General features: G+C 60.5%; 92 protein-coding genes, 2 pseudogenes and 1 riboswitch (1 of these 95 running past the window's edge). Of the genes and pseudogenes, 50 read left to right on the forward strand and 44 right to left on the reverse strand.

Annotation, left to right across the window (positions count from 1 at the left end; genetic code table 11):
- The 3 genes and pseudogenes from LQ220_RS09350 to LQ220_RS09360 all read left to right on the forward strand — a co-directional run.
- A partial coding sequence (locus LQ220_RS09350) for a 3-keto-5-aminohexanoate cleavage protein (RefSeq protein ID WP_230188208.1) occupies positions 1–126 on the forward strand: 126 nt, incomplete at its 5' end.
- A gap of 233 nt (positions 127–359) precedes the next feature.
- Positions 360–2,660: a CoA transferase gene (locus tag LQ220_RS09355; protein ID WP_230188029.1), complete on the forward strand. Its 2,301-nt coding sequence runs from the start codon at positions 360–362 to the stop codon at positions 2,658–2,660.
- Positions 2,661–2,722: 62 nt separating this feature from the next.
- Positions 2,723–2,887 (forward strand): annotated as a pseudogene (locus tag LQ220_RS09360) (CoA-transferase); the annotation flags it as partial.
- A gap of 104 nt (positions 2,888–2,991) precedes the next feature.
- Here the strand turns inward: LQ220_RS09360 and LQ220_RS24900 are convergent.
- From LQ220_RS24900 to LQ220_RS09375, 3 genes and pseudogenes are all read right to left on the reverse strand, one after another.
- Positions 2,992–3,198 (reverse strand): annotated as a pseudogene (locus LQ220_RS24900) (SDR family oxidoreductase); the annotation flags it as partial.
- A 181-nt stretch (positions 3,199–3,379) separates the two neighbouring features.
- Positions 3,380–4,120 (reverse strand): hypothetical protein, encoded by a 741-nt coding sequence (locus LQ220_RS09370; protein WP_230188030.1) that lies wholly within the window; start codon positions 4,118–4,120, stop codon positions 3,380–3,382.
- 697 nt (positions 4,121–4,817) lie between these two features.
- Positions 4,818–5,159 carry a hypothetical protein gene (locus LQ220_RS09375; RefSeq protein WP_230188031.1) on the reverse strand — a complete coding sequence of 114 codons (342 nt, stop codon included), beginning with the start codon at positions 5,157–5,159 and terminating at the stop codon, positions 4,818–4,820.
- Positions 5,160–5,296: 137 nt separating this feature from the next.
- On the opposite strand from LQ220_RS09375, the gene LQ220_RS09380 reads away from it, so the two are divergent.
- Both LQ220_RS09380 and LQ220_RS09385 read left to right on the forward strand, forming a co-directional pair.
- Positions 5,297–6,058, forward strand: coding sequence for an NYN domain-containing protein (locus tag LQ220_RS09380; protein WP_230188032.1), 762 nt, complete (start codon positions 5,297–5,299; stop codon positions 6,056–6,058).
- 625 nt (positions 6,059–6,683) lie between these two features.
- Complete coding sequence (locus tag LQ220_RS09385; RefSeq protein ID WP_230188033.1) at positions 6,684–7,148, forward strand: cache domain-containing protein; 465 nt, start codon at positions 6,684–6,686, stop codon at positions 7,146–7,148.
- Between the two features lie 252 nt (positions 7,149–7,400).
- On the opposite strand, the gene LQ220_RS09390 is transcribed toward LQ220_RS09385, so the two are convergent.
- The 4 genes from LQ220_RS09390 to LQ220_RS09405 all read right to left on the reverse strand — a co-directional run bounded on the left by LQ220_RS09390 (position 7,401) and on the right by LQ220_RS09405 (position 16,549).
- Positions 7,401–7,739 (reverse strand): hypothetical protein, encoded by a 339-nt coding sequence (locus LQ220_RS09390; RefSeq protein ID WP_230188034.1) that lies wholly within the window; start codon positions 7,737–7,739, stop codon positions 7,401–7,403.
- 977 nt (positions 7,740–8,716) lie between these two features.
- Complete coding sequence (locus LQ220_RS09395) at positions 8,717–10,675, reverse strand: glycoside hydrolase family 127 protein (protein WP_230188035.1); 1,959 nt, start codon at positions 10,673–10,675, stop codon at positions 8,717–8,719.
- A 75-nt stretch (positions 10,676–10,750) separates the two neighbouring features.
- Positions 10,751–13,963 (reverse strand): glycoside hydrolase family 2 TIM barrel-domain containing protein, encoded by a 3,213-nt coding sequence (locus LQ220_RS09400; protein ID WP_230188036.1) that lies wholly within the window; start codon positions 13,961–13,963, stop codon positions 10,751–10,753.
- On the reverse strand, positions 13,964–16,549 hold the full coding sequence (locus LQ220_RS09405; protein WP_230188209.1) for a glycoside hydrolase family 3 C-terminal domain-containing protein: 2,586 nt from the start codon (positions 16,547–16,549) through the stop codon (positions 13,964–13,966).
- Positions 16,550–16,937: 388 nt separating this feature from the next.
- Here LQ220_RS09405 and LQ220_RS09410 point away from each other — a divergent pair, with 388 nt between their 5' ends.
- The 4 genes from LQ220_RS09410 to LQ220_RS09425 are packed head-to-tail and all read left to right on the forward strand — an operon-like array spanning position 16,938 to position 21,143.
- Positions 16,938–18,071, forward strand: a complete 1,134-nt coding sequence (locus LQ220_RS09410) for a fumarylacetoacetate hydrolase family protein (RefSeq protein WP_230188037.1) — start codon at positions 16,938–16,940, stop codon at positions 18,069–18,071.
- Positions 18,071–18,832 (forward strand): SDR family oxidoreductase, encoded by a 762-nt coding sequence (locus LQ220_RS09415; RefSeq protein ID WP_230188210.1) that lies wholly within the window; start codon positions 18,071–18,073, stop codon positions 18,830–18,832. Before LQ220_RS09410 ends, LQ220_RS09415 begins: the two co-directional genes overlap by 1 nt.
- Positions 18,801–19,706, forward strand: coding sequence for an SMP-30/gluconolactonase/LRE family protein (locus LQ220_RS09420; RefSeq protein WP_230188038.1), 906 nt, complete (start codon positions 18,801–18,803; stop codon positions 19,704–19,706). The genes LQ220_RS09415 and LQ220_RS09420 overlap by 32 nt, the downstream gene beginning before the upstream one ends.
- A 21-nt stretch (positions 19,707–19,727) precedes the next feature.
- A complete protein-coding gene (locus tag LQ220_RS09425) occupies positions 19,728–21,143 on the forward strand; it encodes a sugar porter family MFS transporter (protein ID WP_230188211.1) in 1,416 nt (471 codons plus the stop codon).
- Between the two features lie 54 nt (positions 21,144–21,197).
- Here the strand turns inward: LQ220_RS09425 and LQ220_RS09430 are convergent, their stop codons facing one another.
- Positions 21,198–22,265: a LacI family DNA-binding transcriptional regulator gene (locus LQ220_RS09430; RefSeq protein WP_230188039.1), complete on the reverse strand. Its 1,068-nt coding sequence runs from the start codon at positions 22,263–22,265 to the stop codon at positions 21,198–21,200.
- 171 nt (positions 22,266–22,436) lie between these two features.
- Positions 22,437–23,534: a glycoside hydrolase family 43 protein gene (locus LQ220_RS09435; RefSeq protein WP_230188040.1), complete on the reverse strand. Its 1,098-nt coding sequence runs from the start codon at positions 23,532–23,534 to the stop codon at positions 22,437–22,439.
- 132 nt (positions 23,535–23,666) lie between these two features.
- On the opposite strand from LQ220_RS09435, the gene LQ220_RS09440 reads away from it, so the two are divergent.
- The gene (locus tag LQ220_RS09440) at positions 23,667–26,174 is read left to right on the forward strand and encodes a glycoside hydrolase family 9 protein (protein WP_230188041.1); all 2,508 of its coding nucleotides are present in this window, start codon (positions 23,667–23,669) and stop codon (positions 26,172–26,174) included.
- 23 nt (positions 26,175–26,197) lie between these two features.
- Here the strand turns inward: LQ220_RS09440 and LQ220_RS09445 are convergent, their stop codons facing one another.
- Positions 26,198–27,742, reverse strand: a complete 1,545-nt coding sequence (locus tag LQ220_RS09445; RefSeq protein ID WP_230188042.1) for a tryptophan halogenase family protein — start codon at positions 27,740–27,742, stop codon at positions 26,198–26,200.
- A 69-nt stretch (positions 27,743–27,811) separates the two neighbouring features.
- Positions 27,812–30,769: a TonB-dependent receptor gene (locus tag LQ220_RS09450; RefSeq protein ID WP_230188043.1), complete on the reverse strand. Its 2,958-nt coding sequence runs from the start codon at positions 30,767–30,769 to the stop codon at positions 27,812–27,814.
- Between the two features lie 287 nt (positions 30,770–31,056).
- Between LQ220_RS09450 and LQ220_RS09455 the strand changes: the two genes are divergently transcribed.
- The 10 genes from LQ220_RS09455 (at position 31,057) to LQ220_RS09500 (ending at position 48,103) form a co-directional block, all read left to right on the forward strand.
- The gene (locus tag LQ220_RS09455; protein WP_230188044.1) at positions 31,057–31,740 is read left to right on the forward strand and encodes a SapC family protein; all 684 of its coding nucleotides are present in this window, start codon (positions 31,057–31,059) and stop codon (positions 31,738–31,740) included.
- A gap of 77 nt (positions 31,741–31,817) precedes the next feature.
- A complete protein-coding gene (locus LQ220_RS09460) occupies positions 31,818–32,768 on the forward strand; it encodes a cupin-like domain-containing protein (protein ID WP_230188212.1) in 951 nt (316 codons plus the stop codon).
- A gap of 104 nt (positions 32,769–32,872) precedes the next feature.
- The gene (locus tag LQ220_RS09465; RefSeq protein WP_230188045.1) at positions 32,873–33,946 is read left to right on the forward strand and encodes an alpha/beta fold hydrolase; all 1,074 of its coding nucleotides are present in this window, start codon (positions 32,873–32,875) and stop codon (positions 33,944–33,946) included.
- Positions 33,947–33,960: 14 nt separating this feature from the next.
- Positions 33,961–36,288, forward strand: a complete 2,328-nt coding sequence (locus LQ220_RS09470; protein ID WP_230188046.1) for a glycoside hydrolase family 95 protein — start codon at positions 33,961–33,963, stop codon at positions 36,286–36,288.
- 16 nt (positions 36,289–36,304) lie between these two features.
- The gene (locus tag LQ220_RS09475) at positions 36,305–38,266 is read left to right on the forward strand and encodes a sialate O-acetylesterase (RefSeq protein WP_230188047.1); all 1,962 of its coding nucleotides are present in this window, start codon (positions 36,305–36,307) and stop codon (positions 38,264–38,266) included.
- Positions 38,267–38,298: 32 nt separating this feature from the next.
- Positions 38,299–39,510 carry a cation:proton antiporter gene (locus LQ220_RS09480; RefSeq protein ID WP_230188048.1) on the forward strand — a complete coding sequence of 404 codons (1,212 nt, stop codon included), beginning with the start codon at positions 38,299–38,301 and terminating at the stop codon, positions 39,508–39,510.
- A gap of 103 nt (positions 39,511–39,613) precedes the next feature.
- Positions 39,614–41,248, forward strand: a complete 1,635-nt coding sequence (locus LQ220_RS09485; protein ID WP_230188213.1) for a glycoside hydrolase family 43 protein — start codon at positions 39,614–39,616, stop codon at positions 41,246–41,248.
- Positions 41,248–42,798 carry a glycoside hydrolase 43 family protein gene (locus LQ220_RS09490; protein ID WP_230188049.1) on the forward strand — a complete coding sequence of 517 codons (1,551 nt, stop codon included), beginning with the start codon at positions 41,248–41,250 and terminating at the stop codon, positions 42,796–42,798. Before LQ220_RS09485 ends, LQ220_RS09490 begins: the two co-directional genes overlap by 1 nt.
- A 45-nt stretch (positions 42,799–42,843) precedes the next feature.
- Positions 42,844–44,745, forward strand: a complete 1,902-nt coding sequence (locus LQ220_RS09495; protein WP_354957451.1) for an NPCBM/NEW2 domain-containing protein — start codon at positions 42,844–42,846, stop codon at positions 44,743–44,745.
- A gap of 385 nt (positions 44,746–45,130) precedes the next feature.
- Complete coding sequence (locus LQ220_RS09500; RefSeq protein WP_230188215.1) at positions 45,131–48,103, forward strand: TonB-dependent receptor; 2,973 nt, start codon at positions 45,131–45,133, stop codon at positions 48,101–48,103.
- Between the two features lie 67 nt (positions 48,104–48,170).
- Here the strand turns inward: LQ220_RS09500 and LQ220_RS09505 are convergent, their stop codons facing one another.
- Entirely contained in the window at positions 48,171–49,196 is a 1,026-nt protein-coding gene (locus LQ220_RS09505; protein WP_309298535.1) for a LacI family DNA-binding transcriptional regulator, read from the reverse strand.
- Positions 49,197–49,366: 170 nt separating this feature from the next.
- On the opposite strand from LQ220_RS09505, the gene LQ220_RS09510 reads away from it, so the two are divergent.
- Together LQ220_RS09510 and LQ220_RS09515 are read left to right on the forward strand one after the other, a co-directional pair.
- A complete protein-coding gene (locus LQ220_RS09510) occupies positions 49,367–50,608 on the forward strand; it encodes an MFS transporter (RefSeq protein ID WP_230188050.1) in 1,242 nt (413 codons plus the stop codon).
- Positions 50,605–52,224 carry a glycoside hydrolase family 43 protein gene (locus tag LQ220_RS09515; protein ID WP_230188051.1) on the forward strand — a complete coding sequence of 540 codons (1,620 nt, stop codon included), beginning with the start codon at positions 50,605–50,607 and terminating at the stop codon, positions 52,222–52,224. Before LQ220_RS09510 ends, LQ220_RS09515 begins: the two co-directional genes overlap by 4 nt.
- Positions 52,225–52,236: 12 nt before the next feature.
- Here the strand turns inward: LQ220_RS09515 and LQ220_RS09520 are convergent, their stop codons facing one another.
- From LQ220_RS09520 to LQ220_RS09530, 3 genes are read right to left on the reverse strand one after another with little or no spacing between them, the layout of a single operon-like run.
- The gene (locus tag LQ220_RS09520) at positions 52,237–53,526 is read right to left on the reverse strand and encodes a DUF3422 domain-containing protein (RefSeq protein ID WP_281821166.1); all 1,290 of its coding nucleotides are present in this window, start codon (positions 53,524–53,526) and stop codon (positions 52,237–52,239) included.
- Between the two features lie 22 nt (positions 53,527–53,548).
- A complete protein-coding gene (locus LQ220_RS09525; protein ID WP_230188053.1) occupies positions 53,549–55,357 on the reverse strand; it encodes an IlvD/Edd family dehydratase in 1,809 nt (602 codons plus the stop codon).
- 11 nt (positions 55,358–55,368) lie between these two features.
- Positions 55,369–56,445: an aldose epimerase family protein gene (locus LQ220_RS09530; protein WP_230188054.1), complete on the reverse strand. Its 1,077-nt coding sequence runs from the start codon at positions 56,443–56,445 to the stop codon at positions 55,369–55,371.
- Positions 56,446–56,675: 230 nt separating this feature from the next.
- On the opposite strand from LQ220_RS09530, the gene LQ220_RS09535 reads away from it, so the two are divergent.
- Entirely contained in the window at positions 56,676–57,983 is a 1,308-nt protein-coding gene (locus LQ220_RS09535) for a sugar MFS transporter (protein WP_354957456.1), read from the forward strand.
- Positions 57,984–57,987: 4 nt separating this feature from the next.
- Here LQ220_RS09535 and LQ220_RS09540 read toward each other — a convergent pair whose 3' ends face one another.
- The gene (locus LQ220_RS09540; RefSeq protein ID WP_230188056.1) at positions 57,988–58,749 is read right to left on the reverse strand and encodes a FadR/GntR family transcriptional regulator; all 762 of its coding nucleotides are present in this window, start codon (positions 58,747–58,749) and stop codon (positions 57,988–57,990) included.
- A gap of 108 nt (positions 58,750–58,857) precedes the next feature.
- On the opposite strand from LQ220_RS09540, the gene LQ220_RS09545 reads away from it, so the two are divergent.
- The 7 genes from LQ220_RS09545 to LQ220_RS09575 are packed head-to-tail and all read left to right on the forward strand — an operon-like array spanning position 58,858 to position 66,486.
- Entirely contained in the window at positions 58,858–60,426 is a 1,569-nt protein-coding gene (locus tag LQ220_RS09545) for an aldehyde dehydrogenase (NADP(+)) (RefSeq protein WP_230188057.1), read from the forward strand.
- A 47-nt stretch (positions 60,427–60,473) separates the two neighbouring features.
- A complete protein-coding gene (gene araD1 / locus LQ220_RS09550; RefSeq protein WP_230188058.1) occupies positions 60,474–61,466 on the forward strand; it encodes an AraD1 family protein in 993 nt (330 codons plus the stop codon).
- Between the two features lie 3 nt (positions 61,467–61,469).
- On the forward strand, positions 61,470–62,396 hold the full coding sequence (locus LQ220_RS09555; protein WP_230188059.1) for a Gfo/Idh/MocA family oxidoreductase: 927 nt from the start codon (positions 61,470–61,472) through the stop codon (positions 62,394–62,396).
- Between the two features lie 14 nt (positions 62,397–62,410).
- Positions 62,411–63,970, forward strand: a complete 1,560-nt coding sequence (locus LQ220_RS09560) for an alpha-L-arabinofuranosidase C-terminal domain-containing protein (RefSeq protein ID WP_230188217.1) — start codon at positions 62,411–62,413, stop codon at positions 63,968–63,970.
- Positions 63,967–64,872 carry a 2-dehydro-3-deoxygalactonokinase gene (locus LQ220_RS09565; protein WP_230188060.1) on the forward strand — a complete coding sequence of 302 codons (906 nt, stop codon included), beginning with the start codon at positions 63,967–63,969 and terminating at the stop codon, positions 64,870–64,872. The genes LQ220_RS09560 and LQ220_RS09565 overlap by 4 nt, the downstream gene beginning before the upstream one ends.
- Entirely contained in the window at positions 64,869–65,492 is a 624-nt protein-coding gene (locus tag LQ220_RS09570) for a 2-dehydro-3-deoxy-6-phosphogalactonate aldolase (protein WP_230188061.1), read from the forward strand. The genes LQ220_RS09565 and LQ220_RS09570 overlap by 4 nt, the downstream gene beginning before the upstream one ends.
- 37 nt (positions 65,493–65,529) lie before the next feature.
- Entirely contained in the window at positions 65,530–66,486 is a 957-nt protein-coding gene (locus tag LQ220_RS09575; RefSeq protein WP_230188218.1) for an alpha/beta hydrolase, read from the forward strand.
- Positions 66,487–66,655: 169 nt separating this feature from the next.
- On the opposite strand, the gene LQ220_RS24905 is transcribed toward LQ220_RS09575, so the two are convergent.
- From LQ220_RS24905 to LQ220_RS09610, 8 genes are read right to left on the reverse strand one after another with little or no spacing between them, the layout of a single operon-like run.
- The gene (locus LQ220_RS24905) at positions 66,656–66,760 is read right to left on the reverse strand and encodes a DUF2474 family protein (protein ID WP_281821156.1); all 105 of its coding nucleotides are present in this window, start codon (positions 66,758–66,760) and stop codon (positions 66,656–66,658) included.
- Entirely contained in the window at positions 66,760–67,758 is a 999-nt protein-coding gene (gene cydB / locus LQ220_RS09580; protein ID WP_230188062.1) for a cytochrome d ubiquinol oxidase subunit II, read from the reverse strand. Before cydB ends, LQ220_RS24905 begins: the two co-directional genes overlap by 1 nt.
- Positions 67,755–69,158 (reverse strand): cytochrome ubiquinol oxidase subunit I, encoded by a 1,404-nt coding sequence (locus tag LQ220_RS09585; protein WP_230188063.1) that lies wholly within the window; start codon positions 69,156–69,158, stop codon positions 67,755–67,757. Before LQ220_RS09585 ends, cydB begins: the two co-directional genes overlap by 4 nt.
- Before the next feature lie 54 nt (positions 69,159–69,212).
- Positions 69,213–70,010: a sulfite exporter TauE/SafE family protein gene (locus LQ220_RS09590; protein ID WP_230188219.1), complete on the reverse strand. Its 798-nt coding sequence runs from the start codon at positions 70,008–70,010 to the stop codon at positions 69,213–69,215.
- Positions 70,011–70,012: 2 nt separating this feature from the next.
- A complete protein-coding gene (locus tag LQ220_RS09595) occupies positions 70,013–71,584 on the reverse strand; it encodes a bifunctional protein tyrosine phosphatase family protein/NAD(P)/FAD-dependent oxidoreductase (protein ID WP_230188064.1) in 1,572 nt (523 codons plus the stop codon).
- A gap of 30 nt (positions 71,585–71,614) precedes the next feature.
- On the reverse strand, positions 71,615–72,025 hold the full coding sequence (locus LQ220_RS09600; RefSeq protein ID WP_230188065.1) for a DUF6691 family protein: 411 nt from the start codon (positions 72,023–72,025) through the stop codon (positions 71,615–71,617).
- Positions 72,025–72,462 (reverse strand): YeeE/YedE thiosulfate transporter family protein, encoded by a 438-nt coding sequence (locus LQ220_RS09605; protein WP_230188066.1) that lies wholly within the window; start codon positions 72,460–72,462, stop codon positions 72,025–72,027. Before LQ220_RS09605 ends, LQ220_RS09600 begins: the two co-directional genes overlap by 1 nt.
- Positions 72,459–73,376, reverse strand: a complete 918-nt coding sequence (locus LQ220_RS09610; RefSeq protein WP_230188067.1) for an MBL fold metallo-hydrolase — start codon at positions 73,374–73,376, stop codon at positions 72,459–72,461. Before LQ220_RS09610 ends, LQ220_RS09605 begins: the two co-directional genes overlap by 4 nt.
- A gap of 101 nt (positions 73,377–73,477) precedes the next feature.
- Here LQ220_RS09610 and LQ220_RS09615 point away from each other — a divergent pair, with 101 nt between their 5' ends.
- From LQ220_RS09615 to LQ220_RS09625, 3 genes are all read left to right on the forward strand, one after another.
- Entirely contained in the window at positions 73,478–74,101 is a 624-nt protein-coding gene (locus tag LQ220_RS09615) for a peroxiredoxin (RefSeq protein ID WP_230188068.1), read from the forward strand.
- A complete protein-coding gene (locus LQ220_RS09620) occupies positions 74,098–74,481 on the forward strand; it encodes a metalloregulator ArsR/SmtB family transcription factor (RefSeq protein ID WP_230188069.1) in 384 nt (127 codons plus the stop codon). Before LQ220_RS09615 ends, LQ220_RS09620 begins: the two co-directional genes overlap by 4 nt.
- A 234-nt stretch (positions 74,482–74,715) precedes the next feature.
- On the forward strand, positions 74,716–75,396 hold the full coding sequence (locus LQ220_RS09625; RefSeq protein WP_230188070.1) for a DsbA family oxidoreductase: 681 nt from the start codon (positions 74,716–74,718) through the stop codon (positions 75,394–75,396).
- Between the two features lie 198 nt (positions 75,397–75,594).
- On the opposite strand, the gene LQ220_RS09630 is transcribed toward LQ220_RS09625, so the two are convergent.
- On the reverse strand, positions 75,595–76,488 hold the full coding sequence (locus LQ220_RS09630; RefSeq protein ID WP_230188071.1) for an SDR family oxidoreductase: 894 nt from the start codon (positions 76,486–76,488) through the stop codon (positions 75,595–75,597).
- Positions 76,489–76,585: 97 nt separating this feature from the next.
- Between LQ220_RS09630 and LQ220_RS09635 the strand changes: the two genes are divergently transcribed.
- Positions 76,586–77,410 carry a helix-turn-helix transcriptional regulator gene (locus LQ220_RS09635; RefSeq protein ID WP_230188072.1) on the forward strand — a complete coding sequence of 275 codons (825 nt, stop codon included), beginning with the start codon at positions 76,586–76,588 and terminating at the stop codon, positions 77,408–77,410.
- 505 nt (positions 77,411–77,915) lie between these two features.
- On the forward strand, positions 77,916–78,146 hold the full coding sequence (locus LQ220_RS09640; RefSeq protein WP_230188073.1) for a hypothetical protein: 231 nt from the start codon (positions 77,916–77,918) through the stop codon (positions 78,144–78,146).
- Positions 78,147–78,458: 312 nt separating this feature from the next.
- On the opposite strand, the gene LQ220_RS09645 is transcribed toward LQ220_RS09640, so the two are convergent.
- The 6 genes from LQ220_RS09645 to LQ220_RS09670 all read right to left on the reverse strand — a co-directional run bounded on the left by LQ220_RS09645 (position 78,459) and on the right by LQ220_RS09670 (position 84,883).
- The gene (locus LQ220_RS09645) at positions 78,459–79,487 is read right to left on the reverse strand and encodes a methionine synthase (protein ID WP_230188074.1); all 1,029 of its coding nucleotides are present in this window, start codon (positions 79,485–79,487) and stop codon (positions 78,459–78,461) included.
- Positions 79,488–79,513: 26 nt separating this feature from the next.
- The gene (locus LQ220_RS09650; protein ID WP_230188075.1) at positions 79,514–80,503 is read right to left on the reverse strand and encodes a DUF1852 domain-containing protein; all 990 of its coding nucleotides are present in this window, start codon (positions 80,501–80,503) and stop codon (positions 79,514–79,516) included.
- A gap of 124 nt (positions 80,504–80,627) precedes the next feature.
- Positions 80,628–80,851: riboswitch (cobalamin riboswitch) on the reverse strand.
- 123 nt (positions 80,852–80,974) lie between these two features.
- A complete protein-coding gene (prpB, locus tag LQ220_RS09655; protein ID WP_230188076.1) occupies positions 80,975–81,895 on the reverse strand; it encodes a methylisocitrate lyase in 921 nt (306 codons plus the stop codon).
- A gap of 11 nt (positions 81,896–81,906) precedes the next feature.
- On the reverse strand, positions 81,907–83,064 hold the full coding sequence (prpC, locus tag LQ220_RS09660; RefSeq protein WP_354957521.1) for a 2-methylcitrate synthase: 1,158 nt from the start codon (positions 83,062–83,064) through the stop codon (positions 81,907–81,909).
- Positions 83,065–83,078: 14 nt separating this feature from the next.
- Positions 83,079–84,578, reverse strand: coding sequence for an MmgE/PrpD family protein (locus tag LQ220_RS09665; protein WP_230188078.1), 1,500 nt, complete (start codon positions 84,576–84,578; stop codon positions 83,079–83,081).
- Positions 84,575–84,883 carry a hypothetical protein gene (locus LQ220_RS09670; protein ID WP_230188079.1) on the reverse strand — a complete coding sequence of 103 codons (309 nt, stop codon included), beginning with the start codon at positions 84,881–84,883 and terminating at the stop codon, positions 84,575–84,577. Before LQ220_RS09670 ends, LQ220_RS09665 begins: the two co-directional genes overlap by 4 nt.
- Positions 84,884–84,989: 106 nt before the next feature.
- Between LQ220_RS09670 and LQ220_RS09675 the strand changes: the two genes are divergently transcribed.
- Positions 84,990–86,393 (forward strand): short-chain fatty acyl-CoA regulator family protein, encoded by a 1,404-nt coding sequence (locus LQ220_RS09675; RefSeq protein WP_230188080.1) that lies wholly within the window; start codon positions 84,990–84,992, stop codon positions 86,391–86,393.
- A gap of 259 nt (positions 86,394–86,652) precedes the next feature.
- On the opposite strand, the gene LQ220_RS09680 is transcribed toward LQ220_RS09675, so the two are convergent.
- The 3 genes from LQ220_RS09680 to LQ220_RS09690 all read right to left on the reverse strand — a co-directional run bounded on the left by LQ220_RS09680 (position 86,653) and on the right by LQ220_RS09690 (position 88,462).
- Positions 86,653–87,555, reverse strand: a complete 903-nt coding sequence (locus LQ220_RS09680) for a sterol desaturase family protein (protein ID WP_230188081.1) — start codon at positions 87,553–87,555, stop codon at positions 86,653–86,655.
- 1 nt (position 87,556) lies between these two features.
- Positions 87,557–87,970 (reverse strand): EF-hand domain-containing protein, encoded by a 414-nt coding sequence (locus LQ220_RS09685; RefSeq protein WP_230188082.1) that lies wholly within the window; start codon positions 87,968–87,970, stop codon positions 87,557–87,559.
- A gap of 75 nt (positions 87,971–88,045) precedes the next feature.
- Positions 88,046–88,462 carry a hypothetical protein gene (locus LQ220_RS09690; RefSeq protein WP_230188083.1) on the reverse strand — a complete coding sequence of 139 codons (417 nt, stop codon included), beginning with the start codon at positions 88,460–88,462 and terminating at the stop codon, positions 88,046–88,048.
- Between the two features lie 163 nt (positions 88,463–88,625).
- Here LQ220_RS09690 and LQ220_RS09695 point away from each other — a divergent pair, with 163 nt between their 5' ends.
- The 3 genes from LQ220_RS09695 to LQ220_RS09705 all read left to right on the forward strand — a co-directional run bounded on the left by LQ220_RS09695 (position 88,626) and on the right by LQ220_RS09705 (position 91,728).
- Positions 88,626–89,345, forward strand: coding sequence for a response regulator (locus LQ220_RS09695; RefSeq protein WP_230188084.1), 720 nt, complete (start codon positions 88,626–88,628; stop codon positions 89,343–89,345).
- A 5-nt stretch (positions 89,346–89,350) separates the two neighbouring features.
- Positions 89,351–90,673, forward strand: a complete 1,323-nt coding sequence (locus tag LQ220_RS09700; RefSeq protein WP_230188085.1) for an ATP-binding protein — start codon at positions 89,351–89,353, stop codon at positions 90,671–90,673.
- Positions 90,674–90,990: 317 nt separating this feature from the next.
- Positions 90,991–91,728: a DUF72 domain-containing protein gene (locus LQ220_RS09705; protein WP_230188086.1), complete on the forward strand. Its 738-nt coding sequence runs from the start codon at positions 90,991–90,993 to the stop codon at positions 91,726–91,728.
- Position 91,729: 1 nt separating this feature from the next.
- Here the strand turns inward: LQ220_RS09705 and paoC are convergent, their stop codons facing one another.
- Genes paoC through paoA form a run of 3 tightly spaced genes read right to left on the reverse strand, consistent with a single transcriptional unit; the run spans position 91,730 to position 95,520 of the window.
- On the reverse strand, positions 91,730–93,937 hold the full coding sequence (gene paoC / locus LQ220_RS09710) for an aldehyde oxidoreductase molybdenum-binding subunit PaoC (protein WP_230188087.1): 2,208 nt from the start codon (positions 93,935–93,937) through the stop codon (positions 91,730–91,732).
- 3 nt (positions 93,938–93,940) lie between these two features.
- Positions 93,941–94,891, reverse strand: a complete 951-nt coding sequence (locus tag LQ220_RS09715; protein ID WP_230188088.1) for a xanthine dehydrogenase family protein subunit M — start codon at positions 94,889–94,891, stop codon at positions 93,941–93,943.
- Positions 94,888–95,520, reverse strand: coding sequence for an aldehyde dehydrogenase iron-sulfur subunit PaoA (gene paoA, locus LQ220_RS09720; protein ID WP_230188089.1), 633 nt, complete (start codon positions 95,518–95,520; stop codon positions 94,888–94,890). Before paoA ends, LQ220_RS09715 begins: the two co-directional genes overlap by 4 nt.
- Before the next feature lie 218 nt (positions 95,521–95,738).
- Here paoA and LQ220_RS09725 point away from each other — a divergent pair, with 218 nt between their 5' ends.
- Together LQ220_RS09725 and LQ220_RS09730 are read left to right on the forward strand one after the other, a co-directional pair.
- Complete coding sequence (locus tag LQ220_RS09725) at positions 95,739–96,884, forward strand: molybdopterin-dependent oxidoreductase (protein ID WP_230188090.1); 1,146 nt, start codon at positions 95,739–95,741, stop codon at positions 96,882–96,884.
- Positions 96,885–96,892: 8 nt separating this feature from the next.
- Entirely contained in the window at positions 96,893–97,210 is a 318-nt protein-coding gene (locus LQ220_RS09730; protein WP_230188091.1) for a cytochrome C, read from the forward strand.
- Between the two features lie 22 nt (positions 97,211–97,232).
- On the opposite strand, the gene otsA is transcribed toward LQ220_RS09730, so the two are convergent.
- From otsA to otsB, 3 genes are all read right to left on the reverse strand, one after another.
- Positions 97,233–98,627 carry an alpha,alpha-trehalose-phosphate synthase (UDP-forming) gene (gene otsA, locus LQ220_RS09735; RefSeq protein WP_230188092.1) on the reverse strand — a complete coding sequence of 465 codons (1,395 nt, stop codon included), beginning with the start codon at positions 98,625–98,627 and terminating at the stop codon, positions 97,233–97,235.
- Positions 98,624–100,423 (reverse strand): glycoside hydrolase family 15 protein, encoded by a 1,800-nt coding sequence (locus tag LQ220_RS09740; protein WP_230188093.1) that lies wholly within the window; start codon positions 100,421–100,423, stop codon positions 98,624–98,626. Before LQ220_RS09740 ends, otsA begins: the two co-directional genes overlap by 4 nt.
- A 75-nt stretch (positions 100,424–100,498) precedes the next feature.
- On the reverse strand, positions 100,499–101,263 hold the full coding sequence (gene otsB, locus LQ220_RS09745) for a trehalose-phosphatase (RefSeq protein ID WP_230188094.1): 765 nt from the start codon (positions 101,261–101,263) through the stop codon (positions 100,499–100,501).
- A 120-nt stretch (positions 101,264–101,383) separates the two neighbouring features.
- On the opposite strand from otsB, the gene LQ220_RS09750 reads away from it, so the two are divergent.
- Positions 101,384–102,700 carry an amidohydrolase gene (locus tag LQ220_RS09750; RefSeq protein ID WP_230188095.1) on the forward strand — a complete coding sequence of 439 codons (1,317 nt, stop codon included), beginning with the start codon at positions 101,384–101,386 and terminating at the stop codon, positions 102,698–102,700.
- A 4-nt stretch (positions 102,701–102,704) separates the two neighbouring features.
- On the opposite strand, the gene LQ220_RS09755 is transcribed toward LQ220_RS09750, so the two are convergent.
- Both LQ220_RS09755 and LQ220_RS09760 read right to left on the reverse strand, forming a co-directional pair.
- Positions 102,705–103,091 carry a hypothetical protein gene (locus LQ220_RS09755; RefSeq protein WP_230188096.1) on the reverse strand — a complete coding sequence of 129 codons (387 nt, stop codon included), beginning with the start codon at positions 103,089–103,091 and terminating at the stop codon, positions 102,705–102,707.
- A gap of 171 nt (positions 103,092–103,262) precedes the next feature.
- Positions 103,263–103,415, reverse strand: a complete 153-nt coding sequence (locus LQ220_RS09760; RefSeq protein WP_230188097.1) for a hypothetical protein — start codon at positions 103,413–103,415, stop codon at positions 103,263–103,265.
- A 182-nt stretch (positions 103,416–103,597) separates the two neighbouring features.
- Here LQ220_RS09760 and LQ220_RS09765 point away from each other — a divergent pair, with 182 nt between their 5' ends.
- The 6 genes from LQ220_RS09765 to LQ220_RS09790 all read left to right on the forward strand — a co-directional run bounded on the left by LQ220_RS09765 (position 103,598) and on the right by LQ220_RS09790 (position 112,309).
- A complete protein-coding gene (locus LQ220_RS09765; protein WP_230188098.1) occupies positions 103,598–104,986 on the forward strand; it encodes a helix-turn-helix transcriptional regulator in 1,389 nt (462 codons plus the stop codon).
- A 73-nt stretch (positions 104,987–105,059) separates the two neighbouring features.
- Complete coding sequence (locus tag LQ220_RS09770) at positions 105,060–105,332, forward strand: hypothetical protein (RefSeq protein WP_230188099.1); 273 nt, start codon at positions 105,060–105,062, stop codon at positions 105,330–105,332.
- 179 nt (positions 105,333–105,511) lie between these two features.
- Positions 105,512–106,900 carry a TIGR03013 family XrtA/PEP-CTERM system glycosyltransferase gene (locus LQ220_RS09775; RefSeq protein WP_230188100.1) on the forward strand — a complete coding sequence of 463 codons (1,389 nt, stop codon included), beginning with the start codon at positions 105,512–105,514 and terminating at the stop codon, positions 106,898–106,900.
- Positions 106,901–106,907: 7 nt separating this feature from the next.
- Complete coding sequence (gene prsK, locus LQ220_RS09780; protein WP_230188101.1) at positions 106,908–108,983, forward strand: XrtA/PEP-CTERM system histidine kinase PrsK; 2,076 nt, start codon at positions 106,908–106,910, stop codon at positions 108,981–108,983.
- The gene (gene prsR / locus LQ220_RS09785; RefSeq protein WP_230188102.1) at positions 108,984–110,348 is read left to right on the forward strand and encodes a PEP-CTERM-box response regulator transcription factor; all 1,365 of its coding nucleotides are present in this window, start codon (positions 108,984–108,986) and stop codon (positions 110,346–110,348) included.
- Entirely contained in the window at positions 110,345–112,309 is a 1,965-nt protein-coding gene (locus LQ220_RS09790) for a tetratricopeptide repeat protein (protein WP_230188103.1), read from the forward strand. Before prsR ends, LQ220_RS09790 begins: the two co-directional genes overlap by 4 nt.
- Here the strand turns inward: LQ220_RS09790 and LQ220_RS09795 are convergent.
- On the reverse strand, positions 112,306–112,653 hold the full coding sequence (locus tag LQ220_RS09795; protein ID WP_230188104.1) for a GntR family transcriptional regulator: 348 nt from the start codon (positions 112,651–112,653) through the stop codon (positions 112,306–112,308). The genes LQ220_RS09790 and LQ220_RS09795 overlap by 4 nt on opposite strands.
- Positions 112,654–112,727: 74 nt before the next feature.
- The gene (locus LQ220_RS09800; RefSeq protein ID WP_230188220.1) at positions 112,728–113,306 is read right to left on the reverse strand and encodes a nitroreductase; all 579 of its coding nucleotides are present in this window, start codon (positions 113,304–113,306) and stop codon (positions 112,728–112,730) included.
- A gap of 186 nt (positions 113,307–113,492) precedes the next feature.
- Here LQ220_RS09800 and LQ220_RS09805 point away from each other — a divergent pair, with 186 nt between their 5' ends.
- Together LQ220_RS09805 and LQ220_RS09810 are read left to right on the forward strand one after the other, a co-directional pair.
- Positions 113,493–115,076 (forward strand): peptide MFS transporter, encoded by a 1,584-nt coding sequence (locus LQ220_RS09805; RefSeq protein ID WP_230188105.1) that lies wholly within the window; start codon positions 113,493–113,495, stop codon positions 115,074–115,076.
- On the forward strand, positions 115,076–115,343 hold the 5' portion of the coding sequence (locus LQ220_RS09810) for an amidohydrolase (RefSeq protein ID WP_230188221.1). 1,124 nt of this gene lie beyond the right edge of the window; only the first 268 of its 1,392 coding nucleotides appear in the window; its start codon is at positions 115,076–115,078; its stop codon lies off the right edge, out of view. The genes LQ220_RS09805 and LQ220_RS09810 overlap by 1 nt, the downstream gene beginning before the upstream one ends.

A 115,343-nucleotide genomic window follows, 5' to 3' on the forward strand; every position in this document is an offset into this window, starting at 1 on the left:
ACTTCAAATGCGGAACAGGTCGCCAAGAGCCGTCGTATCCTCGAAGAACTGGGTCTCGACCTGGCCACACCGGAAGAAGCGCGGGCCATGCTTGAGACGAAGGGCGGCGATAACGTGGGCTTCTGATTGCGACCACGCGTTTCCCGGAGCCGATCTGTCCCACCTGCCCGACGCCGTGGGCCCGATCGGCTTCGACCGCAACTCAGCCTTTGGCCCCAGCGGCGGCCAAAACTTCTCGAACTGGAGTAATTCATGTCCATCGATTTCTCTCTGAGGCCGGCGGAAGGACCTGAAACCGTCGCGGAGAAGCGCCAGCCCAATTTCCAGGGCAAGTAGCCGCGCCCTCGCAAGGATCGACAATGGAAAGTGCGCTGCTAGACGGACTGCGGGTGGTCGAGTTGGGCACAGTTGTGGCCGGGCCGTTTGCCGCGTCCCTGCTGGCCGATCTCGGTGCGGACGTTATCAAGGTTGAGCCTGCGGGGCAGGGGGATGTCCTCCGGCGCGTGGGTCCGGCACGCGACGGAGTGACCGCCTTGTGGGGCGTCAGCAGCCGCAACAAGCGGTGTATTGGGCTCGATCTCAAGTCGCCGGACGGCTCCGCTCACATTCGGCGCTTGTTGCGCGATGCCGACATTCTGGTTTCGAACTACCGTCCAGGCGCGCTGTCTCGGCTTGGGCTCGGGCCAGCGGAGCTGGCGATGCTGAACCCCAAGCTCGTCCACGTCACCATCAGCGGATATGGCTTCCCCGGCCCGAAAAGCTCCTGGCCTGGCTTCGGCAAGATCGCCGAGGGGATGTCCGGAATCGTCAACTTGACCGGTCGACCGGACGAGTCCCCGCTGTATTGTGGGTTCTCGCTGGGGGATACAACCACTGGGCTGTTCGCAGCTCTCGGCGGCATCCTTTCTCTTTATGCACGCGACCGTAACGGTGGTGCGGGGGGGGCGGTCGACATCGCGCTTTACGACGTTCTGCTGCGGATCACAGAAGCGCAATTCATCGATGCCCGGGACATGGACTGCTCCCCCGTTCGCAGGGGCACCAATTATCCTTATGGTGGAGGACGCAACTCCCACTGGCCACGCATCGTGACCACCCGGGCGAGGGATGGCGAGTGGATCGCCGTTCTTGTGATAGATGAGGACGCGGCTAGTCGGTTTCTCGGCAGATCGAACCTCGAAAATTCCGATGGCCAACCGCTTCCCGAAGCCGTTGATACCGCTCTGCGGACGTGGACAGCCACACGAACGCCCAATGCGGTGCATTGCGAGCTTGCTTCGATTGGGCTCGAGGCAGCACCTGTCTTTGACGGACAAAGCTTGGCCCGAGAGCCATATATGCAAGCGAGGGGCGACGTGCTCGACGCGATCGACGCAACTATCGGCCATGTGACCGTGCCGGGGCACATCGATCCGGTGATGGCGCGCGCGGCCTCGCGGTTTCATTGGGCCGAACTCGCTGATCCTGAAGGAGTCGATTGGCGCGCACCACCTCGCGCATCTGGGGGAACGGCGGATGCTCACTGCCAGAGCCTGTTTGAAGACTTGGTGGTCGTCGAGATCAGCGAAACGCCGGCGGCGTGTTTTGCTGCAACCTTGTTCGCTGATTACGGCGCCACCACGTACATAATCGAGCCTGGGGCCGCCTCCTCGAACTCCAATGTTCTATCCCCTGCGCTTCGCACTGCGCTGTCGCGGAACAAGCACTCCGTCGAAATCGATTCCGTGCGGGACAAGGACGCTGTCGAGGCGTTGCTGGCCCGCGCCGACATCGTTTGCACTGACGTGCCACGCCGGTCCTGGGCGGATCACCAGTTGCTCGCAGGCATCTGTGACAGGGCGAATGCCCCGACCGTCGTCTCCATCTTTCCCCCCGGTGCGGATCGTCCGGATTTATGGCCGTGGAGCACGCATCCTGCGCTTTCCGCAGCAGCTAGCGGGTTGATGACGATTACCGGCTGGGAGAATGGCCCTCCCGTACAACCCGAAGTACCTCTTGCCGATTATTGCGCAGGGGCCCTCGCAGCGCTGCAGGTCGCTGCAGCGCTCTGGCGAGGTACTGCCCGCGGGCTCATCATCGAAGAGCCGATGCATCGAGCCCTGAGTCGCATGATCGAATGGCAGTGCCCGGCTGCATCGTTGCTAGGCTATCCAGCCCAGCGGCAAGGCAATAGCCTGCCTCTGAACATGGGGGTTGGCTCGTTGTGCCGCTCGCGCGACGGAAAATACATTTCTGTCTCCGCGGTCGGCGACAAGATCGTCGCCAACTTGCTTCGCCTCATTGGCGGCGATGTCATGCTCCAGGATCCGCGCTTCGCCACGATGGCAGCCCGCCGTGTCCACGGACCAGAAGTCAACAAGCTGATGGGAGATTGGGCCAGGAACTACACTGCCGACGAACTCATGCAACTCGCGATCGAGCACGACATCGTGATGGGCCTAGTCCATGACGCGAGGGAAATAGGGCAAGATCCGCAAGTAGAAGCGCGCGGTAACCTTGTGGAGGTTGCCGACGGAACCGTAAGCTTCACGCTCGTGGCGGTCACGCCGAGCCTGGAGGAATGGGTCGGGCCGATCCGATCTTTGCAGCAAGCAAATAGTGCAGTAGGGCAGGCGGGAGACGATGCGTTTGACGATGGCCGCAAATCCATAAACCCCTAAAATTTAAACAATTCCCGTCTCACATCATTTTCGGTTGCCGGAAAGATCAAAGGAGTAATGCCTTGAACAAGGTATATTCCGACGCTCGGGTTGCGCTTGACGTTCTACTCAAGGACGGGCGCCTGCTTGCTTGCGGCGGCTTTTGCCTTTGCGGCATTCCGGAGCGGCTGCTCGACGCGGTGCGCGACAGCGGCGTCAAGAACCTGACCTTCGCCTCGAATAGGGCAGTGTCACGAAGAACCTGGCACCCCAGAAGGCCGACACGTTGACCATCGGCGCAGTCTATGTCCATCATCTCTTTCACTGCCTCGGCGCTTGTTGCCCCGGTCGATTGGCCAGCGTCGGTCATCATGTAGCCCGGATGGATCGAGTTAACGCGGATGCCGTTGTTCTGCTCGGCGCAGTGGAGCGCAACTGCCTTTGTCAGTGAGCGGACGTCGCCTTTTGATGCGTCGTAGCCAGCGTATTCGGGCGATCCGACAATCGCCTTGACCGCTGACATGATGATGATTGGTCCGCCGTTGCCAGCCTTCTTCATAGCGATGATCTCTTACTTGTTGCCGAGAAACACACCGGTATGATTGACGGCTTGGATCTTCTCCCACAGCGCGAGGTCGAGGTCCTCAACCGTTCCGGCAATCCGATACCAGCATTGTTTACCACGACATCGAGCCGAAAGCTGGCCTCAGGACTAAGTCTCTCTAACTCGGCAGTCGCAATCAGGTGCGGTAGGCAGGGGCGAGTGCTGGAGGAGCAAGGATGGCAACCTGAGCCCCACCCGCTCCGGCTCTGATTGGCGTTGTCAATTCATCGGAGGAGAGAAACACGCTTTCCCAAAGACCTAGCGTTACGGCCTCAACCTCCACCGAACCCGCAAGAACGAAAATGAACAGACCTTCCGTTTCCTCGTGCCAAAAGAGATCCAATTCGGAGCCGGGTGGAAGGGTACAGACGTCGGCACGCATACCGCCATCGCCGGCGATCGCGTTGGCGGTAAGCAGGTGGGTGGCCTGCGCCAGCTCATGGTCGGAAAGAACAGCGACCTGCTTGCTGGTGGCATGGCAGCGGGGGCCCTTGGGCCAAGCGTGCTGCGGGGTTTCCGCAACCACCTGCATGCCACTTTCATGGACCGGGCGGATGGTGAAGTACTTCAGCCCCTCCGGCCCTGCCAAGAGCGGGCCATAAGCGGTGTAAGCTCCCGCATAATGAATCGTCACCGGTTCCAGCTTCGTCGGCCCGATCTTACCAGTGCCGGCCACGACCAGTTGAAACTGGTTGTTGCGATGAAAATGGGCGGGCAGAACCATTCCAGCCGGCTGCTCAACAAGAAAAATGGTCGGCGAGAGCGACGGATCCTCATCGCTGATCATCCATTCGGACTTGATGCCATGCAATTCGGGGGAGTGAACCTGAATGCGCCGCGTCCGCTCAGCTGTGGACCGTATTCCCATTGCGATCATGATGCCAGCTCCAGATGGTGACAATCGTCGGCACACGTTTCAGGAGTACTTATTCTGATATGTGGTTCGATATCCCACATTGCAACATAATATATGGCGTGTAGGTGTTTTGGCGACAACGAATGACTCTCTTCATTTTCACCGCCCTCGGATTGAGCCCGGCCATCGGATCGCAGGCCGAAGGGTAGTTGCCCAGGGCAGAGCAGTCACATATGCCGAACGCATACCCGTATAGCAGAAACTGTTAAGCGGCGTTCATAGGGGGAGCGGGTGACCCGAATTTGCCGTTGGCCCGGATTCGGCTGATTGATCTCAGGCGGGTCTATCAGGGTCCTTAAGCTACATTTTTGATGGCGAAGGCGGGCGCAGAGGTGATCACGGTGGAGCCTCCGGGTGGCGAGCCGCAATAGTGGGTGCGAAGACCGCGGGGCTACGATGTCGGCTTTCGAGAGGCTGAACACCAACAAGCAGGCATCACCCAGCCCGCGGCCGATCTATGGCTCGGGTATGCCCGGCACCTGGACACCGCCTCCCTCGTTCATGGACGAATTGGTTGTTATCTCGTTTCAGCGGTCATCGACCCCAAGCGAGTCGAGGATTTCGTCTAAAACCACGCTAAATGAAGGGAAGATTTAAAAGCTCACAGGTGACGGTCCGAATGACCGAAATGTTGGCGGATGCCGAAAGCGCAGTCGGATCAGCGCTTCTTCTTGGCAATGGTAGCCGTGAAATCGGGGTCCTTGTTCGCTACCCAATCGACGAATTTGCGCACAGCTGGGTTGCCGAGCAGGCCCTCCTCTACGTCCATCCCGTGGCGCTGCAGTTCGGAATTGGTGAAATTGGAAATCAGCGTCTGCTGACAAATGGGGTGCATGGGAACCACATCACGCCCGCCCCGGCTCTTAGGCACGGGGTGGTGCCAGACAATGGTCTTGCCGGTCGGTCGGCCACAAAGCCAGCAGAGTACCACAGCCTCGGGAGCCTCTTCTTCCTGATGTAAGTCCTCATAAGAACCGTGCTTCGAATGTTTGCGGGCCATTGGTCTGCCTTAATTGCCTGAGCTTGCGGTGGCCGCTTCATAACGGATGAAGTCGGTATTACCACACCCGCGTCTCCAACCCGCTTGATTGAGCTGATTTAGGGTAGGGGCTTAACCGCGGCATGGCATAGTGCATAATGTCAAATGAACCACGCGCTCCGCGGCTAGCGGTCCTGATCGATGCCGATAACGCATCCGCCCGCATTTCCGTCCGATTGTTTGAGGAAATTGCCAAAATCGGCGAAGCCAGTGTCCGTCGCATCTATGGCGACTTTTCCGGTACACGCCTCAAGTCCTGGGCTGAGGTACTGTCGACCCACGCGATTAGGGCGCAGCAGAACTTTGCCTACACCACTGGAAAGAATGCGTCGGACATCGCGCTTGTGATCGACGCAATGCACCTCCTGCATACCGGCAGGTTCGATGGGTTCTGGCTCGTGTCTTCAGACAGCGATTTCACCGGCCTAGCAGCTCGCATACGGGAACAGGGCATCGACGTTTACGGCTTCGGTGAGCAGAAGACGCCGGAAAGCTTTCGTCAAGCTTGCCGGCGGTTTATTTACACCGAGAACCTGTTGCCCGAGGCGCCAACAACAGAAGAACCCGAACGCGCCGATTTGCTCCCCGCGGCGGCGAAGCAGGCGCCGAGCGCATCCGTGCCATTGCTCTGCAAGGCAATCGCCCAGCTCGATGATGATGGCGGTTGGGTGCCCCTTGGCCGCGTGGGCCAGAGTCTAGCCGAGCTCGCCTCGGACTTCGATCCGCGCACCTATGGTCAGGCCAAGCTAAGCGACCTGGTCGAGAAGGCCGGTGCTTTCGAAGCCCGGCGAACGGAGTCAGGGCATGTCCAAATCAGACTGAAGCCTGTGGCAAAGGCAGCAAAGCAGAAAACACAGTGATCCACACCGGTTCCGAGAGGGTACAATTCTTACGTGTTCTGGAACGAAAGGCCGCTTTGAACGCGCCCGTTTCGTCCGCTGAATGGCAGAAATGGTTGGGGGCTGTCGACCCTTCTCAGCTGTTTGAGCCGCTCGTTTTCCGCTCCTGATTGCCGACCGACAGCTTCTGGATCTTCGGCCTCGGCCTCTGCTGACGTCTCTCGCTTTAGCATATTGGTTACACAACTGATGCTGGGAGCGCCGGGGCCGTGGATCACCGTTTGCCGAAGGTTTGGCCAAAGCTTGGTTGGTTCGGCTGTTTGAGCACCAGCCGCTTAAACCGGTGTGCATGCGCGGCAATACAGGCGATGGTCCCAGCGTTGCATGATAAAGCTGCCTCGTCTGTTCCTGCTGCCAAAATAAGCGCTGCCTTCTACGCGATGGCCGTTGGAATGGGCCGCTGCGCCGCGACGCGAACCCTTAAGGCCTCGTCATCCTAAAGGTCGTTTTGATCTCCCTCAAAGAAACGGGAGGCAGCCGGGCGCAGTCGTCTCTTACCGGGAACAAGTGCCAACCACGATTGAGCCAAAAATCCTTTTCGCTTGGACAGCTGCGTTAGGCGTACCGCCAATTTGGGAGTATGACAATGAAGATACTTGCTTACCTGCTGCTTATGGGTGCTTCGGCCGTTTCGTTGCAAACATCGCCTGCCATGGCGGCAGCCCACGCTTCCGCGGCCGATGCGCGCGCCATGCTCGAACGAGCGGTTAAGCGACTTAATGATGTAGGTGCCGACAAAGCGCTGGCAGAGTTCAACCAAAGCGCAGGACCGTTCAACACCGGAGAACTTTACGTTTTCGTGTTCAATCTCAAGGGTGTCTACGAAGCATATGGTGCGCATCCGGGCCTCGTTGGCACTGATGTCAGCGACCTCAAAGACGCCGAAGGCAGACCCATTGTCCGGGATATGATCGAGATCGCGAAAACATCGGGCCATGGCCGGATCAACAATGTCTGGCTTAACCGCGCCGACAATCGCATCGAACATAAGATGTCGCTCATCGAACTGGTTGGCGATCATGTCGTTGGGGTTGGCTACTACCCCGGTTGAATTTGGCGGTGGCTGACGGTCGGCTATGCCCAAATTAAGACATGCGACTTTCCAAGTACGTCTCCAGCAAGCGATCGGTCAGCACCGGCCAATTGTGGTCGGTCGCGATGGCGCTATCGTAGCTGAATAGGGGTTAATTTGTAGGGAGGCATCCAGTTGGCTTAAACAACGGCTATCGCGGATGTCTTCGGCGAAGCTACGCAATGTGTCGGGGTCCGGTTGGGCGAAGACCCGGGTCACCTACGACACGCCCTAATGCCTTTCCGCCGCCCCGTCAGGTATCGCGGACGTATAGGCATATCGGCCGCCTGGCCGGATCATTGCCATTAAAGGCTCCGCCAAGGCGCGACCGATCGTGTCCGCAACCGCGTCGAACTTGCTGGAGCGAGCCAATGCCTCCTCGCCATCGATCGCGATCGTGCTCGCGACCTGGAGGCCCGCTGCCCCGCTCAACTGTCGGGCGCGCACGCCCGCGATGACGCGCGCACCAAGCTTGTTAGCCCCATGAACGGCTGCCCGACCCACGCTGCCGAGCGCGCCGGTCACGAGAACCGTCTGCGCTGCAGTGATCTGGGCGCTTATCCTGACCATTTGTTCGCCGGTAAGCACCGCAACCTGATTGCCTTCATAGCTGAATTTCTTTTCTTTAGCGCGCTGCTCGCTCTTTCGACTGTCCTATGTTTGATCCCATCGCAAGCCGGGCGGGGCGGCCAACAGAAGCGACCGTGTAAAAATGAGACGCTGCCGATAAAAGTCCGATGATTGACCAGCAGCTATCCAAGGGTCTGTGTCGCACCTTCAACGTCGGCGATGTTAGGGGCATCTGACCAATCCATCGGCTCGACCAAATGCCAGATTTCCCAATTTTCAGCCCAAAACCGGACTGGCAGAAGTCGGCCAGATCGTGATTTCTAGGAGCGTGCTTGGGCAGGTTATTTGGCTGCTGGACATCAACCTTTGTTCTCGTCACAATGGCACCGTACCACGGACTTTCGATGCCTGTGGGGATGTTTGTGGTATCGAATGTGGGATAGCTACGTATGGATGGAGCAAATTGCAGGAAATCCGGGCTCGATTGCCTCAGGTTATTAATCCCTGCCTCTCCGCCAATTTCCTGTCCTTCCACATTGGTTTAAGCATTGTAAAAGCGGACGTTTTTTAGCGACTTATCGGTGGAGTTGATCGGTCGACGAGTTCTCGTCTCTGCCTAGCGCTTGTGCGGAACCGCAGAGAAATTGGGTGGCGAAATAGGCAAGGCCGCACTAGGCCGACTGTGGTCCTCCACCACGCCAAGTGCTGTTCCATTGTGTCAGGCCTGACCGTGTGACGAAAATATCGGGCTCAGGATCAGATCCGGAACAAACGTCCACCGACCGATTGTGAGTTGCCGTAGATCTTCGCCCGAGACGGATGGTTTGGCCAACCGGGGCCCGGCCCCCTAATACCCACTCGGTCTCCTCCGCGAACGGGTACGCGAGACCTGTTCTCTCAGGACTGCCCGATCGAGCCTGTCGATCCTCCGGGAGTCGATGGCATGACCAGAAGCCGCGCTGGGGGCAGCTATTGTCTTAAGTGATGGGCCAATAGGTCGCGTAGCGTTCATGCGCTATGCGATGATAGGGGATGAGGCGCACTGGACTACCGTCTTTTGAAACGATCGTGAATTCGAGCGGGCGGTCCTGACGGCGAAGAGCGTTGGCAAGCTCCTGGGGTTCCCCCGCCAGTGTCGGGGGCGTGAAGGGCGCATTGTTATAATCGCCATATTTGCGCTCATTTACGACAATGTCGGAACCGGGAGCCAGTCCCGCCTTCCCCAATGCGCCTGCCAAGAGCAATGGGCCGTAGGTGAATGCAACGATGCTGGGCGCGGCAGGAGCGCTTTCGGCCGCAACTTCCATGACCAGGCGGAGTTCGACGCGATCGCCGTTCTTCCATGTGCGCAAGAGTTCGACATAGCTGCCCGGATCGTCCGACTGCGCGGCCTGCTGGCCGTTGATCAGGACAGTGGCCGTCCGGCTCCAGCGGGGATGGCGCAGGCGCAAAGCAATCTCTGTCGGCTGCTGGAGCGTCCAGCGCAGCGTGGTGGCGGGCTCTTCGGGGAAGGCGGTGCTTTGGGTCAGGACCGCGCCCTTTGCCTTCCACGTCACGGATGAGGGGATGAAGAGGTTGACGTAAAGCGCCCGGTCATCGTGAAAATAGATGGAATCGCGATATTTGACATGGTTTTCCATGCCCGTGCCGGTGCAGCACCAGAAGGAATCTTCAGGCGTGTGATACAGCTTCATATAGCCGGGCCGGGCCCCCTGGAAATAGGTTGCCATGCCCGTGTCGGGATCCTGAGACGCAAGGATGCCATTATAGAGTGTGCGCTCATAATAATCGGCGTAGCTGGCGCGCGGGTCGTGCAGGAACAACGCGCGCGTCAGCTTCAGCATGTTATGCTGGCAGCAGGTTTCCGATCCCTTCGCCGAGAACACATGGCTATCGAAGTCTGCCATGGCGAAGAAATGTTCGTTATCGCCATGGCCACCGCTGGCGAAGGAGCGGGTCAGGGCGACCGTCTTCCAGAAGAATGCCGCCGCGTCCCGATAAGTCTCATCGCCGGTGGCTTCGTAGACCCGTTGGAAGCCCACGATCTTGGGCACTTGCGTGTTCGCGTGCAGCCCGTCCAGTTCGTCGCGACTTCGCGCTAGCGGCTCCATAATCGCCTTATGCGAGAAGCGCTTCGCCAAGGTGCGATAGTCTGGCTTGCCGGTCATGAAATACAAGTCGGCGTAGATTTCATTCATGCCGCCATGTTCGGTCGCTAGCATCGTTTCGAAATCGGCGTCGGACAGGCTCTGTGTCGCAGCTACGCCCCAGTCGGCCAGCTTTAACAGGACGTCGCGCGATACGCTGCTGTCGGTCAGGAGCGCTGCGTCCCTCAGTCCGGCATAGACCTTATGCAAAGTATACCAGGGGACGCCGGTGATTTTGTCCCCGCGAATATGCGCAGCCATGAGCTGCGGTCCCTTGGGGAAGGCGCAGACAAGGCCAGATCCTGACGCCTGCTGACACGCAGCGAGTTCCCCCGCGATATAGTCGATCCGGTCTTTAAAGCGCTTGTCGCTGGTGGAGCGATAGGCGAGGGCGCATCCGGACAGATAATGGCCCAGCGTGTGGCCATGACAGTTGATATCGTCCCATGTCGCTTCGGATTCCCATCCGCCATAGACAGCCGCCTTGGGCTTGAGGCCAGCGTTCACGCGGAAGTTATGGAGCAGGCGATCTGGCTGGAGCTTGAGCAGATAGGCCTCGGTCATCCGCTGCGCATGCAGGAAGGGGCCTTCGCTCAGCGTCACGTCAGCCATGTCGAACGGTTGGAGATTCGTTGGCACGAGCGGGGGAGTGAATTGTTGCAACGGTTGGGCGGACGCGCGGCGTGGTGCTATTGCCGTCCAGCCTGCAAGCAGCGCTCCGGTGCCGACCGTCGCGAAAAACTGGCGGCGCGAACTTCTGCTTTTTGTGCGCACATGTTCCACAGTCATTGCCTCTCTTAATTGTCGGAGTAATGATAAACGATGATGGTGGGTAAACCAACCCTGATCGCGAATATTCGATCGTCAGAAGGCAATGGGTGTACCGGATGCCGTGGCGGGTAACGCGCCCTTGCTCGCAGCCGTTTCGGCCGCAACAGACAGGGTGAAGCCATAACGCTGGGGTGCGACCGGTATGCGATAGCGTTCCAGCGGACGACCCAGCGAACTCCAGCTATCGGTGCCGCCCAGACCGCTTTGGATTTTGTCGATCAGCAGGGTGACCGTGCCGTGCGGCCGGATATCGCTGCTCCGCCGCGTTCCGGGTGGTCGCTTTGCCAAGTCGTCATAAGGAAAGGCAAGGACATTGGTGGAAAGCGGCTGCTCCCCCGTAACCATGAATGAAGGCAGGTTCGCGCCGCTGATCTTCAGCCACCGCACGCCGACTTTGTTGCCGGTTTCCTGTGGCCGCATATAACCGTGGTTCTGGTCGGCGATTGCGCCCGTCCAGCGGCCCAGCGCTGCGCCGGCCTGTCGGTCCCAGTAGCTTTCATGCGGTCCTTTGCCATACCATTCAACTCTGTCGAAGGCGGTGGGCATGATGAAGGCCAGGCCGATCCGCAGTGGGTCAGGGAGATTTGCAGCGGTCGGAGTGAATTGGGCGTCGACCGTAACGGTTCCATCGCCGCGCATGACATAGCGGTTTTCGAAACGTGCCGCATCGTCACCTACCGCGAAGCGTACGCGGATGCCGACACTGCCGTCCGCGCTGCGTTCTGCGATCGTCGCCTCTGTCGTGCGGGTTTCGGAAGCTCTTTTCCATAGTGCGTGGGTGCGCTCCAGTTTCGTCCCGATATCGTTATCGGTCAGCGCCCGGGTGAAGTTGGGGGTTCCGCCCGCCAGAATCGCGCGGCCATCCTTGCGATAGTCGATCAGTCCGGTCGCGCGGTCTATCGTCAGGTCTGTGCCCGCCGCCGATAGCGTGATCCGGTTATCCGCTTCGGTCAGCACGACCGGACCCGTTACTGCAGGTGCGGGTGCAGTCGGTATGACCGGCAGCACGAACTGTTCCCACGCTATGAGATGACCTGCAGGCACTAGCGACACGGCACCGCCTCGCGCCCGGGCAGTGAGCGTGACGACATATTCATGGCCGGGCTTGCGGATGTCAGGCAGTGCCAGCGCGACTGGCGCTTCGGTCCGCGCGGGGACGGTCATCGTGTGCAGGTCGCCGCGCGCCACTTCGATCCCGTCTTCCAGTAACAACCAGCCAAGATCGAAATCCGACAGGGTGCGGAAGTCATGGCGGTTGATGACGGTGAACGTGCCGCGCGCCACATCTTCGGCGCGGAAGGCAATCGGCTGATAGACCTTGCGCATTTCGAACAGGTGCGGATTGGGGGTGCGGTCGGGCTGGATCAGGCCATCGCCAAATTCGATGTCGCCACCGGGATTGGGCCCATAGATCCCGCCGGTGCCCCAATAGGGTTCGCCATTCTCGTCCCGCGCATACATGGACTGATCCACCCAGTCCCAGATGAAGCCGCCCTGCAATTTGCGGTGGGCGTAGATCGCCTCCCAATAGTCGGCCATGTTGCCGCCGCTGTTGCCCTGCATATGCGAATATTCGCACTGGATCAGCGGCTGGGTGTAGCGGGGGTCGCGAGCATAGGCGATGGTCTGGTCGACGCTGTAATACATGGGCGCGAAGATGTCGGCATAGGCGTTCGGTTTTGGGTCGGTAAGCGTGCCCCAGCCAAGATAGCTGATGAGGCGTGTTGGATCGCGCCGACGCGCCTCGGTCGCCGCCTTTTCAAACACGGGGCCGATCCCAGCCTCATTGCCGAGCGACCAGAAGATGATCGAGGGATGGTTCTTGTCCCGCTCCACCATATTCGCGACGCGGGAGATATGGGCGGCATCCCATGCTTTGTCATAACCAAGCTGATAGAGCTTACGCTCCGCGTCGCCGGTCCAGCCCATCTCCATATAGGCGTGGGATTCTATGTTGGCCTCATCCATGACGTAGAGGCCATATTCGTCCGCCAGATCGTACCAGCGCGGATCGTTGGGATAGTGAGACGTGCGCACGGCGTTGACGTTGTTGCGCTTCATCATCTCAATGTCGCGGCGCATGGAGTCCAGCGAAATGACATGAAATGTCTCGGGATCATGCTCGTGCCGGTTGACGCCGCGGATCGTGATCGGGCGACCGTTTACCGCCAGTTGTCCGTTGCGGATCGCGACGTCGCGAAAGCCGATGCGTTGCGCGGTCGCCTGTATGACTGCGCCCTTGTCGTCCAATAGCTCCAGCAGCAGCGCGTAGAGATTGGGCGCTTCCGCTGACCAGGCGCGTATCCGGGGCACCCGGTCGGCCATGCGGATGGCCTGTTCGGTCTTGCCCGGTTGCACGGGCATGGTGCGTGCCGAGAGCGTCTGGTCACCGTCGACCAGGGTGGCACGCAGTGACACTGGCTTCGCGCTGGGCGAGATTTTCGCGATGACGTCCAGCGTGCCGTCGCGCCAGTCATTGACCAACCCCGCCCGTATCGCAAAATCACGTATCCGCGTCTTTGGCGCGGCCATCAGGAACACCTCCCGCTCGATCCCTGATACGCGCCAGAAATCCTGATCCTCAAGATAGGAGCCGTCCGACCAGCGATAGATGCGGATCGACACACTGTTCCGACCCGGCCGCAGATACCGGGTCACGTTGAATTCGGATGGAAGTTTGCTGTCCTCGCTGTAGCCGACCTGCACCCCGTTGACCCACACATAGTAGGCCGATCCCGCTGCGCCGATGTGCAGCAGCACATCCTGCCCGGCCCAATTGGCGGGAATGTCCACGTCGCGCCGGTACGATCCCACCGGGTTGCGATCATGCGGGATAAGCGGGCGATTGGCGGGGAAGGGGTAGGTAATATTGTTGTAGCGCGCCTGATCGTACCCTTCGGCTTGCCAGTCGGCGGGGACGCGAATGGTCTTCCACCCCGACACGTCGAACTCATCGCGGAAGAAATCCGCCGGTGCGCCATCGACGTTGGGCGAAAAGAAGAATCGCCATGAACCGTTGAGCGAAAGGAAGCGGCGCGATGCCGCGCGGTCTCCGGCCAAGGCACGCTGTCGATCCTCGAACGGGAAGCCAGTGGCGCGGGCAGGCTCCTTGCCGCGTTCGAACACGTCCGGGTTCTCCCAGTCAGGTCGGCTATTGTCGACCTGTGGCGAGAGGGGGATTGCAGGCCGACCCTGCGCCATGACCATCGGGGCAAGCAGCAGCAGGGCGAGCGCCGGCGCACGCATTTATTTAGGAAGGTCTACAGTTTTGGCGATGGCATAGGTCGTGCTTTGCGTCGGAACGCCACTGTCCGGTTGGCCCGGCCCGATGCTGAGACGGTAGCTGCCCGGGATCAACTGCCGCTCGCCCTCGTTCGTCACGAAGCTCATGTCGCGTGCGGAGAGCGTGAAGCGGATGGTGCGCCGTTCACCGGGCTGGAGCGAGGCACGCTGGAACCCGCGTAGTGCCGTGCGTGGAGCGCCTTCGAACCCCGGGGGGGAAATATAGAGCTGCGACACTTCTTCGCCTTCTCGCGCGCCGGTATTGGTTATGTCCGTGACGACGGTCAGGCCGTTTTCCAATGCGCCGTTCACGGGTTCGATCCGCAGCGGCCCATAGGCAAAGCTGGTGTAGCTGAGGCCATAGCCGAACGGATAAACCGGCTTGCCCTTGAAATAGCGATAGGTGCGACCGTCCATGCCATAGTCGGTAAAAGGCGGCAGATCGGCGACGCTGCGGTAGAAGGTAACCGGCAGGCGACCGGCGGGATTGACCCTGCCCGACAGAATGTTGCCGGCGGCGAGGCCGCCTGACTGCCCCGGATACCATGCCTCCAATATTGCAGAGGCGTTGTCTTTTGCCCAGGACAGGTCGACCGCGCTGCCGTTCATGACGATCACCACCAGCGGCTTGCCCAGTGCCTTGGCCTTTTCAAGAAAGGCGCGCTGGTCGGCGGGCAGGTCGAGCGTGGTCTTGTCGCCGCCGTCGAACCCTTCGACCTTGACCGGCATTTCCTCGCCCTCCAGATCGGAGGTTAGGCCGACAACCGCGACCACGACGTCTGCATCCTTCGTTCCGGCTGCCAGATCGCGTTCGGTGTTGTCGCTGATGCGTTTCCAGAAGATCGCGGGACTGGCCGAGACGCTGCTTTCGCCCTCGAGGCTGATGGCGTAGCGATCGCCCTTGCGCATCGGCACTTCGCTCAGTTTGAGCGGTTCGGCCCAGCGGGAATAGTCGGTGGCCGAAACCACCGGCTTCCCATTGAGCGATACGCTGCCTTTCACGCCCGTCAGCGCGAGGCGATAGAGGCCAGTTTCTGGAGCAATCAGATAGCCGCTCCAGACGATTTTGTGCTTGTTCGAAATCTGTTTGAATTCCGAGGCACGGGATAGGAGGCTGTCCTCCACGCGCGTCAACACGGGCTTTGCGGCATAATTCTTGTCGCCAACTGCGTTATAATATTGGGCGCGCAGTCCGGGCTTGCCATCGGGGGTCTGCAATGCCGATCCCGGGACAAGGTCGCCATCGGTTATCGAGGGACTGAACGGGATCACGGTGATTGCAGAACCGGGCATCGCCTGCCGCAGACCGTCTGCGACGGAGATGGGTGGGGCCGATTTGGATGAGGAATAATTGCCGCGCAACACACGTGTGGCATCGGCCAGTGGGCCGACAACCGCGATTTTTACGCCGGGACGCAGCGGCAGGACACCGTCATTCTTGAGCAGGACCATACTTTTTTCGGCGGTTGTCAGCGCCAGCGCCTGATGCTCCTGCGTGCCGATCGCGCTGACCGGTGTGGCATTGGGGCGGCGGGCCGTCAGGCCGGGCAAGTCGCCATTGCGATAGCGTGCGGAAAAGAGACGGACCAGTGCGGTATCTATGTCGCCCATGCCGATATAACCGCGTTTGAGCGATTCCTTGTACCGGTCCCCAAGGTCCGTCCGTCCTGCAACGGTGCCGTTATGGCATTCGCTGTCCACGCCGGATTTCAGTGACGTGGCGACGCCGGTAGAGACGTCGGGGGCATATTTATGATGTTCGTAGATATCGACCACGGCGTCGCAGTCAGACACGACATAGCCAGTAAAGCCCCATGCTCCGCGCAGATACTCTTTGAGCAGCATGTCGCTCGCGCAGGCTGGCTGACCGTCGACCCGGTTATAGGCGCACATGATCGACCCGGCCTTGCCCTCCACGATTGCGGCGCGGAATGCGGGCAAATAGGTGTCCTCAAGGTCGCGCTTGGTTGCGAAGATATTGTCGGTGTGGCGGGTGGGTTCCGGGCCGCTGTGGACGGCATAATGTTTGGGCGTGGCGACGACATCGGGCAGGTCCGGATTGTCACCTTGCATGCCCTGGATGAAGGCGACGCCGATCCTGGCGGTCAGGAAGGGATCTTCTCCATAGGTTTCCTGTCCACGGCCCCAGCGCGGATCGCGGAAAATATTGATATTGGGCGACCATGTGTCGAGACCGGTGCCGATGCGGCCCAGATGCCCGGTTGCGCGGCCAAGGCTGTGGAGCGCGCGCACTTCCGTGCTGATCGTCGCGGCGACGTTCTTGATAAGGGGGGCGTCGAAAGTGGCGGCGAGACCGATCGGCTCCGGGAAATTGGTGGTCGGCACCGCGCCAATCGCGCCGTGCAGCGATTCGGTCCACCAGTTATAGGCGGGAATGCCCAGCCGCGGGATGGCGGGCGCGACATTGAGCAACTGAGGGACCTTTTCGTCGAGCGTCAGCGCATTGACGATTTGGCGGGCCTTCTCGTCAGCCGCGTCGCGCGCGGGCGAAGGCTGCGCAAGGGCTGTCGAAGTGGAGGCGAGCAGCATAAAAAGCGCGCTCGACGCGCGGAATGGGCGGGCCTTGCCCTTGGCTGTTTCGCGCAGAACTTTCGCAGGAACGCAACCCGGACGAGCCGTATCCAATATCGCTTCGCGGCGATTGACATGGTTGCGCATCATCGTTCCTCCCAGAGTTTTTAAGCCGGCTTCATCCGGATATTACGAATGGGTAGCGCTAACACTTCGCATGTCAAGCCTGCGAAATAGGTCGTCGGCTGAACAATGGGTGATGATCGACGAGTTCCAAAGGCGACATCTTCGGTAACAAAATGCGCGTAAAGATGGGCGTCGGCGACGTCGATGCACGAGACCTCTTGACACACATGCCAGTTCCGTGTCGGTAGCGCTACCAGTTTTACAAATTCGGGAGTTGAGGATGAGGGGCAATGGTTCCGTGGCGGATATTCTGCCGTCGGACTGGCGGGCGGGACGTTTCGTGGGGCGGGTGATGACTCCCGCCGGGCCGACGCCCATTCTGGTCGTAGATGGTATGGCCTATGACATGGCGCGGGTCGCTCCCACCATATCCTTGCTGATGGACCGTCTGCCGTTGGATCCGGCGCAGGGCGAGTGGTTGGGCGCTCTCGACGCGCTCGACCTTCCGTTGCTCAGTCCTGTCGACCTGCAATGCGTGAAGGCATGTGGGGTGACCTTCGCCTTGTCCGCAATCGAGCGAGTCATTGAGGAGCGCGCGCGCGGCGATTCCACAGCCGCCGCCGAGATACGTGGGCGGCTTGAAGGGCGGGTGGGCGGTTCCATCCGAGCAGTTAATCCCGGCTCGCCAGAGGCCGCCGCGTTAAAGGCGGCTCTGATCGAGGACGGACTATGGTCGCAATATCTGGAAGTCGCCATCGGCCCAGATGCGGAGGTGTTCACCAAGGCGCCAGTCCTGGCGACCGTAGGCGCAGGCGCGCAAATTGGCATCCGGTCGGATTCCACCTGGAACAATCCGGAACCCGAAATCGTGTTGATCGTCAACGCATCCGGCGAGGCCGTCGGCGCTACGCTGGGCAATGACGTCAACCTGCGGGATTTCGAGGGGCGGTCGGCGCTGCTGCTAGGCAAAGCAAAGGACAATAATGCGTCCTGCGCGCTGGGGCCGTTGATCCGCCTGTTCGACGCCGATTTTACGATTGACGACGTACGCAATGCCGAAGTCGCCCTGACGATAGATGGACCGGAAGGCTATCGGCTGGAGGGTACGAGTAGCATGAACCAGATTAGTCGCGACCCGCTCGAACTGGTCCGCCAGACGTTGAGCGAGCATCAATATCCCGATGGGTTCGCGTTGTTCCTTGGGACATTGTTTGCGCCGGTGCAGGACCGTGACGATCCGGGCAGGGGCTTTACGCACAAGGTGGGCGACGTGGTAACTATCGCCACGACGCGTCTGGGTCGGCTGACCAATGAAGTTGTGACATCCAAGGATGCAGCGCCCTGGACCGGGGGGCTGGCGGATTTCATGTTCAACCTCGCCAAGCGCGGCCTGTTGAAAAGCAACGTGGCATGATAGATCGTGCTCATTATCCCAGCCTGTCGGGCAAGCGCGTATTCATTAGCGGCGGCGCAAGTGGCATCGGCGAAGGGCTTGTGGAGGGTTTCGTCGCTCAGGGTGCCCGCGTGGCCTTTTGCGATATCGTGGCAGATGCAGGGCAGCATGTTGCCGATCGCCTAACGCCCGGCGCAGCCCATGCGCCGATCTTTCGCCAGTGCGATCTGCGCGATATTGCGGCGGTGCAGGCGATGCTGGCCGAGGTGGAAACGGCGCTGGGTGGCGTGGATATACTGATAAACAATGCGGCCAATGACGACCGGCACAGCATCCAGGAGGTCACGCCGGAATATTGGGAGGAGCGGATGGCCGTCAACCTGCGCCATCTGTTCTTCACGGCGCAGGCCGTGCTGCCTGCGTTCCGACGTGCAGGGGGTGGCGTCATCCTGAATTTCGGGTCGATCAGTTGGCATCTGGGAATGGCGGACCTCATCCTCTATCAGACCGCCAAGGCCGCGATCGAGGGCATGACTCGCGCAATGGCGCGGGATCTGGGCCGAGAGAATGTTCGCGTAAATACGATTGTACCCGGTAATGTGAAGACGCCGCGACAGATGCAATGGTATACGCCCGAGGGAGAGGCGGAGATCGTCGCCGCACAATGTCTGGACGGCCGGATTTTGCCTGCAGATGTCGCGGCGCTGGTTTTGTTTCTGGCGTCGGACGATGCAAGGATGTGTACCGGTCATGACTATTTCGTCGATGCAGGCTGGCGCTGAAAAGATGGCAGGCGAAGTCCGGTCCGTCCTGAGCCTGGGCGCGACATTGGGCGAAGGCCCGATATGGGTCGCCCACGACGCGGCTTTGTGGTTCGTTGACATCAAGGCGCCATCCATCCATCGTTTCGATCCCGCGCTGGAGGCGGTGCGAAGCTGGACCGCTCCAGCGCAGATCGGCTGGATATTGCCGGACAGCGACGGTCGCTTTCTGGTGGGGCTTCAGACCGGCATCCATCGCTTCGATCCAGTCGATGGCGACTTTTCGCTGGTCCATGCGCCGGAATTGCATCTGCCCGGTAACCGCTTGAACGACGCGACGGTTCACCCGGACGGTGCGCTCTGGTTCGGATCGATGGACGATTCCGAAACGGCAATCAGCGGTGTTTTCTATCGCATGGATCGGTCCGGCTGCGTCGCCAGCGGACTGGACGCCGTCAGCATCACCAACGGTCCCGCGGTCTCCCGCAATGGCGATATCCTTTACCATGTCGATACGATCGGCCGCACCATCTGGCGGAGCGTGATAGACGGCAGCGGCGTGCATGACACTCGCGTGTTCGCCCAGATTGAGGAAGGCGCCGGATATCCCGATGGGCCGACCATCGACGCGGAAGGCTGCTTGTGGATCGGCCTGTTCGGCGGATGGGGCGTGCGGCGCTATGATCCGGCCGGAAAGCTGATGGCAAGCGTTGCCTTTCCCGTGGCGAATGTCACCAAAGTGGCCTTTGGTGGCGACGGGCTGGCGACGGCCTATGCCACCACGGCGGCCAAGGGATTGTCTCTGGCCGAGCGTCGAGCGCAACCACTGGCGGGCGATCTGTTCGCTTTCGATCCGGGGGTGTGCGGCGTACCTGGAATTCTCGCAAAACTATAAAATATAGGAAGGATAAGGATGATGGAGCAGGAGGGGAGCGCGGAGAAGGTCAATATGGCCTTTATCGCTGCAATCGTGGCGGTAGCTACCATTGGCGGATTCATGTTTGGTTATGATTCCGGGGTCATCAACGGCACCCAGAAGGGGCTGGAATCGGCCTTCGATTTGGGCAAGCTGGGCATCGGCATCAACGTCGGTGCGATTCTGGTCGGATCGTCCATCGGCGCGTTCGGTGCCGGGCGCTTGGCCGACATCATCGGCCGACGCGGCGTGATGATGGCGTCAGCCATATTGTTTCTTGGTAGCGCTTTGCTCGCAGGGGCAGCCGGTTCCTCGGCGCTGTTCATCATTGCGCGGATTATCGGCGGTTTGGGCGTAGGTGCTGCCAGCGTTATTTCGCCGGTGTATATCTCGGAAGTCACCCCCGCCGCTGTGCGTGGCCGCTTGTCGAGTATCCAGCAGGTCATGATCATCACCGGCCTGACTGGCGCGTTTGTCGCCAATTTCGCGCTGGCCCGCTATGCGGGCGGCTCCACGGCAACGCTATGGCTGGATTATCCGGCCTGGCGATGGATGTTCTGGCTGCAAGCGATTCCAGCGGCCATTTACTTGCTGGCGCTGCTGGCGATCCCGGAAAGCCCCCGCTATCTGGTGGCCCGGGGACGGGATGCCGATGCCGAAGTGGTACTGACGCGCCTGTTTGGCGCTCAGGAGGCGGCGCGGAAGGTCGTGGAAATCCGGGGTAGCCTGGCGGCGGATCATCATCGTCCGAAGCTGTCCGATCTGATCGACAAGGTCAGCGGCAAGGTGCGGCCTATCGTCTGGGCGGGCATCGGCCTGGCGATCTTCCAGCAGTTGGTGGGTATCAATGTCGTGTTTTATTATGGCGCGACCTTGTGGGAAGCTGTCGGCTTTTCAGAAGATAATGCGCTGCAGATCAACATCCTTTCGGGCGTGTTGTCGATCGGTGCGTGTCTCGCCACTATGACACTGGTGGATCGGGTGGGGCGCAAGCCGTTGCTGCTGACCGGTTCGGCAGGCATGGCCGCGACGCTGGGCGTTGTCGCTTGGGCCTTTTCCACGGCGATAACCGGAGCGGACGGTGGCGTGAGCTTGCCGGGCAGCAACGGTCTGATCGCGCTGATCGCAGCGAACCTTTACGTGATCTTCTTCAACCTCAGTTGGGGTCCGATCATGTGGGTCATGCTGGGCGAAATGTTCCCCAACCAGATCCGTGGATCGGGCCTGGCGGTCGCAGGATTTGCCCAATGGATTGCGAACGCGGCGATATCGGTCAGCTTCCCGGCGCTCGCAGCGTCGCCGGGTCTGGCGATTACCTATCTGGGCTACGCCGTCTTTGCATTCATCAGCTTCTTCTTCGTCCGCGCTATGGTTCATGAAACCAAGGGGCGGGAACTGGAAGACATGCAGGGCTGATAAACTATGCGCGCCGTTTCCGATCCGGAAGCGGCGCGCCTATGTCGCTGCTGATCAGGCCTTGGGCCGCATTCTGGGGGCGGCGTCGGACTGCCGCCGGACCAGACTATAATCCAGCATCACATGCGTTTCCGCCGTGTCGGCACCGGGTTTTGGGCGTCCGCGCATTTCGCGAACCAGCATCTCCACCGCCACCCGCGACATCTCTCCGATAGGCTGGTGGATCGTGGTCAGTTCGGGCCAGATGGTCGTCGCCAGCGGTGTATCGTCGAAGCCACAGACAGTCAGGTCGCTGGGCACATCCATGCCTCGCCTATGCGCCACGGCAACCGTAGCAGCCGCCATATCGTCATTGCTTGCGAAGATGGCGCTGGGCCGGTTGGGCAGGTCCAGGATCGTTTCGGCAGCGTCCAGCCCCGATCGATAGGTGAAATAGCCTTGCGCGCACAGGGACGGGTCATCGGCTATTCCCGCTTCGGTCAGGGCGGCGCGATAGCCTTCGAACCGGCGGTCGCTGGCGCTCAGATTGGGATTGCCCTTGATGAAACCGATCCGGCTGTGCCCCAATGTGATGAGGTGCTGTGTCATTTCATAGGCAGCCTGAAAATCGTCGATGCTCACAGCCAGCATGTCGCTTGGCGCGCGCCCAGTGGCAACCGCGACGGCCGGGATTGCCGCCTTGGCCAGCGCATCCAGCATTTCCTGGGAATCGCATAGCGGCGGCGGCAGGATAATGCCGCTGATCCGTCCGCTCTTCAACTGCTGCATCACGGCGGCGACTGACATGTCGTCACCGAATTTTTCCACCACGAGATGCACGCCGCTGCGCGCCGCCTGATCCAGGCTGCCCATCAGAAATTCGGAAAGATAGGAGGAGGAGGGGTTGGAATAGAGCAGGCCGATCCGCGTTTCTTCCCCAACGGCCAGGCTGCGCGCGGCAACGCTGGGCGAATAATTCAGCGCGGCGATCGACGCCTTAACCTTCTCCCGCGTTGTGGGGCGGACAGTCTGCTCGTCATTGATAACCCGCGATACGGTCATTGGCGACACGCCGGCATGCTTTGCAACGTCGTTGATCGTGGGCGCGTTATGTTGCCGTCGGGAAGTTCGCGAAGTTGTCATGGTTTCTCGCGCAGTTGGGAAGGAAAGCAATATCAGATTAGCATTGCCAATTTCCTATAGTAGCTGCGACGGGCAAGGCGAAACAATAATGACGTGACCGCTGTCGGTGCCATTTTGGTATTCTGTCTTGGCAAGCGGCCTCCCGCGTGAACGCAGGAGGCCGCAAGGAGCTTACTTCAGCATCGGATCGATGGTGCGGATGGTGCCATCCGGATTATAGAACAATTCCGTGACCTTCACGTTGCGCAAGCGAGTCTGCCCCGAAAGCTGCGTGTCGGCATAAAAGAGCCACCAGCGACCGTTCCATTCGACGATGGAATGATGCGTCGTCCATCCGTCAACCGGCTCCAGGATGCGGCCTTTGTAGGTGAAGGGGCCGTAAGGGGAATCGCCTATGCCATAAGCGAGATAATGGGTGTCGCCGGTGGAATAGCTGAAATAATATTTGCCCTTATATTTGTGCATCCACGACGCTTCGAAAAAGCGTCGGTCATGGTCGCCGCCCAACAGCGGCTTACCCTTGTCATCCACGATCTGAACGGAACGCGGCTTTTCGGCGAATTCGGTCATGTCGCCGGACATTTTAGCGATCTGAGGCATCAGGGCGGGCTTGTCGTCTGCGCCCAAGTCGGTTTTCGATCCGTTGGGATCATATGTGCCGGTCACATTCCGCTGAAGCTGGCCGCCCCAGATGCCGCCGAAATACATATAGCTGCTGCCATCGTCGTCGGTGAAGACGGCGGGGTCGATCGAATAGCTACCCTTGATCGGCTGCGGTCTGGCTTTGAACGGACCCATCGGGTCTTTGGACGTGGCAACGCCGATACGGAACGCACCCTGCTTATCCTTGGCGGGGAAGTAGAGATAATAGGTGCCGTTCTTGAAGGCTGCGTCCGGTGCCCACATCTGCTTGTCGGCCCAGGGCACATCCTTCACATCCAGTGCGACGGGGCCAACGGTGACCGGGCCGCCGATCTTGTCCATCGACAGGATACGGTAATCGCGCATTTCGAAATGCGCACCCAGATCGTCCTCGGGCGTCGGGCCATCGATATCGTGGCTGGGATAGACATAGATCTTGCCGTTCCACACATGGGCGGATGGATCCGCAGTGTAGATGTCCTTCACCAGCGGCTGCGACAGATATTTTTTCGACGTGCCAGCCGCTGCATTATCGCCAGATACTGCACCGGGATCCTTCTGACAGGCTGCGGTCAGCGCCAGCAGCACAAGCAAAAGGGGGCGTCCGCCGCCGATATTCATTTTCATAGGGTGTTCCTCTCCGGCTTATATCGAGCACGATAGCGATATCATTACAATCACACAACTCCCACTGCTTTACCTTGCAAAATTGCCTATCACCGGTCAATGATAGCGCAACCATAAAAGGAGATGAGAGGCATGTTGCGACATTTGAGAGGCTGTGCGCTGGCTATCGGACTGCTGACGAGTGGATCAGCGCTCGCGCAATCCGCAGCGGCCGTCGATTTAAATGAAGCAGGCTATTTCGAGGGGGCAGGTGTCAATGTCCTCGTCTTTTCCAATACCTATGACGGACTGTTCGCCGATTCCAAGATCGGTGGCATAGAGATCATTCAGCAGGGACTTCGCAGCGCCACCAATGGCGACGTGCGCCTGTCCCCGACGCCGGGCCAATGGGATCCGGCTGCTGCCGTCGTTAGCCGCAAGGTGGATCGCCGGACGGGGGTGGTCGAAACGAGGCTGCGCTATGCGGAGTTGAAATGGGACTATGTCGTTCGGGCTGAGCGCAAGGGCGGGGCCGTGGTCATCAGCGTGGTGCTGGACAAGCCGCTGCCGAAAGCGCTGTCTGGCAAGGCCGGTTTCAACATGGAATTCCTGCCGTCGGCTTATTTTCATCACAGCTATGTGGCCGACGCCGCGACGGGCATATTCCCGCGCTATCCCGCCAGCGAAATGACCCTGACCGCAGAGCGCAACGCCGCGAGCGGGCGCAGCGAAGGGCCAGGGGCGGACCCTCTGCCGATCGCCAGCGCCTCGCGCTTCGTGCTGGCGCCCGAAGACCCGGCACGCCGCATTACCGTGAGCGGCAATGCGCCAATCATGCTGTATGACGGGCGCAATCAGGCACAAAATGGGTGGTTCGTGCTGCGGTCGCTGTTGCCTGAAGGGAAGAGCGGGACGGTGCTGCAATGGACCGTGGACGTTAATGCGGTGCCGGTATGGTTGGGCCCGCCGGTGATTGCGCACTCCCAACTGGGCTATGCCCCAGGTGGCACCAAGGTGGCGACGGTGGAGCTGGATCGCAACGACAAACGTCGCCCGCCGCTTCGCCTGCTGCGGATCGGGGACAACGGCGCGCAGACGCCGGTTGCGACCGGGCCTGCGCGGGAATGGGGCGATTATCTGCGCTATCATTATCTGCAACTGGATTTCAGCGCTGTGACGCAGTCGGGCCTCTACATGCTGGAATATGGGGATGTGCGCACTGCGCCGTTCCGGATCGCGCAGGATGTCTATGCCGATGCCTGGCATCCGACCAACGACGTCTATTTCCCGGTCGCGATGGACCATATGACGGTCAATGAAGCCTATCGCGTCTGGCATGGGGATTCCCATCGTGACGATGGCCGTCAGGCGCCGCTGAACCACGAACATATCGACCTCTATCGACAGGGACCGACGACCGACACACCCTACAAGCCGGGAGAAACGATACCCGGCCTCAATGTCGGCGGCTGGTATGATGCGGGGGATTTCGACATCCGCACCCAGTCGCAATATGAGGTTATAAGATCGCTGGTGGAAAGCCGCGAACTGTACGGGCTGAACCGCGATACGGTCAGCGTCGATCCGGCACGACGACATGTCGAGATCCACGTCCCCGACGGTAAGCCCGACATCGTGCAGCAGGTCGCACACGGCACCATCCAACTACTGGCGCAGTTCGATGCAGTCGGCCATGCCATTCACGGCATCGTCGAGCCCGACGTGGCGCAATATACGCATCTGGGCGACGCGGTGAACAAAACCGACGGTCTTCCTTATGATGCTGGGCTCAAGCCCCACGAAGTGCGCAATGGACGCAGCGGGACGCCGGACGATCGCTGGGTCTTCACCAGCAAATCCTCCGCGCTCAACTACGGTGCGATTGCTGGACTGGCGGCGGCGGCGCGGGTGTTGAAGGGGCAGGATGACAGTCTGGCGGATCGGGCTTTGGCGACTGCGGAAAAAGCCTGGACGGGGGAGCAAACTCATGCGCCGGACCTGTTCAGCCATGGCAATACGACCGGCGGGCCGCTTGATGCGGAATCCTTCGCTGCTGCGGTCGAACTGCTGCGCGCCACGCGCAAACCCGTTTATGCAGAGCGTGTGATGGCGTTGTGGCCCGATATCGCGAAGAATTTTCGCGGCAATGCAATGACGGCGGCTGCTGCCATTCCCTATATGCCCGCATCCTATCGTGCAGCGATGGAACCTGTTGTGCGGCAATGGGTGAAGGAAAGTGAGGTAGCGGCGCGCGCCAATCCCTTTGGCGTGCCGATCACGACTGGCGGCTGGGCAGGGTCGGGTACGGTGATGGGTTATGCGCTTACCAGCGCGGCGCTGCACCGCGCGTTTCCTGACATCGTATCGAGCGATGCAGTCTATCGCGGCATTGCCTTCATGACGGGGCATCATCCCGGGTCGGATATCTCCTTCGTTTCGGCGGTAGGGACGCGGTCAAAGGAAGTCGCCTATGGTAATAACCGGGCCGACTTTTCCTTTATCGCTGGTGGCGTAGTACCCGGCGTGCTGGTGGTGAAGCCGGACTTTCCGGAGAACCACGAGGACTGGCCGTTCTTTTGGGGCGAGAATGAATATGTCATTCCAGAAGGCGCGGCGTGGATCGATCTGGCCAATGCGGCCGATAGGCTCAGTAAACCCTGATCGCTATGGCGGCCTGCAGCCCCTCAGACGGGTTGCAGGCCGTGCGCGACGATCTTGTCGATAAGATCGCGGTGACGCGGCAGCCCGGCGCGCAGGCGCTCGGTCTGGCGGGCATTCTCCCGCATCGCCTGTTCCGCCAAGGCGTCGTCGCGGGCAAGCGCTTCAATCTCGACTTCGGTACGAAAGCCCATGCCGTACAGGACATATTGATAGCTGGCTGCGGGGAAGACTTCCTCGGCACGGTCGAACTCATCGTGAAACCAGGGCGAATGATAACGCCACAGCAGGAGCAGTTCCTGCAATCGATCCGGGATGCTGTCGGGCCGAACGTTGTCGCGCCAGAAGTCGCTGTCGGTGCGCTGGGTCAGGACATAGTGCAACTTCAGGAAATCGATAATGCGGCCCCAGCGATAAAGGGTCGTAGCGTTGAAGCGCGAGGCGACGACGTCCATTACCTCGCGGCAAGCGGGCATACGCTCGGCGATGATCTTGGCGGACAATTCGATCAGGACGATGGCCGAAGCTTCGAGCGGTTCCAGAAAACCGGCGGCGAGGCCAACTGCCACGCAATTGCCCTTCCAGAATGTTTCGCGATGGCCTGACCGGATCGGGATCTTGCGCGCGTTCAGGCCATCTGCGGCAGGCCCGATATAGGCGCGCAGTTCCCGCTCTGCTTCATCGTGCGAGATATGGCTGCTGGAATAGACATGGCCGGTGCCCCGCCGGGTCGGTACGCCGATGTCCCATATCCAGCCCGCGCTCTGAGCAGTCGAGATGGTGTGGGATGCAATCGGGCTGTCCGGGCTGTCATAGGGCACCTGCATGGCGATTGCGGTGTCGCAGAATAATATGTCGCTGCACTGTTTGAAGGGCACGCCCATCGCCTCGCCGATCAGCAGCGCCTTGAAACCGGTGCAGTCGATGAACAGGTCGCCTTCGATATCGCCAGCCTGCGTCGTAGTGACGCTGGCGATGTCGCCATTTTCGGCCATGTTGACACGCTCGACATCGGCCAGCACGTGACGGACGCCCAGCTTCGTGCAGCAATGCCGTTGCAGGAAGGGAGCGAATTTGCCTGCGTCCAGATGATAGGCATAGTTGGCGATCGCGTCATATTCCGCGGTCGCGATTGTCTTCGGCGCAAGGCCATCGTCACAGATCGAACCCTGCGGCGTGACGGCATCACAGAAACTGCGGGCGCTTTCGCCTGCCATCCAGTGCGGGGCCAGATTGACCTGGCCGAAACTCTGCGGAAGCATGAGGGGGTGATAATAGCCGTCGTTCGCCGCGCCCGTAGTCCAGCGGTTGAAGCGTGCGCCCTGTTTGAAGGCGGCGTCGCATTCTCGGAAGAAATCGGTTTCCGAAACGCCCATGCGCGATAGCGTAGTGCGCAGCGTGGGCCAGGTGCCTTCGCCAACGCCGATGATCGGAACATTGGGGGATTCGATCAGCGTAACGGAGAAGCCGCCGGGCATACGGCTTTGGTGATGCGCGGCGATGACACCGGCGGTGAGCCATCCGGCCGTTCCGCCGCCTACGATCACGATATTTTTGACGGGATTAATCATGCGACCAGCCACCATGAAAAGATGGGGGATGTCAACGCAAGGTCGACATCCCCCAGCAGGAGGGGTCCGTCAGAAGCGGTAGCGTGCGCCCAGCGTGAAGCGACGGCCATAAGCGTAAACGTCCAGCAACTGGTTCGAGAAGCGCCCGTGGGTGCTGATCGTTTCATTGGTGATGTTCAGCGCTTCGCCAAACACGCTGATGCGCTCGTTGATTTGATAGCTGCTGCTAAGATCGACCTGAAGGCTGGAGTTTACGAACGTCGGCTCCGCACCGAAGGCCGAGTTGTTCTGCACCTGACCGAACTCGCGCAGATATTTGTCGCGCCAGTTGACTGCAGTACGGAACTGGAAGCCGCTCTTGTCATAGAAAGCAACAAGGTTGGCAGAGTTGGCCAGGCCCGTGACAGCAAATCCGCTCTGGGAGAGATCGGTCTCGTCATAGGGCTTGTTCGTCTTGACGAAGGTGGCGTTGGCGTTGAAGCCGAAGCCGCTGTCACCAAAGACATGTTGCCACGCCAGTTCGACCCCCTTGATCGTGGCGGACGGACCGTTGACCCGTTGCGAGACGGTGAAGACCGCTGGAGCACCTGTCGTCGGATCGACTACGCCGTTGATCGTCTGGCGCTGAGTACCGGCGACAACGAAGTTCGACACATCCTTGATGAAGAAGTTGACGGATGCATAGGAGTTGCGCTGGTAATACCATTCCGCCGCGAGATCGAAATTGTCGGCGAGATAGGGCTGCAGGCTTGGATTGCCACCCGTCGCCGTGAGTGCGCCGACGCGCTGGCCGACACCCACGTTGAGAACGGGAGTCAGCGTGTTGAGGGCAGGGCGCGTCAACGTGCGCGACGCATCGAACCGCAGATGCAGGCTGTCGGTCAGCTCCAGCTTCATGTCGATGCTCGGCAGGAAGTAGGAATAGCTGCTTTTCGTCGATAGCGGCTGGGTGGGACCGAAGCCGATTGTCAGCAACGTGGGATCAGCCGTGCTGCCCGTGATCGACGTTGGCAATCGCCCAACGCCTGCCGACACCAGCTTGGTGATTTCTTCTCGCGCACCGGCATTGAAATGGAACGGCATACCGGCAACTTCGGCTTCGAAATTGACCCGGACATAGGCCGACCATGTTTTTTCACGCACGTCCTGAACACTGCCCGGATCAAGGAGCAGATCAAACATGCCACGATAACCAAGCAGGCCATTGGTCGTGTCAGTCGGACCGGGATAGTTAAAGCCCGGCACGTTTTGCGCATATGGATTGCCCAAGCCTTCCAACAGACGCTGATATTCTTTCGCATCATAGCGCAACAGACCGGGGGGCAGAACGCCGGAAAAACCGGGGATGAAGTTATCGGTGCCAATCGTGCCCTTGACGAGACTTGCGGGGATCAGCACGCCGCTACCCTGTCCGGACGGCCCACCGTAACCGGCATAGGCTTGCCAGAAATTATTGGTGAAGGTGCTGCTGTTCTGGAGCTTGAAGCGATCCTCCATATAGCGACCGCCGAACTTGATGGTCAGGTTATCCTGTTCCCAAGTCGCACCCAAACGGAATTGCTTGATCTCGTCGCTGTTAAGCTGCTGCTGACGCACGGTGACGTGCGATCCGATGATGCTTGGGTCAGTCCAGCGCGATGCGTCACCGTTGGGACCAAAGGCCGTCAGTTCCGGGAACGCCTTGCTGCTGTTACCGGAGACACGGATGCCGTTGGTGGTGCCGAGAAGGCCGCCATAGCCGATATCGCCATTTTCACTGGTGATCTCGCCGCCGGGATTTTGACGGCTCTTGGAGTAGCTGGCGTCCGCTTCGATCTTCAGATTGGCTGTCGCGTCCCACTTGACGTTGAAACCGACCTGGTTGGTTTCCAAAACGCGCGTGTCGGTGCCGGCAGTGAAGTCGGTCGGCGAACCTTGCTGGATGAAGTCGACAGTGGTGCCGTTTTCATCCTGTTCGACATTGCGCATCGACCCTTGGTTGAACCAGACGCCGAAGCCGGAGATGTCCGTGACAATCTTCTGCCGCGAATAATTGTCGTCCAACGTGAGGACTACGTCGTCGGAGGGTGCCCACTGCAGCGCGATGCGGCCATCGATACGCTCATCTTTGGTATAGCGCTGATCGGCACCATATTGCTGGCCGTACCAGCCAACAACGCTTTTCCTGTTAGACGGGGTCGATGCGACATCATCCGATGGTGCGCAGGTTGCCGCTGCACTGCCTGCCAGCTGGCACGGTGCGAACAGGCCGCCCTGCCAACCTGAGACGTAGACACGGTTCACTTGTGTGTCGCGGCGGGTGTAGATGCCGTCGACCAAAATGCCGAGCGTATCGTCTGCGAAGGTCTTGCTGAACAGGGCACCGACGGTCGGCACGATTTTACCCGCATCGTCCTGGACCGATCCCGAGGCACTGAACGCGACGCGTGTGCCGGGGCTGTCGAAGGGCTTGGGATAGGAAATGTTGACAGTGGCGCCAATCGAACTGCTCGACAGCGATACGTCCGGTGTTTTCAATACGGCAAGCTGGCCGACGAAATCGGCACCGACCGAGGAGAAATCGACGGAGCGACCGCCCGTGGCGGTCGAGATACGGCGACCGTCAATCAGTGTTTCATTGAAGTCGCCGCCGAAGCCACGCACCGTGATACCGTCCGGCTCACCGCGAGAGCCTGAGCGGTTGATAGATACGCCGGGAAGGCGCTGCAGCGAGGCTGCGACGTTCGAGTCAGGGAATTTGCCGATGTCTTCCGACGAGATGACATCGACGACGCCGGCAGAAGACCGTTTGATGTCGAGATTGCGCTGGAGCGATCCACGGATGCCGGTAACGATGATATCGGTATCGCCGGCAGGCAGTTCCGCAGCGCTGGCTTGATCGGCAGCTTGATCAGCCGCCTGCTGTGCATGGGCGGACATCGTGACCGACAATGCTGCCAGACTGACGGCACCCGCCATCAGTCTTTTTCTCATGTTCACCGATGGTTTCACAGCCGACAGAGCGCGATTAGTATGCAAGTTATTCATTATCCTCCCCTTCATCCTCTACGGAATGCGTTCATACGGATCGTTTTCGTCCGGTATGACAGCTTATAACGGAGGATCGAAACACCTGCTGCTATGACAGCGATGGTATCCCGAACCTCCCAGCTTGCGATTATGGTAGCGCTATCTAATGTGTAGATCAACATCTATTGTAGGAGTATTCTTTCAACGCATTTTGAGGGCATAAGAAGCCAGAAATGCAGCGTTGCAGGCTGTCCTTGGGCAACCGGTAAGACGTATGCAGATGGAATAATTGAGAGGAGGATGGCTTGGATTCGCTAGAAATTCTGAACCCGCAAATTCACGGCGAACTGCGGCTGCGGCGCGATTTTCCGTTGTCGAATCACTTCGTGCGTATTGTCCCGAGCGAGTTTGCGGCAGCGGCGGTCGCCTGCCCAATCTTCTTTTCCAAGCATAGGGAAACGGGCGCGTTTTATCCGGGCGCTGCGCTTGGGCTGCGTCCCGGCGAACTGCTCGTCGACCGCCCCGATGGCAAGGCCGCATTCGAATCGCTCGAATCGGTTCGGGAAGGGTTTTTCGCCACGGACGACAACATATCGATCGACGCCGCGCATTCACGATTCGCTGCAGAGGATGGTCACCGCCTTTTCGAGCCTGACGGCGCACCTGCTCCGGCGCTCCGCCGTATCCAGTCCGCGCTTTGCGCGCTGGTGGTTGGCACGCAGGAGGCGGAACAATTCATCGCCGCCTTGCTGGCGCACCGGTTGATCGAGCCGCTCGACATATCGTTGAGCTTTGACGATGGCGAAAAGCTATCGTTGCAGGGCCTGTTCACGGTTAGTCTGGACAGGTTACGGCGTCTTGACGATGCATCCGTCCTGGCGCTGTTCCGGGCGGGCCATCTCCAACTTGCCTACACGATGATCGGATCATTGCAGCAAGTTGGGATTCTGGCTCGCCGTCGTAACGACCGACTGACAGGAACATTGTAGGCGCAATGGCGACACATGCCGACATCGTTGATACGTGGGACGCAGGAGATCTTCGCGATGTCCAATCCCTCGCTGCTATGGTCTCTGCTTGTCGGCCGGTCGTCATTCGTGGGCTGTGTGCGGATTGGCCAGCCGTGCATGCGGCAGCAGCGTCGGTAGAGCATGGCGCGGCTTATGTTGGGCAGTTCGATGCCGGAACCACGGCGGAGGCCTTTGTCGGAAGTGCCGATCTGGCGGGCCGCTTTCATTATGGCGACAAGGTGGACGGCTTCAACTTCGTTCGAGATTCGGCAGGAATAAGCGAACATATCCGGCAGATCGTCGTCAGCGCAACGGATCGTGAGGCCGCCACTCGTTATCTGGGATCATTGCCAATCGACATCCACCTGCCCGGATTTACGCGGCATAATATGGTTCCTGCTATGCCGCCTTCGGTCGCCCCGCGAATTTGGATCGGCAACGCCTCCGTCATCGCCTGTCATTACGACACATATGACAATCTGGCTTGCGTCGTGGCCGGACGCCGCCGGTTTACCCTGTATCCGCCTGATGCGATTGGCGATCTGTATGTTGGGCCAATCGACCATACTATGGCGGGGCAGCCCGTCAGCCTGGCCGCGAACGCGGGAGAGGGGGATGCCCGATATCCGCGTTTCGCCGCTGCGCGCGACCGAGCTTTAGTGGTAGACCTTGACGCCGGGGACGCGCTGTATCTGCCCAAATTGTGGTGGCACCAGGTCGAGGCGACGTCTCCCTTCAACATATTGGTGAACTACTGGTGGGACAATTTCAGCATCGGCCCGGACGCGCCGTACACTGCGATGCTGTTGTCGATGATCGCAATCGCCGAACGGCCGGAGGCGGAGAGGGCGGCGTGGCGCGCCTATTTCGACCATTATGTGTTTCGACCGGACGGACATCCTCTGGCCCATCTTCCGCCAGAAAAACACGGGGTGCTCGGCAGGATGGCGTCAGGAAATTACGGGCGGATACGCGCGCTGGTGATGCGACTGCTGCGGGATGTGTAGACCGACAGCCACTTGACTGACGTTTTGGTTGCGCTACCAATGGCGCGGCGGGCGGCTGTCGACCCGTGGCAGCGATATGCTGACCTATAGGGAGGGCGAGGGCGATGAAGCGCTGTGTCAGTGTATGGAGCATGGCTGTGGCAACCATGCTGGCCTGCGTTCCGCCGGTCCTCGCGCAGGTGGCGACAAGCGCGCCCGCGGTCGTACCCGGCGCTGTGCCAGCCACGGTCACGCAAATCACGGTCCATGCCCCGTCAATCGCTGGCAATCTGGAGGGCGAAAGCGCTGAACGGGCTGTGCTGGTCATCCTTCCTCCCAGCTATGGCACTGATCTCAAGCGCCGCTATCCCGTGGTCTACGCGCTACACGGCTATTCGATTGGGGCGGAGCAATGGGCCAAGGAAATCCATGTACCCCAGACAGTGGAGGGTGCCTTTGCAAAGGGCGCCAGAGACATGATCGTGGTCATGCCCGATGCCAAGACCATCCATAACGGCTCCATGTATTCCAGTTCCGTCACGACGGGCGATTTCGAGCGGTTCATTGCGCATGATCTGATCCGGTACATCGACAGCCATTATCGTACGATTGCCGATCGGAAGAGCAGGGGTCTCGCCGGGCACAGCATGGGCGGATATGGGACGACCCGTATCGGCATGAAACATGCGGACATATTCGGCGCGCTCTATATGATGAGTCCCTGCTGTCTCTCGCCCAGAGCGGCAGCGCAACTCGATCCGGCTACGGCCACATTGCTGGATGCGGTCAAGACACCGGCTGACTCCGCATCCCTCCCTTTCCTGGCGCGTGCGCAACTTGCGACGGCTGCGGCTTGGTCACCCAATCCCAAAAAGCCGCCGCTTTATCTGGATCTGCCCGATGGAAGCAGCGAACATAGGGATGCGGTCCTGGCCAAATGGGCGGCCAATGCGCCCTTGGCCTTCGTAGACCAGTATATCGGCGATCTTCGGCGCTATAAGGCGATTGCCATCGATGTTGGCGACAAGGACGGCTTAAAGGACGACGCCCGCACTCTGCACGAGCGGCTGGACGAGTATGGCATTGCAAACAGCTTTGAAATCTATGACGGCGACCACACCAATCATGTCGCGTCGCGGTTTCAGGACCATGTCCTACCCTTCTTCAGCCAGCACCTGACCTTCCCCCCCGTCGGATGACGGGCAGAGGCATCATGGCCCTGACGCGCCGGGGCCTGTTGGCGCTATTGCCAGCGGGTTTGGTGGCTGGCGTCGTTCGTGCGCGCCCTGCGCAGCGCCCCAGGCAGCGTCTGTGGTACAGGGCGCCGGCCAGCGCATGGACTGAGGCGCTGCCCGTCGGCAACGGGCGGATTGGCGCGATGATCTTTGGCGGCATCGGCCAGGAGCGATTGCAACTGAATGAGGACAGCTTCTGGTCGGGAGCCCCTTACGATCCAGTCAACCCGCAGGCGCTGGGTGCCATGGCCGAGATGCGCCGACGAATCTTTGCGGGCGATATCGCTGGTGCCGAGGCGCTGGCCGATGCGAAGGTAATGGCTCAGCCGTTGAGCCAAGCGGCCTATCAGACACTGGGCAGCCTGCTGATCGAGATGTCCGGCGCGAAGGGCGACCCCACAGGGTATGAAAGGTCGCTCGATCTCGACACGGGGCTGGCCGAAACGCTGTTCACCATAGCGGGCGTCACCTATCGGCGGCGCGTGGTCGCCTGCCCCGTCAACCAAGTGATCGCGGTGCATCTAAGCGCCAGCCGGGGAGGGATGATTAACTGTCGCCTGGCTTGGGATCAGGTGGGCGCAGACTGGTCGGTGGATGCGACGGCGGGCGATACGCTGCGCCTGTCGGGCAGGAATGGCGATCATGGGCCGATCAAGGGTGCCCTGCGCTTCGACATGCGGTGCAAGGCAGTGTGTCCGGGCGGGCAGGTTGTGCGGGATGGGGAGGGGCTGGTCGTAAGCGGCGGCGATGAGATGACGCTGCTGATTGCGATGGCAACCAGCTATAAGTGGTTTGACGACGTGTCGGGTGATCCCGCGGCGGTTACGGCGGCGCAGATTGCCGCCGCACAGACCCAGAGCTTCGCTCAGGTTGCGGTGCAGGCGCGGGATGAGCACCGCCGCCTGTTCCGGCGTGTGTCGATCGATCTGGGTACAAGTGCAGCGGCGGAGCTGCCCACCGACGAGCGGGTGCGGAGATCGGGCGCGGGCGACGATCCGGCGCTGGCCGCGCTCTACTTCGATTTTGGACGCTATTTGCTCATTGCTTCGTCACGGCCTGGAAGTCAGCCTGCCAATCTTCAGGGGATATGGAACGACAGCGCGTCGCCGCCCTGGGGCAGCAAATATACGATCAACATCAATACCCAGATGAATTACTGGCCGGCGGAAACCACGGCCTTGCCGGAATGCGTCGAACCGCTGATCCAGATGGTGCGGGAGATGGCGGTGACGGGGGCCCGGACGGCGCGCACCATGTACGGCGCACGGGGATGGGTGGCGCATCACAATGTCGACCTGTGGCGCGCAACGGCTCCGATCGACGGGGCGCAGTTCGGCCTTTGGCCGATGGGTGGCGCGTGGTTGTGCGGGCATTTGTGGGATCACTATGAATATAGGCCAGACGCGGCCTATCTGGTGTCGATCTATCCGCTGCTGAAGGGCGCGGCGCTGTTTTTCCTCGATACGCTTCAGGTCGATCCTAGGACGGGGCATCTCGTCACTAATCCGTCCATGTCACCCGAAAACCCGCACGGCCATGGGGGAACGTTGGACTATGCCCCGACCATGGACATGCAGATATTGGCCGACCTGTTCGACGCGACTGTTGCGGCGGCGGGGCTGCTCGACGGCGACAAACCATTTGCAGACGAAGTTGTTGCGGCGCGCGCGCGGCTATTGCCGATGCAGGTTGGTCGGCAGGGGCAGTTGCAGGAATGGCCGCAGGATTGGGACGCCGATGCCCCTGACCAGCAGCACCGTCATGTTTCGCATCTCTACGGTCTCTACCCGTCCCGGCTGATCGACGTCGACCGGACGCCCGATCTGGCGAGGGCCGCGCGGCGGTCGCTGGAGATCCGGGGTGACAAGGCGACGGGCTGGGCCACGGCCTGGCGCATCAACCTTTGGGCGCGGCTGCGCGAGGGCAACCGGGCGCACGGCATATTGAACTTCCTGCTCGGGCCGGAGCGAACCTATCCGAACCTGTTCGACGCACATCCGCCTTTCCAGATCGACGGTAATTTCGGCGGCACCGCGGGCATCGTGGAGATGCTGCTGCAAAATTACGGCGACACTATCCATCTTTTGCCAGCCTTGCCGGACGCTTGGCCCAACGGGGCCGTCACAGGCCTTCGAACCCGGGGCGATTGCACGATCGATGTCGCCTGGCAGGATGGGGGCTTACAATCAGCGCGATTGCGGGCGCCGCCCAAAACGATGCGGACGGTGCGCTGGGGCGCGACGGTGCGACAGGTCGAGATTGGCGCAGAGGGTGCAATCACGCTGTCGCCCAGCAGCTTCCGATGACTCACGAGGAATGTGCATGAAACCTCAACTTTCCTGTCCACTGGCAGCCTTTTTCGGATTCGGCTTGTTAAGTTTCTCCGCAGTAGCTAGCGGCGCTCCGCCTCGACTGGACCCGGCCCTGAGTGACTATGCCGTAATCCAGCGCGACCGCCCCGTCGTGGTGAGTGGCGATGCGGGGGCGGGGGATGCCGTGACCGTTACGCTCGGCCAGGAACGCAAGGCTGTGACCGCCGACAGGCAGGGCCGTTTTTCCGCGCGGTTCTCCCCAATCGCTACGCCGGGGCCAGTCAGTCTTTCGGTTGAAAATGCGGATGGACGCACGGTGGCGCGCGATACGCTGGTGGGGGATGTGTTTCTGTGTTCGGGCCAGTCCAACATGGAGATGGAAGTCAAATTGGCCCAGAACAGCGGGGCGGCGGGCGTTCCGGCAGACGATCAGTTGCGCCTGATGACTATCGAAAAGCGGATAGCCGATGCGCCGCAAATTCGCTTTGCTACGTCGCCATCCTGGGCGGTGGCCAGTCGGGATGCGGTCCAGAATTTCTCGGCGTCCTGCTATTACATGGCGCGCGAATGGCGGGCGTCGGCGAAGGTGCCGGTCGGGGCCATCGCCAGCAGTTGGGGTGGATCGCAGATCAGCCCGTGGATGGGCGAAAAGGCGCAGGCCACAGTGGGGCGTGCCGATCAATCGGCCCTACTTGCCCTACATGCCCGCGACGTGGCGGCCGGGGAACAGGCCGCGAGCGCTGCTTGGGAAAAGTGGTGGCGGGACGAAACCGGAGACAAGGCGGGGCGCGAACCCTGGCAGCAGGGCAGCACCGTGGCATGGGTGCCGGTCCCGCGTGTCGGTCCGTGGGAGAGCTGGGGGGGGCCGATATTAGCGGACTATAACGGCATGCTGTGGTTCCGGCGGGATATCGTACTGACAGCGCAGCAGGCAGCGCAGGGCGCAACCGTAAATCTGGGGACGCTGGACGATGTCGGGCGGCTGTGGATCAACGGTACAGGCGTAGGCATGAGCGCGCAGGCTTGGAAACCCAATAGCTTTGCCATCCCCGCCGGGGTGCTGCGCGCCGGGCGCAACAGCCTTACCCTCAATGTGTCGGACGGCTATCAAACCGGGGGGATGCTGGGGCCCGCGGATGCGATAAATATCGTCTTTGCCGATGGCGGATCTGTGCCGATGGCCGATGGCTGGACCTACGCCATGGCCGCTGCGACCCAATCGAGCGCGCCGCGCGTGCCGTGGAGCGACCTGGCAGGCGCCGGCACGATGTATAACGCCATGATCGCGCCGCTGGGTGAGATCGGATTGAAGGGTGTCGCCTGGTATCAGGGCGAGTCCGACACCGGCATTCCCGGCTATGCGGGGCGCATGACGGCGCTGATGGCCGATTGGCGGCGTCAGTTCGCGACGCCGGACCTCGCCTTCGTTGCCGTCCAGTTGGCGGGATATGACCGACCTGCGACCGTCCCGTCCGAAAGCGGCTGGGCTAATGTGCGGTACGACGCTTACCGCGCGTCCCTGACGGATGGCCATGCAGGCTTGGCGACCGCCATAGATCTGGGCGATCCCTATGACATCCATCCGGGTGAAAAGCAGGAAGTGGGACGGCGACTGGCGCGGGCCATGCGCGGCGCTGTCGAGGGCGACAGGGGGGCGGCACTCGGCCCGCAGATAGTGTCGGCGACCAGCGATAGCGCGGGCGCCATATCGTTGCGCTTCACGGGCGTGACAGGCGGTCTGCATCTGCGCAGCAGCAATGTCGCCATCGGTTTCGAACTGTGCGGGACGCAGCCAGGTTCCTGCCGCTATGCCAGCGCCCGGCTGGACGGCGATAGACTTGTCCTGGCAGGCGACGGCGCGCCGACTACGCGGGTTCGCTATGCCTGGGCGGACTATCCGGTGGTAAACCTGTACGATGGTATGTCGCTTCCGATAGGCCCTTTCGAGATCGCGGTCACACCGCAGCATTGATCGGAGCCGAAGCGGCTCAAGGGGTGGCAGGCATGACGACTACCGAGACATTCCTGCTAGCGCTCAGCTTGATTCTGGGGCTGCCCTGGCTGATCTGGCGGGTCGGTCGAACCGACACATATGTGCCGCTGGTCGTGATCCAGATCGGCTTGGGCGTGGTGATGGGGCCGGGCATATTCGGTGCCATCGCCCCGACGGTGCACGCTGCGCTTTTCCCGCAGCCAGTCATGGCCGCGCTCAATGGCATCGCCTGGTGGGCAGTGATGCTGTTTGTCTGGATCGCGGGCGTGGAACTCGACGTGGCGCAGGCGTGGCGATCACGCCGGGATAGCTGGATTACCGCGGCGCTTGCACTGATCGCGCCGCTGATATTGGGAAGCTTTGCAGCCTGGTTCATCGTCCAACGCCCCGGCTGGATCGGCGGACATGGGGCACACTGGCAGGCGGCGCTGGGAATCGGCATGGCGTGTGCGGTCACGGCGCTCCCCATCCTCGTCCTGTTTATGGACCGACTGACAATCCTGCGTCAGCCACTAGGGCAGAGGGTGCTGCGCTACGCCAGTCTGGATGATATCGCCCTATGGAGCGTGCTGGCGATCATTCTGCTCGACTGGGGTCGACTGGAACGGCAGTTGGCGTTCGTCCTGATCTTTCCCTTGGCGGCGTGGGCGCTGCGTAGGATCATGACTAGGCTAGGCGGGCAGGACCGACTTTACGTCGCGATATTATGTGTCGCGCTGCTGGGTTTCGCGGCGGACTGGGCGGGTCTCCACTTCATGGTGGGTGCCTTTCTCGCAGGGGCGATAATGGACCGGGACTGGTTCGACCAGAAATCCTTCGATCTGCTGCGCGATCATCTTTTGATGACGATCATGCCGGTCTTTTTTCTCAGCACGGGCCTTCGTACGCAATGGACGCTCGGCGGGGCGGAGGTGTTTGCGGTCGCCGCGATCCTGCTGGTCGCGTCGGTCTGCGGCAAGATGGCGGGGGTTGCGGTGGCGGGGCGTTGGTTGGGCTGGAAGCGGGGAGAAGCGTCGCTAATCGGTTGGCTGTTGCAGACAAAGGCGCTGATCATGATCATCTTTGCCAATATCCTTCTGGACCGCGACATTATCAGCAGCGGCATGTTCACGGCTCTGTTGCTGATGGCGCTCGCGAGTACGGCCCTCACCATACCCATGGTGCGAAGCCGAATTGGAATGGCGGCATTAACTCCGACTATTGACCCTGAAAAATCTGAATGATAGCGTTCACAGTTCGGGGTCTGCGGACGTACGCAGCGCATTGTGCCCGTACTTGATGGCAGAGAATTGTCCATTGTTTCAACAAGGAAGATCAATGAACCGCATGTTTGCCGCAGGCCTGCTTCTTGTTTTCACATCTGGCAGCGCGTGGGCGGGTGAATTGCCGCGATTTAGCGATTTCCGGTACGAGGGACGGTCGCAGGAAGTCGCCAAGCCGGGGGCTGGGCAATATCGCAACCCCATTCTGTCGGGCTATTATCCCGATCCGTCTGTGCTGCGGGTGGGCGACGATTATTACCTGGCACTGTCATCTTTTGTGAACTTCCCCGGCCTGCCGATCTTCCATTCGAAGGATCTGGTCAACTGGACGCAGATCGCCAATGCGCTGGACCGACCGACCCAGGTGGACTTCGGCGGGCTAAATCTTTCGCGCGGCATCTACGCGCCCGCGCTCTCTTACCATGACGGCCTATTCTATCTCATCACGACTTGCGTTGAGTGCCGGGGCAATTTCATCATCACAGCGAAAAACCCCGCCGGACCTTGGTCCGACCCGATCTGGTTGCCGTTCGAAGGGATCGACCCGTCGATCTATTGGGAAGGCGACCGGGCGTATATCATCAACAACCGCGCGCCCAATGAGCCGCCCCGCTATGATGGCCATCGCGCCATCTGGATCCAGGAATATGACTGGCGGGCGGGTAAAATGGTCGGCGATAGCACGCAACTGGTCAATGGCGGGGTCGACATAACCAAGAAGCCGGTATGGATCGAAGGGCCGCATATATTCCGCAAAGATGGCTATTATTATCTGACGGCGGCGGAGGGCGGCACCAGCGTCAATCATTCGCAGGTGGTGTTGCGGTCGCGCGATTTGAAAGGGCCGTATGTGCCTTACGTCGGCAATCCGATCCTGACCCAGCGCAATCTCTCCGCGAACCGGGCCAATCCCGTTACGTCCGCCGGGCATGCGCAACTTGTGCAGACGCAAAATGGCGACTGGTGGGCGACCTTTTTGGCGGTGCGGCCCTATGAAGGCGACTTCTACAATATCGGGCGGGAAACTTTTCTGTTGCCGGTGACGTGGAAGGATGGCTGGCCGATCATTCTGCCCAAGGGCCAGGCTATTCCGTTTGTCGGCGATGCGCCTAAATTGCCGAGAGGCAAGCCGCCCGCCGTGCCGATCAGCGGCGATTTTTCTTATGTCGACAGCTTTGATGGAGATCGGCTGGCGATGAGCTGGATTGGCGTTCGCACTCCGAAACAGCCGCTTTATCGGCTGGACAAGGGGGAACTGATCCTGTCCAGCGGCGCGCGGTTGGGCGACCAGGCTGGCGTGCCTGGCTTCATCGGGCGACGGCAGCAGCATCATGTCGCAGCGATGAGTACGACTGTGCGGTTCGTACCCGAAACGGAAGGCGACCGCGCCGGCCTAGCCGCCATCCAGAGCGATGAGAGCTATTTGTTCTTCGGGATTACGCGGCTAGGCGGCAAGCCGGTGGTCGCTCTCTTCAACCGGGACAAGGGGACTGAAACGCTCTTGGCGTCCGCGCCGCTTGCGGCAAGAGGTCCTGTGACGTTGGCGATCCGGCAGGATGGCGGGACCATGGCGTTCGATTATACGGCCGGCGGTCGCAAGGTTAGTTTGAAGAGGGGCATCGATGCGCGCTTCCTCAGCACGAAGACTGCAGGCGGTTTCACCGGGACGATAGTCGGTCCATACGCATGGGTGCAGTGATGCGCAGGGCGGTGCTTGGGCTGGCAACGGCAGTCGTGCTCGCCAGCAGTGCGGGCGCGCAGGTCTGGCGGTCGGACCAGGGGGATGGCAGCTATGTCAATCCACCGCTCAATGCCGATTATCCCGATCCCGATATCATCCGCGTCGGAGAGAATTTCTACTTCGCCAGTACTACCTTCGCCAATGTGCCGGGGCTTACCCTGCTGACGTCAAAGGATCTGGTGAACTGGGACATCCTGTCGCATCTGGTGCCGAAGCTGGACGACCTGCCGCTCTACGATCTGGCGAAGGGCGGAGCGTATCGCAAGGGAATCTATGCGCCCAGCCTGCGCTACAGGGACGGTGTCTTCTACGTTGCGGTAACGCCGGTGGATCAGAATACGCGCATCTACAGCGCGCGCGATCCCAAAGGGCCGTGGACACATGTAGAGTTGAACAAGGAGGCCTTCGATCCCGCACTGTTCTTCGACGATGACGGGTCTGCTTATCTGGCGAGCGCGGTCGGCAGCGACGGCACGATCACGCTGCATATGCTCGACCGGGATGCGACCCGCATCGAAAGCTCGAAAGTCATTTACTTCAATAAGGGCGCGGAAGGGTCCAAAATCCTCAAGCGCAAAGGCTTCTACTATCTGTTCAATTCCATTCCCAACCGCCTGGGGCTGACGGTATCGCGCGCGCGCAGCCTGTTCGGTCCATGGGAGACGCGTAACCAGATCGACGACACTACCGGCGGCCATCAGGGTGCCCTGGTGGATCTGCCCAATGGCGATTACTACGGCTTCGTCATGTTGGATGCAGGGTCCATCGGCCGCGTGACCAACATCAGCCCGATCTTCTGGCAGGACGACTGGCCGGTGTGGGGGACGCCGGAGGCACCGGGGCGCGTGCCTGCGCGCGCTGTGAAGCCGATCCAGGGTCAGCCCTTCGGAGAGCCGCCAAGTTACGATGATTTTTCCGGGGCGACGCTGGGGCGGCAATGGCAATGGAATCATAACCCGGTGGATCGCCGCTGGTCGCTCTCGGAACGCCCCGGCTACTTACGGTTACACGCAACGACCGCCTCCGATCTTTGGACGGCGCGGAACACGCTGGTGCAGAAGGCTCAAGGGCCGCGCGCTCGCGGGACGGTGAAGCTGGATTTGGCCGGGATCAGGCCGGGCGACGTCTGCGGTTTTGGCACCTTCGGCAAGTACAGCGCGCAACTGGCAGTGGTTGGAGGGAAAGACGGCCGCAACAGCCTGACCATGCGGCTGGTCGAATCGACGAACGAGGGGCCGAAGACGGATGTGCGTGCGGCGGCGGTGCCGATCCGGGCCAGAACGCTCTGGCTGCGCGCGGATACCGATTTCGGCAAGGATATCGGCTCGGTCGGCTACAGTCTCGACGGCAAGGTCTGGCGCGATATCGGCGGCACCTTCCCCCTCGAATTCGCTTGGCAGACTGGCACCTTCCAGGGCGAGCAACTCGCACTGTCCTGTTACAATCCGACCATGGGCGGTGGCTACCTCGATATCGACAGATTCACACTATCGCCGCTGGCGCCTTGAGTACCTGCAGCAGCCCTCAACCACGAAAAAAAGGAATGACGCACCGTGAAAACCAGTCCGATGGCCATAGCGATTGCCCTGGCGGCGTGGAACTGCTTTCCGGCCCAAGCTCAGTCCGTCGATCCTCTCGCTCCAACCGGGCAATGGTCGGCCTATACGTCCGGACGGGCGGATCTGCCACCGATGGGGTGGAGCAGCTGGAATGCGTTCGAGATCAATATCGACGAGGACAAGATCATGGGCGCAGCGCGGACGCTGGTGGACAGCGGCCTCGCGCGCAAAGGCTATCGCTATGTCAACATCGATGATGGATGGGCGCTGCGCCGCGACGCCAAAAGCGGACGGATGATCATTCGATCGGATCGATTTCCCTCGTCGTTGAGCGGAAAAGGATCGCCGTCCTTTCGCGGCTATACTAACCGGCTGCACGCCATGGGCCTGAAGGCAGGCATCTATTCCGATCTTGGTCGCAATACCTGTTCGCAGATGTATTCGCCTGATGAAACGAACCTGCCAAAAGGCACCGTGCTGGAGAGAGAGGTCGGCCTTTATGGCCACATCGATCAGGATATCGCGCTTTACTTCAAGGATTGGGGCTTCGACTATATCAAGGTCGATGGCTGTGGCGTTCGCGCCTATGGCGAGGAGAGCGAGAAGGTCAAGTCGGGCCAGTATCGTGCGCTTGCGCCCCTGTTGGACATGGACTCGGTCAGCCGGTCAGATATTCCTGCAGTTCAGTCTCTGTTTCGCGAGATAGACAAGGCGCTGGTGAAGTCCAATCCCGACGGCGATTTCCTGCTATCGCTGTGCATCTGGGGCACTGGCAACGTCCGGGCGTGGGGCAAGGATTTCGGCAATGTCTCGCGCACCAGCGATGATATCAATCCGACCTGGAGCCGGATGCTGACCAATTTCGACAGCGCGGCCAAGCGCGCCTTTTATGCACATCCCGGTGCCTGGAACGATCCAGACATGCTGTTCATCGGCAAGGGCGATTTCGGTGCGGACCATCTGGTCGAAGCGCGGTCGCATTTTTCGCTCTGGGCGATCATCAATGCGCCGCTGCTGATCGGCATGGATATGCGTCAGGCGCCGCAGTCGCTGCTGGACATATTGGGCAATACCGACGTGATCGCTGTCAATCAGGATCCGGCGGGGCATCAAGCGGTGGTCGCTTATGACAGCGGTGACGTTCAGGCCCTCGTCAAGACGCTGAGCACCGGCGAGAAGGCCGTCGCGATCGTCAATCGAGGCATGGCGCCGCTGGAATTTTCACTAGCCGCCGCGCAGCTAAAATATCGCGACGATGCGGATGTGGAGATGGTCGATCTATGGACCAAAAAGACATCGTCTTTCCGCAAGGAGACCAAGCTACGTCTGGCGGGGCACGAAACGCTCATTTTTCGGGTGCGTGGCGGCCGTATGCTGAGTGACGGTCTTTATCTTTCCGAACAGCCGGGGAATGTGAATCCCGCTGTCGATGGCGTGGTTTCGCCACAGCCCGATCCGACGCTGCACAAATCTGCGTTCGGCTGGGCGGGCACGCATGGACCGGGCGAGCGGCCTATCTACGCCGGGTGGGGCGGGGCGCAGGCCGATACCGCACCCTATGGTGCAACATTGCGAGTTGGCGGGCAGAAATTCACTTCAGGCATCGGTATATTGGCCAATTCCCGGTTGGAGGTGCGCAACAAAGGCTATCGGCGCTTTTCCGCCATGGTCGGCGTCGATGATTCTGCGGCGGACCCATCAGTCGACGTGACCTTCATGCTGTATGGGGACGGCAAGTTGCTGGCAACGAGCAAGCCGCTCAGCCGTGGTGACGGTGCAGCGTCCCTAAATGTTGCGGTTGATGGCGTGGCGTTGCTCGAACTGGTCACCCGATCGTCGGAAAGCGGTCGGGATTCCGTTCCGGTTTCTTGGGGCGAAGCGGCGCTCCTCCGCTAAACGATAACGATAACATAAATATCGCAATCTCTGTCATTCGGACGAGCTGTGCTTATCCTGATCGCCCTCTCTCGAACGCCTTAGAGTCCGTCGCAAGGACACTGTAGAGGTGGGCGTTGGGCAAGTATATTGGGAATTTACGGCGGAAATACAGGGTTCGTAGTTTGGTTCCTGCAATTTTCTGACGTAGATGTTGACAGGCTGCTACCATCCAAATATGTAAAGTTAACGTTACCATTTATGTCTCGGCAGTGAGAAAGGCTGTGTCCGTTCCGTTCATTTGACAGGTAACGTGGCAGGTAAGAGGCGAAAAACTCGAAAGAATGCAGTTCGACCGGCGTAGCCGGCGGTCCAAAACAAGCAGAATAACAGGGAGTTGGAGATGATGAAGGCGGTTCCTTATGCACGGTTGCAAATGCCCGGTCTTGCCGGAGCAGTAACGTCTGTATTGGCGCTCGCAACGGCGCTGACCGTGTCGGTTGCAGCGCAGGCTCAGGCGCTACCTGAGGCTGCCCGGCAGGATGTTGCCCTGCCCAATCCCGCTTCGGCCGACCCTGTGGATCAGGATATCGTCGTTACCGGGTCGCGTATCACCTCGTCGGGCTTCAAGGCGCCCACGCCCACCACGATGATCGGTGAAGCGCAGATTGAGGCTAACGCTCAACCCAACATCTTCAACACCGTCGCGCAGGTCCCCTCCTTGCAGGGTTCGACTGGCTCGACCGTCAACACTTTCAGTACCTCCAGCGGCCAGCAGGGGCTCTCCTCCTTCTCGCTGCGTGGGCTTGGTGCCATCCGCACGCTGACGCTGCTGGACGGCCAGCGTGTGGTCGGCGCGAATGTGACGGGCGTCCCCGACGTCAGTCTGTTCCCACAATTGCTTATCAAGCGCGTCGATATCGTCAATGGCGGCGCCTCGTCATCGTACGGATCGGACGCCGTGGGCGGTGTGGTAAACTTCATCACCGATACCCGCTTTGAAGGGATCAAGGGCAATGTTCAGGGTGGTATCTCCACCTATGGCGACGATGAGCAATATCTGGTCCAGTTGGCGGCCGGCAAGAGCTTGCTCAACGACCGGCTGCATGTCGTTCTCAGTGCAGAATATGGCGACGAGGCCGGCGTCGGCGGCGGAGAATTTGGTATCGGACTTGCTGGTGGGCGCGACTGGTTCAAGCAGACGACGTTGATCAACCGCAACATATTGAACGACGGGTCCCCGCAATATCTGCTGCTCGATTATGCGCAGCCCTATAACTACACCAAATATGGACTGATCACCGCCGGACCCTTGCAGGGCATTGCCTTCGATCAGGCGGGCAACCCGTTCCAATTCCAATATGGCTCGAACGGTACGCCGTCTGGTAACGCAGCGGGCACGATCAACGGATGCTATCCCGGTTTCTGTATTGGTGGCGACCTTTCAGGCAATGTCGATGCGGGCCGCTCGCTCCAGTCGAGTATCCAGCGGCTCAATACCTATGGCCGCGTCGGGTTCGACTTCGCCCCGGACAATGAAATCTACGTGACGGTCAACGTCGCTCAGGTGAAGACCAACAATCAACCGGTCGGCGGCATGAACCGGCCTAACCTGACGATACAGTGCAGCAATCCCTATGTGCCTGCCTCAGTGCAACTGGCTTGCGCGACAGCGGGCATAACGAGTTTCGCCTTTGGTACGAGCAATGCGGCGCTGGGCAATACCCAGGTTTATACCGACCGCCGCCAGTATCGTTATGTCGCAGGCGCCCAGGGCAAGGTTCCGCTGTTCGGTACAGACTGGAATTATGACACTTATTACGAGCATGGCATCAATTACACCGATGTCGATGTGACCAACATCATGTTGTCGCGCCGCTTCAACCAGGCGATCCAGGCGACGACCTTGAACGGCGCCATAGTTTGCGCCGATCCGGTAGCGCGTGCCAATGGTTGTGTCCCGCTCAACATCATCGGCGGTGCGCCGCCGTCCGCTGCCGCCTTGTCCTACATCATGCCGAAAAATGGCCCGTACCAGAAGACGCGGCAGACGCAGGACGTCGTCAGCGTGAATGTGTCGGGATCGCCCGTCGACCTGTGGGCCGGACCGCTCTCAATCGCGTTTGGCGCCGAGTATCGGCACGAATATTACAAGGTTCGCGCCGACCCTTATGGTGCAGGCATCTCCGACATCTCGCCTAGTGGCGGCAATTATCCGGCGGACCCCGCTTTGCTGGTCGACGGAAACAACTGGTATGCGGGTAATTACAAGAACGGCCAGGGCGCCTACAGCGTCAAGGAGGCCTATCTCGAAGTCGACCTGCCTCTGTTCAGCAGTGATGCCGTGGGCCGGGCCAATATCAATGCCGCGGCGCGCATTACCGATTATAGCACTTCGGGCACGGTGTGGACGTGGAAAGTCGGTGGAACCTGGGATCTGCCAATCGAAGGCCTGCGTGTGAGAGGCGTAACGTCGAAGGACGTGCGCGCGCCCAACCTTTCGGAACTGTTCGCGGCACCCGTTACCACGACGCTGCCGAACTTCTTCGATCCGTTCCGAAATGTAAACGTGCTGGCGATCCAGAACCAGATTGGCAACACGGCGCTCACGCCGGAGATCGCCCGCAATACGACGGTAGGTATCGCGCTTGCCAACGCGCCATGGCTCCCGGGCTTCGGCCTGTCGGTGGACTACTACAAGATCAAGGTTACAGACCTGATTTCCAGTCTGGGTGCCGCCGATATCGTCAACCTCTGCTTCCGCAATATATTGCCCGATGCCTGCAACGCCTTCAACCTCAACAACCAGAACGGCCCGAACTTCATCAATGTTCAGGCGTTCAACCTGGCGTCGATCGAAACCGAGGGCGTGGATATCGAGGCTAGTTATGTTTGGCAGCGCCCGTTGGGCCTTGAGGGAACGTTGACGCTGCGCGCGCTGGCCACGCACATCCGTAAGTTCGTAACCGACAACGGACTCTTCGGTTCTGTCCCTCTCGACTCCGCCGGATCGAACCTTGGCAATACGCCCGACTGGAAATGGCTTGCCGTCCAGACCTATGCGACCGACCAGTTCTCCCTCTACCTTCAGGAACGCTGGTTCTCTGACGGTGTGCTGGGTCACAATTATGTGCAGTGCGCCCCTGGAAGCTGCCCGGCATCGACCAATAACAACCCGACCATCGATAATAATTTCATGCCTGGCGCCTTCTATATGGACATCGGGGGCACCTATAACGTGACAAAGGATATCACCGCTTATGTGAAGGTCGATAATCTGTTCGACCGTGCACCGGCAAAGTCTCCTTATTTCGCCAACCCCAATCTCTATGATGTCGTCGGTCGCATGTTCCGTGCCGGCGTACGGTTCAAGTTCTGAAGATGCGGATCGGTCAGCGGGGGCGCTCCTCCCCTAGTCTCCGCTGACCGGGAATGGCCGCCATCGTCTATGAAACGATGGCGGCCGTGGACTGACGTTCGATCAACTGGTGGCCAAGCACGCATTTATGATGGCGGCCCTTGCGGGCACTGGTGATTTCCTGGGTCAGCAACCGCAATGCCTCCGCCGCCAACTTCCGAACCGGCTGGTGGATTGTGGTCAAGGGCGGCCACAGGGTGACAGCCGCAGTCGTGTCGTCGAAGCCCACCACGGTCAGATCGTCCGGCACGACGAGGTGGCGGCGGTGAGCGACCGAAACCACGGCGGCGGCCATATCGTCATTGCTGGCGAATATGGCGGTTGGCGGATGGTCGATGTTCAGAAGCTGCTGACCTGCGACCAACCCGGATGTGTAGGAAAAATCGCCTTGAACCAAGATGGTCTCGATATCCTGAGCTTCGCTGACGGCGGCGTCGAACCCGGCAAGCCGGTCATCGCTGGCGGACTGGCCCGGATTGCCGATGATGAAACCGATACGCCGATGGCCGAGTGCGATCAGATGCTGCGTCATGTCATAGGCTGCCGCCCGGTCGTCGATGCGTACGCAGATCGCATCGCGTGCGATCCCGCCTACGACTGCCATGGGCAATTGCGCCAAACGGATGGGATCGCGCACTACGCGCGATTCTCCAAGCGGGGGCGCGATGATGACGCCCCGAACACCCGACCCGATCATGCGGTGGATTGCTTCGGGCGGGGGCGGGCGACCGTCCTGCCCGCCGAGCAGGGTCAATTGCGCGCCCATGACCGACGCTTCTTCGAACACGCCGATGAGGAAATCATGCATGAACGCCGCGCTGGGGTTGGAATAGATGACACCGATGCGGATTTCGCGCGCAGTGACGAGCGCACGGGCGGCGACATTGGGCGTATAGTCGAGTTCCTCGATCGCGGCAGCGACGGCAAGCCGGGTCTTTTCGCGGACATTGCCCGTGGCGTTGATCACGCGCGACACCGTCATGGCGGACACGCCTGCGCGCTTGGCCACATCGATGACGGTCGCACTGCGCTTATGCTGATGGGGAGGCTTCAAAATCTTCCTTTCGAACCGTTGCGGTCCATTTCCCGGCAAATAGCCGCCGACGTCAACCCAAAGCTGCGACACGCTCACCATGCCCCGTGCGGCCCATCGACAATTGCCCTTGCTTCACGTCGACTTGCCAGCCTAGAAGCCAATGATAGCGTTAACTTTAGGTTCGGTCATTGAGTAAATTTCGCCATATCCGCTGGACCATCATCGGCCTGTTCGCAATGGCGATGACGATAAATTATCTGACACGCAGCGTATTGGGCGTCGCAGCGCCGACGATGATGGCGGAGCAGGGGATCACCTCCGAACAATATTCCTGGATTACCGGCGCGTTCCAGATCGGCATCATGTTCCAACCGGTGGCGGGCTATCTGCTCGACATCACCGGGATACGCTATGGCTTCAGCTTCCTCGTCGTCGCTTGGTCGCTCATTACTATGGCGCACGGGCTGGTGAGTGGATGGCTGGGCTTCATGGCGCTGCGCGGTGCGCTGGGCGTGGTTGAAGGCGGGGCGCAACCGGCGGGTATGAAACTGGTCTCGCAGTGGTTTCCCGCGCGCGAGCGAGGCACGGCTGGCGGATTATACCAGATTGGTGCATCGCTGGGAGCGGTCGCCGCACCGCCGCTGGTGGCGTGGGCCGTACTCAACCACAGCTGGCGCGCGGCCTTTTTCGTCGCGGGCGGATTGGGGTTGTTCTGGCTGCTGCTCTGGCTGTTCTGGTATCAATCGCCGACACGGCACCGGGCCATATCCGGGCAGGAGCGGGACATGATAGCCGATGGGCAGGAAACCCGGTTGACCCGCAGCTTCGGGCGCCCCAAGCTTCGTTCCATGCTCGGCCGCCGCGATATGTGGGGCATAGCGCTGCCGCGTTTTCTGGCGGACCCGGTTTGGGGGATGCTGTCGCTCTGGATGCCGCTCTATCTGGTGCAGGTACGCCATTTCGACATACAGCAGATTGCGCTGTTCGCCTGGCTGCCTTTTCTGGCGGCGGACCTGGGGTGTTTGGCAGGGCCTGCGGTCGTCGCATGGCTTCAGCGGCGCGGTGTTCACCTGATCGATGCGCGGCGTTGGGCGTTCACCCTAGGTGCGCTGCTGATGGGCAGCATGATGTTCGTCGGTATGGTGGAAAGCGCCATGGTCGCCATCGCGCTCCTATGCGTCGCCGGGTTCGCGCACCAGACGCTGTCGGTCACGGTCATCACCATGGCGGCGGACCTGTTCCCACAAAATGAAGTGGGCACGGCGACCGGGATCGCTGGCATGGCCGCTAATCTGGGCGTTCTCATCTTCACCCTTCTGCTGGGCAGCTTGGTCGATCAGGTCGGCTACGGGCCCTTTTTCATCCTGCTCGGGCTGCTCGACTTTGTCGGCGCGGCCATACTTTGGACCTTGGTGCGAAAGACTGCATGACCCCGATTCTCAATCCCATTTTGCGCGGTTTCAATCCTGACCCGTCGATAGTGCGCGTCGGCGCCGACTATTATGTCGCGACCTCGACATTCGAATGGTATCCGGGCGTTCAGATTCACCATTCGCGCGATTTGAAGAACTGGCGGCTGGTCACGCGCCCGCTGCGTCGTGCGTCGCAGCTCGACATGCGCGGCAATCCTGACTCCTGCGGCGTATGGGCGCCAGACATTAGCCATGCGGGCGGTCGGTTCCACCTGATCTATACCGACGTCAAACGCTATGGTCGCACGACCCAGCGGGACCGGTCCGAAGTGTCATTGCGGGACTTCCATAATTATTGGGTCTGGAGCGACACAATCGACGGGGACTGGTCCGACCCCGTCCATCTCAACAGCAGCGGGTTTGATCCAGCGCTGTTTCACGATGATGACGGGCGTAGCTGGCTGCTCAACATGCTGTGGGATCACCGCCCGGGCCATCGGCGCTTTGGCGGCATCGTTATACAGGAAATGGACTTGCGCACTGGCCGCCTCATCGGGGAGCGCCGCAAGATTTTCGACGGTAGCGACCTGGGCTTCACCGAAGGGCCGCATTTGTACAAGCGGGATGGCTGGTATCATATGCTGGTGGCTGAGGGCGGAACAGGGCGTGGTCATGCCGTGGTGATGGCTCGGTCACGGTCGCTGTTCGGTCCCTATGACCTGCACCCCGACGGACCGGTACTCACCGCGCGCGATAGCCCGACTTCGGTCCTGACGCGCGCGGGTCATGGCGACGTGGTGGAAACGCCGGAGGGCGACCCGTGGATGGTCTATCTATGTGGACGCCCGCTGCCTGTGGCTGACTGCTGTATATTGGGGCGGGAGACGGCCATTCAGCCGATGCGCTGGTGCGATGATGGCTGGCTACGTACGGTGGACGGCAGCGGCGCGCCGGTGGAAGCCATTGGCGACCAAGCAAAAGACCGTGAGCCGTGTCCACCTGTCGATGATCGGGAGGATTTCGACGCGGACGTGTTGCCGCCCGTTTTCCAATGGCTACGAACGCCCTTTCCGGAGCAAATTTTTTCGGTGGCCCAGCGGCCGGGACATCTGCGCCTGTTCGGGCGCGAGTCCGTCGGTAGCCAGTTCACCCAGTCGCTTGTGGCCCGGAGGCAAGGCGAATGGCGGTTCACCGCCGAAACGGTAATGGATTTCACCCCGAACAGCTTTCAGCAATCGGCGGGGCTCATCCATTATTACAACAGCACCAAGTTTCACTATCTGCATGTAACCACCGACGACCACGGCAGCCCGATTTTGCAAGTCCTGTCTGTTTTGCCGGACGAAAGTCGCGCCAGTGCTTGTACCGCTCCCATTGCTATCGGGGTTGGCCCCATCCACCTGCGGCTGGACGTCGATCACGCGGCGATGCGCTTTTTCTATCGCATGGCTACGGACGATGCGTGGACGGCGGTGCCCGGCGATTTTGACGCGAGTATCCTGTCGGATGAAGCGACGCTGCCCTATCTTCCCAACTTCACCGGCGCGTTCGTCGGTGTCGCCTGCCAGGATATGGCGGGGCAGGGGATCGTAGCTGACTTCGATTATTTCCACTATGCCGAGCGGGTTGGGTGAGCGAAGCTGTCGTTAGCGCCGCTTCACTTTTCGGATAGCACGAATAGCCAGCCACACGATCAGGATCGTCACCGGTATTACGGCAATGTCGATCGAGGCGGGTATATGCGCACCTTGATGATCCAGCGCGTCTTTCAGGTAATGCCACAGGCCGACGGCATAGTAGCTGACTGCGACAACCGACAGCCCCTCCACCGTATGCTGCAGGCGTAGCTGCAGCCCTGTCCGGCGATCCATCGACGCCAGCAGATCGCGATTGCGCCGTGCAAGCGCCGTGTCGACCAATGTGCGTAGCAACGCGCTAGTCCATGCCACGCGCTGCGACAGGTCATTGAGCCGACGGGTGAAGGCATCGCAAGTGCGCATGGCCGGCAGCAGCCTGCGCTCGGTAAAATCGTCCAGCGACCTGTAACCGCGCACCGGCACCACCGACAGGCGCCGGATCCGATCGAGGCACAATTCGGCATAGGCCTGCGTTGCGCTCATTCGATAGCGCGTTTCGGCAATGATCTGCGCCAGCGTCGCGCTTAGCGAGGACAGATCCTCCAGTGCCGTGTCGGCATCGGCGTCCTTCTCCGCCAGGCGGGCGGTAAGCACAGTAAGCCGCTGTTCGAGAGCGGTCAGGGTTGGTGTGGCGGCCTGCGCCGTCGGCAGGCCCAGAAGCGCCATTTTTCGATAATTGCCAAGTTCCAGCAACCGCTGGACGAGTTGGGAGGTTTCCGCGCCCTCCAGCCCCTTGTCCTGAATAAGCAGCCGTCCAAAGCCGTCTTGATGCAACCTGAAATCGCTCCAGATCCTGGCGCGTCCATGAGCGACATCGGATATGATCAGGTCGTCCATAGCGAAATTGTCTTCGATGGCATCGTCCGTCGGACTTTCAGCGATCAGGCTGATGTGGCTTGACCGGATTATGCGCCCCGGAAGGGCATCTATCCAGTTGGCTACAGCCTCGAAGAGTCCCAGGTCGAACAGGGGGCCGTCGGATATTTCCGAAATAAAGCTGTACGTCACAAACTCGGTATGCCGCTCCCACGACAGACTGAGCGCCCCCAACCGGCAGGTCATGAACCGGTCGGACTCTGCAAATGCAATATCATGGGCCGCCAGCAAGCGGGCCAGACTTTCAGCAGCATCCCGTGCTTCTTCCTGATCGACCAGGAATACGAACTGCAACGCCTGCGTGGGTGCAGAAAGGGGAGTCATTTTACGCGCATGCATCTCGCGCGAGAGCGAGGCGCGTAACGGATGGCTTCGGCGCACCCATGCCGAAAACTGGGGGGCCGCCTGTTCGTGCGTGCTCATGGCCAGGCGGTCCCCCGTCACCCTAGTGATTGTCGCGCGGAAGCCCCATCGTTTGGGCGATGCGCTGGAATTTCTCCGCGCCTTCCAGAATGGCACCGGTGTTCATCTGGCCTACCACCTCACGCTGCATCTTTTGCCATGGGGTCTGGGAGGCGGGATAAGGATAGCCCCCGGCATCCACCAGCGCCTGCCGCCTTGCGGCCAGTTGTGCGTCGTCGATCAGAACGTTGACCGTGCAGGTGTTAAGGTCGATGCGGACCCGATCCCCAGTCCTGAGCAGCGCAAGTCCTCCCATCGCTGCAGCTTCCGGTGATGCGTTGAGAATCGATGGCGAACCCGAGGTGCCCGACTGGCGCCCGTCGCCGATGCAGGGCAGGGCATGCACACCTTCGCGGATCAGATAGGCGGGCGGGCGCATATTCACCACTTCTGCGGCACCCGGATAGCCCACCGGCCCCGCGCCCCGCATGAACATCAGCGTTTCCGTCGTTATGTTCATCGCCGGATCGTCGATCTTGTGATGATAATCTTCGGGTCCGTCGAACACTATCGCCGGCCCTTCGAACGCATTAGGATCGTTAGGATTGTCGAGATAGCGAGCGCGGAATTCGTTCGAAATGACGCTGGTCTTCATGATCGCGGCATCGAAGAGGTTTCCCGACAGCACAATGAAACCGGCGTCGGTCACGAGCGGTTGGTCGAACGGGCGGATGACTCGTTCGTCCTCTATTTCGACGCCCCGGCAATTATCGCCCATCGTGCGGCCATTGACGGTCATAGCGCCTTCCTGAATCAAACCTTGGCGCATCAACTGGCTGACCACGGCGGGAACGCCACCGGCGTGATAATAATCCTCACCCAGATATTCGCCCGCGGGTTGCAGGTTCACAAGCAGCGGAACCTTGTGCCCGTGTGTCTGCCAGTCCTGCAACGCCAGATCGGTCCCCATATGGCGGGCGATAGCAGCCAAGTGGATCGGCGCGTTGGTCGACCCGCCGATTGCCGAATTGACGGCGATGGCGTTCAAAAAGGCGTCGCGCGTCATGATGTCGGAGGGTTTGAGATCCTCATGCACCATTTCGACGATCCGCTTGCCAGTGCGCCAAGCGGCTTCAGCGCGGTCGCGATAGGGGGCTGGGATAACCGCCGAACCGGGGAGCATCATGCCCAGCGCTTCGGCGAGCGAGTTCATCGTCGAGGCCGTACCCATGGTGTTGCAATAGCCGGTAGAGGGGGCCGAAGAGGCCACAAGCTTGATAAAGCCGGCGTCGTCAATTTCACCGGCGGCCAGCATTTCGCGCGCCTTCCACACGATGGTGCCGGACCCAGTACGTTCGCCCTTGAACCAACCGTTCAGCATGGGGCCGACCGAAAGTGCGATGGCCGGGATGTTCACCGTAGCGGCGGCCATCAACATGGCAGGCGTCGTCTTGTCGCAACCCGTGGTTAACACCACGCCATCCAGCGGATAGCCATAAAGCAGTTCCACCAGGCCCAGATAGGACAGGTTGCGATCAAGCCCGGCGGTGGGGCGCTTGCCGGTTTCCTGGATCGGATGAACCGGGAATTCCAGCGCTATGCCGCCCATATCGCGAATGCCCTCGCGCACGCGCTCTGCCAGTACCAGATGATGCCGGTTGCACGGCGACAGGTCAGAACCCGACTGGGCGATGCCAATGATCGGCTTGCCCGATTGTAATTCCTCAAGGCTAAGGCCGAAGTTGAGATAACGCTCCAGATAAAGCGCCGTCATGTCGATATTGTCCGGATTGTCGAACCAGGCGCGCGAGCGGAGTTTGCGATCCGAAGCGGGTGAAGATGTGTCGGTCATGAGAGGTCCCGTCAGGGGTGAGTGGACAGGCGATAGACCATGACATGCCGGTAAGGCTTGCCGGGATCGACGCGGGCGGAAATGAAAGCGGGCTTGTTCGGGGCGTCAGGGAATTTCTGCGGCTCCAATGCGATGCCATCGCCCATGCGATAGAGGTGACCGTGCTTGCCGATATACGACCCGTCCAGGAAATTGCCGGTGTAGAACTGAACCCCCGGTTCGGTCGTGAGCACTTCCAGAACGCGGCCAGAAACCGGGTCTTCCAGCTTCGCAGCAAGCTCAGGAGCCTTGGTGAGACCCTTGTCGAGCGCGAAATTGTGGTCGTAACCCTGCCCGAAGCGAATCTGTTCGTCGCGGCCATCGCGTATGCCATCAGCGACACGACGACCGCTGCGGAAATCGAACACCGTACCTTCTACGGAGCGTAGTTCGCCGGTCGGGATCAGGTTGGCATTGACCGGGGTGTAGGCTTTTGCCGGGATCGTCAGCAGATGGCCGGTCGCGCCGTCCGACGATCCTTCGCCTGCGAGATTGAAGATCGCGTGATTGGTCATGTTGACGACCGTCGACTTGCTCGCCTTCGCGTCGAAGGCGATCGTCAGCGCACCTGCTTCATCCAAAGAATAGGTTACCGTGGTGTCCAGCTTGCCAGGGTAGCCCGAATCGCCGTCCGGGCTGCTATACGACAGGATGACGCTGGCGGTGGGACCCCTCTTGATCGACGTCACAGTCCAGGCGACCTTGTCGAAGCCCTTGGCGCCGCCATGGAGCGAATTGGTCTTGTCGTTGAGCGGCAATTGATAGCTCTTGCCGTCGAGCGTGAAGCTGCCACCAGCAATGCGATTGGCATAGCGGCCAACGGTGACGCCGAAATAATTGGGCCGATCTACGTAGGACGAGAGGTCGTCATAGCCCAGCGTCACATCGGCAAGCTTGCCGTTTTTGTCCGGCGCGATGAGCGCTTGCAGCGTTGCGCCATAGGTGAGGATTTTCGCGGAAACGCCATGACCGTTCGAAAGCGTGATCGTTTCGATGTTCGTGCCATCCGCGAGCGTTCCTGCCGGCGTGCGTGTTGCCTCAGTAGCCATGGCTGGACAGCCTACTGCTATTGCCAATATGAAACAGACCGCGCCTAAACAATTGACCGCTCCATGTGTCCGATGTCCCTTTTGCATTCCTCGCCTTTCTCATTTTCGCTACCTGCAGACGCTATCTACTTGCATATATAGTCCGACTAATTAAAAAAGCGCAACCCGTGTCGGGACGGCCGATCAATGAAGCTGAGCCACGACCGGTGAAACCTCTGGAGAAGGGTGACATGGCTACACCGATTTCGTCTTCCGTTACCGGGGCTGTCGCACCCGGCGAGGCACGCACCAGCTATGGGCCGGCGCTGACGCTGCTCGCCAGCTTGTTCTTTATGTGGGGGTTCATTACCGTCATTAATAACACGCTGCTGCCGCATCTGCGCAGCGTGTTCGACCTGAATTATACGCAGACCACGCTGATTGAATCGGTGTGGTTCATCGCCTATTTCGTGGCTTCGATTCCGGCGGCCAAACTGATCGAGCGGATCGGATATCAGATGTCGCTTGTCGTAGGCCTGCTCATCATGGCAGCGGGAGCATTGGGCATGGTGTTGGCGGCCAGCCTTCCGTCCTATGGCGTGACGCTCGTCATGCTGTTCGTGATCGCCAGCGGAATCACGCTGTTGCAAGTGGCCGCCAACCCTTATGTCGCGGTGATCGGTTCGCCCGAAACGGCATCGTCTCGCCTTAACCTGGTTCAGGCACTCAATTCCGCTGGCACGATGCTGGCGCCGCTATTCGGCGCGTATCTGATCCTTGGCAGGTCTAAGGGTGGCACGTCGCAAGCGGGCACGGTACTGACGCAGGCGGAGCGCCTGGCGGACGCGCAGTCGGTCATCCTACCCTATGTGCTGGTGGCGATCGTGCTCGTGATACTGGCTGCAGTCATCGCCCGCTTCCCACTGCCTGCCATGGGAGCTGCGACCAAGCGCATGGCCAAGCAGGAGCGCAAGCAGCATTCGCTGTGGAAGCATCGCAATCTGGTGTTCGGCGTACCGGCCATCTTCATCTACCTGATTGCCGAGATCGGTGTCGCCAACCTGTTCGTGAATTTTGTGAGCCAGCCGGAAATCGCCAATCTGACTGCCGAACAGGCCGGGCGATATCTGACCTTCCTGTGGGGGGGCATGATGATTGGCCGTTTTGCGGGTTCCGCAATCATGCAGAAAATTGCAGCCGAAACCGTGTTAGCGGTCTTCTCGATCGGCGCGTTCATCGTCATGCTCGTGACGGTGTTCACTACGGGCCCGGTTGCGATGTGGTCGCTGATACTGGTTGGCCTGTTCCATTCGATCATGTTCCCGACCATCTTCACGCTTGGCATCAAGGGTCTTGGGCCGCTGACCGAGGAAGGGTCGGGCTTGCTGATCATGGCGATTGCCGGTGGTGCGCTGGTCGTGGTGCAGGGCAAGCTTGCCGACATGTTCGGTTTGCAATGGTCGTTCCTGCTGACGGCTGCGTGCGAGCTTTATGTGCTGTTCTACGCGTTATGGGGCTCACGCATTACAGAGGCACTGCCGGAGCAGCATCCCGAGTAATTGCCTAGCCTTTCATGGCGCTGCGGGTATCTTCAAGCGCCAGGTGGACTAGCTCACTCATCGCCTCGCTCGCTGCTGCGCCATCGCTGGCGGCGATAGCATCATAGACGCGGACATGGTCGGGAATTGGGTTGCGGGGCAGGGCGCGCGAACGTTGCTTGAATTGAGTGGTCCAATTGACCGCGGCGCCAATGCTGGCGTTCAAAACAAGCAGGGCCTCGTTGCGGGTCGCCTGCAGGATTGCGTTGTGGAAATCGCGGTCGGCGGCGCGGCCGGCTTCGGTCGCGAGCGTATGGCGGCGCATGGCAGCGAGCGCGTCCTTCATGATTTTCAGGTCGTTGCGATCGCGACGTTCGGCGGCGAGCCGCGCAGCGGCAGGCTCAACGATCGCGCGCAACTCGAACAGGCTACGGACGAATTCGATATCGGGTTCACCTGCGAATGCCCATGCAAGAACGTCGGGATCGAGCAGGTTCCAACGATTGCGCGGCAAGATGCGGGTGCCAGCCTTCGGACGGCTTTCGACCAAGCCCTTTGCGGTCAGTACCTGAACGGCCTCGCGATAGGCGCTGCGCGATACTTCCAGTTCTTCTGCAAAAGCGACTTCGCCCGACAGAATGTCGCCGGGGGCATATTGGCCCGACAGGATCGCCAGACCCAGCTTGTGGACAAGGGAACCATGTAAGCGGCGGCCTGGACCGCGTGGCGCGCTCTTGGCTTTCGCCTCGCCGTCGGTCTTTACTTCAATTGCCTTGGCATTCGTCATGAACGTCGACCTCCGTCCTGACTCCTAACAGGCGTGACCAAATCACGAAACGACAAACATTGCCTTCCGCGTCGTGTCGCATTATGTCGGAGTAATAAGGAGTAACCCATGACCGACCAAGCCCTTTCGATGAGCCGCACAAACGAAGGTGGGTTCCGATCCATCGCAGCAGAAACCGGCGAGCCGGTGGGCGAGGCCTTTGCAGTGCATGGGCTTGCCGACGTCGATATTGCATGCGCTGCCGCAGCCGCTGCGTTCGACACCTATCGCAGCACGGATCGCGAGACGCGCGCGCTGTTTCTGGAGCGAATCGGCGAAGAAATCATGGCCATCGGTGATGACCTGATCGTCGCGGCCATGCGTGAAAGCGGCTTGCCGCGGGCGCGTCTGGAAGGCGAGCGTGGACGTACCGTCGGGCAACTAAAGTTGTTCGCCGGGGTAGTGCGGGCAGGTGGCTGGCTGGGCCTGCGAATCGACCCGGCGCTGCCTGATCGCTCGCCGTTGCCGCGTCCCGATCTGCGGCTGCGCATGGTGCCGCTTGGTCCCGTTGCGGTGTTCGGCGCGTCCAATTTCCCGCTCGCCTTCTCCACGGCGGGCGGCGACACTGCCTCTGCACTGGCCGCAGGTTGCCCGGTGGTTGTAAAGGGACATCCCGCGCATCCGCAGACCGGCGCGCTGGTCGCCGAGGCGATCCACCGCGCAGTAGCGGCGAGTGCCTTGCCCGAAGGCGTGTTCTCGCATCTGGTCGGGCCGGGTAATGATCTGGGTAGCGCGTTGGTGCAGGATCCCCGTATCGCCGCGGTAGGGTTTACCGGATCGCGGGGCGGCGGGCTTGCGCTGCTCAAGCTGGCGCAGGCGCGCCCGGTTCCGATTCCCGTCTATGCCGAGATGTCGAGCATCAATCCTGTGCTATTGATGCCTGCCGCATTGAAGGCGCGCGGTACGGTGCTGGGTACGGCTTTCGTGGGATCGCTGACGATGGGCGCCGGGCAGTTCTGTACCAACCCCGGCCTGCTGCTGGCAATCGAGGGCGAAGGGTTGGATGCGTTCGTCGCTGCCGCCACTGGCGCGGTCGCTGAGGCGGATTCGGGCACGATGCTGACGACCGGTATCCACGCGGCCTACGAGAAGGGCACCAAGGCGCTTGCAGATCATCAGCATGTCGAGACGCTGGCGGCCGGTAAGGAAGGCAATGGGCTGACGCGCGGGCAGGCGATTATTTTCTCGACCACGGCGCAAGCGTTCATTGCCGACAAAGCGCTGGGACACGAAGTGTTCGGCGCATCGGCCATATTGGTGCGCTGCAAGGATGAAGCGGAGCTGCGCGACATTCTGGAAGCGGCCGAGGGGCAATTGACAGCGACGTTGCATATGGACGCCGAGGACGAAGGCATGGCCGCCAAGCTGCTGCCCGTGCTGGAGCGCAAGGTGGGGCGCATTCTCGCAAACGGTTGGCCGACGGGCGTCGAGGTCACGCACGCAATGGTGCATGGCGGACCTTACCCTGCGACGTCGGACGCGCGCACGACTTCGGTTGGCAGCTTGGCAATCGATCGTTTCCTGCGACCAGTGTCGTACCAGAACCTTGCGCAGGGGTTGTTGCCGCCCGAACTTCGCGATGATGCAAGCAACGACGGTGCACCGCGGCTGATTGACGGTAAGCTCACCGTAAACTGACATTTACGGCCGCAACGGCGGCGTTCGATTTTCCAGGGAGAGGTTACATGGCATTACGCCTGCTGCAGCATCGTGCAGCCGATGGAACGCGGTCGGTCATCGCGGCGACGGATGACGGCGCTGCGTTTCTGGTCGGGTTTGACAGTATTCGCGCACTGGCGGCGCGGGCGATTACAGGCGGGGTTAGCCTGACTGAAGCGGTTGCTGCTTGCGGCAAAGGCGCAGATGTCGACCTGGCGGCTGAATTGGCTGCGGGACGCTTGATTGCGCCGATCGACCATGCCGATCCGGCGCATCTGGTGCTGGCGGGTACGGGGCTGACGCATCTGGGTTCGGCCGAAGGGCGCGACAAGATGCATCGCGATGCGGCTGCCGCACAGACCAAGACCGATTCGATGCGGATGTTCCTGGAAGGCGTCGAGGGCGGAAAGCCCGCACCGGGCCAGACCGGGCAGCAGCCCGAATGGTTCTACAAAGGTGATGGTTCGCAACTGGTTGGGCCGGGTGAAGCGCTCACCATGCCGCATTTCGCCAAGGATGGCGGCGAGGAACCCGAGCTGGCAGGCATCTACCTGATCGGTCCGGATGGGACGCCGTTCCGCCTTGGCCTGTGCCTCGCCAATGAGTTCAGCGATCATGTGACCGAGCGGCACAATTATCTGTGGCTGGCACATTCCAAGCTGCGGCAGGCGGCACTCGGTCCCGAGCTGTTGGTCGGAACGCCACCCGACCATGTCGAAGGCGTTAGCCGCATCCTGCGCGATGGCGAGACGTTGTGGGAAAAGCCGTTCCTCTCCGGCGAGGCCAACATGTCGCATACGCTGGCCAATCTGGAAGAGCATCACTTCAAATATGGACTGTTTCGGCGGCCGGGTGACATCCATGTGCATTTTTTTGGTACTGCGACCTTGTCCTTCACGGATGGCATCCAGACGCAGGTCGATGATGTGTTCCAAATAGAGGCGGCGCCCTTTACTCTGCCGCTGCGCAATCCCCTCGCTCGCGCCGCCGATCAGGCCGTCGTCGTCAGGGCGCTGTAGGCCATGGACCCCATTCGCATTGCGGTCATTGGCATGGGCAAGATTGCCCGCGACCAGCATTTGCCCGCCATTGCCGGAAACGCCGCTTTCAGTCTGGCGGCGACGGTCAGCCCACATGATCCCGGCGTGGCAGGCATAGCCCATCACAAGAGTCTGGAGGTGCTTCTGGCCGAGGGGCCTGCAGTCGATGCCGTGGCCCTCTGCACACCGCCGCAGGTGCGATACGATCTGGCGGTGCAGGCGCTCAATCGTGGTATCCACGTCTTGCTGGAAAAGCCGCCCGGCGCAACACTGGCGGAAGTGGCGGCACTGAGCGCGCGCGCTGACAAGGTCGAATCGACGCTTTTTGCGGCCTGGCATTCACGCTTCGCTGTCGGCGTAGCGCCTGCACGGGCATGGCTGGCCGAGCGTCGCATCGACAAGGTGGCGATTACATGGCGCGAGGATGTGCGTGTATGGCATCCGGGGCAGGTCTGGATTTGGGAACCGGGCGGACTGGGCGTTTTCGATCCCGGCATAAACGCGCTCTCGATCGTGACCCATATCCTGCCGCGACCGTTCTTTCTAAAGGCTGCGACATTGACTCTGCCGTCCAATCGCGCTGCGCCGATAGCTGCGGACATGGAGTTTCGCGACACGACGGGCGCACCGATAACGATGGATCTCGACTGGCGTCAGACTGGCCCGCAGACTTGGGGCATAGTCGTCGAGACCGATGCAGGCACCCTCAAACTGTCCAGTGGTGGAGCGGTGTTGTCACTGCCGAGTGGCACCCAGCATGGCGAGAATCATGAATATGCCGAACTCTACGGGCGATTTGCTGCGCTGATCCGCGGCGGACGGAGCGATGTCGACACCGATCCACTCCGGTTGGTGGCGGATGCATTTTTACGCGGACGCCGTGAAATAACCGAAGCATTCAACGATTAAATCAGGAGAGAATGATGCTGAAATCCTTACGCCGGGGGGCTTTGGCGCTACTGCTTTCCACTGCGGCGGCAACCGGTGCGACTGCGCAGGTGCCTGCACCCACGGCAACCGCGACGGTTCACGCGGACACGCCAGGTCCGGTCTACGACCGTCGCATCTTCACGCAGTTCGCCGAACATCTGGGCAATGGCATATATGGCGGCCTGTGGGTGGGCAACGACCGCAGTATTCCCAACACCAATGGCTTTCGTAACGATGTGATCGGCGCGCTTCGCAACCTAAGCGTGCCCGTCGTGCGATGGCCCGGCGGCTGCTTTGCCGACGAATATCATTGGCGCGAAGGCGTAGGTGTACGGGCCAAGCGGCCTGTTAAGATCAACACCCATTGGGGCGGCGTCACCGAGCCCAACACCGTCGGCACACATGAGTTTTTCGAACTTACCCGTCAGCTTGGCGCGGAAGCCTATGTTGCTGGTAACGTCGGCAACGGCACGCCGCAGGAAATGGCGGAGTGGATCGAATATATGACCTCGCCTGCCGGAAGTCTGGCCGACGAGCGCGCAAAGAACGGCCACAAAGAGCCGTGGAAGGTGCCTTATTTCGGTGTCGGCAATGAGTTATGGGGTTGCGGCGGTAATATGCGGCCCGAATATGCCGCCGACCTGACGCGCCGCTACGCGACCTTCATCAAGGCGCCGAAGGATACCAAAATCCTGAAGATCGCTGCGGGCGCTAACGTTGCGGACTATAAATGGACCGAGACGATGATGCAGCAGGTGACCGAACAGGTCGATGCGCTATCGCTGCATTACTACACCGTTCCAGGGGGGTGGCCGCCACGCGCTTCCGCAACGGTCTTCGACGAGGCGGGTTGGGCTGAGACACTGTCCGAAGCGTTACGCATAGATGAACTGATCACCAAGCACAGTGCCATCATGGATAAATATGATCCGGCCAAGAAAGTCTGGCTGGCGGTCGATGAATGGGGCACCTGGTATGCGGGCGACCCCGGCACCAATCCCGGCTTCCTTCGTCAGCAGAATACGCTGCGCGACGCGCTGGTCGCCTCGATCCATCTCGACATTTTCGCACGACATGCCGATCGGGTGAAGATGTCCGCGATCGCGCAGATGGTGAACGTGCTGCAGGCGATGATCCTGACAGACGGCAAGAAGATGGTGCTGACGCCGACCTATCATGTGTTCGAGATGTACAAGCCGTATATGGACGCGACGGTTCTACCTATCGAGGTGAAGTCGCCTTGGTACAACAAGGACAAGTGGGCGATGCCGTCGGTCAGCGCATCGGCGGTCCGTGACAGAGCCGGGAAGGTGCATGTCGGACTTTCCAATCTTGATCCCAACAAGGCGGTCACTGTTACGACGACGCTGGCGGGCATAACGGCGAGCGGTGTGTCGGGACGTATACTGACGGCCCCTGAGATGAACTCCCTCAACAGCTTCGACGCGCCGAATGCCGTTGCACCGGTCGCTTTCACGGGCGCGCAAGTGGCCGGCGGGACGCTGACGGTAACCTTGCCGCCTAAATCTGTCGTCATGCTCGAACTGCAATGAGCGTCGAGGCCGTGACGCGTACGACGATCTTGGGAGATTGGGGCACGTCACGGCTGCGGCTATTCCGTTTTTCGGACGGTAAGGAAAACGGACGGGCCGATGGGCCGGGGATCGGAGCGCTCGAAGCGCCAGCAACCAAGGTACTGACGCAGGCGCTCGAGCCGTGGCGTAACGATGGGCCGATTGGAAGCGTGACGCTGTGCGGCATGGCGGGCGCCCGCGGAGGACTTGTGGAGGCGGGCTATCTGGCATGTCCCGTCAGCCTCGCCCAATGGCAGCAGCATTCGACTTCGCTGATGCTCGACGGCCTTGCCGTTCGTGTGTTGCCGGGCTTGCGGTGTCGCAATGGCGAAGGGGTGCCCGACGTTATGCGGGGCGAGGAAACACAGATTTTCGGTGCGATTGCGTTGGATGAGACGCTTGCCGAGGGCGCATGGACATTCGTGCTGCCGGGAACGCATTGCAAATGGGTGTTAGTGGTGGACGGGGTCGTCTTGGGCTTTCGTACCTATCCGACCGGCGAACTTTATACTTTGCTGACCGCGCATTCCACCTTGGTTGCGGCTGGCAAGTCCTGCGAAGGCGATGACGCGCAAGGTTTTGCGCGCGGGCTGGCGCGAGTTGGCGAACGGACACTCGCTGCACTGTTCGAGGCACGGGCGGCGCAACTGGTCGATGGCCGTTCACCCGATTGGGCAAAGGGTTTTCTTTCAGGGCTGTTGATCGGTGGCGAAGTGGAAGCCGAAGCGACCAAGGATGCGCGGATCGTGCTGATCGGCGATCCTACGCTGTGTGAGCGCTATGTGACCGCTTTGATTAACGCTGGGTGTTCGGCGCGACAGGTGGACGGCGACGCCGCCGTGCTCGCCGGGCTTGAGCTAGCGAAAGGAGAGGCGGCATGACGATCGATGAGGCGCTGGATGCAGGTGCGCCGCCAATCATGGCGATCCTGCGCGGCGTCCGCCCCGACGAAGCGGTCGTGATTGGCCGCGCGCTGGTCGAAGCTGGCATCCGCCTGATCGAAGTGCCGTTCAATTCGCCGGAACCGGGCGTCAGCATTGCGGCGATGGCCGATGCGCTTGGGACAGAGGCAGCCATCGGCGGCGGGACGATCCTGACGGTCGAAATGGTCGACCGCTTGGCTGCTGCAGGTGGTCGTTTCATGGTGTCGCCCAACAGCGATCCTGTCGTCATCGCGCATGCCATCGTGTGCGGGATCGAAGCTGTGCCGGGGTTTCTGACACCGACCGAAGCGTTCACGGCAATCGGTGCTGGTGCGCGCCGATTGAAGCTGTTCCCCGGATCGGTCTTCAAGCCTGACTATCTATCGGCGCTACGCGATGTTGTGCCGGGTGATGTCGGACTTTGGGTCGTCGGTGGAGTAGGCGCTGCTAATCTTGCCGAATGGCGCGCACGCGGGGCAGCGGGGGTGGGCGTAGGCGGATCGCTTTACAAGCCGGGTGACGACGATGCGACCGTCGGCGCGCGGGCGCGGACTCTTGTCGCGGCATGGAAAAGCTGACGAGAAGTCAGCAGAGGAGATGGATGACATGAAGCGTATGACAACAATAATGGGTGGTGAACGTTGTTCCGCCGTGGCGCGGTTCGTCGCGATTGGGCTGGCCGCCGTCACCTTGTCCGCGTCAGTGCAAAGCTGGGCACAAGACGACAAGATGACTCCGATCGCCATCCCCGCCCAGCCGGACGCAATCGAACTTGGCACTGGGCCACTACCAGCCGCAAAGGCGACGGAATCCTGGCATAGTCAGTATGGCAGCCGCTTTGCCCGCAATGTCACGGTCGCGACCCTTACCCCGTTCCTTCCAGATCCGGCCAAAGCGTCAGGCGCAGCGGTTGTCGTTGCGCCAGGCGGTGGATTCCGGACCTTGTCGATGGATAATGAAGGGTTCGATGTGGCGCGCGCACTCGCTGCAAGGGGCGTCGCGGCTTTCGTACTGAAATACCGCCTGCGTCAGACCCCCGCAGACATGGCGGGCTTTGAAAAGTCGATGCAGGAAATGGTCGCGGGCGTCACGCGCGCTCCGCAGCCTGCACCCGGTAACGCAGCCGCGGACCTTGCGCCGCAGCTTGCGGATTCCACTGCAGCCTTTCGGCTGATCCGGGCACGGGCGGCGCAATGGCATGTCGATCCCGACCGGATCGGCATGATCGGCTTTTCGGCGGGCGCGATGCTGACTATGGCGACGACCCTGTCCAGCGACGCCAAGCCCGCCTTCATAGGCAACGTCTACGGCCCACTGGGTGCCATGACCGTCCCGCAGGATGCGCCACCAATGTTCGCGGTCATCGCGGCGGACGATCCGCTGTTCGGCAATCGTGATTTCAAACTGATCGACGCTTGGCGTACGGCCGGTCGCCCGGTGGAGTTCCACCTGTATGAACGGGGCGGTCATGGCTTTGGCATGTATCAGAAGACGACCACCAGCACCGGCTGGTTCGACGCTTTCGCGCGGTGGCTAGACATGCACGGTCTGATGAAGCGCAAGGCAGGATAAACGGCGTTCCATCGCCTACGCGCGCTATTCTATGTCCGCTTCCGGGGAACGGAAAAGCAACCGGAGGGCGGCATAGGGTCGATCTATTCAATCGCACCGTTGGATTTATGCGCGCGCGGTGAAGAGAATAGCGCGAACGGTGATAGCTGAAGACGGCGCGGAACAGCTATCATACCAGCCAATAGCGTAGTCCCATCGACACCAGCAACAGGGCGCCTACACTCGCGGTCCATATCCCCACGAACCAGCCTAGTCGGCGCATGCGCCGACGCATCAGTGATATCCCTCGCTGCCTACCTTGCCTCTGAACACCCAATAGGCCCAAGCGGTATAAGCGAGGATCACCGGCACGAGAACGCCACCGCCTACCAGCATGAACAGTTGGCTGCGATAGGGGGCAGCAGCTTCCCAGATGGTAACCCGCGCCGGGATGACATAGGGCCAGATCGATATGCCCAGCCCCAGCAGGCATAGCCCGAACAGCGCAAGCGCCCACAGGAAGGGCTGCGCATCCTTGCGTTGCGAAAGGCTGCGATAGAAAAGCGCGGTGACGATAACAGTGGCCAGTGGCACCTGCGCCGTGGCAAGCACGCCGGGCCATGCGAGCCAGCGGCTCGCGTAGCTGGCCTCCAGCGTTAGGGTGGAGAGGCTGACCGCACCTATCAGGATCAGCAGCGCAATACCCAGCCTGCCAGCATAGGTCACCACCTGACGCTGCAAGCCGCCTTCGGTTTTCCAATTGAGCCAGCAGGCCCCCAGCAACGCATAACCGACCATCAGCCCCACGCCAGTCAGCAGCGAAAAGGGCGAGAGCCATTCCCACCAGCCGCCGGAATAGGCGCGTCCTTCCACGCTGATGCCCTGAAGCAAGGCCCCCAGCGCGACCCCTTGCGCAAAGCTCGCCACTGCCGATCCACCTGTAAACGCACGGTCCCACCAAGCACGATGCGCCGGGTCGCGCCAACGGAACTCAAACGCCACACCGCGCAGGACAAGGCCGAGCAGCATCGCGATTAAAGGCGCATACAGCGCGGGCAGGATGATGGCATAGGCCAGCGGAAAGGCCGCGAGCAGCCCTCCGCCTCCCAGCACAAGCCAGGTTTCGTTGCCGTCCCACACCGGCGCGATGCTGTTCATCGCCGTGTCTCGATCCTTGCCCACCTTGAACAGCGGGAAAAGGATACCGATGCCTAGATCAAACCCGTCCATGACGACATACGCAACGATGGCAAAGCCGATGATCCCGGCCCAGATGACTGTCAGGTCGATCATCCTTCGCTTCCTTCGATGGCGGGGGCAGGGGTAATACCGGCGGTGCGGATCGGCGCGCCGTCCAGCGTGCTTTCGTGCGCTTGCGGTGGCTTTTTCATTAAGTGCAATAGATACCAGATGCCCATGCCGAACACGCTGAAATAGACCAGCGCGAATGCCAGCAGCGATGCGGCCACCGCGGGTGCATCTAAGGGCGACGCACTGTTTGCGGTGCGCAGCAGTCCGTAGATGGTGAAAGGCTGCCGTCCGACCTCGGTCACGATCCAGCCCGCCAGCACGGCGATGAAGCCAGCCGGTCCCAGCAACACCGCAGCGCGGTGCAGCCATGACCACTCATGCAGCTTGCCGCGCCAGCGCGCGATCAGACTCCACAGGCCAAGCCCCAGCATCGCAAAGCCGATGCCGACCATGATGCGAAACGCCCAGAACACGACGCCGACCGGCGGTTTGTCGGCATCGGGCACGCTATCGAGCCCCTTCATCGGCGCATTCAGATCATGTTTGAGGATCAGCGAGGATGCTTTGGGAATGGAGATGGCATAATCGACCCGCTTGTTGCCGCTGTCGGGGATACCGAAGAGAATCAGCGGCGCGCCGTTGGGATGGCTATCATAATGGCCTTCCATCGCCATCACCTTGACCGGCTGATGCTCCAGCGTGTTGAGGCCGTGCATGTCGCCTGCAAAAATCTGGATCGGAGCGACGATGGCCGCCATCCACATCGCCATGGAGAACATCGTGCGAGCGCCCGGATTTGTCCGGTCTCTAAGCAGATGCCATGCTCCGACGCCGCCGACCGCAAAGGCTGTCGTCAGATAGGCGGCCAGCACGGTATGGACCAGCCGATAGGGAAAGCTGGGGTTGAAGATGATCGCCATCCAGCTTGGGCCGGGCAGGAACTGGCCGTTCGCGCCGATCTCATAGCCGGTCGGCGTCTGCATCCAGCTATTGACCGAGAGAATCCAGAAGGCCGAAATGAAGGTGCCGATAGCTACCGCGCAGGTCGCAGTGAAGTGCAGCTTTCGCCCCACCTTGTTAATGCCGAACAGCATGACGCCCAGAAAGCCAGCCTCCAGGAAGAACGCAGTCAGTACTTCATAGGCCATGAGTGGACCGATGACCGGCCCGGCCTTGTCGGAAAATACCGACCAGTTGGTGCCGAACTGGTAGGACATAACGATACCGGACACCACGCCCATAGCAAACACGACCGCGAAGATCTTAAGCCAGTAGCGGAAGAGATTGGCATAGACGCCTTTACCGGTCGCAAGCCACAACCCCTCCAGCACCATCAGGTAGCTGGCAAGGCCGATGGAAAAGGCCGGGAACAGGAAGTGGAAGCTGACGGTAAAGGCAAATTGCGCGCGGGCGAGAAGCAAGGCGTCAATCGAGTCGAACATATAAAATGTCCTTTCGCCCACTATGTAGCAGGTAGGCAGAGGGATGGGGATGGGTCAGATTGTCATACCCGGCAGGAAGGCAGCGGCGCTGCGCCAGAGCATGTAGCAAGCGACGACGAAGATAAGTCCGGCAAAGACCGTGGTCAGCCGCCCGGTATGTCCGCCCAGCGTTTGAGCCATCCGCGTGCCGCCTATACTCCCGGCAACACCGCCTACCACGAAAACGGCAGCTAGTGGCCAGTCGATCAGCCCGGAGAAGGCGTAATTGGCCGCCGTCGTCAAGCCGAAGGCCGTTACCGCAACAAGAGATGTGCCCACCGCCATCAGCATCGGCATGTCCGTCGATGCCACCAACCCCGGTACAATCAGAAAGCCACCGCCGATGCCGAAAAAGCCCGAAAATAATCCCGACCCCAGCCCATAGGCGACGACCTTGGGGGCTTTTTCCCGATTGCATTCTGCCCCGGGATTGCCGGGATTGCCGCGCCCCTTCAGCATCAATGCGCCGACCAACACCATTACCAGTGCAAAAAAGAACAACAGCTTGTCGCCATCGACCATCTTGCCGAAGGTCGAACCTGCGAGCGCACCGATGATTCCAGCCGCAGCATAAATGCCGCCGCAACGCCATTTGACATGATGCGCGCGGGCATGACTGGCGAGGCCCGCCGCTGCATTGGCCGCGACCGCGAGTGCACTTGTTCCAATCGCGACATGGGCGTTGGGCACGCCGACCAGATAGACCATCAAGGGCACCGCGAGAATCGAACCGCCCCCGCCGACCAGCCCCAGCACGAAGCCGACCAATCCGCCGGATAGTCCACCCAACAGATATTGCGCGGTGGTCATCATTGTCATGCGCCAATCATGTGGGGCTTGACCATCCACTCGCGCCCCTTGAGCATACCATGCCAGTAGACAGGCGGAAGGATCGTGTCCTTTAGCAGCCAGGAGAGGCGTGAGGGCCGGGTGCCATCGATCAGCCAATTCGGGAAGCTGGGCATCAGCGTGCCGCCATAGCCGAATTCGGCCAAGACGATCTTGCCCGCCTCCACCGTGAGCGGGCAACTGCCATAGCCGTCATAGGTCGCGACCGGCGGCTTGCCGTCCAGTGCCGCCAGCACATTGACTGCGACCACCGGGGCCTGTTTGCGCGCCGCCGCCATCGTCTTGGCGTTGGATGCCGAACAGGCGTCGCCCAGCGCGAAAATGTCGGGATAGCGCGGGTGGCGCAACGTGGCTTCGTCCACCTCGACAAAGCCCGACGCAGCCGCCAGGGGACTGGTGCGGACGAAGTCCGGCGCGACCTGCGGCGGCACGACATGGATCATGTCGTACCGCTCGGCCACGCGCTTCACTCCATCGCCATCCGCTTGCTCGAAGATTGCGGTTTTGGAAGCGCTGTCTATTTCGACTAGCTTCGAGCCGAAGTTCAGGTTGATGTCATAGCGATCGACATAGTCCATTAGCGCAGGGACATAGGCGGGGACGCCGAACAGGACGGCGCCCGCCGTATGGAACTGCACGTCGCTGCTGCCTAGCACACCCGACTTTTCCCAACGGTGGCAGGACAGATACATCGCCTTTTGCGGCGCGCCCGCACATTTGATCGGCATGGGCGGCTGGGTGAACAGCGCGCGCCCGCCCTTAAACTGCTTGACCAGCCGGTTGGTGTAGGGAGCAAGATCGTAGCGATAGTTCGACGTCACGCCGTCATGCCCGAGCGCATCCGAAAGGCCGGGGATGGCGTTCCAGTCCAGCACGATGCCGGGGCATACGACCAGCACAATGTAGCTGACCCGCCGACCGTCGTTCAGCACCACTTGCTTCTCGTCAGGCAGGAAAGTGCTTGCGGACGCCTTGATCCATTCGACGCCGCGCGGGATCAGTCCGGCTTCGTCGCGCCGCGTAAAGCCACTTTCGAATACGCCCGCGCCCACCATCGTCCAGCCGGGCTGGTAATAATGGGCGTTACTGGGCTCGACGATGGCGAGGTGAATCCCGCGCCGCCGTTTGAGGATGCTCGCAGCCGTAGCAATTCCCGCACTGCCGCCGCCCACGATCAGCACGTCATAGTGGCCTGCATTCCGAACGCACACCATGTCCGCCATCTCCGCCAGCTTTTCCGCTCGCGCGCCCGATCGGCAATAGGCCAGCACCGGACCCGGCAGGCTGTCTAGCGCCCGGCGCATTGCTGCAGCATCCGCGTCCGTCAGCGCGCCCGCCACCGCCGGAACATAGGCAAAGCCAAGCCCGGCCGCTCGCGCTGCAGCCTCGATCTGTGCCGCCATAGGCTGGTCTGCGCCTTCGCCATCGGGGCGGTTACACAGGATCGAGCGGAAACCCATGGCGCTTAGATCCTCCACATCGGCAGGCATGATTTGCGGAGCGACGCTGAGCGTCGGAGCCAGTTGCTTGATAGCCATGGTAAACCTCCTCGTTCCGACAGGTGCCGGTTATGATCTTATTATGATGCGATGAATTGCCATGCCGCCCAGCATGGCCAGCACGAACGGGGCGACGTCCCCCGGAGCAAGTGACAGGCTGGCAATCGCTGGGCCGGGGCACAAGCCACCAATACCCCAGCCTATGCCGAACAAGATTGCGCCGAGTGCCAGCTTACCGTCGATCCCGCGGGTATCAGGCAGCGTGAAGGCCGTGTCGGCGAGCGGGCGTTCTATCCGTCTCTGTATCGCCCAAGCCAGCGCCATCGGGATCATCGCCCCGCCCATGACGAACGCAAGCGTTGGGTCCCATACGCCGAACAGATCGAGGAACGCGCGTACGCGCATCGGATCGGCCATGCCCGAAAAGGCCAACCCCGCACCGAACAGCGCGCCTGAGAGCAATGCCAAAATGATCCGCATCACAAAGCGCCTGCCAGACGCATCAGCGCCACGGTGACAAAGCCGCTGCTAATGAACAAAGTCGTCGCTACGATCGAGCGACGCGACAGGCGAGACACGCCACATACACCGTGTCCGCTTGTGCAACCGGATCCTAGTCGTGTGCCAAACCCTACGATCAAGCCGCCGACGATCAGAAATCCTGGTGCGGGAAATCGCGCGGGAACATCGTTCGACAGGAACGCCACGACCAGCGCGCCCAAGGGCAGTCCGACGATGAAGGCCACCGCCACCGCGCGCGGTGCGCCGCTGGTCGCCAGGCCCGTGGCCCGCGCCGCCAACCCGCTAACCCCGGCGATCCGCCCCAACCCCAGCAGCATGATAGCTGCCGCCAGGCCGATCATCAGCCCGCCGATCAGACCGGCAACCGGCTGCGCCTCGGGGAAACCGGGGATCATAGCTGGTTAATGGGAATCTTGAGGTAGGAGACGCCATTGTCATCGGGCGGTGGCATATGGCCTGCGCGCATATTGACCTGCACCGACGGCAGGATCAGGCGGGGCATTGCGAGTGTGGCATCTCGCGCCTCGCGCATTGCGACAAATTCATCCTCGCTCACGCCGTCATGCGCATGGATGTTGGTCCGGCGCTGATCGCCAACCGTCGTTTCCCACATATAACGGTCGCGACCTGCTGGCAGATAATCGTGGCACAGGAACAGGCGGGTTTCGGGCGGCAGCTCCAGCAGGCGGCGCAGGGACCGGAACAGGGTGCGCGCATCACCCCCGGGAAAGTCTGCGCGGGCAGTGCCGTAGTCGGGCATGAACATGGTGTCGCCCACGAAGACGGCATCGCCGATCACATAGGCGACGCAGGCGGGTGTGTGGCCTGGGACGTGCAGCACCGTCACGGCCAGATTCCCGATCATGAACTGATCGCCATCAGACCAGAGATGGTCGAAGTCGGATCCGTCACGCCTAAAATCTGCGCCCGCATTGAACAGCGAACCGAATGTCTGCTGCACTTCACAAATATGTGCGCCGATTGCAATCTGACCGCCCAGCTTCTGCTGAAGATAGGGCGCGGCCGACAAATGATCGGCATGGGCATGGGTTTCCAGATGCCAGTCCACGCTCAAACCCTGCTCGTCGATATAGGCGATGACCGGGTCGATCGCCTCGTGTCCGGTGCGTCCGGCGGCGGGATCAAAGGTCAGTACGCTGTCGATCACTGCCGCACGGAGGGTTTCCGCATCATGCACGACATAGGTCACGGTGAAGGTCGGCGCGTCGAAGAAGGCGCGCACCACCGGCACGCCGCTTCTGGCGACAGTGACTTGGGCATAGGCTTTTTCAAGTGCGGCGTCGGCCATGCGACTCTCCTTTAATTTCATATTTACATGATATATGTATGTGTATAATTCGTGATCGTCAAGGACTTGCCACGGCGCCTTGGCGACTGCAGGAAAGACAGATGAATGACGCGATGACCATCCCCTTGACGCCCCTACGCATCGGTTCCGTGGCCCCGGATTTCCGGGCCCGATCCACCATGGGCGATTTCCAATTGTCGACGCTACGTGGGCACTGGGTGATCTTTTTTTCTCACCCCGCTGACTTCACGCCGGTCTGCAGCACGGAATTTGTCGCACTGGCGCGGCACCAGGCTGATTTCGACGCGCTCGACTGTCGGCTGGTTGGCCTATCAGTGGACAGTCTCTACGCGCACATCGCTTGGGTCCGGGCGCTGCGCGACCTGTTCGACGTGCAGATCGGCTTTCCGATCATAGAGGATCCCAGCATGGCGGTCGGCCGCGCCTATGGCATGATTGACGATGAGGCGGCGGACAGCATGACGATGCGCTCCACTTTCTTCATTGACCCGAAAGGCATCATCCGCGCGACGACGGCCTATCCCCATAATGTCGGTCGATCGGTCGACGAAATGCTGCGCCTGTTGTGCGCGCTGCAACGAGTAGATGATGGGGGAGGGCTGACGCCGGAGGGCTGGTCACCCGGACAGCCCACATTGCTGCCCGCAGCCGAAAGCCCTGACGCTGCACCTGACTGGTTCTGCCGACTAGAGGCTCAGCCATGAGCGCGCTCTACGAGGATCGCGACGCTGCGGCGGTCGCCGCTGAAAAGATCAAGATTTTCGGCCAGCCCCAGCGGTTGATGATCCTGTCCTGTCTGTTGCGTGGCGAACGCAATGTCGGCGAGATCGCCGATGTGACCGGGATCGGTCAGCCTGCGCTTAGCCAGCAGCTTGCCGAACTGCGCCGAGCCGACCTGGTTCAGACGCGCAAGGAAGCCAAGCAGGTTTGGTATATGCTGGCAGACGATAATGTAGCGCTCTGCGTCCGCAACATAGAAGCGATGTTCGCTGGCGTTGGCAGCGCTTTAGTGCCGCCAACGGCCAAGCCAGCTTTCCAGTTGACGCCAGCCGACGGCGTGGCAGCTTTTGCCCGCGTTTTGTAAGCGCGCGCAATTCGGTCTCAATTTGGCGCAAAAGATATATAACGGTTATTGCCATTGCTCGGGATGCCTATTTGAGCTGCGGAGGGGCGTTCAGCACACAATATATTCATTTTCGCGAATACGCTTGAAAGCCGGGGCGGGTTTAGTCGGTAATCGTCCAAAGCCTTGTACAACTGCGGCTGCGCCCCGATCTGGAACGTAGCCTATCCTCGCTCGACTACGGAAACCCATGCTGTGACCCAGAAACTGAAGATCGATTTCGTCTCCGACGTTGCCTGCCCCTGGTGTGTTATCGGTCTGTTGGGTCTGGAAAAGGCGCTCGACAATGTGGCGGGCGAAATCGACGCCGACATCGCCTTTCATCCGTTTGAGCTCAATCCTGACCTGCCGTCCGGAGGCAAGAACGGCCTTGAGCACATCGCCGGAAAATACGGCATGTCCTTTGACCGGGTCCGGGAGAACCGCGCAACGATCTGCCATCGTGCGGCGGAGGTTGGCTTCACGATCAACACGTCGGACGCAAGCCGCATTTACAACACTTTCGATGCACATCGTCTGATCGCTTGGGCCGGTGAGAAGGGCCGTCAGCTCGCGATGAAGCAGCACGTTTTCGCGCTGTATTTCACACAACAAGAGGATCCTGGCGACCCCGATGCGCTGGCCAACGCTGCCCACGCCGCAGGCCTGAATGCCACCGAAGCGCGAGAGGTTCTCGCTTCTGATCGCTATGCCGAACAGGTTCGTTCGGAGGAGGCTCTTTGGCGCGAACGTGGCATCAATAGCGTGCCTGCCGTAGTCATCGAAGGCCGCTACCTGATTTCCGGAGGCCAGCCTCCGGAGGAATTCGAGCGCCAGTTGCGGGGAGTTGCAGCCAGACTGCGCGAGGAGCAAGCCTCAGCGACTGCTGCAACCTGATCTCTTCCTTTAGGTCGGTCCCACTAAAAATCGAGGCATCTCTGTTCCCCGATTGTACTAGCACGGCGGAGTTTCAGGGCATCGGGGGGCTGGGTGAAAGCCGCCGTAGGTCCATATGTTGGCATGCGCCGTAGCGCGATCCTGCCATTTACCTCGGTCAGATTTCGTTAGAGAACCCGATAGCATCTTCCGAGGAGGCTAGTCTTCCTGTGAATAGTCCATCCGCTCAAGGTCAGCGATCAGGCTCGGACCCTCCGGCGTCCATCCCAGATGCACCCGTGTCCACGCGCTGGATGCCGACATATCGACGGCCGCGAACATCGCGAACCAGCCGAAATGGAGAGGCGCTTGTTCAGGAGACAGCGAGATGAGCGGAAGGTCGAGACCTGCAGCCACAGTCGCGGCAATCTCGTGGAAGGCGACACCATGCTCGGCGACCGCGTGGTAGCGCGCGCCCTGTTCGGCTCGTTCCACCGCTAGGCGATAGAGTCGCGCCACGTCGAGAACATGCGCGGCCGACCAGCGGTTTTTGCCTTCGCCGACATAAGCAGCCACGCCTTTCTCCCGCGCCAGCGCCACATAAGGGGTGATCAGGCCCTGCTTAACGGTGTCGTGGACTTGCGGAAGGCGCACGACCGACAGGTTCACACCCTTTTCCAGCAGTGCCTCGCCAGCCAGTTCGGAACTGGACCGGGGGTGGTGGCGGACGGTGAACAGTTGCTCGACGGCGGGGCCACCATCGTCCGGTGCGCCCATAATCGCAGCCGAAGTGATGAGCAGTGGCCGATCAGAGCCCGCCAGCACGACACCAAGCGCTTCGATTACGTGGCGATCCTGTGCGCAGCTTGCGGCATATTTCGAGAAGTCATGGTCGAATGCGGTGTGGATGACGGCATCGGCGCATTCCGCGCCTGCGCGGAGGCTGGCAAGATCCTCCAGGTTGCCAACATGGGGCTGCGCGCCTGCGTCGGTCAGCGCGCGCGCTCCAGCTATCGAGCGCGTGAGGCCGATCACCTCATGGCCTGCGCCCAGAAGTTCGCGAAGGATTTGCGAACCCACGAAACCGGTGGCGCCAGTGAGAAAGACACGCATGGGGAACTACTCCAGATTGACGTGCACCCCATTCGGTGAGAAAGCGATCCTGTTAAAGTAGTGACTTTATCATAGTATAATCATCGACAGGATACTGATGCCCCCGCCTTGTGAGAATCAGCTCGGCACCTTCCTGCGCGACCGGCGCATGCGCCTCGACCCGGCGACCTTCGGTTTTCAGCCGGGGCGCCGTCGCACCCCCGGTCTGCGCCGGGAGGAAGTTGCCCAGCGCGCAAACATCAGTGCCACCTGGTACACCTGGCTGGAGCAGGGCCGCGGCGGAGCGCCATCAGCCGATGTGTTGGACCGGATCGCGACTGGCATAATGCTCACCGAGTTGGAGCGCGATCATCTCCATATTCTCGCGTTCGGCCATCCTCCGGAAGCGCGCTATCGCCACCCGGAAGGTATCACGCCGCGCCTGCAGCGCGTGCTGGACGCCCTGCCATACAGTCCCGCCATCATCAGAACAGCGACCTGGGATGTCGTCGCCTGGAACAAGGCGGCGACCCTGATCCTGGCCAACTATGCGGAGCTACCGCGCGAGCGGCGCAACATTCTGCGGCTGATCTTCGATGACGAACGTGTCCGCGGCGCGCAGGACGATTGGCGCAGCGTTGCACGCTATGTCGTCGGCACCTTCCGCGCCGATGCCGCCCGCGCCGGGGCCAGCCTGGAAATCCGGCAACTCGTCGATGAGCTGTCGGCCTCCAGCGCAGAATTCAGGACGCTGTGGAATGACAATGAAGTCATGGGTCACGGCGAAGGCATCAAGCGCCTTCACCACCGTTCACTCGGGCCCGTGGACCTGGAATTCTCGACGTTTGCGGTCGAAGGACGGTCGGATCTCATCATGATGGTCTACAATCCGACAATGCCGCCCATGATAGAGCGCCTTCGTGCCCTGTTTGCGGAAGCGTGAAATGGAGATTCCGATCCGGCAGCCATCACCGATATGGCAGCAACGATCCCCGTTAGTGCTACATTCGCCGACAAGGGTGACAGTTGGACGTGTGATACAAGTGCTGGTGTGCCTGTGAGCGCGTGGCACACGCCGATTGCACAAGCCAAGGTCAAACTGGGGGCCCGACCTGCACATGACGACGCGCGCGCGGACCGCGGCTAAAATAATCGACCGCTATGCTCGCAAACGTCTATCTGGATTTGTAGCGGATTTGCGTGTTTTGTACGGTTTGGGAGGGCTTGGAGCGGTGAAGGGAATCGCCAGGCATCGCTAACAAATTGTAATTACATCAATTGCTGCACTGCAGCAAAAAATAGACCCCATGGAGTGACCCCATTCCCTTCCCGTAAATCGGGTTCGAAGCGTAAATAGGGTTCGCTTGGGGGCTACGCATTTGCAGAGCCTTAATACCTCGTCGAGCTAGCTCTAGCAATTTCCAACCCACAGCAGCTAAGCGGGGGAAATGACCGCCTCTGACCTACAACTTCTGCTTATTGCCCGTCTGATCCGCGAGAGCGGCGGCACATCGCAGACATGGCGACGGGTGCTGGGCAAGGTCATTGTGCGAGACATCGCAACGCATGCCCATTGCAATTGGGAGGTTAGGCCAAACGGTACCGATGCCCAGCGCGCCGCGATCGAGCGACTTCTAGACGATGTGCGACTTGAATATTCGATCGTGTCGGCAGATTGAGCATACTGCTGCTGTGAACAAAGTGGTCGTTCTTAACACTCGAAATCCCGTCGAAAGCCATCCTACATTCTCCGAACGCTCGGCGCGTTGCAAGGCCCAGGTTGGGACAAAGCCGCCGTTCGAGATCTTGGCCATTCAACGGCATTCAACATAAAAAATGGTTCACCGGCTATGTTCGCTCCGAGCAATCCGGGTCTGCGCGTAATGAGCCACCCTGTCTTGTTGCACAGGAGGATGGACACTCCCCTTCGATATCAACCGGATCGGCGTTCGGTGTTTGCCACCGGACGCGCTTTATCCTCCACCGCCCCGTCAGGCCGAAAGCTCTCTCCGAATGATTGCGGCGCCGGCGCCCAAAGCAGCAAGCTTGCCTTTCGCTACGCGGCGAGACAGCGGCGCCATGCCACAGTTGGTCGACGGATAGAGTTTGTCGACATCCACAAACTGCAGCGCTTTTCGCAGCGTATCGGCGACTTGCTCGGGCGTTTCGATGATGTCGCTCGCCACGTCGATAGCGCCTACCATCACCTTCTTTCCCCGAATGAGTTCGATCAGGTCCATCGGAACCCGGGAATTCTGGCATTCCAACGAGATAATGTCGATGCTGGAGCCTTTCAGCTTGGGAAAGGCTCTCTCATATTGCCGCCACTCTGATCCGAGCGTCTTCTTCCAATCGGTGTTGGCCTTGATGCCATAGCCGTAGCAGATGTGAACGGCAGTCTCGCACTTTAGCCCTTCAGCTGCCTTTTCCAAGGTCGCGATGCCCCATTCATTCACTTCGTCGAAGAACACGTTGAACGCCGGTTCGTCGAACTGGATTATGTCGACGCCGGCGGCCTCGAGTTCCCTGGCTTCCTGATTGAGGATCTTGGCGAATCCCCAGGCCAGCTTCTCGCGGCTTTTATAATGGGCATCATAGAGCGTATCGATCATCGTCATTGGCCCGGGCAGGGCCCATTTGATCGGCTGATTGGTTTGCTGACGCAGGAACTTGGCGTCTTCGACAAAAACCGGCTTGCGGCGTTCAACCGCGCCTACGACCGTGGGCACGCTCGCGTCGTAGCGATCGCGGATTCTGACGGTCTTGCGCGTCTCGAAATCAACTCCGCTGAGATGCTCGATAAATGTCGTAACGAAATGCTGGCGCGTCTGCTCACCATCGCTGACGATATCGATCCCCGCCTGCCGCTGATCGTCCAGAGACAGGCGCAAAGCATCTTGCTTGCCCTCGACCAGTTCTTCTCCCTCTAACTTCCATGGCGACCAAAGCGTTTCAGATTGTGCAAGCCAGGAGGGCTTGGGCAAGCTCCCGGCGGTCGAAGTAGGCAATAATATGTTCATGAGAAACGGCCTTATTTTCTGATGGATCAGCGCGCGTGACTGGCAGACCATTGCTCCAGCACGGCCCGATATGGCTTGATGAAACGCTCTTCAGCAAACTTGCCCTGTTCGACAGCCAGCCGGCTGCGTTCTTCGCGGTCGTAGACGATGCGAGTGAGGGAATAGTCCTGATATTTGAGGCTTGGCTGATACAGCTCTGCTGCCGCCGAATTGGCATTGTATATTTCGGGTCGATAGATTTTCTGAAAAGTCTCCATCACGCTGATGGTGCTGACCAGTTCAAGGCTCGTATAATCGCCGAGCAAATCGCCAAGATGGTAAAAGGCAAATGGAGCGACGCTATTGGGCGGCATGAAATAGCGGACCTTCATGCCCATTTTGGCAAAATACTCGTCGGTCGCCGAAACGTCATCATTATGATATTCGAAACCCAGGACCGGGTGCTCATTTGCAGTCCGCCGGTAGGTCTTGCTGCTCGATACGCTCAGGCAGATGACGGGCGGTTTGTTGAAGTTTTCCCTATAGGCACCCGAATTCAAAAAGTGCTTGAACAGGTTGCCATGCAGGTCACCAAAGCCTTCCGGAGCGCCGGAATTCGGGTGTTTCTTCATATGCTCCGACAGCAGAACGCTGAAGTCATAGTCGCGAACATAAGACGAGAAATTATTGCCGACGATACCGTCAATGCGTTGGTCGGTCTTTCTGTCGAAAATAGCCGTCTTAAGGATTTCAATCAGCGGGAACACGTCGTTATTCCCTGCGGCATCGATACGCATCTCGACTGAAATTATTTTGAGTTCGACAGTGTACCGATCCCCCTTGGGATTATCCCAACGCGCGAGAGCGTTGAAGCGATTGTCGATCATCCGCAGGGTGTTGCGCAAATTCTCACGGCGACTATCGCCCCGTGCCAGATTGGCGAAGTTCGTCGTGATGCGGGTATTGTCCGCGGGCCGATAATTCTCATCGAAATCAATGTGATTGATGGAGAACTCAAAGGAGGAATGCGTAGCCATCGACCGATCACCTAGGTTTGCCGGGCGAGAGGACCGAAGGAAACGCACAAGACGGACAAGCCCGAAGGCACTCAAGCCCCGGCCTAGCATCAGGCGCGATCCACCGGAGGAACCCCCGTCCGAGGAACATTATCGCGTCGGAGGCAGGTCTCCTGGCTCACGGGTCAATGCGTCGGTCCCGGCCTTCCCGAGCCTCTTGCGAAGGCTCAGTGACACAAAATGGAACCGCAGCTCACCGCTTACAGTTGCGGGGGCAGCGCCGGATTCCGTTCACGGAGAACGTCACCGGCTTCCCGTCTTAGCTCCACATCATGCCTGCTGTGGAGAACCTCGACAGCCTGTTTAAACAAGAGTTTTCCACGAGCGTCAAGAGGTATATAAAGATATCTTTATATACCCTGCAAGGCGATGAGGCATCGCAATTCCCCAATCGCCATGCCCCGCATTTTGGCCTAGAGGGCCGGAAATCCATCAGCCCTCGACGGTCACAACCGGCAGGACCGTCTGCACGATAGAGGCGTCCAATGACTCATAATCGTGCAGACCGATGGTGTCGTAAAGTTCGGCGCGGGTCTGCATCTCCCCCACCATATTGTGGGTGCCACCGTCCTCTTTGATGGCGGCATACAGCTTGGCTTGCGCCTTGTTGGCGACGCGGAGCGAAGATACCGGCCAGATCACCATTCGGTATCCCATCGCCTCGAACTCCTGGGCGGTGAAGAAGGGCGTCTTGCCGAACTCGGTCATGTTGGCGAGCAGCTTTACCCCCGGCATGGCCTGAGCGAAGGCAGTGAACATTCCGCGGGTAACCAGTGCCTCTGGGAAGATGGCGTCCGCGCCGGCTTCGACATAGAGTTTTGCACGGGACACTGCGGCGTCGAACCCTTCCACACCAGCGGCATCGGTCCGCGCGATGATGACGATATCGCGGCTTGCCTTCTTCGCGGCAGCCACCTTGGTCGCCATGTCGTGGGCGTCGGCCAGCTTCTTGCCGTTCAGATGTCCGCATTTCTTGGGCAATATCTGATCTTCCAGATGGACGGCGCCAGCGCCCGCCTCCTCGAAGGTGCGGACCATATGCATGACGTTCAGCGCCTCACCATAGCCGGTATCGCCATCGACCAACAGCGGCAGGCCGGACGCGCGAGCGATCTGACGGATGAAGAAGGCGACTTCATCTACGGTGATGATACCCAGGTCAGGCAATCCCATGCTGGCGGTCATCGCTGCGCCGGAGAGATAAAGTCCGTTGAACCCGGCTGCCTTGGCCTGCAGCGCGGCATGGCCATTATGCGCGCCGGGAAGTTGGAGTATGTTCGGTCGGTCGAGCAGTGCCCTGAAACGGGCGCCTGCGCTTTGAACAGGCAATTCGTCTGCGACAAGATAGGGCAATATGTGTCTCCTTAAACAGCCGCTGCTTCAGTGCGCTGCGCCAGCGGCACGAAGGCGAGATTTTCGGGGCCAGTATAATGGGCCGACGGGCGAATAATCTTGTTGTCCTGCCGCTGCTCGATGACATGCGCCGCCCACCCGGAGGTGCGGGCAATGACGAACAATGGGGTGAACATCGCCGTCGGCACGCCCATCAGGTTGTAGGACACGGCGCTAAACCAATCGAGATTGGGAAACATGGCTTTCGCGTCCCACATCACCTGCTCAATGCGCTCGGCGACGGCATATTGCCGTTGCGCGCCTGCCTCGTCCGCCAGCGCCTTGGCCACACGCTTGATGACGACGTTGCGGGGATCGGATACCGTATAAACGGGATGCCCGAAGCCGATGACCACTTCCTTGGCGTCGACACGGCGCCGAATATCGGCTTCGGCATCGGCGGGAGTAGCGTAACGTTTTTGTATCTCGAACGCGACTTCATTGGCGCCGCCGTGCTTCGGGCCACGCAGCGCGCCAATGGCGCCAGCAATGCTCGAATACATGTCAGACCCGGTGCCGGCGATCACTCGCGCGGTGAAAGTCGAGGCGTTGAACTCATGCTCGGCATAGAGAATGAGCGATGTGTGCATGGCCCGCACAAAGCTTGGCGACGGCATTTTACCGTGCAGGAGATGCAGGAAATGCCCGCCTATGCTGTCATCATCGGTCTCGACTTCGATCCGACGACCGTGATGGGCGAAGTGATACCAGTAAAGCAGGATCGAACCTAGAGATGCCATCAGCCGATCGGCAACGTCGCGCGCATCTGGTAGGTTGTGATCATGGGTCTCAGGCAGTACGCAGCCGAGCGCCGAAACGCCCGAGCGCATCACGTCCATGGGATGCGCCGCAGCCGGAATAGCCTCCAGCGTTTCCTTCACCGACTGTGGCAGGCCGCGCAGGCCCTTGAGCTTCTCCTTATAGGACGCAAGCTGGACCTGGGAGGGCAGTTCCCCGTGGACGAGCAGGTGGGCGATCTCCTCGAACTCGCTAGTCTCAGCGAGATCGAGAATGTCATAGCCCCGATAATGCAGATCATTGCCGGTTTTGCCGACTGTGCAGAGCGCGGTATTGCCAGCGGTGACGCCTGAGAGAGCCACCGACTTCTTGGGCTTGAAGGGAATGTCCATGACTTGCCTTTCCATCAGAAGATGCCTGCGGGCGCGTCGGGTCCGAGTTGAGCGGAGGACACGATGAAATTGAGCTGGGTGACTTCCGCGCCGGTCAGGGTCGGCAGCCGATCAATCAGAGCGAGGAAGCGATCCTGCTCAGTCGTCGCGACGATGCCATCGGCCAGTGTGCGGAACTTCTCGACATAATTGGGCCGTGCGAACGGTCGTGCGCCGTTTGGATGGGCATCTGCAACGCCCAGTTCATCGATGATCGACTTGCCATTCTTCAGCGTGATGATGACCTTTCCACCGAAGGCCTTGCCTGAGCCCGTGGCGTGGTAACGCGCGGTCCAGGCGGGGTCCTCCTCGGTGGTGATCTTGTGCCAGAGGTCTACCGTGCCCGGACGCTGGGTACGTTCTGGCGCATAGCTCTTTTCATGGTGCCAACCGCCATCCTCCAGCGCGACGGCGAAGATATACATGATCGAGTGATCGAGGGTTTCACGGCTTGCCTTGGGATCCATCTTCTGCGGATCGTTGGCGCCGGTGCCGATCACATAATGCGTGTGGTGGCTGGTCCTGATCAGGATGCTTTCGATCTGCGACAGGTCGCCGACCTTCGGGCTCATCCGCTTGGCCAAGTCTATCAGCGCCTGGCTTTGATATTCCGCCGAATATTCCTTGGTATAGGTGTCGAGGATCGCACGCTTCGGCTCGCCCGGCGCAGGCAGCGGCACCTGATAGATATGGTTCGGACCAGAGAGCAGCCAGGCGATGAAGCCATCTTCCCCTTCATATGCGGGGGACGGCGCACCTTCGCCGCGCATCGCGCGATCGACTGCCTCGATCGCCATCTTGCTGGCAAAGGCTGGAGCATAGGCCTTCCAGGTCGAAATCTCGCCCTTGCGCGACTGGCGGGTGGTGGTGGTGGTGTGCAGCGCCTGCTGGATCGCCTGAAAGGTAATGTCGGTCGACAGGCCGAGCAGCGCGCCGATGCCGCCAGCGGCACTTGGACCCAGATGGGCGATATGGTCGATCTTGTGTTCGTGCAGGCAGATGCCCTTCACCAGATCGACCTGGATCTCATAGCCGGCGGCAAGTCCGCGCACCAGCGCCGCGCCATCAAGGCCCTTGGCCTGTGCGACAGCGAGAATTGGCGGAATATTATCGCCCGGATGGCTATACTCCGCCGAGAGGAAGGTGTCGTGGAAATCAAGCTCTCGCACTGCTACGCCATTGGCCCAGGCCGCCCATTCCGGGCTGACCTTCACGTCCGGTGCAATACCAAATAGCGGTGCGCCCTTATCGGAACAGTGTCCAAGCGCCTGTGCGCGTGCCGAGCGGATCGGTCCGCGCGCGATCGAAGCTGCGGCGACCGAGGCGTTGTCAATGATCCGGTTGCCGAGCATATCGATCACATCGGCATCGACGGGCACCAGGTCGGTAGCCACCGCCGCCAGTTTCCATGCCAGTTGATCTTCCCGCGCCAGCGGTTCGACAGACTTGTAGGTGCGAACGTCGTGAAGTTTCATGGGCATAAATCTCTTTGCGATGGTGGGAGGATCGTGAATGTGAAGCGGCCATGCGCCGCCATGCGCTGTCCACGCACAGCATGATCCAGGATCAGGAAGGCGATGACTTCCGTCTGCCCGGAGACGGTCCGGCCGAACCAGGTCTCGACCTGTCCCTCGCACCCGGGGTCGACCGCCCGAATTTCCAAGATTTCGCAGCGGCTCAGGGTGAGATCGCGCCCCAATAGATCGCCAGCCTTAATCGCTGCCGCATCGGCGAGGCGATCGAGGATGGCCCGACCAGGATCATGAGTGTTTGACAACATGACCGCAATATCCGCAAATGGTTAGCAGAAGAGAATGACTGAAAATGCTGAGTTTTGCGAAGGTCATCCTGCAAGTTTGCAAATGTTGCGAAGAAAGAGATGTGGTATGCGAAAGGCCTATATGGGGATGCGGCTTCGCCGCCTGCGCGAGGAGCGGAGCCTCAAGCAAGTCGAACTCGCCAACGCACTTGGCATCTCGCCCAGCTATCTCAACCAGCTCGAACAGAATCAGCGCCCGCTTACCGTTCCGGTACTGCTCAAGCTCAACGCCGCATTTGGTGTAGATGTTCAGCTGTTTTCCGAGGATGAAGAAGGGCGACTGATTACGGAACTGCGCGAACTCTTCTCAGAGGATGTACAGGAGACAGTGTCGCTGGCTGAAATTCGCGAAATTGCCACAGGCATGCCCGCCGTCGGGCGAACTTTGGTGTCGCTCCACCGGCGATATCGCGACTCGCTGGAAAGCAATCAGGCGATGGCCGCGCAATTGGGTGACGACTGGATCGCAGGTGGTCCGCCGCGCATGCCCTTCGAGCAAGTGCGCGATTTCTTCTACACTCAGCATAATCATGTCGCCCTGCTCGATGAAGCGGCCGAGCAACTGTATCACAGCGCAAACCTGACCCCGCGCACGGTGCATGCCGGTCTTGCCGCCTGGCTGCGGCAGCAGCATGGCATTTCTGTCGCCTTTGACGAGGATCATCGGGTCCAACGACGCTTCGATGCACAGAGCTGCATTCTCCATATATCAGCGAGCCTCAGACAAGGGCAGCAGGCGTTCCAGATGGCAACCCAGCTGGCCTTTCTCGAACTGGAGCCGGAGATCGATCATCTGGTTGATGACCGGGCCCTGTCAGGAGAAGAGGCACGTAAGCTGGCACGGGTCGGCCTCGCCAATTATTTCGCGGGTGCGCTAATCCTTCCCTACCGTCCATTTCTCGCGGCGGCCGAAGCGGAAGCCTATGATATTGAACGGCTCAGCCGTCGATTTGGCGTGGGTTTCGAGACGATCTGTCATCGCCTTTCGACGTTACAGCGCCCCGAAGCGCGGGGCGTGCCCTTCTTCTTCATTCGGGTTGATCGGGCAGGCAATATTTCCAAGCGGCAGTCGGCGACCGATTTCCACTTTTCGCGCGTCGGCGGCTCTTGCCCGTTGTGGAATGTCTACGAAGCATTCGCCCAGCCCGGACGGGTGCTAACGCAGGTGGCGCAAATGCCCGATGGCCGCACCTATTTGTGGATCGCGCGAACCGTGGGACGCAGTAACCCGGGCTTCGGCGAGATTGGCAAGACCTTCGCCGTCGGCCTGGGCTGCGACATCCGGCATGCAGGACGGCTCATCTATTCCAAGGGGCTGGACCTGACCGACCATATGGCGGCAACGCCGATCGGCGCCGGTTGCAAGATATGCGAGCGCCCTGCATGTCCCCAGCGCGCCTTTCCAGCGATCGGCCGGGCAATCAGCGTCGATTATAACCAGAGCATGGCAACCCCGTATCCGGCGGGTTAAGCTTTACGCAGCAGATAGGTGGCGCCGACGGCGATTAGCTCTATTTTTCGACGACTCGATGGAACGGCAATAGCAAATTCTGTCAGGATCGGCCGTTCACGCGCTGGTCGGGGAATGAGGAGAGTTGGTCGACAGCTGCGGGAAGTAAACGTGGGGTCGTGGGACAAACCCGTCATTCCCGTGTGGACCCTTGAACATAGGTTTCCGATAGCAACCGACGTTGGTGAATTGAAGCAAAAGGCCGACGTCTTGTGCTGGGCTATCTGGCGCGCCTTGTAGGCGAGTCTTCAGCGCCTCGTCGTGCTTTAGTTGACGATAGCCAGAGGGGGCGGGGAGGCGATTCCTCGCCGGGCGGAGACAAAGCCACGCGTACTGCGCTGCACACACTGCCGGCCGTTCGCATTGTGGCAAAGACGTCGGACCATTCGCGCCACACCAGCCGAAGCGGATTGGCCTCTGGTGCGCGGCCCTTGAGCCCAAACTCGACTGGTTCGTCCGACCGCTCCGCACGGAAGGTTCCGAACAGCCGGTCGAACACAATCAGAACGCCGCCATAATTGCGATCGAGGTACGCCTCGTTGCGTCCATGATGGACCCTGTGATGCGACGGTGAATTGAGCAGCCATTCGAGCGGTGCGAGCGAAATCTTCGCCTCGGTATGGAGGAAGAACTGATAGCGCAGGTTGAATGCGAGCAGCAGCACCACCAGCTTCGGATCGAAGCCAATCAGAATCAGTGGAACGTAAAAGACCCAGCCTGCGGAGAGGAGGTTCGTCCAGCCAAGCCGCAACGAAGACAGGAGGGTCATTTGCTCGGCGGAATGATGTACGGCGTGACTCGCCCATAGCCAGCGGACGCGGTGGCTGGCGCGATGAAAGCCGTAATAGGCAAACTCGACAGCGATGAAACCCGCCGCCCAGGTTTTCCAGTTATCGAGCGGTAGATGGACCGGCGCGATGGCCCAGGTAGCGGAGAAGAGTCCGCCCAGCACGATGGCGTTGAGTGCCGCCGCAGGCACATTGCCTGCGATAAGGCCGAGCGTCGTCAGCGCTGTGCCCTTGTCATAGCCACGCCCCCCGCGAACGCGCCAGGTCAGTTCGACAAGCACGAGCGCCAAGACTACAGCCAACCACAAAGGCGATTTGGCGAGGAGCGTGTCCATCTCACTGCCCTCTCATCTGCGCGAGCGTGGTACGGAAGCCAGCCATCTCGTTGCGGTCGATAACGCCATCATGGTTGATATCGGCACGATCGAATACGGGTATTGGCGCCTTTGCCATTTCGTCCCGCGTCACCTGGCCGTTGTGATTGGCGTCCGCAGCCGCGATGAGCTGTTGCAGTGCCTGTCCGGCGCGTGGGCGGACGCGGGCGATCCGGCCGATGTCAGCCTGACTGACGACGCCGTCGCCATTGCGGTCGAGGCGGTTGAAATTGGCGAGCCGCGCAGATGCGAACTCGGCGCGAGTGATCCTGCCGTCGCGATTAACGTCAGCGGACGTTATGTCCTGCGCCATCGCCATCGTAGCGGCCATGATAGACAAGGGGAACGCGGCAAAGACATAAAAGCGGTTATTCATGTGCAACTTCCTGAGAGGAAATGGCCCGGTCGCTTGGGGGGCGGGTAAACGACCGGGCCGCGTGTCGGCGTGCGCTCAGTTCTCGGGGCTGGTGCTCACAGTACCCGACACGGTGCCGGACTGGCCATTGGGGCCGGTAACCGTCGATGAATAGCTGCCAGTGCCGTCGCCATTGTTCGTGGCGGTGGTCGAGCGGCCGAAGGTCTTGCCGTTGTTCAGCGTATGGGTGGTGCTGCCGTTGTAAGTTCCGTTCGACGTGCTGCTGGCGCGCGTTGTGGTGGAACCATAGCCAGCGTTCGTCTGAACGCCGCGTGTCACCGTACCGTTGCCGACCGTGCCGGTCGTGCTGCGCGAAGCTATTCCACCACGCCCGCCCGACCCCTGGACCGAGACCGAGCCACCATGACGGCGCTGCGCTTCGGCCGGAACCGCGGAGATAGTTGCTGCGAGCACGGCGCCGACGGCGATAGCGGTCATCATTTTCGTTTTCATATTCTGCTCCTCTTTTCTGCGTCGAACGGAAACTGTCCGATGCCGTGCAATCTGACCGACGGACGTAAGCCGGATGCGAGCGGCGAGTGAGCGAGTGTGAAGAAATGTAATCGCCCGCGCGTCATGCTTTTCCGCGCGCTCCTGGCGGTGCATGATGCCATTCATGAACAGCAATACCGTCATCGCCATCGTAGAGGATGATCCGGAGATCGGGCCGCTCGTTGCCGGATTGCTCCAGCGAGAGGGGTTCGATACGGAGCTTTGCACGAACGGTGAGGCGTTCGACCGACTGCGGGCGCGCAGGCGCATCGATCTGGCAGTGCTCGATCTCATGCTGCCTGGCGAGGACGGACTGTCGATCTGCCGCCGACTGCGGGCAGAGGGCGAGGTGCCGGTCCTGATGGTGACGGCGCGCGGCGACGATGTCGACCGGATCGTCGGGCTGGAGATTGGCGCCGACGATTATCTGCCCAAGCCGTTCAACCCCCGCGAACTGGTGGCGCGGGTGCGCGCGATCCTGCGCCGCACGCGTGACAAGCATCAGGTGCCGCCCGCGCAACTGGCCGAGCGATGGCGCTTTGCCGGCTTCGCGATCGATCTTTCCACGCGCACGCTGCTCGACCCCGACGCGGTCGAGGTGGAACTCACCGGTGGCGAATTCGATCTGTTGGTGGCTTTCGTTCGCCATCCGCGTCGCGTGCTATCGCGCGACCAGTTGCTCGACTGGACGCGCGGTCGCGATGCGCAACCTTTCGACCGCGCCATCGACGTCCAGGTCGGCAAGCTGCGACGCAAACTGGCGCTGCATCCGAATGGTGCTCCAATTCTCAAGACGGTACGCGGCGGCGGCTATTGCCTGGCTGCCAGCGTCGATCGCGAGTAGGCGCGATGCATCACGGCACGCTTTCCTTCCGTATTACCCTGATTCTGGTTATCAGCTTCGTCGCTTTGCAGATCGCCGTTTTTGCGGTTGCTGGCGGAACGCAAAGCAACCCTGACCGACGGAGCGCGAACCTGCCGGCACCCGCTCAGGTTCGCGCGATGGTGGAGGCGATCGATACGACTCTGCCGGAGCGCAGACCGTTCATCGTCAGCGCGTTCGATGGGGCGTTGTATCATGTAGAACTTGAACCGCGCATGCCAACCGGTGCGCGACAATCGGCGATGGTCGCACCCTATCGCGCGACATTGCCCACGCATGCAATCGCCATGACCGGCCGCGAGCCGCGCTTTCCAGCGATCACACGGCTCAATCCCTGGCCGGGCTGGCTTGGCAAGCCGTTAACATTGCACGTAAAGTTGGGGTATGGCGGTGCGCTGGCAATCGAAAGCCGCCCGTCGCCTCCGGTGCGAAGCTTGCTGCGGCAGCGTGCGTTCATGCTGGGGCTGGGCGGTGTCGTCGCGTTGATTGCCCTGACGCTGGCAGTACGCGCGACGACGCGCCCAATCGTGCGGCTGGCGGAAGATATTCGGCATTTTGCAGGGCGACCCGACACGCCTGACCTGCAAATTTCCGGTTCGCGCGAAATACGTGATCTGGCTAGTGCCTATAACGAAATGAAAGCACGGATTGCTGAGCTGATCGCCGAACGGACGCGCATCCTGGCCGCAATCGCGCACGACATGCGCACTTATATCACCCGGTTCCGGCTGCGGGCCGAGTTTATTGGCGATCCCGAACAACTGGAGCGGGCGGTGCGGGATCTCGATGAGATGGCGATGCTGCTCGACGATACACTGCTTTTGGCACAATCGGCTACTCCAGCGCTCAATCGCAACCATCGACTGGATCTGGTCGACGAACTGCAGCGGTTCGTGGCGCTCCGCGAGGAAATGGGCCAGGTAGTCGCGCTTTCGCTTCCGGATGACGCGGCATGGGTTATCGTCGATTCGCTTGCCCTCCGGCGCATTCTCGGAAATCTTGTCGACAATGCTCTGTATCACGGCAGCAGCGCTCGTCTTTCTCTGCGCGCAGCGGATGTCTGCTGGTTGTTGAGAGTGGAAGATGACGGACCAGGCGTGCCTGCGGCAATGCTGGAGAAACTCGGTGAGCCCTTTGGTCGGATCGACCCTTCACGAGATCGCTCTAACGGAGGGGCGGGACTGGGTCTCGCGATCGTTCGCGCGCTGGTTGCTGCGCAAGGCGGAAATGTTACCTTTGCCAATCGGACAAGCGGCGGTTTCGTTGTGAGTGTTCTATTGCCGACGTAAGGCACGGAGCGAAATCAGAAGCCTTAGTGGCAACGGAATATGAGGCTTATTTCCCAGGATCAAATCACAAGCTGACGTGGCACGGCTATAACTGCGACGTCCTTATCGGATATGGCTTTACGAGTAATATAGTGGCAGCTTGCGTAAGGTTCGGACGATCCCCGGCGGAGAGGGGAGCTTGGGAAGCGTCTGCTCTGCCATTGAGCTATACCCGCGTGGTTGCGCGTTTCCTATGTTTCGGCGGAGGTGCCAACGCTCTTCCCGCTGTTGGCCGCATCGGCTTTGCGCTAATAGATGAGCGAATGATGGAGAGCTAAATGGGCATTATCCGGGTCGGTATCGGTGGCTGGACGTTCGAGCCGTGGCGGGGCACCTTTTATCCCGAAGGTCTGCGGCAGAAGGATGAACTGAATTATGCTGCATCGCACCTGACCAGTATAGAGATCAACGGCACCTATTACCGTTTGCAGAGCCCGAAAAGTTTTGCCGAGTGGGCCAAGGCCGCGCCTGAGGGGTTCGCCTATGCGGTCAAGGCGTCACGCTACTGCACGAACAGGAAGATACTTGGCGAAGCGGGGGAGTCCGTCGATAAATTCGTGAAACAAGGGCTTGCGGAGTTAGGGGACAAGCTTGGCCCGGTCCTTTGGCAATTTGCTCCAACCAAGGTGTTTGACGCCGAAGATATGGCGGCGTTTCTCGACCTTTTGCCGAAATCCGTGGACGGTGTGCGTTTGCGGCATGCTCTGGAAGTACGCCACGAGAGTTATCGCGATCCGGCTTTTATAGCTCTGGCAAAGGCAGCGGGGGCTGCCATCGTGCGCGCCGATCATGACGAATATCCGCTGATCGAGGCAGATACAGCGGACTTTACTTACGCCCGCCTGATGCAGTCTGTTGAAGACGAGCCTGCAGGATATGCACCCGACGCGCTGGATGGCTGGGCGGAGCGGGCGAGGGGATGGGCGAAGACCGGCGATGCATTCGTCTATGTCATCAGTGGGGCGAAGATACGTGCGCCTGCTGCCGCGCAATCGCTGATTGCGCGGCTAGGTTGAGTTACGCCTTGGCCAGGCCGCCAATGACCTTGTCGAGTGTCATGGGATAGTCGCGCAGGCGGACACCCGTTGCGTTATAAATTGCGTTCGCAACAGCCGCCCCAGCGCCGCATATGCCCAACTCTCCCACGCCCTTGGCTTTCATGGGGGAGGATTTGTCGTCCAGTTCGTCGAGGAACAGCACGTCCTGCTCGGGTATGTCGGCGTGCACGGGGACATGATACTCGGCCATGTCGTGATTGACGAAATAGCCAAAGCGCTTGTCGACGACCAGTTCCTCCATCAACGCTGCGCCGACGCCCATCGTCATGGCGCCGATCACCTGACTGCGCGCGGTTTTGGGGTTGAGTATGCGCCCGGCAGCGAATGCGCCGCCCATCCGTCGCACGTGAACTTCGCCGGTAAAGCGATCAACGGCCACTTCGCAGAAATGTGCGCCGAAAGTCGCCTGAGCATAGCGCTCGGTAAGATCCCCGAACTCGATCTTGTCGTCCACGCTGATGCCCTCGCGACCGACAGCGTCGCGCAATGGGATGGCCTTACCTGCCGCTTTGATCATGCCGTCTTCAAAGAGCGCGTCTTCGGCATTGAAGCCGGCCTTTTGGGCCAGCATGCCGCGCAACGTCATACAGGTCGCGTAAACGCCCGCCGTTGAACTGTTGGCGCCCCATTGGCCGCCGGAGCCTGCCGATGCCGGGAAGCTGCTGTCGCCAAGCTTCACGGTCACGTCACTGACATTCACGCCCAGCAATTCGGCGGCGGTCTGCGCGATGATCGTGTAGGTGCCGGTGCCGATATCCGTCATGTCCGTCGACACAGTGATCCGGCCTTTGCCATCGATCGCGACACGCGCGCCGGACGGCATGGCCATGTTGTTGCGGAACGCCGCTGCGACGCCCATGCCGATAAGGAAATCGCCCTCGCGCACCTGCCCGGGTTTGGGGTTGCGCTTTGACCAGCCGAACCGCTCAGCGCCCTGCTGGAGACATTCAATGAGTTTGCGGCTGGAGAAAGGCCGCTTCGGGCCAGCCTCCGGATCATATTGAATATCGTTCTTGATGCGCAGTTCGACAGGATCGACGCCGCAGGCTTCCGCCAGTTCGTCCATCGCGACTTCCAGCGCCAGCAGGCCGACCGCCTCGCCGGGCGCACGCATGGCATTGCCTTCCGGCAAATCCAATTCAGCCAGACGGTGGGTCGTTTTGCGATTCTTTCCCGCATAAAGCAGGCGCGTTTGCAGCCCGGCGCTCTCCACGTCGCCTCCGGGAAGGTCGCCGGCCCATACGTCATGGCCGATCGCCTGAATGACGCCATCCTTCGTGGCGCCGATCCGCAAGCGCTGGATCGTAGCGGGGCGATGGGTGGTGTTGTTTGGAATTTGCGGTCGCGCCAACGCCACCTTGACCGGCCTGCCGACCGCCCGCGCACCTAATGCCGCGAGAAGGGCATCTGCGCGCAGGAACAGTTTCGATCCAAAGCCGCCGCCAATATAGGGGGAGACGACCTGCACATTTTCAGGCGCAATCTTTAGCGTTTTGGCCATTTCCTTGACCGCCCATGTCACCATCTGGTTCGATGTCCACACTGTCAGCTTGTCGCCTGCCCATGCAGCAGTCGTGGCATGAGGCTCCATCATCGCGTGGCTCTGATCGGGGGTAGTATAGGTCTGATCGACTTTGACGGCGGCACTTTTGAAAGCTCCGTCGAAATCCCCGACAGATGTATCTGCGGGGCTGCCTTGCACGCTTTTGGGCGGCTGCGCTGTCTTCACACCCACCAGCAGGTCAAATTTACCCTGACCTTGCGTATAGTCCACACGCACCAGCTTGGCAGCATCGCGGGCTTGTTCGAAAGTCTCGGCAACGACCAGTGCGACAGCTTGATCGTAATGTTGAATGTCCGGTCCGCCCAGCAGGCGCGCGGTGTTCATGTTCCCCTTGCCCAATGCACCTGCATTGGCGTGCGTAAGGACAGCAAGAACGCCTGGAGCTGCTTCGGCTTCAGTCGTGTCGATGCTGTTGATCGTGCCTTTGGCGATGGCCGAGCCGATCATCCAGCCATAGGCAGGGTTGGGCGCTACATCATGTCGCTCGTAAGCATAGGGCGCCGCGCCGGCGACCTTCAGAGGACCGTCGATACGGTCGACGGGTTTGCCGACGACGCGCGCACGGTCGATGGGATTGAGCGTGGCGGGTTGATCGAATTTCATGGCCTAAGCCTCCTTCTGGGCGAAGACCGCCGCGAGCGTGCGCTGCGTCAGGTCGATCTTAAAGGCGTTTTGCTCAGTCGTCTTTGCACCAGCCAAGGCGGCTTCCGCCACGGCGGCTGCGCCGCGCGATCCCAAGGCATCGGCGGCCTCGACGCGCCACGGCTTGTGCGCCAAACCGCCAAAGGCAAAGCGTGTTTCACCTTGCTTGTCGAATACCGCGGCAACGGACAGAACGGCAAAGGCATAGGAAGTACGGTCCCGAACCTTGCGATAGATATGCGTGCCGCCCAGAGGCTTAGGCAGAACAACGGAGGTGATGAACTCACCCGGTGCCAGTGCTGTTTCGATGTCCGGCGTATTGCCCGGCAGGCGATGAAAATCCGCCATCGGTATCGCACGCTTGGTGCCATCGGACGTTATCGTCTCTACGGTCGCATCCAGTAACCGCATAGCCACCGCCATGTCCGAAGGATGCGTCGCGATGCAGTCAGCGCTCGTGCCCATTATCGCCATGTTGCGGTTGAACCCGTTCAACGCGGCACAGCCCGTTCCCGGCTTGCGCTTGTTACACGGCTTGGTCGTGTCGTAAAAATAAGGGCAGCGGGTACGCTGAAGCAGGTTACCTGCGGTCGTGGCCTTGTTGCGCAACTGCCCCGAGGCACCGGACAACAGCGCACGGCTCAACACGCCATAGTCGCGGCGCACCGCCTTGTGCGCAGCCAGGTCGGTGTTACGGACCAAAGCCCCAATGCGCAGGCCACCGTCTCTGGTCGCAGCTATCTCATCCAGACCCAACCGGTTGACGTCGATCAGATGCGTGGGCGTCTCGATCTGCAGCTTCATCAGGTCGAGCAGGTTGGTGCCGCCCGCGATGAATTTCGCGCCTGGATTCGCCACGGCCGCCTCTGCCGCCTTGGCGGGACTGGCTGCACGTTCGTAGGTAAAGGCCTTCATGCCTTATCTCCCTCGGCCACGTCCCGGATCGCGGCGATGATGTTGGGGTAGGCGGCACAACGGCAGATATTTCCACTCATCCGTTCACGAACTTCCGCGTCTGAATAAGCCACCTTGTTCAAATCTTCAGTCACATGGCTGGGAATTCCCGCCTCGATTTCTTCGAGCACTGCGACGGCAGAACAAATTTGCCCGGGCGTACAATATCCGCACTGGTATCCGTCATGCGTGACGAACGCCTGCTGCATCGGGTGCATTTTATCGGCGGAACCCAGTCCTTCGATGGTGGCGATCTCATCGCCATCGTGCATGAGCGCTAACGTCAGGCAGCTATTGATACGCCGACCTTCCACGATCACGGTGCAGGCGCCGCATTGTCCGTGATCGCAACCCTTTTTGGTTCCGGTCAGGTGGAGATGCTCGCGCAGCGCGTCGAGCAATGTGGTGCGTGGGTCGAGCGTCATTCGGACGTCTTTGCCGTTCACCTTGAGCGTGGTGGGAGTCATAGTCATTCGGGTCTCGACTGATTGGCGATTGCCGGTTTGAGCAGCAAAGGCAGGTGTAGCACAAATAGCCGCACTGCCACCCAGCACAGCCCTGCGCGATACGTTTCCGGTTCTTTCGGTCACGCTGATCTCCCCCATTCATGCTGTGGTAAACCAGTCAAACGTAGCACGCTGAATTTCTATCCATCGCATGGATAAATTATGTCGCGGCATATGCTAAACTGCATTGCAGTTGCGCAGCTTCGACCGGAGCCGCTAGAGGTGCATCACGCATCAAAACAAAGACAAGGGTCATCATGTTGGAACGACGGCAGCTGCTTATGGGCATGGGGGCATCGATTATGCTTGCCGGGAAGGCCGGGGCGGAAACGATTACCTTGCCGTTCGCCAATGGCGAGCGTCCAATGGTTCGCTTTCCGGGCAAGCGGCCGATGATCGGCCTTACCGCGCGTCCGCCGCAACTCGAAACGCCGTTCAGCGTGTTTGGAGAAGGCGTGCTGACGCCCAACGATGCATTTTTCGTGCGCTATCATATGTCCGATATTCCACTCTCGATCGACATGGACAGTTACCGATTGAACGTTGGCGGGCATGTGGACAGGCCGCTGTCCCTGTCGCTGCCGGAACTCAAGCGGATGTTCAAGCCGACCGAGATCGTTGCCGTGAACCAATGTTCGGGCAACGGCCGCGGCTTTTTCGAGCCGCGCGTTGCTGGCGGTCAACTTGCCCATGGTGCGATGGGCAACGCCCGCTGGACCGGCGTTCCACTGAAAACGGTGCTGGAACGCGCGGGTTTGAAGGCGGGCGCGCAACAGGTGACGTTCAACGGCCTCGATAATCCCCCTGCGCCGGACATAGCGGATTTCGTAAAGGCGTTGGCGGTCGATCATGCCGCCGATGGCGAAGTAATGCTTGCCTGGGCCATGAACGGGCAGGATCTGCCGTTCCTCAATGGCTTCCCCCTGCGGCTCGTGGTGCCGGGTTATTTCGGAACCTACTGGGTCAAACATTTGAATGAGATTACGGTGCTGGATAAGCCCTTTGACGGCTATTGGATGAAGACAGCCTATCGCGTGCCCGACAATGATTGCCAGTGCGTCCCGGTAGGCACGAAACCCACGAGTACGCGACCGATCGGCAAATTTGCGATCCGCTCCTTCATCACCAGCCATGTCGACGGCACCAGGATCGCGCGTGGGAAGGGGGTTGCCGTTTCGGGCATCGCGTTCGATGGCGGCAGCGGTATCGCAAAAGTGGAATTGTCCACTGACGGGGGCGCTCACTGGAGAGAAGCGACACTCGGGGAAGACCTTGGCAAATATTCCTTCCGCCCGTGGACGTCCTCGCTGGATCTGGCCAGCGGCGATCACGTATTGATGGCCCGTGCCACCGCCCGAAGCGGCGAAACCCAACCGATGGAGCCGTCATGGAATCCGGCAGGCTATCTGCGCAACGTCGTCGAAACCGTCAAAGTGCGCGTGTCATGAGGCGGTCGATGATGGTGCTTTGCCTCCCGGTTGCCGCGATAATATTTGCGGTCGCCGCACCGGCCAAGGTGGTCACTTATACACTGCCCGAAGGCACGGAGGATTTCACCCTGCCTGAGGGAGAGGGATCGGATGTGACCGTGGCAAATTGCGCGGCCTGTCACTCGCTCGACTATATCCGCACGCAACCGCGTGGCAAAGGCGCACAATTCTGGAAAGATGAAGTGCACAAGATGGTCGCAGTCTACGGAGCGCCCATCGAGCCTGCGGATGCAGACATCATCTCTACCTATCTGGCGAAGACATACGGAGAGCCTGTAAAATAAGCGCTCCGCATGTTTGTCGGGGTTAGTCGACTGTGGCGGGCTCTTTGATTTTTCCGGCATCTTCCAGCCGGAGGGCGAAGGTCGCGCGCCACCATGAGACGTCCTGTTCCTCGACGCATGTCATCATGGACCGCCACCGGCGCTGACGTTCTTGCAAAGGCATCCGTAACGCCTTTCCAATGGCATCAGACATATCCTCAGGGGAATAGGGGTTGATGAGAAGCGCGTCCTTCAATTGCGCCGCCGCCCCGGCAAAGCGCGACAGGATCAGTACGCCGGGATCTTCTGGATCCTGCGCAGCCACATATTCCTTCGCGACCAGGTTCATCCCGTCACGCAGCGGGGTCACTAACCCGATACGCGCGGCTCGATAAATGCCAGCCAGTTTGTCACGCGGATAGCCCTGATTCACATATCGGATCGGGGTCCAGTCAACGTCGCTATATTCCCCGTTGATACGCCCCGCCAGCGAATCCAAAGTGGCGCGTATCTCCTGGTAGCTTTCGACGTCACCGCGCGATGGCGGTGCGATCTGTACCAGCACCACCTTACGGCTATAATCGGGATTGTCTTTCAGGAAGCGCGCATAGCCAGTGAATCGTTCCTCCAGCCCCTTACTATAATCCAGCCGATCGACTCCGACGATCATCGCCCGGTCCTGCAGCGATTTGCGCACTTCCTCCTGCATTTCCGCTGCCGCTTCGCCACGGCTCGCTTCAATAAATTCAGGCGCATCGATACCGATCGGGCAGGCGATGGCCTGTATCGTCCGGCCACCCATGGTCACGAAATCGCCGTTGACCGTGCCGCCCATTTCCTTTTCGACATAATGGCGGAAGGATTCGAGCCACTCTTCGGTATGAAAACCCACCACGTCATACGCGAACAGCGCTTCGACCAGCTTGGTATGATGGGGGAGGGAGACCAGCAGGCGCGTGGGCGGCCAGGGGATGTGCAGGAAGAAGCCAATGCGGTTCTTCAGGCCCTTTTTCCGCAGCATCTGACCCAGCGGGATCATGTGATAATCATGTACCCACACGACATCGTCGGGCTCAATCAAGGGACTGGCGGTATCGGCAAAGCGCTGATTCACACGATTATAGCCGCCTTCGAAATCGCGCGCATATTCGGCGATGTCGATGCGGAAGTGAAACAGGGGCCACAGCGTTTTGTTCGCATAGCCGTTGTAATATTCGTCGACGTCTTGTTCTTCCAAGTCGATGGTTGCCGTCTTGACGCCATCGTCCTCGTTGAACGCAATCTGGCCGGTGAACTTGTCCGTCGTTTCCCCGGACCAGCCGACCCATATGCCGCGACTCTGGCGCAGGGCTGCAGCCAAGGCAACCGCCAGACCGCCTTGCTCGCCGCCCTTGCTGGGGCGACTGACGCGGTTGGAAATTACTATCAGGCGGCTCATCTGCATTCACTCCAGGGTTTACTTAGAAGAACGGCACAGTTGATAATGCCGACCAGTGAATAGGTTTGCGGATAGTTGCCCCACAACTCGCCGCTTTCGGGATCGATATCCTCGGAAAGCAGTCCAGCCGGCGTGCACCGCGCCAGCATTTCCTCGAACAATGTCCTTGCTTCTTCGCGCCGCCCGGTACGGAACAACGCCTCGATCAGCCAAAATGTGCAGACGTTGAACGCTGTTACCGGCTCGCCGAAATCATCGGCGGTGCTGTACCTGAGCATGTTCGACCCACGACGCAAATCTGCCTCTAGTGCATTGAGTGTCCCAATGAAACGTGGATCGTCGGCAGACAGGAACCGCAAATCGAGCAACTGGAGTAACGATGCATCGCGCGCATCGTCCTCAAAATTGGCGGAAAGCGAATCGCTTTCCGGTCGCCATGCCGCTTTCAGGATATCGCGCTTCATGTTGGCGGCGCGTTCCGCCCAATGATTGACCCGCGCTTCCAGCCCCAGCGCCTCGGCTGCATGGGCAAGCCGGTCGCAGGCGGCCCAGCACATGACCGCACTATAGCTGTGGACATGGGTGCGGTTGCGCAGTTCCCACAGACCCGCGTCGGGCTTGTCGTGCACCGCCCACGCACGTTCCCCAACCGCCTCCAAGGCCTCGAAATCGGCCGGGCCAGCCATTCGCAGCAGCCGATGGTCGATGAACCCCTGAACGGAGGAGAGGACGATCTGCCCATAAGCGTCGTGCTGAACCTGCGAATAGGCGGCATTGCCGACACGCACTGGCCCCATACCGCGATAGCCGGGCAGCGATTCCGCTTCCCACTCGTCGAGCCGGGCGTTACCGCGCACGTCATAGAGCGGCTGAATATGCCCACCCTTCGCGCCATCCACGATGTTTCGGAGATACGCCAGATAGCTTTCAAGCACGTCAAGCGCACCAAGCCGGTTGAGCGCTTCGACGGTATAATAAGCGTCACGCACCCAGCAATAGCGATAATCCCAATTCCGCCCGCTATCGGCATGTTCGGGAATGGATGTGGTCAGTGCCGCGACAATCGCGCCGGTCTCCTCATGCTGGCAAAGCTTGAGCGTGATGGCCGATCGGATAACGGCTTCCTGCCACTCGGGCGGGATCGCGAGACCGCGCACCCACATCCGCCATTCCATGATAGTATCGTCCATCATCCGCTGTACGGCGGGACGCAAGGCATCGGAAAAACTCTCGTCCGGCCCCAGAAAGAAATGGGCGTCGCTTTCCAGACGGAACCAGCTTTCCTGGGAAATCAGGCCGATGGGCGCATCCGTCGTAAGCCGCATCGCCATATAGGACAGCACCATGCGAATATGGTTCGACCCATAGTTCATTGGCACAACTTCGCTGTTCCAAGCGGTTGTGGGACGCAGCCGCACACGTATCCGTGGAGATCCTGCGACGGGCCGAACGACGCGTGCGAACGCCACGGGGCGGTACATGCGGCCCTGATGCTTGTACCGCGGGCTAAAATCGTAGGTTTCTATGGCGTTCCCGGCAGCGTCGGTCTGACGCGTCAGCAGGATGGGCGTATTGCGGACATAGGACTGCTCGACCGAAACACAGCCTTCCAGTTCAATGGCCCAGAAGCCGCGCGCATCAGCCGCCTCGAAATCAGCATCGTCCAGAAGAGCGGAAAAAACCGGGTCACCGTCAACACGCGGAACGCAGGCCCAGATAAATCGTCCGGCTTTGTCCACCAGCGCAGACGCCTGACAATTGCCGATAGGCCAAAGATTGAGATCGCGGTCGTTCATGGTTCCCCTTTATCCAAGCAAATCCTTGGGACAGGGCCGCGCAATAAGCCGAAGAGTGGCAGGCGTAGACCGACCTTAAGAGGTCAAATGCGCGACACTCTCATTAAGGTAATGCCTGACGGCATCAACATGTTCCAACCGCCACTGTGCTTTTGTGGCGCGCTCGGGTCCGATCAATATCCCGTTGCCCCTCAAAGATACGGCAGCGGCAAAGCCGTCCTCGTCAGTGACATCGTCGCCCAGGAATACGGGAATCCCATCTGACATCGGCGCTTCCCTCATCAGATGCCGGATGGCGCTACCCTTGTCCGCGCCACCGGGGCGCAGTTCATACAGCATCTTGCCGATCTGCAGGAAAAGGCCAGTTTCGCGTGCCAGTCGTTCGGCCAGTTCGCGACAGGATTCCGCCCATTGCGGTGCCTGACGGAAATGCAGGCCCACGCTCAACGTCTTCCGTTCGATCAACAGGCCGGGCTTGTCCGCTGCGAAGGCTAACAGCTTTGCTTGCGCCTCATCGACTGCTTCAAGCCGTTGCGGTGCGTGGGGCGGCGCATCGGGCTGCGCAAATTCCAGCCCGTGACTACCCGCGAGCGTAAAGCCGCGCAGGCCAAACAGATTGCGCAACACCGCGACAGACCGTCCACTGACAATCGCCAGCCTTCCATCGAGGGCCACGTGGAGCCGTCGCAGGAGAGCATGGAGGGCCGGATCGACCTCCACGGCTTCGGGCACGTCCGTCAGCGGCACCAGCGTCCCGTCGAAATCGAGAAACAGGCTGGCTCCCTTCATCAACGCCAATGGCGGAACGGGCAGGGGAGGGAGTCTGTCAATGTCGGCCATACCGCTCATAATGGGGAGGGCGGAGCAGATAACAACCCATCTTGCCCATTAACGTTTCTCATCTATTCGCGCCGAATTTTCTCCTTATGCTGGCTGCCAAGTCAAGGGAGACGAAAAATCATGCGCACCGCCCCGGTCGTTCTGGCCGCAATACCGCTGTTATTTGCTACGCCCGCCATCGCGCAGGATGTTTCTGCTCAGATCAAGGCTGATATGCCTGAGATGATGACGCTGTATCGCGACCTGCATGCCAGCCCGGAACTCAGCGGTCAGGAAGTGAAAACTGCGGCCAAACTGGCAGCGCAGGTCAAGGCGATGGGCTTCACTGTGACCGAAAAGGTCGGCGGGACCGGCGTGGTGGCCGTGATGAAGAACGGCACCGGCCCGGTCCTGCTGATCCGTGCCGATATGGATGGCCTCCCCGTGATCGAGCAGACGGGTATGCCCTACGCATCGAAAGTGCGCGCGACGACGGGTGACGGTATCGAAAGCGGAGTCATGCACGCCTGCGGCCATGACACACATATGACGGCGTGGATCGAAACGGCCAAGCTGCTGTCGGGCAGAAAGGCGCAATGGGCCGGCACGCTGGTCATGATCCTGCAGCCTGCCGAGGAAACTGGCAAAGGCGCCCGGATGATGCTGGAGGATGGACTGTACAAGCGTTTTCCAAAGCCGACGCACGCCATCGCCTTTCACGACGCGGCCAATTTCGAAGCGGGCAAGATCGCCTGGACCCCCGGTTTCGCCCTTGCCAATGTCGACAGCGTCGACATAGTAGTAAAGGGCGTGGGCGGCCACGGCGCCTATCCGCATACTACGCGCGACCCTATCGTTCTGGGGTCGAAGATCGTGATGGCGCTGCAGACGCTTGTCAGTCGCGAACGCGATCCGCAGGACCCCGCTGTCGTTACGGTCGGCAGCTTCCGTGCCGGGGCCAAGCACAACATCATCCCTGACGAAGCAACGCTGTTGCTAACGGTGCGAAGCTATTCCGATGAAACTCGCGCGCAATTGCTTGACGGCATCAAGCGGATTGCGCGAGGCGAGGCCATCGCATCGGGCATCCCGGAAGACCGGATGCCGGTAGTGACGATCAAGGACGAATTTACGCCCGCGACCTATAATCCGCCCCAATTCGCGCAGGAAATCGCCACACTGTTCAAGGGGCATTTCGGCGCCAATCGCGTCGTTCAGGCACCTGCGGTCATGGGCGGCGAAGATTTCAGCCGCTTCTATCGCGAGGACAAGACAATCAAGAGCTTCATCTTCTGGGTGGGCGGCGTTCCCGCGCCGATCATGGCGAAGGCAGCAAAAGGCGAAGTCTCATTACCCTCCTTGCACAGCCCGTTCTGGGCACCTGAAGCAGAAAAAGTTGTGCCGACGGCCGCTGAGGCGTTGACGGTCGCTGCACTCAATATCCTGAAGAAGAAATAGGGCGCTACACGCCGGGTGGTCGGTCGGTGTCCACCTCGTCATGCGGGCTTACGCTGGGCGGTGCGTCGGGCGTAACGTCCTCCACCCGCGGCGGTGGCGGCGCCGCGCCGCCGGGAAAGAGCGCGGGCGTCGGATCGATCCCTTTTGGGTCGAGCATCGGCATGCCCGCCGACGGGGCGCTCGCAATCGCTACTGCGTTGGACGGCTCTTCGACAACGGGCTGCGCCATCTCGATCGGCTGTAGAGCGATTTGCTCCGGCGTGTTTTCGGTCATTGGCGCCATATCGGATGCCGTCTGTGCGTCGATATGTTTGGACGGGGTGTAGCGGCTGGCGACCATCGTAAGTACCGGCGCCAGCAACAGAACGACGATAGCGAATTTCTTGTACATAACAGCCTGCGATCCGGTGCAATATGGCGCGTACCTTAGCCGCAAGATGGTGAATAAACCGTCACCGCGGTATTCTGGCCTCAATGGCGGAGCGCACATACGAAACCCGCCGCCTGACCAAACGGCCATGCGACGGGTTCGCTTCCTCCCCAGGAAGATCGTGGGCTATGTTCAGCCGAGGCGGCCGAGCCGGTGATACAAATTGCTGAACTTTGCCGATTCCGGCTTGTCCTGAATTTTTTTGATGTAGTCGCCGATCGCTTCTTTCATCAGCGAAAAGTCTTCGGTCGAAAAGACCGCGCGTGAACGGGTGGGTTCGGTCATCGTCTTTCTCCTTGGCTCTGCAATCAGTCGTCAATGGGGCGCGGCAGCAGTCTGCGGCGTTGCACCCTGATTACGTCCCATGGAGCATGAAGGCGACAGAAGTTGTAAAAAATTGAAGTCAGACCGTCGAAGAATGCGTTCTCCATGTTGTCATTCTGTAAAGTTTGTGACATTGCTCCTGGATGGCTGGAAAACTATTGGCAGGACATGCAGTGCGTCGGTTGCGGCGCGGGGCGGGCTTGACGCAAGTTGCCCTTGCAGCGGCGCTCGACATATCGCCAAGCTATCTCAACCTCATCGAACGTAACCAGCGACCTTTATCGGCCGGTCTGATGCTTCGGCTGGCCGAACGGTTCGATTTCGATCCGCGCGCCTTGGGTGCCGACGAGCCGGGCGGCGGCATGGATGGTCTGCGTCGCCGCCTTTCCGATCCGATGTTCGCGGACCTCAACATCGACCGGACGGAAATAGAGGAATGGCTGGCCGCAGCGCCCGGCGGCGCCGAAGCTTTCGCGCGCGCCTTCGACCGCGCTGCGGAAGGCGGCACACGGGCCGTGGGTGAGGAAGCGGCGCCGATTGCGCTCGTTCGCCGTGAGATAGAACGCTGGCGCAATCACTTCGCCGATCTGGATGCGCAGGCCGAAGGCCTGGCGGACGAGTTGCGGCTGAGTTCCGGCGATCTGTACGGCGCCATTGCGGAGCGCCTTCGCGTCAAACATCAATTCGCTATCCGCATCCTGCCCGCCAACGTGATGCCGGACCGCGTCCGCCGCCTCGACCTTCATGCCCGCCAGCTTCAGATTTCCGAAATGCTCGATGGCGCATCACGCTGTTTTCAGGTGGCCTATCTGCTCGCCGACCTCGAAGCGATTGCTGAAATCAATGCGTTGGTGACGGGCGCGGCCTTGGCAGATCGCACTGCCGAACGGCTGTTCCGGCGTCACCTCACTGGCTATTTCGCTGCCGCCCTGATGATGCCTTATGCGCGCTTCCTGCGGGCGTGCGAGGGCAGCGGCTATGACCTTCTCTTGCTCCAGCGCCGTTTCAACGCGGGGTTCGAGCAAGTGTCTCATCGCCTCACCACGTTGCAGCGTGTGGGCGCGCGCGGCTTGCCTTTCTTCATGCTCCGCATCGACCGTGCGGGGCAAGTATCGAAACGCTACGCCGGAGCCAGCGCATCGCTGCTCGTCGAAGCGGAGGGGCGCTGTCCCTTGTGGGATATCCACGCCGCCTTCGCCCGCCCCGGCGAAATCGTACGGCAAGTCGTGGCACTGGAAGATGGCGAGCGCTGGTTCACCATGGCCCGAACCGTTGCTGCTCAGGGCGCAGCGTTGCAGGGCGGCGGCGCGATGTTTGCCATCGCTTTGGGGCTGAAGGCGGAGTTCGCCGCCCCCTTGCTGTCGGCACGAGGCATCGATTTGCAAGGCGGAGAGGCGCAACCTGTGGGGCCGGGCTGTTCGGCCTGCACGCGCGAACTTTGCGCACAACGCAGCGCGCCACCCAGAGGGCGGGCACTGCGTTTCAGCGACCGGGAGCGCGGGCTTTCTCCCTTTTCTTTCTCAGGCGACTGACGCCGCAGGGCACCCGACGGAACGACCGCTTCGCTCCATCGTTACCTTCTCTCCAGGGTAGCAGGAGACAATAATGACCGACAACCGTTCCGAACCGCGCGCACCCGATGCGCCCCTCCACACCACCACGATAATCGAAAAGCGCAGCAGCGGCGGAGGCATGGTCATATTGGCGATCATCGGTCTCGCACTGCTGTTGGCGGTTGGATATTTCTTCATGGAATCCAACAATCGTGAAGACGCAAAAAGCGATGCCGTAATCGGTGCCGCCAAGTCCGTGGACGATGCCGCGAGCAGCGTAGGGGATGCTGCTAAGGACGCAGCCAACAAGCTCAAAGACGAATAACCCCGCGTTTCGGCCGGATTTTCCGGGCATTCAGCAAATCTTTGTGATTTTGCGCGACACTGCTTGCTATGTCGGGAATATTGACAGTCGGCTGTAAGGTGCAGCGTCTGTCATGTTCCCGCCTTTCGTTGTCGGCTTTCTGATGCCGGGAGCGAGGCAAGCAGGGAAGCGCGCGTCGCATGGTTCGGTTGTTCAAACATTATGTCCCGCACGCAGTGTTGCTGCTGGGCTTCCTCGATTTTGTGATGCTGTTAAGCGCTGCCGAAACCGGCTGGCTTTTGCGCGCGCATCAGATCGGCATGGATGTCGATTACATCGGCACCCGCATTGCGCCTCTCATGAGCTTTGCCATTGCGCTTCAGGTCGGCATGATCGCCGTTGGCGTGTATGGGACGGAGGCATTGCAGTCGCTGCGTTTCGCCATGGCGCGCCTCATCGTCGCGATTTCGCTCGGCGTGATCTTCCTGTCGGTCATGCATTTCCTGCTGCCTGCGATGACGCTGTGGCGGTCCAATTCGCTGTATGCGATGGGCTTTTCCTTCCTCTTCCTCATGGTCCTGCGCATGTTGCTGGGTTCGATGCTGGGCGGCGAAGGGTTTAAGCGTCGGCTTGTCGTGCTCGGCGCAGGCAATCGCGCGGAACGCATCCGTCAGTTGGAACAGCGCAGGGGCGCCGGGTTCCTCGTCGTTGGCTATATCGGCATGAACGACGGGCCTCAGGTGATTGCCGAAGCCATCAACCGCAGTGCGATCTATAATCTCGCGGACTTCGTTGTCCGTCTGGCGGCGACCGAAGTCGTCCTTGCCCTTGAAGAACGCCGCAATGCCGTTCCCATGTCCGATCTGTTGCGGATCAAGACGACCGGGGTTCACGTCAACGATCTCTCGACGTTCCTCGAACGCGAAACGGGCCGCGTCGACCTCGATAGCGTCAACCCAAGCTGGCTGATCTTTTCCGATGGCTTCTCCGCCGGTCGCCGCCTTTCGTCGATGGCAAAGCGCTTGTTCGATATGATCGCCAGCGCCGCGCTGCTCCTGCTCACCGGCCCCGTTATCCTTGTCGCTGCCATGGCTGTGAAGCTGGATAGCAAAGGACCCGCCTTCTACCGGCAAAAGCGTGTCGGCTTGTACGGTCAGGAGTTCTGGATCGTGAAGCTGCGCACCATGCGACTGGACGCCGAAGTCAACGGACAGGCCCAATGGGCGGAAAAAGACGATCCGCGGATAACCCGCCTTGGCTATTGGCTGCGCAAACTGCGCATCGATGAATTGCCGCAGACCTGGACCGTGCTCAAAGGCGAAATGAGCTTCGTCGGCCCGCGTCCCGAACGCCGCCAGTTCGTCGAGGATCTGGAACAGCATCTGCGCTATTATGCCGAACGCCATATGGTGAAGCCGGGGATCACCGGCTGGGCACAGATCAACTATCCTTATGGCGCATCGGTCGAGGACAGCCGTAACAAGCTGGAATATGATCTCTATTACGCGAAGAACTATACGCCGTTCCTCGATTTCCTGATCCTTATTCAGACGTTGCGGGTCATCCTGTGGCCCGAAGGCGCGCGCTGAGGCCGCGATGAACAGCCTGCTGCAACTCATCGGGGACGGGGGTCATGCTCTGGCTGCGGCTTTGTACGCAGCCTTGGCGATCTACATCCTGCGCGGCCATGAAGCGAAGCTGGAACGCAACCTGTTGTTCGCTGCGGTGGTGGCTACGTCGCTTTGGGCGTTGCACACCGCCTTCAGTAGTGTGACCGAACCGCTTTCGGGTTTGTCCGAAAGCCTGCGTAACGGCCTTTGGCTGCTTTTCATGTTCGTCATGCTGCGTCATGGCGAAGGAAGCACAACCCGGCACCCGATTTCGATTACCTTTATCTACGGCGTTCTGGGCGGCGTGCTCGCCATGCAGACCGTTGCCGATCTGCTCCCCGACCTCTCGATGACAGCTTCCTTCCAATCGCTGGTCGTCCTCAGCTTGCTGCTGCGTATGATGTTTGCAATTGGTGCGTTGGTCCTGGTCCACAATCTCTTTACGATCTCCGCACCCGAGGGACGGGCGCGTATCGCCCTGGTCATGGCTGCGCTTGCTGCAATGTGGACCTATGATCTCAACCTGTATGGCATCGCTGCCCTATCCCACACCGATGCGTCTGAAATTTATGCGTTGAGGGGCATGGGGATGGCTATCCTTGCGCTTGTAATGGGCGTGGGGATGCGCGGGGGCGGTGAATGGCGCCTGCGGCTGTCACGCACTGTCGCGTTTCGGTCGCTTTCGCTGGTGGCTGTCGGGTTGTACCTCGTCGTGCTTGCCATCGTCATCGTTGCCATCGAATGGCTGGCTGGCCCCTATGCCCGACTGATCGAAGTTGCCGCGACCTTTTCAGGATTGGTCGCGGCCTTGGTCCTGCTCCCATCCCCGCGCTTTCGCAGCCTGGTGAAGGTGCTGATATCGAAACATTTCTTCCAGCATCGCTATGACTATCGGAGCGAATGGATGCGCTTTGTCGACACCATCGGCGCGCCGGACGTGGATGCCGCCCCCATATACGAGCGCGTGGTCAAGGCTGTTGCGGACATAACGGAGTCTTCGTCCGCTCTGCTGCTGCTCCCCGATGAGAGCGGCGCATTGACGGTTGAATGTGTGTGGAACTGGCCGGCCACCACCGTTCCCACCAAGGCGATGAACGCCGCCGACGCAGCAGGGCTCAAACGCACTGGCTTCATCATCGACTTCGACGAGTTGCGTAGCGGTGGCGGGTCGCGCGATGTTGCCCCGTGGATGATGTCCGACAGTGCCGTCTGGGCGCTGGTCCCCCTGATCCATTTCGACCGCCTGATCGGGGCCATCCTGCTTGGACGCCCGCGCGTCGACCGGCGGCTGGACTGGGAGGATTTCGATATGCTCCGCACGGCCGGGCGCCAAGTCGCAAGCTATATCAGCGAAGCGCAGGGGCAGCAGGCGCTGGAAGATGCGCGGCGGTTCGACGAATTCAATCGCCGCTTCGCCTTCATCATTCATGACGTGAAAAATCTCGTCAGTCAGCTTTCGCTGCTGTCGCGCAACGCCGAACGCCACGCAGACAATCCCGATTTTCGCGCCGACATGATCCTCACACTGCGCGATTCGGTGGGTAAGATGAACGATCTGCTCGCTCGCCTGTCTCAGCATAACAAAGGGCGGCAGGACGAACCGCGCGCCGTCGACGTCCGCACCGTCGCCAACGCTGTCGCCACCGCGCGAGCGCGCCAGCGCCTCGTCAAGGTAACCGGCAGCGCGTCGGACGCGATGGCCGATCCGCAACGGCTCGAACAGATACTGGTCCACCTTGTTCAGAACGCTATCGACGCCAGCGCGCCGGACGCGCCGGTCATTCTGCATCTGGGCACCGACGGCGACGGCGTTACCATACAGGTCATCGACCGTGGCACAGGCATGAGTGCCGATTTCATCCGCCGCGACCTTTTCAAGCCTTTTTCGTCGAGCAAGGCGGACGGATTCGGGATCGGCGCATTCGAAGCGCGCGAGCTGGCGCGCAGCATGGACGGCAGGATCGACGTGGAAAGCCGGGTAGGCGAGGGGAGCTGCTTCACGCTAACGCTCCCTCGCGCCCGATCGAACTACCATAGCACCCCGCAGGAAAGGGCAGCCTAAATGGCGGACATGCGTCCCAAGCTCCTCATCGTGGAAGACGATTCCGGCCTGCAGCGGCAATTGCGCTGGGCCTATGACGACTATCGCGTTTTCATCGCAGGTGACCGGGAGGAAGCCATTGAGTTCATACGCACCGAAGCGCCCGATGTCGTCACGCTCGATCTTGGCTTGCCGCCAGACCCCGACGGCACGACCGAGGGGTTCGCGACGCTCGCGGAAATCCTTCGGATCAAGCCTGACACGAAGGTCATCGTCGCGTCCGGCCACGGCGCGCGCGAAAGTGCGCTGAACGCCATATCGGGCGGCGCATACGACTTTTATCAAAAGCCGATCGACATCGACGAACTCGGCCTGATCGTCAGCCGCGCCTTTCACGTCCATGCGCTGGAGCGGGAGAATGCGCGTCTGGTGGAACAGCCTGCACTCGACAACCGCATATTAGGCCGCCTCATCACTGCCGCGCCGGAAATGCTCAAGGTCGCCCGGACGATAGAGCGCGTCGCCACCACGAACATCTCTGTCATGCTGCTTGGCGCGAGCGGCACCGGCAAGGAACTGCTCGCGCATGGCCTGCACGACGCCAGCACCAGAAGCGCTAAGCCGTTTGTTGCCATCAACTGCGCGGCCATTCCCGACACTCTGCTGGAATCCGAACTGTTCGGCCATGAAAAGGGCGCGTTCACCGGCGCGGTAAAGACGACACCCGGCAAGATCGAAATGGCGCAGGGCGGCACGCTCTTCCTCGACGAAGTCGGCGACATTCCGTTGCCCATACAGGTCAAGCTCCTCCGTTTCCTGCAGGAACGGGTGATCGAGCGCGTCGGCGGACGCGATCCGATAGCCGTCGACACCCGCATCGTTTGCGCCACTCACCAGAACCTCGAAACGATGATCGCCGCCGGCACATTTCGCGAAGACCTCTATTACCGCCTCGCCGAAATCGTCATCGCAATCCCCACGCTCAAGGAACGCTCCGGCGATGCGGTCTTGCTCGCCAAACATTTCCTGACGCGCTTCGCCAAGGATATGAATCCTAGCGTCAAGGGACTGGCCCCCGATGCATTGGCCGCGCTCGACGCATGGGGGTGGCCGGGCAACGTCCGCGAACTGGAAAATCGCATGAAGCGCGCGGTCATCATGGCCGACGGCAAGCTGGTGACGGCGGCGGATCTGGACTTACTGCCCGGAGACGACGAAGGCGTTGAACTCATCAATTTGCGCGCTGCCCGCGAGATCGCAGACCGGCGCGCCATCCGCCGTGCGATTGCCCGGTCCGAAGGGAATATCTCCAGCGCCGCCAAGCTGCTCGGTATCAGCCGGCCGACGTTGTACGATCTTCTCAAGCAATATGAGATGCAGGCGTGAAGGCAAAGCGTCTCGCACTGTCGCTCAGCATCGGACTGGCGGCGACGGCGGCTCTGGTCGCGCCGATCCACGGACTGAGCGCGGGCAGCCGGGACGACGCCCGCCCAATGCTGGAACGCGCGCTCGCCGCGCTGGACAAGGGCGACCCCCGCGCTGCCCGTGTCGAACTGATGAATGCCATCCGGGCCGATCCCAATTGGGCAACCGCGCGCGTCGCACAGGCGCGCGTTCTGCTAGCGCTGGGGGACGGGCTGGGAGCGAAGGGTCAACTTGATCGCGCCCGCGCGCTAGGCGCTTCGTCCGCTACCACCCGTCACCTTATGGCGCATGCTCTGCTGCTCAGCGGTGACCCAGTGCTTGCCCTCACCGAAGCACAGGCGGCGGATGTGCCTGCGGCATATGCCGCCTATGCCGCGCGCATCGCCGGATGTGCGCTGCAGGCGCAGGACAAAGCGGCCGAAGCCTTGGCTGCGTTCGACCGCTCACTCGAACTTGCGCCAAAGGACGCTGCGACATGGATCGACCTCAGCCGCTTTAGGATCGCCACGGGTGATCGCGCGAACGCACTGATCGCCAGCGACCGGGCGATTGCACTGGCTCCGCGCAACCCGGCCGCCATCACTTTGCGCGCCGAACTTATCCGCGATCAATATGGCCCCGCGGCTGCGATCCCCTGGTTCGACCAAGCGCTGGCCATTGACGCAAACTATCTGCCCGCCCTTACCGAATATGCCGCCACGCTGGCCGACATGGGGCAGGCGCAGCGGATGCTGTCGCTCACCCGTCGTATCATCGCGTTGGATGGCAACAACTCGCGCGCTTTCTTCATGCAGGCCGTGATGGCCGCCCGTGCCGGGGACATGAATCTTTCACGCAGAATGCTGGCAAAGGTCGGCGACCGGCTCGACGGCCAGCCCGCGACGATGCTCCTGCGCGGCATCCTCCATCTGGAAAGCGGCAATGCCCAACTTGCGTCGGACCAGCTTGGCGCGCTTGTAGACCTGCAGCCGTTCAATTTCCAGGCGCGTCTCCTGTACGGTCGTGCTCTGTTTGAAGTAGGCCAGCCCGCCGAAGCAGACGCGATCCTCGGCCCGCTCGCAGCGCGCACCGATGCCGACACTTATACCGTGCTGCTTGCCGCGCGCGTTCGCGAAGCGCGGGGCGATAAAGTCGCTGCCGAAGCCTTGCTGGCCCGCGCCACTCGCCCGGATCGCGAACAGCCATCCCTGTTGCCGCTCGATCCCGATATCCCGGCACTAAGCGCGCTGGCCAACGCCGACCCTCGGGTAGCCGGCCCCAACATTTCCTATGTACGCGTGCTCCTTGCGAAAGGCGACACGAACACGGCCATCGCCCGCGCGACGATCCTGCGTAACGCCAATCGTGGCGCACCCGAAGCGCATGTGGCGCTGGGCGATGCGCTGGCGCAGGCTGGTCGCTGGGATCAGGCCGCACAAAGCTATGGCACCGCTGCTGATCTCAAATATACCGGCGACGTCGCCCTGCGCCTTGCAATGGCATGGAACCGGGCAGGGGAACCTGCACGCGCCGAACAGGCCTTATCGCTCTATCTCAGCCAGAATCCCAACAGTGTCGATGCCAATCGCCTCGCCGCGACCGCTTGGATGCGCGCCAATGACTGGAAGCGTGCGGCTATTGCGCTGGAGGCGGTTCGCGCGCGGATAGGGAACAACGATGCGTATCTGCTCACCGATCTGGCTTGGGCAAATCTGGGGCAGGGTGACGCCCCACGCGCGCTCACTTATGCGGCCCACGCCTATCGGTTGTTCCCTTCTGGGCCTGTGACGACCGATGCCTATGGCTGGTTGCTGTACAAGGTGCGCGGACCAAATCGCGCCAGCGTCGATCTGCTAGAAAAAGCTGTCGCGCTCGCGCCGGGCAATGCCTTGCTTCGCGGTCATTTGCGTACCGCCCAAGCGGCACTACCTAAGAAAAGCTAGGCGTCTTCCCCGACCGACAGATCGTTCAGCGATACCCCGATCCGCCGCATCTGCGCGGCCACGGGCGGCCAGACATTCTCCAGGAAATGCGTACGTTCGGCGCGCCGCAGCTTACGCGAAGCCCCTTCGGCAACGAACATGCCGACGCCGCGCTTGACCATGATCAGCCCGTCGTCCTGAAAACTCTGATAGGCTTTGGCCACCGTCAGTGGATTGGCACCCTGTTGCGCGGCAAAGGCGCGGACGGACGGCAACATGTCGCCATCGCCATATTCGCCGTCCAGTATCGATGCGGAAATGATGTCGCGCAAGCGAAGGTAGACGGGTTTTGAATCATCGGCCATGACTGATGCAGTGCCATAATACAGCCCGTCACGTCAAGGCAATGATCGCTCCAAAGACATGTCTGAATGTGTCATTATATGTCCCAATTCATAACAACATTGTTATATTCTGGCCGCGGTCGCTCGTCTTGCGGACGTCCCGGCGTGCCTATGAATATAAACCCGGCGATCCGCTCCTCTGCCGTTCCAAAGCTGTCGCGCACCATATCGCTATAGGATGGCCAGCCGGTGAGCCAACCGCCCACAAAGCCGCTCGCATGAGTGGCGTTGAGCAAGTTCATTATCGCCGCACCGACCGACAACTCCTGCTCCCACAGCGGAATCTTGCTCTCCGCCTTCGGGCTGGACAATGCGACGACCAGTGTCGGTGCCTGATGCGCGAACTGATGCATCGCTTCGATCTCCAGCCGCCCGGCCTGCGGTTTATCCGCGCGATATGCACGCTCCAGCAGCGCCGCCAGCGCATCGCGCTGATCCTCGCGCACGATGACGAAGCGCCACGGCGCCAGCTTGCCATGATCCGGCGTCCGCGCCGCGACTTCCAATATGGCGCGCAATTGCTCCGCATTCGGTCCGGGCACGATCATGTCGCGCGGCTTGCCTGATCGCCGCGTTTGCAGCAGCGTCATGGGGGAGGATATATCGTTGAACATCGCTGCTAAATGGCTGGTCAATCCTCGCGACGCAAGCCTCCAGCGCGTTCCTTAACGAAACGATGTTGGAATTTTATTCCTCAATTCGGTAACTTTTTTGACACGCGAATTTTTTGCGCTAGGCTTCTGCTATGACAGGCCGCCGTTCGAGCTGGCTGCTATCGAATACAAAGAGGGTCTAACCGCATGGCAACGCAGTATAACCTTACTGACGATAAAAAGGGGACGTTGCTGGGGCATCCCCACGGTTTGTTCGTCCTGTTCTTCGCTGAAATGTGGGAACGGTTTTCCTATTATGGCATGCGCGCGCTGCTGATCTTCTACCTCACCAAGCATTTTCTGTTCGGTGACGACAAAGCCTATCTGATCTACGGTGCCTATACGTCGCTGGTCTATATCACGCCTGTTATCGGCGGATATCTGGCGGATCGCTATCTGGGCGCGCGAAAGGCCGTGTTGTGCGGCGGAATATTCATCGCCATCGGCCATTTCCTGATCGCTATCACCGAAGGACCATCGGGCCAGAGCGGCTATCATCTCAATGGCTTTTTCCTCGCGCTGTCGTTCATCATCATTGGCACCGGCTTTCTCAAGGCCAATATCTCCGTGATGGTGGGGGAGCTTTACCCCCGCGACGATATTCGCCGCGATCCGGCTTATTCGATATTCTACATGGGCATCAATGTCGGTGGAATGCTGGGACCGATCATCTGTGGCGTGCTGGGTGAAACGCTCGGCTGGGCATGGGGCTTCGGTGCAGCCGGGGTCGGTATGCTGCTTGGCCTCGTCGTATTCGTGCTGTGCAAGCCGACGCTCAAGGGGGCCGGTGAGCCGCGTAATCCGGTCGTGCTGGCGGAGCGCTCATCGCTTGGGCTCAGCAAGGAATGGACGATCTACGCCGCTTCGGCGATTGCGGTCATCGGCATATGGGGGCTGATCCAGTATCAGGATGTCGTTGGCTACGCCCTGCTGGTCTTCGCCTTCGCGACCGTCGCCTATATCCTCTATCGAATCTTCACGACCTTCGAATGGATCGATCGCGACCGAATCCTCGCGGCGCTGTTCCTGATCGCGCTCAATCCGCTGTTCTGGGGCTTGTTCGAACAGGCAGGCTCCTCGCTCAGCATCTTCACCGATCGTAATGTCGATCGCCATATCTTCGGCTGGGATGTGCCCGCGTCGGTATTCCAGTCCGTGAACTCGACCTTCATAATCCTGCTCGCGCCCCTGTTCGCCGTCCTGTGGACCTGGTTGGCAAAGCGCAGGATGGAGCCCAATACCGCTGCCAAATTCGGCATCGGTTTGCTGCTCATCGGCTTTGGCTTTCTCGTCTTGGTCGGCGGCGCAGTCGCGGCAGGGGCGGATCTGACCCCGGTCATCTTCATCTTCGGCATCTACCTGCTGCACACCATGGGCGAGCTTTGCTTTTCACCCGTCGGCTTATCGGCCATGACGCGCCTCAGCGTCGGCGGCATCGCCGGTCTGATGATGGGCACGTGGTTCCTGGCAACAGCGGCGGGCAATTTCGTGGCGGGCCTAATCGCGCGGGCAACCGGCGGCGAAGGCGCGGGGCCGGAAAAGGTGCTGGAAGTCTATACCCGCCTCGGCTGGGCGGTGATCGTCGTGGGCATATTGGTGATACTTGTATCGCCCATCATCAAGCGGATGATGCACCTTGATGCGTTGACCGACACCGGGCCGCTCGCGGGTCAGAAAGAAATCGGAGAACCGGGGGCAGCAGGGCTCGCCACCGGCAAGGAGACACTATGATGCGTATCGCATATCTCGGTCTGACAGCGGCGCTGGCGCTGACCGCCTGCACCGGCACGACTGAAGCGCCCAAAACCGCGAGCAGCAACACCCCCGGACCCTCGACCGCGCCCGAAAATCCCTTCCCCTCGACCTACACAGCCTATCCCGGCGTGCCCACGGTCATCAGGGGCGCCACGATCCTCGATGGCGAAGGCGGCAAAATCGAAAATGGCGTCGTGTTCCTTTCGGGAGGCAAGATCACGGCAGTCGGCGGACCGGACACCC

Source organism: Sphingobium sp. CECT 9361, from assembly GCF_918741285.1.
Lineage (GTDB): Bacteria > Pseudomonadota > Alphaproteobacteria > Sphingomonadales > Sphingomonadaceae > Sphingobium.

What these genes read in the sequence shown, in the direction of transcription:
- LQ220_RS09380 (WP_230188032.1), top strand. Translation starts at nt 5,297, where the DNA reads ATGTCAAATGAACCACGCGCTCCGCGGCTAGCGGTCCTGATCGATGCC.
- LQ220_RS09520 (WP_281821166.1), bottom strand. Translation starts at nt 53,526, where the DNA reads ATGAGCACGCACGAACAGGCGGCCCCCCAGTTTTCGGCATGGGTGCGC.
- LQ220_RS09750 (WP_230188095.1), top strand. Translation starts at nt 101,384, where the DNA reads ATGCGCACCGCCCCGGTCGTTCTGGCCGCAATACCGCTGTTATTTGCT.
- LQ220_RS09725 (WP_230188090.1), top strand. Translation starts at nt 95,739, where the DNA reads ATGCTTGCCGGGAAGGCCGGGGCGGAAACGATTACCTTGCCGTTCGCC.
- LQ220_RS09575 (WP_230188218.1), top strand. Translation starts at nt 65,530, where the DNA reads ATGACAACAATAATGGGTGGTGAACGTTGTTCCGCCGTGGCGCGGTTC.
- LQ220_RS09560 (WP_230188217.1), top strand. Translation starts at nt 62,411, where the DNA reads ATGCTGAAATCCTTACGCCGGGGGGCTTTGGCGCTACTGCTTTCCACT.
- LQ220_RS09630 (WP_230188071.1), bottom strand. Translation starts at nt 76,488, where the DNA reads ATGCGTGTCTTTCTCACTGGCGCCACCGGTTTCGTGGGTTCGCAAATC.
- LQ220_RS09400 (WP_230188036.1), bottom strand. Translation starts at nt 13,963, where the DNA reads ATGCGTGCGCCGGCGCTCGCCCTGCTGCTGCTTGCCCCGATGGTCATG.
- LQ220_RS09525 (WP_230188053.1), bottom strand. Translation starts at nt 55,357, where the DNA reads ATGACCGACACATCTTCACCCGCTTCGGATCGCAAACTCCGCTCGCGC.
- LQ220_RS09680 (WP_230188081.1), bottom strand. Translation starts at nt 87,555, where the DNA reads ATGGACACGCTCCTCGCCAAATCGCCTTTGTGGTTGGCTGTAGTCTTG.
- LQ220_RS09565 (WP_230188060.1), top strand. Translation starts at nt 63,967, where the DNA reads ATGAGCGTCGAGGCCGTGACGCGTACGACGATCTTGGGAGATTGGGGC.
- prsR (WP_230188102.1), top strand. Translation starts at nt 108,984, where the DNA reads ATGGCGGACATGCGTCCCAAGCTCCTCATCGTGGAAGACGATTCCGGC.
- LQ220_RS09460 (WP_230188212.1), top strand. Translation starts at nt 31,818, where the DNA reads ATGGTCTCTGCTTGTCGGCCGGTCGTCATTCGTGGGCTGTGTGCGGAT.
- LQ220_RS09645 (WP_230188074.1), bottom strand. Translation starts at nt 79,487, where the DNA reads ATGAACATATTATTGCCTACTTCGACCGCCGGGAGCTTGCCCAAGCCC.
- LQ220_RS09635 (WP_230188072.1), top strand. Translation starts at nt 76,586, where the DNA reads ATGCCCCCGCCTTGTGAGAATCAGCTCGGCACCTTCCTGCGCGACCGG.
- LQ220_RS09670 (WP_230188079.1), bottom strand. Translation starts at nt 84,883, where the DNA reads ATGTTGTCAAACACTCATGATCCTGGTCGGGCCATCCTCGATCGCCTC.
- LQ220_RS09470 (WP_230188046.1), top strand. Translation starts at nt 33,961, where the DNA reads ATGGCCCTGACGCGCCGGGGCCTGTTGGCGCTATTGCCAGCGGGTTTG.
- LQ220_RS09755 (WP_230188096.1), bottom strand. Translation starts at nt 103,091, where the DNA reads ATGTACAAGAAATTCGCTATCGTCGTTCTGTTGCTGGCGCCGGTACTT.
- LQ220_RS09705 (WP_230188086.1), top strand. Translation starts at nt 90,991, where the DNA reads ATGGGCATTATCCGGGTCGGTATCGGTGGCTGGACGTTCGAGCCGTGG.
- LQ220_RS09355 (WP_230188029.1), top strand. Translation starts at nt 360, where the DNA reads ATGGAAAGTGCGCTGCTAGACGGACTGCGGGTGGTCGAGTTGGGCACA.
- LQ220_RS09515 (WP_230188051.1), top strand. Translation starts at nt 50,605, where the DNA reads ATGACCCCGATTCTCAATCCCATTTTGCGCGGTTTCAATCCTGACCCG.
- LQ220_RS24905 (WP_281821156.1), bottom strand. Translation starts at nt 66,760, where the DNA reads ATGCGTCGGCGCATGCGCCGACTAGGCTGGTTCGTGGGGATATGGACC.
- LQ220_RS09665 (WP_230188078.1), bottom strand. Translation starts at nt 84,578, where the DNA reads ATGAAACTTCACGACGTTCGCACCTACAAGTCTGTCGAACCGCTGGCG.
- LQ220_RS09435 (WP_230188040.1), bottom strand. Translation starts at nt 23,534, where the DNA reads ATGAAAATGAATATCGGCGGCGGACGCCCCCTTTTGCTTGTGCTGCTG.
- LQ220_RS09690 (WP_230188083.1), bottom strand. Translation starts at nt 88,462, where the DNA reads ATGAAAACGAAAATGATGACCGCTATCGCCGTCGGCGCCGTGCTCGCA.
- LQ220_RS09425 (WP_230188211.1), top strand. Translation starts at nt 19,728, where the DNA reads ATGGAGCAGGAGGGGAGCGCGGAGAAGGTCAATATGGCCTTTATCGCT.
- LQ220_RS09795 (WP_230188104.1), bottom strand. Translation starts at nt 112,653, where the DNA reads ATGGCCGATGATTCAAAACCCGTCTACCTTCGCTTGCGCGACATCATT.
- LQ220_RS09570 (WP_230188061.1), top strand. Translation starts at nt 64,869, where the DNA reads ATGACGATCGATGAGGCGCTGGATGCAGGTGCGCCGCCAATCATGGCG.
- LQ220_RS09610 (WP_230188067.1), bottom strand. Translation starts at nt 73,376, where the DNA reads ATGGCCGACGCCGCACTTGAAAAAGCCTATGCCCAAGTCACTGTCGCC.
- LQ220_RS09775 (WP_230188100.1), top strand. Translation starts at nt 105,512, where the DNA reads ATGGTTCGGTTGTTCAAACATTATGTCCCGCACGCAGTGTTGCTGCTG.
- otsA (WP_230188092.1), bottom strand. Translation starts at nt 98,627, where the DNA reads ATGAGCCGCCTGATAGTAATTTCCAACCGCGTCAGTCGCCCCAGCAAG.
- LQ220_RS09545 (WP_230188057.1), top strand. Translation starts at nt 58,858, where the DNA reads ATGACCGACCAAGCCCTTTCGATGAGCCGCACAAACGAAGGTGGGTTC.
- LQ220_RS09450 (WP_230188043.1), bottom strand. Translation starts at nt 30,769, where the DNA reads ATGAATAACTTGCATACTAATCGCGCTCTGTCGGCTGTGAAACCATCG.
- LQ220_RS09395 (WP_230188035.1), bottom strand. Translation starts at nt 10,675, where the DNA reads ATGACTGTGGAACATGTGCGCACAAAAAGCAGAAGTTCGCGCCGCCAG.
- LQ220_RS09430 (WP_230188039.1), bottom strand. Translation starts at nt 22,265, where the DNA reads ATGACAACTTCGCGAACTTCCCGACGGCAACATAACGCGCCCACGATC.
- LQ220_RS09675 (WP_230188080.1), top strand. Translation starts at nt 84,990, where the DNA reads ATGCGAAAGGCCTATATGGGGATGCGGCTTCGCCGCCTGCGCGAGGAG.
- paoC (WP_230188087.1), bottom strand. Translation starts at nt 93,937, where the DNA reads ATGAAATTCGATCAACCCGCCACGCTCAATCCCATCGACCGTGCGCGC.
- LQ220_RS09615 (WP_230188068.1), top strand. Translation starts at nt 73,478, where the DNA reads ATGAATGACGCGATGACCATCCCCTTGACGCCCCTACGCATCGGTTCC.
- cydB (WP_230188062.1), bottom strand. Translation starts at nt 67,758, where the DNA reads ATGATCGACCTGACAGTCATCTGGGCCGGGATCATCGGCTTTGCCATC.
- LQ220_RS09590 (WP_230188219.1), bottom strand. Translation starts at nt 70,010, where the DNA reads ATGATGACCACCGCGCAATATCTGTTGGGTGGACTATCCGGCGGATTG.
- LQ220_RS09485 (WP_230188213.1), top strand. Translation starts at nt 39,614, where the DNA reads ATGTTTGCCGCAGGCCTGCTTCTTGTTTTCACATCTGGCAGCGCGTGG.
- LQ220_RS09490 (WP_230188049.1), top strand. Translation starts at nt 41,248, where the DNA reads ATGCGCAGGGCGGTGCTTGGGCTGGCAACGGCAGTCGTGCTCGCCAGC.
- LQ220_RS09445 (WP_230188042.1), bottom strand. Translation starts at nt 27,742, where the DNA reads ATGATTAATCCCGTCAAAAATATCGTGATCGTAGGCGGCGGAACGGCC.
- araD1 (WP_230188058.1), top strand. Translation starts at nt 60,474, where the DNA reads ATGGCATTACGCCTGCTGCAGCATCGTGCAGCCGATGGAACGCGGTCG.
- LQ220_RS09650 (WP_230188075.1), bottom strand. Translation starts at nt 80,503, where the DNA reads ATGGCTACGCATTCCTCCTTTGAGTTCTCCATCAATCACATTGATTTC.
- LQ220_RS09595 (WP_230188064.1), bottom strand. Translation starts at nt 71,584, where the DNA reads ATGGCTATCAAGCAACTGGCTCCGACGCTCAGCGTCGCTCCGCAAATC.
- LQ220_RS09770 (WP_230188099.1), top strand. Translation starts at nt 105,060, where the DNA reads ATGACCGACAACCGTTCCGAACCGCGCGCACCCGATGCGCCCCTCCAC.
- LQ220_RS09390 (WP_230188034.1), bottom strand. Translation starts at nt 7,739, where the DNA reads ATGGTCAGGATAAGCGCCCAGATCACTGCAGCGCAGACGGTTCTCGTG.
- otsB (WP_230188094.1), bottom strand. Translation starts at nt 101,263, where the DNA reads ATGGCCGACATTGACAGACTCCCTCCCCTGCCCGTTCCGCCATTGGCG.
- LQ220_RS09805 (WP_230188105.1), top strand. Translation starts at nt 113,493, where the DNA reads ATGGCAACGCAGTATAACCTTACTGACGATAAAAAGGGGACGTTGCTG.
- LQ220_RS09475 (WP_230188047.1), top strand. Translation starts at nt 36,305, where the DNA reads ATGAAACCTCAACTTTCCTGTCCACTGGCAGCCTTTTTCGGATTCGGC.
- LQ220_RS09500 (WP_230188215.1), top strand. Translation starts at nt 45,131, where the DNA reads ATGAAGGCGGTTCCTTATGCACGGTTGCAAATGCCCGGTCTTGCCGGA.
- LQ220_RS09585 (WP_230188063.1), bottom strand. Translation starts at nt 69,158, where the DNA reads ATGTTCGACTCGATTGACGCCTTGCTTCTCGCCCGCGCGCAATTTGCC.
- LQ220_RS09730 (WP_230188091.1), top strand. Translation starts at nt 96,893, where the DNA reads ATGATGGTGCTTTGCCTCCCGGTTGCCGCGATAATATTTGCGGTCGCC.
- LQ220_RS09600 (WP_230188065.1), bottom strand. Translation starts at nt 72,025, where the DNA reads ATGCGGATCATTTTGGCATTGCTCTCAGGCGCGCTGTTCGGTGCGGGG.
- LQ220_RS09700 (WP_230188085.1), top strand. Translation starts at nt 89,351, where the DNA reads ATGCATCACGGCACGCTTTCCTTCCGTATTACCCTGATTCTGGTTATC.
- LQ220_RS09715 (WP_230188088.1), bottom strand. Translation starts at nt 94,891, where the DNA reads ATGAAGGCCTTTACCTACGAACGTGCAGCCAGTCCCGCCAAGGCGGCA.
- LQ220_RS09385 (WP_230188033.1), top strand. Translation starts at nt 6,684, where the DNA reads ATGAAGATACTTGCTTACCTGCTGCTTATGGGTGCTTCGGCCGTTTCG.
- LQ220_RS09760 (WP_230188097.1), bottom strand. Translation starts at nt 103,415, where the DNA reads ATGACCGAACCCACCCGTTCACGCGCGGTCTTTTCGACCGAAGACTTT.
- LQ220_RS09555 (WP_230188059.1), top strand. Translation starts at nt 61,470, where the DNA reads ATGGACCCCATTCGCATTGCGGTCATTGGCATGGGCAAGATTGCCCGC.
- LQ220_RS09405 (WP_230188209.1), bottom strand. Translation starts at nt 16,549, where the DNA reads ATGCTGCTCGCCTCCACTTCGACAGCCCTTGCGCAGCCTTCGCCCGCG.
- LQ220_RS09420 (WP_230188038.1), top strand. Translation starts at nt 18,801, where the DNA reads ATGACTATTTCGTCGATGCAGGCTGGCGCTGAAAAGATGGCAGGCGAA.
- LQ220_RS09440 (WP_230188041.1), top strand. Translation starts at nt 23,667, where the DNA reads ATGTTGCGACATTTGAGAGGCTGTGCGCTGGCTATCGGACTGCTGACG.
- LQ220_RS09530 (WP_230188054.1), bottom strand. Translation starts at nt 56,445, where the DNA reads ATGGCTACTGAGGCAACACGCACGCCGGCAGGAACGCTCGCGGATGGC.
- prsK (WP_230188101.1), top strand. Translation starts at nt 106,908, where the DNA reads ATGAACAGCCTGCTGCAACTCATCGGGGACGGGGGTCATGCTCTGGCT.
- LQ220_RS09480 (WP_230188048.1), top strand. Translation starts at nt 38,299, where the DNA reads ATGACGACTACCGAGACATTCCTGCTAGCGCTCAGCTTGATTCTGGGG.
- LQ220_RS09605 (WP_230188066.1), bottom strand. Translation starts at nt 72,462, where the DNA reads ATGATCCCCGGTTTCCCCGAGGCGCAGCCGGTTGCCGGTCTGATCGGC.
- LQ220_RS09375 (WP_230188031.1), bottom strand. Translation starts at nt 5,159, where the DNA reads ATGGCCCGCAAACATTCGAAGCACGGTTCTTATGAGGACTTACATCAG.
- LQ220_RS09800 (WP_230188220.1), bottom strand. Translation starts at nt 113,306, where the DNA reads ATGTTCAACGATATATCCTCCCCCATGACGCTGCTGCAAACGCGGCGA.
- LQ220_RS09465 (WP_230188045.1), top strand. Translation starts at nt 32,873, where the DNA reads ATGAAGCGCTGTGTCAGTGTATGGAGCATGGCTGTGGCAACCATGCTG.
- LQ220_RS09695 (WP_230188084.1), top strand. Translation starts at nt 88,626, where the DNA reads ATGAACAGCAATACCGTCATCGCCATCGTAGAGGATGATCCGGAGATC.
- LQ220_RS09540 (WP_230188056.1), bottom strand. Translation starts at nt 58,749, where the DNA reads ATGACGAATGCCAAGGCAATTGAAGTAAAGACCGACGGCGAGGCGAAA.
- LQ220_RS09620 (WP_230188069.1), top strand. Translation starts at nt 74,098, where the DNA reads ATGAGCGCGCTCTACGAGGATCGCGACGCTGCGGCGGTCGCCGCTGAA.
- LQ220_RS09740 (WP_230188093.1), bottom strand. Translation starts at nt 100,423, where the DNA reads ATGAACGACCGCGATCTCAATCTTTGGCCTATCGGCAATTGTCAGGCG.
- LQ220_RS09410 (WP_230188037.1), top strand. Translation starts at nt 16,938, where the DNA reads ATGAGGGGCAATGGTTCCGTGGCGGATATTCTGCCGTCGGACTGGCGG.
- LQ220_RS09640 (WP_230188073.1), top strand. Translation starts at nt 77,916, where the DNA reads ATGACCGCCTCTGACCTACAACTTCTGCTTATTGCCCGTCTGATCCGC.
- LQ220_RS09535 (WP_354957456.1), top strand. Translation starts at nt 56,676, where the DNA reads ATGGCTACACCGATTTCGTCTTCCGTTACCGGGGCTGTCGCACCCGGC.
- LQ220_RS09370 (WP_230188030.1), bottom strand. Translation starts at nt 4,120, where the DNA reads ATGATCGCAATGGGAATACGGTCCACAGCTGAGCGGACGCGGCGCATT.
- prpC (WP_354957521.1), bottom strand. Translation starts at nt 83,064, where the DNA reads ATGGACATTCCCTTCAAGCCCAAGAAGTCGGTGGCTCTCTCAGGCGTC.
- LQ220_RS09765 (WP_230188098.1), top strand. Translation starts at nt 103,598, where the DNA reads ATGGCTGGAAAACTATTGGCAGGACATGCAGTGCGTCGGTTGCGGCGC.
- LQ220_RS09685 (WP_230188082.1), bottom strand. Translation starts at nt 87,970, where the DNA reads ATGAATAACCGCTTTTATGTCTTTGCCGCGTTCCCCTTGTCTATCATG.